The organism is Streptomyces sp. NPDC002088 (genome assembly GCF_040296605.1).
GTDB lineage: Bacteria > Actinomycetota > Actinomycetes > Streptomycetales > Streptomycetaceae > Streptomyces.
Map to the genome: position 1 here is coordinate 57,672 of NZ_JBEOXO010000006.1, position 114,357 is coordinate 172,028.

At 70.7% G+C, this 114,357-nt stretch carries 105 protein-coding genes, 1 tRNA gene and 2 pseudogenes (2 of these 108 running past the window's edge); 37 read left to right on the plus strand and 71 right to left on the minus strand.

Features of this window, described 5'->3' with window-relative positions:
- Window positions 1-87, minus strand: partial view of a carboxymuconolactone decarboxylase family protein gene (locus ABT114_RS14620; RefSeq protein WP_351142998.1) — the 5' end (the start) only. The gene continues 402 nt to the left of window position 1, outside the view; the window shows 87 of its 489 coding nt (coding positions 1-87); the start codon lies at window positions 85-87; its stop codon lies off the left edge, out of view.
- 107 nt (window positions 88-194) lie between these two features.
- Here ABT114_RS14620 and pdxR point away from each other — a divergent pair, with 107 nt between their 5' ends.
- Window positions 195-1,622, plus strand: a complete 1,428-nt coding sequence (gene pdxR / locus ABT114_RS14625; RefSeq protein ID WP_351142316.1) for a MocR-like pyridoxine biosynthesis transcription factor PdxR — start codon at window positions 195-197, stop codon at window positions 1,620-1,622.
- Window positions 1,623-1,862: 240 nt separating this feature from the next.
- Here the strand turns inward: pdxR and ABT114_RS14630 are convergent, their stop codons facing one another.
- The 3 genes from ABT114_RS14630 to ABT114_RS14640 all read right to left on the minus strand — a co-directional run bounded on the left by ABT114_RS14630 (window position 1,863) and on the right by ABT114_RS14640 (window position 3,938).
- Entirely contained in the window at window positions 1,863-2,678 is an 816-nt protein-coding gene (locus tag ABT114_RS14630) for an SAM-dependent methyltransferase (protein ID WP_351142318.1), read from the minus strand.
- Window positions 2,679-2,801: 123 nt separating this feature from the next.
- Window positions 2,802-3,077 (minus strand): DUF397 domain-containing protein, encoded by a 276-nt coding sequence (locus ABT114_RS14635; protein WP_351142320.1) that lies wholly within the window; start codon window positions 3,075-3,077, stop codon window positions 2,802-2,804.
- A complete protein-coding gene (locus ABT114_RS14640; RefSeq protein ID WP_351142322.1) occupies window positions 3,078-3,938 on the minus strand; it encodes a Sco1979 family transcriptional regulator in 861 nt (286 codons plus the stop codon).
- 362 nt (window positions 3,939-4,300) lie between these two features.
- Between ABT114_RS14640 and ABT114_RS14645 the strand changes: the two genes are divergently transcribed.
- The 3 genes from ABT114_RS14645 to ABT114_RS14655 are packed head-to-tail and all read left to right on the plus strand — an operon-like array spanning window position 4,301 to window position 5,579.
- Window positions 4,301-4,999 (plus strand): ATP-binding protein, encoded by a 699-nt coding sequence (locus ABT114_RS14645; protein ID WP_351142324.1) that lies wholly within the window; start codon window positions 4,301-4,303, stop codon window positions 4,997-4,999.
- A gap of 32 nt (window positions 5,000-5,031) precedes the next feature.
- Window positions 5,032-5,433, plus strand: coding sequence for a hypothetical protein (locus ABT114_RS14650; RefSeq protein ID WP_351143000.1), 402 nt, complete (start codon window positions 5,032-5,034; stop codon window positions 5,431-5,433).
- Entirely contained in the window at window positions 5,430-5,579 is a 150-nt protein-coding gene (locus ABT114_RS14655) for a hypothetical protein (protein WP_351142325.1), read from the plus strand. The genes ABT114_RS14650 and ABT114_RS14655 overlap by 4 nt, the downstream gene beginning before the upstream one ends.
- A gap of 38 nt (window positions 5,580-5,617) precedes the next feature.
- Here ABT114_RS14655 and ABT114_RS14660 read toward each other — a convergent pair whose 3' ends face one another.
- The 3 genes from ABT114_RS14660 to ABT114_RS14670 all read right to left on the minus strand — a co-directional run bounded on the left by ABT114_RS14660 (window position 5,618) and on the right by ABT114_RS14670 (window position 8,765).
- On the minus strand, window positions 5,618-5,791 hold the full coding sequence (locus tag ABT114_RS14660) for a DUF8839 family protein (RefSeq protein WP_502988329.1): 174 nt from the start codon (window positions 5,789-5,791) through the stop codon (window positions 5,618-5,620).
- A gap of 153 nt (window positions 5,792-5,944) precedes the next feature.
- Window positions 5,945-6,634, minus strand: a complete 690-nt coding sequence (locus tag ABT114_RS14665) for a DUF899 domain-containing protein (protein ID WP_351142329.1) — start codon at window positions 6,632-6,634, stop codon at window positions 5,945-5,947.
- Window positions 6,635-6,821: 187 nt separating this feature from the next.
- Window positions 6,822-8,765, minus strand: coding sequence for an FUSC family protein (locus ABT114_RS14670; protein WP_351142331.1), 1,944 nt, complete (start codon window positions 8,763-8,765; stop codon window positions 6,822-6,824).
- A gap of 249 nt (window positions 8,766-9,014) precedes the next feature.
- On the opposite strand from ABT114_RS14670, the gene ABT114_RS14675 reads away from it, so the two are divergent.
- From ABT114_RS14675 to ABT114_RS14720, 10 genes are all read left to right on the plus strand, one after another.
- Complete coding sequence (locus ABT114_RS14675; protein WP_351142332.1) at window positions 9,015-10,715, plus strand: trypsin-like serine peptidase; 1,701 nt, start codon at window positions 9,015-9,017, stop codon at window positions 10,713-10,715.
- 307 nt (window positions 10,716-11,022) lie between these two features.
- Window positions 11,023-13,095 carry a tetratricopeptide repeat protein gene (locus tag ABT114_RS14680; protein WP_351142334.1) on the plus strand — a complete coding sequence of 691 codons (2,073 nt, stop codon included), beginning with the start codon at window positions 11,023-11,025 and terminating at the stop codon, window positions 13,093-13,095.
- A gap of 97 nt (window positions 13,096-13,192) precedes the next feature.
- Window positions 13,193-14,614, plus strand: coding sequence for a vWA domain-containing protein (locus ABT114_RS14685; RefSeq protein WP_351142338.1), 1,422 nt, complete (start codon window positions 13,193-13,195; stop codon window positions 14,612-14,614).
- Complete coding sequence (locus tag ABT114_RS14690; protein ID WP_351142340.1) at window positions 14,611-15,570, plus strand: hypothetical protein; 960 nt, start codon at window positions 14,611-14,613, stop codon at window positions 15,568-15,570. Before ABT114_RS14685 ends, ABT114_RS14690 begins: the two co-directional genes overlap by 4 nt.
- Window positions 15,567-16,811, plus strand: coding sequence for an ABC transporter substrate-binding protein (locus ABT114_RS14695; protein WP_351142343.1), 1,245 nt, complete (start codon window positions 15,567-15,569; stop codon window positions 16,809-16,811). The genes ABT114_RS14690 and ABT114_RS14695 overlap by 4 nt, the downstream gene beginning before the upstream one ends.
- 37 nt (window positions 16,812-16,848) lie before the next feature.
- Window positions 16,849-17,181, plus strand: coding sequence for a CU044_2847 family protein (locus ABT114_RS14700; RefSeq protein ID WP_351142345.1), 333 nt, complete (start codon window positions 16,849-16,851; stop codon window positions 17,179-17,181).
- A gap of 786 nt (window positions 17,182-17,967) precedes the next feature.
- The gene (locus ABT114_RS14705) at window positions 17,968-18,867 is read left to right on the plus strand and encodes a helix-turn-helix transcriptional regulator (RefSeq protein ID WP_351142347.1); all 900 of its coding nucleotides are present in this window, start codon (window positions 17,968-17,970) and stop codon (window positions 18,865-18,867) included.
- 123 nt (window positions 18,868-18,990) lie between these two features.
- A complete protein-coding gene (locus ABT114_RS14710) occupies window positions 18,991-19,557 on the plus strand; it encodes an IS607 family transposase (protein ID WP_351143002.1) in 567 nt (188 codons plus the stop codon).
- A gap of 450 nt (window positions 19,558-20,007) precedes the next feature.
- Complete coding sequence (locus tag ABT114_RS14715) at window positions 20,008-20,415, plus strand: RidA family protein (protein WP_351142349.1); 408 nt, start codon at window positions 20,008-20,010, stop codon at window positions 20,413-20,415.
- Window positions 20,412-20,867, plus strand: coding sequence for a GNAT family N-acetyltransferase (locus ABT114_RS14720; protein WP_351142351.1), 456 nt, complete (start codon window positions 20,412-20,414; stop codon window positions 20,865-20,867). Before ABT114_RS14715 ends, ABT114_RS14720 begins: the two co-directional genes overlap by 4 nt.
- Before the next feature lie 116 nt (window positions 20,868-20,983).
- Here ABT114_RS14720 and pip read toward each other — a convergent pair whose 3' ends face one another.
- The gene (gene pip / locus ABT114_RS14725; RefSeq protein WP_351142353.1) at window positions 20,984-21,958 is read right to left on the minus strand and encodes a prolyl aminopeptidase; all 975 of its coding nucleotides are present in this window, start codon (window positions 21,956-21,958) and stop codon (window positions 20,984-20,986) included.
- Window positions 21,959-21,996: 38 nt separating this feature from the next.
- The gene (locus ABT114_RS14730) at window positions 21,997-22,686 is read right to left on the minus strand and encodes a uracil-DNA glycosylase (protein ID WP_351142355.1); all 690 of its coding nucleotides are present in this window, start codon (window positions 22,684-22,686) and stop codon (window positions 21,997-21,999) included.
- 88 nt (window positions 22,687-22,774) lie between these two features.
- On the opposite strand from ABT114_RS14730, the gene ABT114_RS14735 reads away from it, so the two are divergent.
- Window positions 22,775-23,353, plus strand: a complete 579-nt coding sequence (locus ABT114_RS14735) for an RNA-binding S4 domain-containing protein (protein WP_351142358.1) — start codon at window positions 22,775-22,777, stop codon at window positions 23,351-23,353.
- Window positions 23,354-23,427: 74 nt separating this feature from the next.
- Here the strand turns inward: ABT114_RS14735 and ABT114_RS14740 are convergent, their stop codons facing one another.
- Entirely contained in the window at window positions 23,428-24,339 is a 912-nt protein-coding gene (locus ABT114_RS14740) for an acyltransferase domain-containing protein (protein WP_351142360.1), read from the minus strand.
- Between the two features lie 77 nt (window positions 24,340-24,416).
- Between ABT114_RS14740 and ABT114_RS14745 the strand changes: the two genes are divergently transcribed.
- Window positions 24,417-24,683, plus strand: coding sequence for a DUF6343 family protein (locus tag ABT114_RS14745; RefSeq protein ID WP_351142362.1), 267 nt, complete (start codon window positions 24,417-24,419; stop codon window positions 24,681-24,683).
- Window positions 24,684-24,698: 15 nt separating this feature from the next.
- On the opposite strand, the gene ABT114_RS14750 is transcribed toward ABT114_RS14745, so the two are convergent.
- The 5 genes from ABT114_RS14750 to rpsA all read right to left on the minus strand — a co-directional run bounded on the left by ABT114_RS14750 (window position 24,699) and on the right by rpsA (window position 30,264).
- Complete coding sequence (locus ABT114_RS14750; protein ID WP_162469890.1) at window positions 24,699-25,079, minus strand: tetratricopeptide repeat protein; 381 nt, start codon at window positions 25,077-25,079, stop codon at window positions 24,699-24,701.
- Window positions 25,080-25,129: 50 nt separating this feature from the next.
- Entirely contained in the window at window positions 25,130-25,750 is a 621-nt protein-coding gene (gene coaE / locus ABT114_RS14755) for a dephospho-CoA kinase (RefSeq protein ID WP_351142364.1), read from the minus strand.
- A gap of 135 nt (window positions 25,751-25,885) precedes the next feature.
- Window positions 25,886-26,824, minus strand: a complete 939-nt coding sequence (locus ABT114_RS14760; protein WP_351142366.1) for a PAC2 family protein — start codon at window positions 26,822-26,824, stop codon at window positions 25,886-25,888.
- Window positions 26,825-26,948: 124 nt separating this feature from the next.
- Window positions 26,949-28,475: a flavin monoamine oxidase family protein gene (locus ABT114_RS14765; protein WP_502988331.1), complete on the minus strand. Its 1,527-nt coding sequence runs from the start codon at window positions 28,473-28,475 to the stop codon at window positions 26,949-26,951.
- Between the two features lie 295 nt (window positions 28,476-28,770).
- Entirely contained in the window at window positions 28,771-30,264 is a 1,494-nt protein-coding gene (rpsA, locus tag ABT114_RS14770; RefSeq protein ID WP_351142370.1) for a 30S ribosomal protein S1, read from the minus strand.
- A 227-nt stretch (window positions 30,265-30,491) separates the two neighbouring features.
- Between rpsA and ABT114_RS14775 the strand changes: the two genes are divergently transcribed.
- Entirely contained in the window at window positions 30,492-31,442 is a 951-nt protein-coding gene (locus ABT114_RS14775; protein WP_351142372.1) for a class I SAM-dependent methyltransferase, read from the plus strand.
- A 4-nt stretch (window positions 31,443-31,446) separates the two neighbouring features.
- Entirely contained in the window at window positions 31,447-34,023 is a 2,577-nt protein-coding gene (gene hrpB / locus ABT114_RS14780; RefSeq protein ID WP_351142374.1) for an ATP-dependent helicase HrpB, read from the plus strand.
- On the opposite strand, the gene pgfA is transcribed toward hrpB, so the two are convergent.
- The 3 genes from pgfA to ABT114_RS14795 all read right to left on the minus strand — a co-directional run bounded on the left by pgfA (window position 34,013) and on the right by ABT114_RS14795 (window position 37,024).
- Window positions 34,013-35,005, minus strand: a complete 993-nt coding sequence (gene pgfA, locus ABT114_RS14785; protein ID WP_351142375.1) for a cell envelope lipid trafficking protein PgfA — start codon at window positions 35,003-35,005, stop codon at window positions 34,013-34,015. The two genes, hrpB and pgfA, sit on opposite strands and share 11 nt — an antisense overlap.
- 21 nt (window positions 35,006-35,026) lie before the next feature.
- On the minus strand, window positions 35,027-35,161 hold the full coding sequence (locus ABT114_RS14790) for an SPW_0924 family protein (protein WP_351142377.1): 135 nt from the start codon (window positions 35,159-35,161) through the stop codon (window positions 35,027-35,029).
- Between the two features lie 144 nt (window positions 35,162-35,305).
- A complete protein-coding gene (locus tag ABT114_RS14795) occupies window positions 35,306-37,024 on the minus strand; it encodes a lytic transglycosylase domain-containing protein (RefSeq protein WP_351142379.1) in 1,719 nt (572 codons plus the stop codon).
- A gap of 269 nt (window positions 37,025-37,293) precedes the next feature.
- Between ABT114_RS14795 and ABT114_RS14800 the strand changes: the two genes are divergently transcribed.
- Complete coding sequence (locus ABT114_RS14800) at window positions 37,294-38,160, plus strand: DUF4184 family protein (protein WP_351142381.1); 867 nt, start codon at window positions 37,294-37,296, stop codon at window positions 38,158-38,160.
- A 52-nt stretch (window positions 38,161-38,212) separates the two neighbouring features.
- On the opposite strand, the gene ABT114_RS14805 is transcribed toward ABT114_RS14800, so the two are convergent.
- Both ABT114_RS14805 and polA read right to left on the minus strand, forming a co-directional pair.
- A complete protein-coding gene (locus ABT114_RS14805; protein WP_351142383.1) occupies window positions 38,213-38,449 on the minus strand; it encodes a hypothetical protein in 237 nt (78 codons plus the stop codon).
- Between the two features lie 440 nt (window positions 38,450-38,889).
- Window positions 38,890-41,616 (minus strand): DNA polymerase I, encoded by a 2,727-nt coding sequence (gene polA / locus ABT114_RS14810; protein ID WP_351142385.1) that lies wholly within the window; start codon window positions 41,614-41,616, stop codon window positions 38,890-38,892.
- A 328-nt stretch (window positions 41,617-41,944) separates the two neighbouring features.
- On the opposite strand from polA, the gene ABT114_RS14815 reads away from it, so the two are divergent.
- Both ABT114_RS14815 and ABT114_RS14820 read left to right on the plus strand, forming a co-directional pair.
- A complete protein-coding gene (locus ABT114_RS14815) occupies window positions 41,945-44,224 on the plus strand; it encodes an FdhF/YdeP family oxidoreductase (protein WP_351142387.1) in 2,280 nt (759 codons plus the stop codon).
- Window positions 44,225-44,285: 61 nt separating this feature from the next.
- On the plus strand, window positions 44,286-44,756 hold the full coding sequence (locus ABT114_RS14820) for a PaaI family thioesterase (RefSeq protein ID WP_351142388.1): 471 nt from the start codon (window positions 44,286-44,288) through the stop codon (window positions 44,754-44,756).
- 180 nt (window positions 44,757-44,936) lie between these two features.
- Here ABT114_RS14820 and ABT114_RS14825 read toward each other — a convergent pair whose 3' ends face one another.
- The 5 genes from ABT114_RS14825 to ABT114_RS14845 form a co-directional block, all read right to left on the minus strand.
- Window positions 44,937-45,704: an ABC transporter ATP-binding protein gene (locus ABT114_RS14825; RefSeq protein WP_351142390.1), complete on the minus strand. Its 768-nt coding sequence runs from the start codon at window positions 45,702-45,704 to the stop codon at window positions 44,937-44,939.
- Window positions 45,701-46,609, minus strand: a complete 909-nt coding sequence (locus tag ABT114_RS14830; protein ID WP_351142392.1) for an ABC transporter ATP-binding protein — start codon at window positions 46,607-46,609, stop codon at window positions 45,701-45,703. The genes ABT114_RS14825 and ABT114_RS14830 overlap by 4 nt, the downstream gene beginning before the upstream one ends.
- Window positions 46,609-47,979, minus strand: coding sequence for a branched-chain amino acid ABC transporter permease (locus ABT114_RS14835; RefSeq protein ID WP_351142394.1), 1,371 nt, complete (start codon window positions 47,977-47,979; stop codon window positions 46,609-46,611). The genes ABT114_RS14830 and ABT114_RS14835 overlap by 1 nt, the downstream gene beginning before the upstream one ends.
- Window positions 47,976-48,899: a branched-chain amino acid ABC transporter permease gene (locus tag ABT114_RS14840; protein WP_351142396.1), complete on the minus strand. Its 924-nt coding sequence runs from the start codon at window positions 48,897-48,899 to the stop codon at window positions 47,976-47,978. The genes ABT114_RS14835 and ABT114_RS14840 overlap by 4 nt, the downstream gene beginning before the upstream one ends.
- A 196-nt stretch (window positions 48,900-49,095) precedes the next feature.
- Entirely contained in the window at window positions 49,096-50,256 is a 1,161-nt protein-coding gene (locus tag ABT114_RS14845; protein ID WP_351142398.1) for a branched-chain amino acid ABC transporter substrate-binding protein, read from the minus strand.
- A 318-nt stretch (window positions 50,257-50,574) separates the two neighbouring features.
- Between ABT114_RS14845 and ABT114_RS14850 the strand changes: the two genes are divergently transcribed.
- Window positions 50,575-51,111 (plus strand): hypothetical protein, encoded by a 537-nt coding sequence (locus ABT114_RS14850; RefSeq protein ID WP_351142400.1) that lies wholly within the window; start codon window positions 50,575-50,577, stop codon window positions 51,109-51,111.
- A gap of 41 nt (window positions 51,112-51,152) precedes the next feature.
- Here ABT114_RS14850 and ABT114_RS14855 read toward each other — a convergent pair whose 3' ends face one another.
- A complete protein-coding gene (locus ABT114_RS14855; RefSeq protein ID WP_351142402.1) occupies window positions 51,153-51,815 on the minus strand; it encodes an ANTAR domain-containing response regulator in 663 nt (220 codons plus the stop codon).
- 94 nt (window positions 51,816-51,909) lie between these two features.
- Between ABT114_RS14855 and ABT114_RS14860 the strand changes: the two genes are divergently transcribed.
- A tRNA-Leu gene (locus tag ABT114_RS14860) sits at window positions 51,910-51,993 on the plus strand.
- Between the two features lie 196 nt (window positions 51,994-52,189).
- Here the strand turns inward: ABT114_RS14860 and pyk are convergent.
- Window positions 52,190-53,626 carry a pyruvate kinase gene (gene pyk, locus ABT114_RS14865; protein ID WP_351142404.1) on the minus strand — a complete coding sequence of 479 codons (1,437 nt, stop codon included), beginning with the start codon at window positions 53,624-53,626 and terminating at the stop codon, window positions 52,190-52,192.
- A gap of 139 nt (window positions 53,627-53,765) precedes the next feature.
- Window positions 53,766-54,488 (minus strand): SIMPL domain-containing protein, encoded by a 723-nt coding sequence (locus ABT114_RS14870; RefSeq protein WP_351142407.1) that lies wholly within the window; start codon window positions 54,486-54,488, stop codon window positions 53,766-53,768.
- A 149-nt stretch (window positions 54,489-54,637) separates the two neighbouring features.
- On the opposite strand from ABT114_RS14870, the gene ABT114_RS14875 reads away from it, so the two are divergent.
- A complete protein-coding gene (locus tag ABT114_RS14875) occupies window positions 54,638-56,443 on the plus strand; it encodes a bifunctional metallophosphatase/5'-nucleotidase (RefSeq protein WP_351142409.1) in 1,806 nt (601 codons plus the stop codon).
- Window positions 56,444-56,531: 88 nt separating this feature from the next.
- Here the strand turns inward: ABT114_RS14875 and ABT114_RS14880 are convergent, their stop codons facing one another.
- The 13 genes from ABT114_RS14880 to ABT114_RS14940 all read right to left on the minus strand — a co-directional run bounded on the left by ABT114_RS14880 (window position 56,532) and on the right by ABT114_RS14940 (window position 70,492).
- The gene (locus tag ABT114_RS14880; RefSeq protein ID WP_351142411.1) at window positions 56,532-56,915 is read right to left on the minus strand and encodes a hypothetical protein; all 384 of its coding nucleotides are present in this window, start codon (window positions 56,913-56,915) and stop codon (window positions 56,532-56,534) included.
- A 4-nt stretch (window positions 56,916-56,919) separates the two neighbouring features.
- Complete coding sequence (locus ABT114_RS14885; RefSeq protein ID WP_351142413.1) at window positions 56,920-58,623, minus strand: AbeC-like domain-containing protein; 1,704 nt, start codon at window positions 58,621-58,623, stop codon at window positions 56,920-56,922.
- A 60-nt stretch (window positions 58,624-58,683) separates the two neighbouring features.
- Window positions 58,684-59,109 (minus strand): hypothetical protein, encoded by a 426-nt coding sequence (locus ABT114_RS14890; protein ID WP_351142415.1) that lies wholly within the window; start codon window positions 59,107-59,109, stop codon window positions 58,684-58,686.
- 5 nt (window positions 59,110-59,114) lie between these two features.
- A complete protein-coding gene (locus ABT114_RS14895) occupies window positions 59,115-59,843 on the minus strand; it encodes a vWA domain-containing protein (RefSeq protein ID WP_351142417.1) in 729 nt (242 codons plus the stop codon).
- A gap of 68 nt (window positions 59,844-59,911) precedes the next feature.
- Window positions 59,912-61,015: a hypothetical protein gene (locus tag ABT114_RS14900; RefSeq protein ID WP_351142419.1), complete on the minus strand. Its 1,104-nt coding sequence runs from the start codon at window positions 61,013-61,015 to the stop codon at window positions 59,912-59,914.
- Window positions 61,012-62,262, minus strand: coding sequence for a protein phosphatase 2C domain-containing protein (locus tag ABT114_RS14905; protein WP_351142421.1), 1,251 nt, complete (start codon window positions 62,260-62,262; stop codon window positions 61,012-61,014). Before ABT114_RS14905 ends, ABT114_RS14900 begins: the two co-directional genes overlap by 4 nt.
- A gap of 201 nt (window positions 62,263-62,463) precedes the next feature.
- Window positions 62,464-63,873, minus strand: coding sequence for a lysine N(6)-hydroxylase/L-ornithine N(5)-oxygenase family protein (locus tag ABT114_RS14910; protein WP_351142423.1), 1,410 nt, complete (start codon window positions 63,871-63,873; stop codon window positions 62,464-62,466).
- The gene (locus tag ABT114_RS14915) at window positions 63,870-65,228 is read right to left on the minus strand and encodes a pyridoxal phosphate-dependent decarboxylase family protein (protein ID WP_351142425.1); all 1,359 of its coding nucleotides are present in this window, start codon (window positions 65,226-65,228) and stop codon (window positions 63,870-63,872) included. Before ABT114_RS14915 ends, ABT114_RS14910 begins: the two co-directional genes overlap by 4 nt.
- A gap of 238 nt (window positions 65,229-65,466) precedes the next feature.
- Window positions 65,467-66,300, minus strand: coding sequence for an NmrA family NAD(P)-binding protein (locus tag ABT114_RS14920; RefSeq protein WP_351142427.1), 834 nt, complete (start codon window positions 66,298-66,300; stop codon window positions 65,467-65,469).
- 143 nt (window positions 66,301-66,443) lie between these two features.
- Window positions 66,444-68,927, minus strand: coding sequence for an aminopeptidase N (pepN, locus tag ABT114_RS14925; protein ID WP_351142429.1), 2,484 nt, complete (start codon window positions 68,925-68,927; stop codon window positions 66,444-66,446).
- Between the two features lie 56 nt (window positions 68,928-68,983).
- Window positions 68,984-69,529: a response regulator gene (locus ABT114_RS14930; RefSeq protein ID WP_351142431.1), complete on the minus strand. Its 546-nt coding sequence runs from the start codon at window positions 69,527-69,529 to the stop codon at window positions 68,984-68,986.
- 142 nt (window positions 69,530-69,671) lie between these two features.
- Window positions 69,672-70,022 (minus strand): chorismate mutase, encoded by a 351-nt coding sequence (locus tag ABT114_RS14935; protein ID WP_351142433.1) that lies wholly within the window; start codon window positions 70,020-70,022, stop codon window positions 69,672-69,674.
- 11 nt (window positions 70,023-70,033) lie between these two features.
- Window positions 70,034-70,492 (minus strand): GNAT family N-acetyltransferase, encoded by a 459-nt coding sequence (locus tag ABT114_RS14940; RefSeq protein ID WP_351142435.1) that lies wholly within the window; start codon window positions 70,490-70,492, stop codon window positions 70,034-70,036.
- Window positions 70,493-70,656: 164 nt separating this feature from the next.
- Between ABT114_RS14940 and ABT114_RS14945 the strand changes: the two genes are divergently transcribed.
- On the plus strand, window positions 70,657-71,550 hold the full coding sequence (locus tag ABT114_RS14945) for a hypothetical protein (protein WP_351142437.1): 894 nt from the start codon (window positions 70,657-70,659) through the stop codon (window positions 71,548-71,550).
- A 41-nt stretch (window positions 71,551-71,591) separates the two neighbouring features.
- On the opposite strand, the gene ABT114_RS14950 is transcribed toward ABT114_RS14945, so the two are convergent.
- From ABT114_RS14950 to ABT114_RS14990, 9 genes and pseudogenes are all read right to left on the minus strand, one after another.
- Window positions 71,592-72,749, minus strand: coding sequence for an acetyl-CoA C-acetyltransferase (locus tag ABT114_RS14950; RefSeq protein WP_351142439.1), 1,158 nt, complete (start codon window positions 72,747-72,749; stop codon window positions 71,592-71,594).
- A 23-nt stretch (window positions 72,750-72,772) separates the two neighbouring features.
- Window positions 72,773-73,384, minus strand: coding sequence for a TetR/AcrR family transcriptional regulator (locus ABT114_RS14955; RefSeq protein ID WP_351142441.1), 612 nt, complete (start codon window positions 73,382-73,384; stop codon window positions 72,773-72,775).
- Between the two features lie 77 nt (window positions 73,385-73,461).
- Window positions 73,462-73,572: pseudogene (locus tag ABT114_RS14960) on the minus strand (SDR family oxidoreductase); the annotation flags it as partial.
- A gap of 54 nt (window positions 73,573-73,626) precedes the next feature.
- Complete coding sequence (qcrB, locus tag ABT114_RS14965; RefSeq protein ID WP_351142443.1) at window positions 73,627-75,285, minus strand: cytochrome bc1 complex cytochrome b subunit; 1,659 nt, start codon at window positions 75,283-75,285, stop codon at window positions 73,627-73,629.
- Between the two features lie 120 nt (window positions 75,286-75,405).
- Window positions 75,406-75,957, minus strand: a complete 552-nt coding sequence (locus tag ABT114_RS14970) for a HutD/Ves family protein (protein WP_351142445.1) — start codon at window positions 75,955-75,957, stop codon at window positions 75,406-75,408.
- Entirely contained in the window at window positions 75,954-76,673 is a 720-nt protein-coding gene (locus ABT114_RS14975) for a vWA domain-containing protein (protein ID WP_351142447.1), read from the minus strand. Before ABT114_RS14975 ends, ABT114_RS14970 begins: the two co-directional genes overlap by 4 nt.
- A gap of 351 nt (window positions 76,674-77,024) precedes the next feature.
- Window positions 77,025-78,488, minus strand: coding sequence for a glutamate synthase subunit beta (locus ABT114_RS14980; RefSeq protein WP_351142449.1), 1,464 nt, complete (start codon window positions 78,486-78,488; stop codon window positions 77,025-77,027).
- Window positions 78,481-83,076: a glutamate synthase large subunit gene (gene gltB, locus ABT114_RS14985; protein ID WP_351142451.1), complete on the minus strand. Its 4,596-nt coding sequence runs from the start codon at window positions 83,074-83,076 to the stop codon at window positions 78,481-78,483. Before gltB ends, ABT114_RS14980 begins: the two co-directional genes overlap by 8 nt.
- Before the next feature lie 373 nt (window positions 83,077-83,449).
- On the minus strand, window positions 83,450-84,181 hold the full coding sequence (locus tag ABT114_RS14990; RefSeq protein ID WP_351142453.1) for a VIT1/CCC1 transporter family protein: 732 nt from the start codon (window positions 84,179-84,181) through the stop codon (window positions 83,450-83,452).
- A 270-nt stretch (window positions 84,182-84,451) separates the two neighbouring features.
- Between ABT114_RS14990 and ABT114_RS14995 the strand changes: the two are divergent.
- The 7 genes and pseudogenes from ABT114_RS14995 to ABT114_RS15025 all read left to right on the plus strand — a co-directional run.
- Window positions 84,452-85,477 (plus strand): annotated as a pseudogene (locus ABT114_RS14995) (ADP-ribosylglycohydrolase family protein); the annotation flags it as partial.
- A gap of 584 nt (window positions 85,478-86,061) precedes the next feature.
- On the plus strand, window positions 86,062-87,165 hold the full coding sequence (locus ABT114_RS15000; protein ID WP_502988332.1) for an ADP-ribosylglycohydrolase family protein: 1,104 nt from the start codon (window positions 86,062-86,064) through the stop codon (window positions 87,163-87,165).
- Window positions 87,166-87,173: 8 nt separating this feature from the next.
- Window positions 87,174-88,349: an ADP-ribosylglycohydrolase family protein gene (locus ABT114_RS15005; RefSeq protein WP_351142457.1), complete on the plus strand. Its 1,176-nt coding sequence runs from the start codon at window positions 87,174-87,176 to the stop codon at window positions 88,347-88,349.
- Window positions 88,337-89,710: an ADP-ribosylglycohydrolase family protein gene (locus ABT114_RS15010; RefSeq protein WP_351142459.1), complete on the plus strand. Its 1,374-nt coding sequence runs from the start codon at window positions 88,337-88,339 to the stop codon at window positions 89,708-89,710. The genes ABT114_RS15005 and ABT114_RS15010 overlap by 13 nt, the downstream gene beginning before the upstream one ends.
- Window positions 89,707-90,600 (plus strand): ribokinase, encoded by an 894-nt coding sequence (gene rbsK, locus ABT114_RS15015; RefSeq protein WP_351142461.1) that lies wholly within the window; start codon window positions 89,707-89,709, stop codon window positions 90,598-90,600. The genes ABT114_RS15010 and rbsK overlap by 4 nt, the downstream gene beginning before the upstream one ends.
- On the plus strand, window positions 90,597-91,787 hold the full coding sequence (locus ABT114_RS15020) for a CaiB/BaiF CoA transferase family protein (RefSeq protein ID WP_351142463.1): 1,191 nt from the start codon (window positions 90,597-90,599) through the stop codon (window positions 91,785-91,787). The genes rbsK and ABT114_RS15020 overlap by 4 nt, the downstream gene beginning before the upstream one ends.
- Window positions 91,784-92,614: an HpcH/HpaI aldolase/citrate lyase family protein gene (locus tag ABT114_RS15025; protein ID WP_351142465.1), complete on the plus strand. Its 831-nt coding sequence runs from the start codon at window positions 91,784-91,786 to the stop codon at window positions 92,612-92,614. The genes ABT114_RS15020 and ABT114_RS15025 overlap by 4 nt, the downstream gene beginning before the upstream one ends.
- Before the next feature lie 75 nt (window positions 92,615-92,689).
- On the opposite strand, the gene lgt is transcribed toward ABT114_RS15025, so the two are convergent.
- The 11 genes from lgt to hisI form a co-directional block, all read right to left on the minus strand.
- Window positions 92,690-93,691, minus strand: a complete 1,002-nt coding sequence (lgt, locus tag ABT114_RS15030; protein WP_351142467.1) for a prolipoprotein diacylglyceryl transferase — start codon at window positions 93,689-93,691, stop codon at window positions 92,690-92,692.
- Between the two features lie 82 nt (window positions 93,692-93,773).
- Window positions 93,774-94,550, minus strand: a complete 777-nt coding sequence (locus tag ABT114_RS15035; protein ID WP_351142469.1) for a DsbA family protein — start codon at window positions 94,548-94,550, stop codon at window positions 93,774-93,776.
- An 88-nt stretch (window positions 94,551-94,638) separates the two neighbouring features.
- Window positions 94,639-95,457: a tryptophan synthase subunit alpha gene (gene trpA / locus ABT114_RS15040; RefSeq protein ID WP_351142471.1), complete on the minus strand. Its 819-nt coding sequence runs from the start codon at window positions 95,455-95,457 to the stop codon at window positions 94,639-94,641.
- Complete coding sequence (gene trpB / locus ABT114_RS15045) at window positions 95,454-96,740, minus strand: tryptophan synthase subunit beta (RefSeq protein ID WP_351142473.1); 1,287 nt, start codon at window positions 96,738-96,740, stop codon at window positions 95,454-95,456. Before trpB ends, trpA begins: the two co-directional genes overlap by 4 nt.
- A 59-nt stretch (window positions 96,741-96,799) precedes the next feature.
- Window positions 96,800-97,048 carry a tryptophan biosynthesis modulator TrpM gene (gene trpM, locus ABT114_RS15050; protein WP_351142475.1) on the minus strand — a complete coding sequence of 83 codons (249 nt, stop codon included), beginning with the start codon at window positions 97,046-97,048 and terminating at the stop codon, window positions 96,800-96,802.
- Window positions 97,049-97,092: 44 nt separating this feature from the next.
- Complete coding sequence (gene trpC / locus ABT114_RS15055; RefSeq protein WP_351142477.1) at window positions 97,093-97,902, minus strand: indole-3-glycerol phosphate synthase TrpC; 810 nt, start codon at window positions 97,900-97,902, stop codon at window positions 97,093-97,095.
- A gap of 114 nt (window positions 97,903-98,016) precedes the next feature.
- Window positions 98,017-98,463, minus strand: coding sequence for a DUF2752 domain-containing protein (locus ABT114_RS15060; protein ID WP_351142479.1), 447 nt, complete (start codon window positions 98,461-98,463; stop codon window positions 98,017-98,019).
- Window positions 98,464-98,557: 94 nt separating this feature from the next.
- The gene (locus ABT114_RS15065; RefSeq protein ID WP_351142480.1) at window positions 98,558-98,815 is read right to left on the minus strand and encodes an HGxxPAAW family protein; all 258 of its coding nucleotides are present in this window, start codon (window positions 98,813-98,815) and stop codon (window positions 98,558-98,560) included.
- Window positions 98,816-98,995: 180 nt separating this feature from the next.
- Window positions 98,996-99,646 (minus strand): TIGR02234 family membrane protein, encoded by a 651-nt coding sequence (locus tag ABT114_RS15070; protein WP_351142481.1) that lies wholly within the window; start codon window positions 99,644-99,646, stop codon window positions 98,996-98,998.
- A gap of 52 nt (window positions 99,647-99,698) precedes the next feature.
- Window positions 99,699-101,177 carry an anthranilate synthase component I gene (locus ABT114_RS15075; RefSeq protein ID WP_351142483.1) on the minus strand — a complete coding sequence of 493 codons (1,479 nt, stop codon included), beginning with the start codon at window positions 101,175-101,177 and terminating at the stop codon, window positions 99,699-99,701.
- An 11-nt stretch (window positions 101,178-101,188) separates the two neighbouring features.
- Window positions 101,189-101,590, minus strand: coding sequence for a phosphoribosyl-AMP cyclohydrolase (gene hisI / locus ABT114_RS15080; RefSeq protein ID WP_351142485.1), 402 nt, complete (start codon window positions 101,588-101,590; stop codon window positions 101,189-101,191).
- A gap of 140 nt (window positions 101,591-101,730) precedes the next feature.
- Here hisI and ABT114_RS15085 point away from each other — a divergent pair, with 140 nt between their 5' ends.
- A complete protein-coding gene (locus ABT114_RS15085; protein ID WP_351142487.1) occupies window positions 101,731-102,366 on the plus strand; it encodes a TIGR03085 family metal-binding protein in 636 nt (211 codons plus the stop codon).
- Between the two features lie 2 nt (window positions 102,367-102,368).
- Here ABT114_RS15085 and ABT114_RS15090 read toward each other — a convergent pair whose 3' ends face one another.
- From ABT114_RS15090 to hisD, 10 genes are all read right to left on the minus strand, one after another.
- Window positions 102,369-103,694: an MFS transporter gene (locus tag ABT114_RS15090; RefSeq protein WP_351143004.1), complete on the minus strand. Its 1,326-nt coding sequence runs from the start codon at window positions 103,692-103,694 to the stop codon at window positions 102,369-102,371.
- Between the two features lie 23 nt (window positions 103,695-103,717).
- Entirely contained in the window at window positions 103,718-104,305 is a 588-nt protein-coding gene (locus ABT114_RS15095; protein ID WP_351142489.1) for an ArsR/SmtB family transcription factor, read from the minus strand.
- 119 nt (window positions 104,306-104,424) lie between these two features.
- Complete coding sequence (gene hisF / locus ABT114_RS15100) at window positions 104,425-105,180, minus strand: imidazole glycerol phosphate synthase subunit HisF (protein ID WP_351142491.1); 756 nt, start codon at window positions 105,178-105,180, stop codon at window positions 104,425-104,427.
- 25 nt (window positions 105,181-105,205) lie between these two features.
- On the minus strand, window positions 105,206-105,595 hold the full coding sequence (locus ABT114_RS15105; protein WP_351142493.1) for a RidA family protein: 390 nt from the start codon (window positions 105,593-105,595) through the stop codon (window positions 105,206-105,208).
- Window positions 105,592-106,317: a bifunctional 1-(5-phosphoribosyl)-5-((5-phosphoribosylamino)methylideneamino)imidazole-4-carboxamide isomerase/phosphoribosylanthranilate isomerase PriA gene (priA, locus tag ABT114_RS15110; RefSeq protein ID WP_351142495.1), complete on the minus strand. Its 726-nt coding sequence runs from the start codon at window positions 106,315-106,317 to the stop codon at window positions 105,592-105,594. Before priA ends, ABT114_RS15105 begins: the two co-directional genes overlap by 4 nt.
- Window positions 106,317-106,967 carry an imidazole glycerol phosphate synthase subunit HisH gene (gene hisH / locus ABT114_RS15115; protein WP_351142497.1) on the minus strand — a complete coding sequence of 217 codons (651 nt, stop codon included), beginning with the start codon at window positions 106,965-106,967 and terminating at the stop codon, window positions 106,317-106,319. Before hisH ends, priA begins: the two co-directional genes overlap by 1 nt.
- On the minus strand, window positions 106,958-107,122 hold the full coding sequence (locus ABT114_RS15120) for a CG2302 family histidine operon protein (protein WP_351142499.1): 165 nt from the start codon (window positions 107,120-107,122) through the stop codon (window positions 106,958-106,960). Before ABT114_RS15120 ends, hisH begins: the two co-directional genes overlap by 10 nt.
- Window positions 107,123-107,125: 3 nt before the next feature.
- A complete protein-coding gene (gene hisB / locus ABT114_RS15125) occupies window positions 107,126-107,719 on the minus strand; it encodes an imidazoleglycerol-phosphate dehydratase HisB (protein ID WP_351142502.1) in 594 nt (197 codons plus the stop codon).
- Window positions 107,716-108,822 carry a histidinol-phosphate transaminase gene (locus ABT114_RS15130; protein ID WP_351143006.1) on the minus strand — a complete coding sequence of 369 codons (1,107 nt, stop codon included), beginning with the start codon at window positions 108,820-108,822 and terminating at the stop codon, window positions 107,716-107,718. Before ABT114_RS15130 ends, hisB begins: the two co-directional genes overlap by 4 nt.
- Before the next feature lie 8 nt (window positions 108,823-108,830).
- Entirely contained in the window at window positions 108,831-110,156 is a 1,326-nt protein-coding gene (hisD, locus tag ABT114_RS15135; protein ID WP_351142504.1) for a histidinol dehydrogenase, read from the minus strand.
- Window positions 110,157-110,369: 213 nt separating this feature from the next.
- Between hisD and ABT114_RS15140 the strand changes: the two genes are divergently transcribed.
- From ABT114_RS15140 to ybaK, 4 genes are all read left to right on the plus strand, one after another.
- On the plus strand, window positions 110,370-111,947 hold the full coding sequence (locus ABT114_RS15140) for an oxidoreductase (protein ID WP_351142506.1): 1,578 nt from the start codon (window positions 110,370-110,372) through the stop codon (window positions 111,945-111,947).
- Between the two features lie 170 nt (window positions 111,948-112,117).
- Window positions 112,118-113,149: a hypothetical protein gene (locus ABT114_RS15145; protein WP_351142508.1), complete on the plus strand. Its 1,032-nt coding sequence runs from the start codon at window positions 112,118-112,120 to the stop codon at window positions 113,147-113,149.
- An 11-nt stretch (window positions 113,150-113,160) separates the two neighbouring features.
- Window positions 113,161-113,901 carry an LON peptidase substrate-binding domain-containing protein gene (locus tag ABT114_RS15150; protein ID WP_351142510.1) on the plus strand — a complete coding sequence of 247 codons (741 nt, stop codon included), beginning with the start codon at window positions 113,161-113,163 and terminating at the stop codon, window positions 113,899-113,901.
- 26 nt (window positions 113,902-113,927) lie between these two features.
- Window positions 113,928-114,357: the 5' portion of a Cys-tRNA(Pro) deacylase gene (gene ybaK, locus ABT114_RS15155; RefSeq protein ID WP_351142512.1), read on the plus strand. It continues 74 nt past the right edge of the window; the window shows 430 of its 504 coding nt (coding positions 1-430); the start codon lies at window positions 113,928-113,930; its stop codon lies off the right edge, out of view.

Consider the following 114,357-nt stretch of genomic DNA (forward strand, 5'->3'; position numbering starts at 1 on the left):
GGCACGGAAGACCTTCGGGGCGGCCTTCGCGAAGTTGAGGCGGTTCATCGTGTCCGTCGTCGTGTTCGCGGTCATGTTCGCGGTCATGTTCGCGTTCGTGTTCGCGTTCGTGTTCGCGTTCGTGTTCGCGTTCGTGTTCGTCGTCATGTCCATCAACCTACGGTCCAGAAAGACCCCTTGTAGGGTGCATTTCCATGGTGGAATCGTGGGTCAATTCAGCGGAGCGGATCGGCAGCGACCTGCATCTGGAGCTGTCGCTGTCCGAGCCGGGCGGCCGCCGGGCCACCCTCATCCGGGCGCTGCGCGACGCCGTGCGCAGTGGCCGACTGGCTCCCGGCACCAGGCTGCCGCCGTACCGCTCGCTCGCCGCGGACCTCGGCGTCGCACGCAACACGGTGGCGGACGCGTACGCGGAGCTCGTCGCGGAGGGCTGGCTGACCGCCCGCCAGGGCTCGGGTACACGGGTCGCCGAACGAGCCGAACCCCTGCGACACGCCGTGCGCGTGCCCAAAAAGGCACCTCCACGCGCGCGTGGCCCACGGCACGATCTGCGGCAGGGCACCCCGGACGCGTCGTCCTTCCCGCGCGCGGCGTGGCTCACCTCCTACCGGCGGGCCCTCCAGCAGGCGCCCAACGAGGTGTTCGGGCCCGGCGATCCGGCCGGCCGCGTCGAACTGCGGGAGGCCCTCACCGAGTACCTGGCACGCGCGCGTGGCGTACGCACGGAGCCGGGCCGGATCGTGATCTGCTCCGGCTTCGCACACGCCCTGCGACTGCTGTTCGGCCAGGGCGCAGGAGGTGTGCTGCGCGGCCCGCTGGCCGTCGAGGCGTACGGGCTGGGCTTCCACCGGGAACTGCTCGCCGTGGCGGGGGTGCGGACCGTACCCCTACCCCTGGACGAACACGGGGCGCTTGTCGACGGGTTGCGGCGCGAGCGGGCCGCGCTGCTCACGCCCGCGCACCAGTTCCCGACCGGCGGTCCGCTGCACGCCGCGCGCCGGGCCGCGGTGATCGACTGGGCACGTGCGCGTGACGGGGTGGTCATCGAGGACGACTACGACGGGGAATTCCGTTACGACCGCAAGCCCGTCGGTGCCGTCCAGGGCCTCGACCCCGAGCGGGTGATCCACATCGGCTCGGTCAGCAAGAGCCTGTCGCCGGCACTGCGGCTGGGGTGGATGGCCCTGCCGGAGCGGTACGTCGGCGACGTACTGGCCGCCAAGGGCGAGCGCGAGGCGTGGGCGAGCGTGCTGGACCAGCTGAGCCTCGCCGATTTCATCGTCTCGGGGGCGTACGACCGTCATGTGCGGCATATGCGGCAGCGTTACCGGAGCCGCCGCAACCGGCTCGTCGAGACGCTCGCCGCGCAGGCCCCGCACGTCGAGGTCACCGGAGTCGCGGCCGGTCTGCACGCGGTGCTCCGGCTGCCGCCGGGCACCGAGCGGTCCACGGTCAAGGCGGCGGTCTGGCAGGGCGTGGCGCTGGACGGTCTCGCCGCGTTCCGGCACCCGGCGACGGACATGGCGGCGCGGGACGGGCTGGTGGTGGGGTACGCGACACCCTCGGACCACGCGTACGGGGCGGCACTCGACGCGCTGTGCGGGGTGCTGCCGCCGCTGTGAAGCCTGAAGGCCGAAGCCCTGGAGGGGCTGGGAGGCCCTGGAAGCCCCGGAGGGCTGCCGGGAACGCGGTATCGGCGGGGGGCTGCCGTACGGGAAAACGACGGCAGCATGGGTCGTGAGCCGCCCGTCGGACGCCCCACGACCCACGTGGTCGCAACTGTCGTAGGCCGGAGCCTGTAAAGCCGGAGCCTGTAAAGCCGGAGCCTGTGAGCCGGGACCCTACGCCTTGCGCCTTGCGCCTTACGCCTTGCGCCCCAGCGCCCCGTACCCCGGAATGACCCCGTCGTCCTGCCCCGGAACCGGCTCGCCCAGTTCCGGGTGCCACTCGTGCACGACCGAGACCCCGGGCTCGACCAGGTCCAGACCGTCGTAGAAGCGGCTGAACTCGTCGCGGGAGCGGAGCGCCAGGGTGACGCCGGCCGCGCGGAGCTTCTCGGTCGCCGCCGCCGACTCCTCCGGTGTGAAGTCGGCGGTGGCGTGGGTCATCATCAGGTAGCTGCCGGTGGGGAGTTCGGACAGCAGCCGGCCGACCAGCTCGTGTGCGCCGTCCTCGTCGGATATGAAGTGCAGCAACGCGACCAGGGACAGCGCGATCGGCCGGTCGAAGTCGAGGATCTTCCTGGCCCCCTCGACGATGGCGGCCGGGTCCCGCACGTCGGCCTGCAGGTACTCGGTCACGCCCTCGGGCGTGCTGCGCAGCAGGGCAGCCGCGTGGGCCAGCACGATCGGGTCGTTGTCGCAGTAGACGACGCGGGTGTCGGGCGCGACGCCCTGGGCGATCTGGTGCAGGTTCGGCTCGGTCGGGATGCCGGTGCCGATGTCCAGGAACTGCCGTACGCCGTTCTCGGCCAGCCAGCGCGTGGCGCGATGCATGAACGCGCGGTTGACCCGGGCCATCACCGGGACGCGCGGGTCGAGGGCGAGCATCTGCTTGCCCATCGCCTCGTCGAAGGGGTAGTTGTCCTTGCCGCCGAGGTACCAGTCGTACATCCTCGCGGGATGCGGTCGGCTGGTGTCCACCTGGACGGCGCCGGTGGGGTGGTCCTGCCCGGTCATGCGGCACTCCGTAATCGTCTGGCGCGGTAGGTGATCAATTCATAACCACATATGGAAGTTGAGGAATCTGAGTCAGTCATCGGCTTAGCGGGGTCGAGCGGCAGAGCAATCAAGCCAGGTCGTTCAGGACACCAGGAAGTCCGCCTCCCCCGCCTTCGCGCCTTCGATGAAGGCCGTCATCTCGTCGGACGTGTAGATGAGCGCCGGCCCGTCGGGGTCGGTGGACTGCCGGACGGCGATCCGGCCGTCCGCGAGCTTCATGGCCTCCAGGCAGTTGCCCCCGTTGCCGCCGCTCCACGGCTTGTGCCAGCCCTCGCTGCCCAACTCCGTCGCGGGCATGCCGTTGTAGACCCGCTCGGTGCGGATCCGTGGCTTGGGCTGGGACTTGATTCGATCCATTCACAACTCCTTGCGGAGATCCCGGAGGATCTCCTTCGTGCGATGTGCAGTAGCGGCCTGCGCCGCCATGCGGTCCATGACCTCGAGGTGGGTCGCCACCTCGTCACGCGCGTCGAGGTAGACGGCGCCGGTCAGGTACTCGCTGTAGACCATGTCCGGAAGTTCGGGCACGGCGAATCGGAACAGCACGAAGGGCCCGTACGTGCCGGGATGCGGCCCGTTTGCGAACGGGGCGATCTGCAGCGCCACGTTGGGCAGCTCCGTGGCATCGAGCAGCTTGTCGATCTGGGCTCGCATCACCTCCGCGTCGCCGACCGGGCGGCGCAGCACGGTCTCGTCCATCACGACCCACAGCCGGGGCGCGTCCTGACGGGTGAGCAGTTGCTGGCGTTCCATACGCAGCGCGACATGGCGCTCGATGTCGTCGGGGCTCGTCTGGCCGATGGCGCCCGACTTCAGGACCCCGCGCGCGTAGTCCTCGGTCTGGAGCAGTCCGGGCACGAAGTGGGGCTCGTACTGGCGGATGAGGCCGGCCGCGCCCTCCAGGCTGACGTGCATCGAGAACCAGCCGGGCAGGATGTCGTGGAACCGCTGCCACCAGCCGGGCTGGTTGGCCTCCTCGGCCAGTTGGACGAACGCCTCGGCCTCGCCGTCGGAGACGCCGTAGGCCTTCAGGAGCAGTTGGAGGTACGGGATCTTGAGCGTGACCTCAGCCATCTCCATGCGGCGGACCGTGGCGGGGGCGACCCGGAGGATACGGGCGGCCTCCTCGCGCTTGAGCCCGGCGCGTTCCCGCAGGTCCAGCAGGCGCCTGCCGAGGACGACCTGTCCCACGGTCGGCGCGGACCGCGGTTCGCTCACGCTCCACCTCCACAAAGTTTCTGACAGGGGGTCAGTCACCCAGAACGGTGACCGCCCGGTCAGTCCGGTCGGTCCGGTCGGTCCGGTCGGTCCGGTCGGTCCGGTCGGTCCGGTCGGTCCGGTCGGTCCGGTCGGTCCGGTCGGTCCGGTCGGTCCGGCGACATAAGGAACGACAAAGGAATCCTGACAGCCCTACGGCGCCATTCGAAGACCCATTCGAAGATCTGGACGGATCTCCGGTGATCCCAACTGGCGCCGCTCGACGTGCTGTTGCCAGCAGTGTGCCACGGCCTTCCACCGCGTCACACAGCACTCTGCATTTTTCAGAGTGATACTTGCCAAGTGTTCACGGCGGGGCGATAGTGGCAAGCGTGATTCCGTCCGCGCCCTTAGGAACAGACGCCGCCGCAGGCCGCCCCCTCGGTCTCGGTGCCGATGGGGGTCCCCCCGCTGGCGCCCTTTCGAGAGTGAGAGAGGGAGCCGGCCTCGTCAGGGCCGCCACCGAGCGCCGCTTCCGCTTCGAGCTGGCCGCACACCCGGGTTCCCCCGCACAGGCCAGACGCCTGACACGGGCCCGACTGACCGGCTGGTCGGTGTGCGAGGACACCTGCGACACGGCGGCTCTGGTCATATCCGAGCTGGTCACCAACGCGATCGTGCACACCGCGAGCAGCCACGTCGTGTGCGAGTTGCATGACGGCGACGACCGGGTGCGCATAGCCGTGCGCGACGAGGGCTGCGCGCCGGGTGAGCCCCACCCGTCACCGCAGCGGCCCGAGGAGGAGCACGGGCGGGGACTGCTCCTCATAGAAGCTCTGTGTCACTCCTGGGGCACCCAGGAGCACGGCCCCGGCCTGCTGGTCTGGGCGGAGCTCCCGCGCAAGGCCGACACCCCGCGCGACCTCGACGATCCCCACAACGACCTGGGCTGGGGCACCCGCCCGAAGCCCGGTCCGTCCGGCGGCCCGGGCGACGAGGACGAGCCGCGGCAGGAGCAGCACGGAACAGGGACCCCAGGGGTCTCCCCGCTCGAGCGAGGCCAAGACCGGGGCAACGCGTGAGCGCCACATCCGGCCCGGACCAGGTGCTCACCATGGACACGCTCGTACGGCTGCGGCGCGGTCTGCACACCCCGCCCGCCCCCCGCCGTCTCGCCGTCCCCGACGGCATGACCACCCCGCTGGGCTGCGACGCGGTGGCGGTACCGGCACACTTCGGACCTCTGGTGCTGCCCCGCCTGCCCCGCGTGGGATGCGTCTACGCCGACGGGACGCACTGGTGGTGGATCGTCCCGTCCGACTCCGACTACGCACTGGAGTGGCCCGCGCCCGCGCACTACGCCACCGGCGCGCTCGTCCCGGACTCCGCACGCACCCCGGGTCTCATCCACCGACCGGACGACACGGTTCCGTACACCCCGCCGATCCCGCTCTACCTGGCGCTCTGCCGGCTGATGGGGACCACTCCGACCTGGTCGCGGCCGATCAGCGCATGACCCAGGGGACTGCCCTGGAAGGACTGTCTTCCTACGCCCCCGCCGACGCCGCCCCCGCGTACCCGAGGTGTGGGGTCTACGCGGAGCTGTACGCGCTCCAGGCCGAGCAGTTCACGACGAAGTTGCCCGCCCCGAAGGCGGGCTGAGTCGTCTTACTCCGTGTCGCCGCTCACTCCGTCGCCGCTCACTCCGTATCGCCGCCGCGGACGATCACCAGAAACGTGTCCGTTGCGAGGTCCATGACGACCTCGGCGGGCAGCCCCTCCTGACGCCGCGCGTGCGCGAACTCCTCCGCAGGCCACGAACCACGCGGCCCACCCGCGGGAAAGCGTTCGAGCACAGTTCGCCCGTTCACCACCCTGCACCTCCAGAAAGCGTCGTACTTCTAGGAGTTAACGCCTTCCGGGGGTCGAACGCCTCGGTCAGTGACGGGACTGAGACGTAGTTGACACTCGTTCACCGCGGCGTGTGAGGATCCGGTCACTTTCCGAACCCATGGGCACCATCCGTGTCAGTTCTCGTACTCATCGTGATAACGAACGCGTTCACTGCCCGCAGGAGCCCCGAGAGCCGACGCCCGCCCCGCGGGTTCCTCCCACTCCTCCTGCCGGCCCAGCGCCGTCAGGTCCAGCAGGCTGGTGGTCGAGCCAAGTCCGTCGAGGCCGCGTTCGTAGGCGGAGTAGGTGTGGAAGACGCGGTCGCGGTCGCGCAGGAAGCAGCTGAGGCCTGACCGCTCGACGAGCTTCCCGTCGCGCTCCAGCGTCACCTCGAAGTCGTGGTTGAAGTCGCCGAGGTACGACGAGTACCAGGGCAGCGTCCAGCCCATCCGCGCCTTGAACGGCAAGATGGCGGTGTACGGCGCCCGGGACACGGCCGCGAACGACGTGCCGCGGGCCCGCAGATGCGCGAGGTGCCCGATCTGGTCGAGGAACGCCGAGCAGCTGCGGCAGCCGACGTCCCACTCGGGCGCGAACATGAAGTGATGGACGACGAGTTGCTGCCGCCCCTCGAAGAGATCGAGCAGCGTGGCCTTGCCGTCGCCGCCCTCGAAGACGTACTCCTTGTCGACCTCGACCATGGGCAGTCGGCGCCGCTCGGCGTTGAGCGCGTCACGCGCGCGTGTCGCCGCTTTCTCCTTGACCAGCAGTTCCTCGCGCGCCGCACGCCACTCCGCGCGCGAGACGACTTCCGGAAGCGACATGGCTCCTCCTGTACGACGGTCCCTGTACGACGGTCCGTTCCAGGGGGTGACCGTCGGGGGAAGCGGAACTCATCTCTGCCCCCGGAAGATTTCTTACGGCGACCAGCACGGCCGAGGCGCCGGTGACGTGCCCGGCGGGCGGACGGCGCCCGGTGCGGCGCTGGTGCACACCGTGCTGCGCACCGCGCTACCCGGCGAGCGGAAGCTCCGGCAGTCGCAGCCCCACCCGCCTGCGCCCCTTCGCCAGGTCGTCCAGCAGCTCGGCGAGCCGCTCGGTGTGCCGGCGCGTAAGGCGGCCGGTGTCGTCGAGGTGCACGGCGCACGCGGTGGTCGTGTCGACGAGCCGTTCGAGGGTGGCGACGATCTCGTCGGTGCCCTCGGCGTGCCGGGCGAGCGCGGGAAGTTCGGCGGCGGCGAGGGCGATGGCGGTGCGGGCCTCGGCGAGCGTCCGGTAGGCCTCGCGGCGGAGGGTCCAGCGCAGGGCACGGGTGTCGGAGTCGGTCGCCTCGGGGGCGTATCCCCCGTATCCCCCGTGTCCACGCAGGACACGGCCGTCGTGGCTCCGCAGGCCCTGGCCGTCCGACTCCCGCAGGACATGCGCGAGGTACGCGTGCGCCGCATCGCTCGCCGCCGCGAGCCGGGCCCGTACGCCCCCACCGCGCTGCCCCGGCATCGGCACATGGCCGACGATCAGGACGATCGCGCAGGCCAGCAAGGTCTCGCCGATACGGCCGGCGGAGGCCTGCGGCTCGCCGCCGACCATGACGAGGGCCAGGACGAGCACGGTGACGACGGCGGTCTGGGCGGCGAAGTGCCGCGTGGCGACGGGAATCAGGGCACCGCTGACGGCCACGAGCGCGATGAGCCCTTCCGGCCGCGGCAGCACGGCGGCGAACCCGGCGAAGACGAGGGCGCCCAGGAGCGTCCCGGCCGCGCGGCACAGCACGCGTGAGGCGAGCGGCCCGAGGTCGGGCTTGACGAGGAAGACGGCGGTGGCGGGCAGCCAGTACCAGTGCTCGTGCTGCCCGTACCAGCGGGCGTGGTGCAGGGCCTGGGCGACGGCCACGCCGGCCCCGAAGCACAGCGCGACCCGCAGACCGTACTCCCGCCCGCCGGCCCCGAACACGGACCGGAGCAGGGTCCCGGCGGTACGTCTGCGGGTGTGCAGGTCGCGCCCCCTGCCCTGGTCGAAGGCGTCGGCGGCGTGCAGCAGGGCGTCGTCGAGGGCGCGCAGGGCGGGCGCGGAACGATGGGGCGCGGGCAGCGGCCCGGTGTACGTGTTGCCGCGTACCGCGGCGGCGAGCCGCCGGGGCCCCTCGGACACGCGGCCGGGGACGGCCTCGCCCGCCCAGGCGAGCGCGGTCGCGGCCTCGGCGAGCGGCAGCGCGGCGGCGTACTGCGCGTGCAGCCGCTGCTCGGCCGCGGAACTGGCGTACCGCCGCAGTCGGGGCCCGGCGAGGGCGTCCTGCGCGTGATCGAGCGCTGCGGTGAGCGCCGCGCGCCGGGTGGTGGCGTCGTCCGTGCCGACGGCGTCGAGCAGCAGGGCGACGGCGTCGTACACGGCCGCCACGGCGTCCCGCTCCCCGTCGAACCGGAAGTCCCCGGCGATGGCACCGGGCGTGGGGAGAACCAGCCGCAGCCCGAGCAGCCACCCAGCCCCCGCCAGGAAGGCGAGCGCCCGCTGCCATCCCGGCTCCGGCAGCGGCATCCCGGCCCCGATCGCGGACGCGACGAGCAACTGCGTACCGGCCCCGGAGGCGACGGGCCCGACGGCACTGACGCTCCCGGCGACCAGCCCGACGAGGGTGAGGAGCACGGTCAGCACGACCGCCCCGACATGCTGCCCGGTGTACGTCCCGACGAGCAGCCCGGCCGCGCCCGCGGCCGCGGGCACCCCGATCCGCTTCACCGAGGCCCGCCGGCTGCCGGGCCGGTCGTTGATCCCGGCGAGCATGGCGCCGATCGCGGCGACCACTCCGAGGGACGTACGGCCGAGCAGAACGGCGGCGAGGAGCAGCGGCCCGGCGGCCAGCGCGCCACGCACGACCGCGCTCCAGGGAACCGGCCCGCGCTGGGCGCGGAGGGCATGGGCGAGCCAGGGCGGAAGGGGCAGAGCGGCGGGGCGGTACACGGGGCTCCTGTCGTCTGTGCGAGGGCGGGGGTGAGCCTTCGGGCGACGGTGGCCGGGCCTGGGGTGTGGTCTCCACTGTAGATCGCGTTCTTGGCGGGGATGGAACGGTCGTATTTCGCAGATGTGACGGTTGGCCGCAGAGGCGGTTTCTTCATGAACGCAACCCCGTGGTGCGCCGGGCGCGCCTGTGAACATGGTTCGCGCCGACAACTCGGGCTCATGAGACGGAAGTTGTCATACCTTGGGAGGATGACGGCGCATCACCACAGGGAGAATCCGTGGCGGGTGAGAGTGGACGACGAGGGGGGAAGCCCCTGTGGTGCCGGTGTGCTCCTCGACGACATGCACGTGCTGACCTGCGCACACGTCGTCCGGGACGCCGGCGCGGAACCAGGGGGAACCGCCCCGGGCGTGCTGATCAGGAGCGTGGCGTGCAGCCCGGAGTGGACGCGCACCGCACGCGTGGCCCCGGATTCCTGGGTGCACGAGAACGGCACCCGGCGCGGTGACGTGGCGCTGCTCCGGCTCGACGAGCCGGCCGGCTGCGGGAACCTGACCAGGTTGTGGAAGGCGCCCCTCTCCGGCGGCACAGTGCGTGTGTACGGCTTCCCGCGGGCCGAACCGTACGGGATCAGCACGGACGCCGAGCTGGTGGGACCCGGCGGCCGTCAGGGCGAGTGGGGCCAGCTGAAGCGGATGAACGCGAGCGATCCATGGATCGAGAAGGGCTACTCGGGCGCCGGAGTGATGGCGCTGGACGGCACGTTCCACAGGCACGTCATCGGCATTGTGGTGGCGGACTACGTCGACGGCGAGGCCAGGGCGGCCTGGATGCTGCCGACCGAGACGATCCTGACCCATCTGCCGCAGATCGGCGACTTCACCGGCGGCCACCGCTCCAACGAACTGGAGCCGTCCGGCGGCGGGTTGCCCAAGGACGTGCTGGACGACCCGCTCCGGCTCGCCATGACCCAGGAACTCACCCGGCTGCTCGAAGGCGGCTGGTCGGGCACCGTCGTCGTCGCCACCGACTCCTCGCTCAGGGCGGGCTCCTCGTGGCTGGTGCGTCTCGTGCGCACGGCCGACCCGGCGTCCCGGGCGACCGTCTCCGACGCCGAGCTCAGCGGGGCGCCCGGTGACACTGTCCTTGGGCTGGGCTCCATCGACGCGGCCTACGACGCCTGCGACAAGTCCGTCGCCGATGTGCGCGGCTATCTGGTCGGCCGGTTCGGGCTGCGCGCCGGCAACGACCACGAGGCGGTGCGGGAACTGCTGCGCCGCAAGCCGCCCGCCTGTGTGGTGGTGGGCCGCGTCGACCGGGCCGCCGACCCGGACGCACTCGTACGGGACCTGCTGAGGCCGCTGGCCCTCTCTGGCCGCCCGCGCGGCCTGCGCCTCGTCCTGGGCTTCGAGAACCGGCCACCCGCGGAACTGCCCTACGACGTGTCCCTCGACGCCGCACCGCTCAGCGGAACCGCCTCCAGGAACGTGAACGCGGCGGAGGTCCAGGCGGTCGTCGGGCAGCTCGCGGCCGAGGAGGAGAAGGCGACCCGTATGCAGAGGGAGTGGGGAATGAAGTTCTTCGGCGCGCCCCGGCTCCCGCCGCGCGCCGCGCCCCGCCTGCGGGTCCGGCTGGCCGTGGCCCGCACCACGGAGCCGAACCCCGAACTCGCCGCGGCCCACACGGAGGCCGTCAGGGCCCGCCACGAGGTCGAAGGTTTCGGCAACGCCCTGAAAGCGTTGATCGACACCTATGAGGACCTGTGTACGAGCCTGGAGCTGCATCGCGTACGCGCCGCACGGTACTTCGGCGAGGAGGACCGGCGGCTCGCCGAGCTGCACGCCCCCGCGGCCCGTGCGCTGCAGACCGTACCGATCGACCTCGCGGCTGCCCGCAAGCTGGTCAGGCGCTATATCGACGAGGTGAACCGCCGTATCGACGAAGGGTGACGCCGTGGAGCCGTGCAATCGCCCCGACTGCGGGGGCGCGATCGACGGGCAGGGTTTCTGCACCGACTGCGACCGGGAGCCGCTGCCGCGCGAGCACGCCGGGTCCGACGGCGGCGAGAGGGGGCCGTCGGAGGGGGCGGGTGTTGGCGTGACGCCGCGAGCGGACGGGGGTGCGGCCGCAGGACCGGACGCGCGCGGCGGCAGCGTCGGTGCCGCACAGCGCGTCGGAGTCGGCGGGACGCGAAGGCCGGGTGCCGGCGGGACGCAAAGGCCAGGTGCCGGCGTGACACAAGGAGGGGACACCGGCGTGACGCAGGCCGCGGACGTGAGCGTCACGCAGAGCGATGGCACCGGTGAGACACAAGGAGCGGGCGCCGGCGTGGCACAGGGCGTGAGCGTCGGTGTGGCGCCGGTGCGTCCGGACCCCTGGTACGGCCTCGGCCTGGTCGACTCCGATCACGTGCCCGAACCACCGGAGGTACCGCTCCCGCCGGCCGGTCCCGTCGCCGAGGAGCACCGCTTCTGCGCGAATCCCGCCTGCGGGGAACCGGTCGGGCGCGGACACGGTGGCGAACCAGGCCGGATCACGGGCTTCTGCCCCCACTGCGGCGCCCGTTTCGACTTCGCCCAGCCCCAGAACCTCACCATCGCCGGGCGCTACGACGTCCAGCGCGTCCTCGGCTCGGGAACGTTCGGGCAGGCCTACCTCGCCCACGACCGCAATCTCGAGACGCAGGTGGTCCTCAAACGTCTGAACCGGTCGGTGGCCGAGACGGCAGAGCATGAGCGGGACATACTGGTCGGGCTCCGGCACGACAGCATCGTGCGCATCCTGGGCTACGAGCCCCGGGGTCCGCACCTCGTCCTCGAGTACGTGCCGGGCGACCGGTTCTCGGCCCGGGAGGGCGACCGGCTCGAGACCCTCCTCACGCACGGCCTCCGCATCCTCCAGGCGCTCGACTATCTGCATGCCAGAGGCCTCCTGCACTGCGACGTCAAGCCGTGGAACATCATCCGGTTCCGCGAGGAGGGCTCCGCCGGGGCGCTCGACCGGGTACGGCTCATCGACTTCGGTGCGGTGCGGTCCCGGAAGGCCCCGGGGCCGGTCGTCGCGTTCACCAAGGTCTACGCGCCCCCGGAGGGCGATCCGCAGCACGCGCAACCCACCGACGGCTTCGACCTGTTCGGGCTCGGCGTGACGCTGAGAGAGGTGTGCCGCTCCCATCTGAAAAAACCGGAGTTCCCGGGCGTCACCTCGCTCGAACTGCTGCTGAAGCGGGCCACGGACACCGCCGTACCGGCGCGGCGATTCGTTTCGGCACGGCAGTTCGGCGAGCAGCTCAGCGGGGTGATCCGGCAGATCGTGGCGACGAAGCCGACCTGCCGGCAGGTGACGAGGCCATCGGCGCTGTTCGGCTCGATGACCGACCCGCTGCACGGCGGCCTCGGGGCGGCGCGGCCGCTCGGTCACTGGGTCCGGGCGACGCCGACCGGGGGCGCGCTGCTGACGATGCCCCCTGCGTTCTCCTCACCGGTGCCCAAGGACATCGCGGCGGCCCTCCCGGCACCCCTGACCGACCCCGACGACCCGGACGTCGTCGCGGCGGCCGGGAACGCGCTGGCCGAGACCCGGCTCGCGCTGCGCAGAAGGGACGCGCAGTCGGCCGGGCGGGCACTGGAGCGCGCGGACCTGCCTCGCTGGCACTGGCTGCACGCCTGGTACTCCGGTCTGCTCGCCCTGGCACACGAGGACGCGACCAGAGCCTCCGGCCACTTCACCGACGTACGCAGAGCGCTTCCGGGCGAGCTCATCCCGCTGCTCGCACTCGGCCTGTGTGCCGAGCTCGACGGTGACAGCATGAGCGCCCAGGCCCACTTCGACACGGTCTTCGAAACCACGCCCGCGCTCGGCGCCGCAGGCTTCGGCCTCGCCCGGATACACCTGCTGGCCGGTCGGCGCGCGCCAGCGGTGCGGACCGCCGAGCGGCTGGCCCAGGAGTTCCGCTACGAGCGCGAGGCGCGCATCGCGGTGGTACGTCTGCTCGCCACCGTCCTCACGCGGCCGTCCTCTGCCGAGCCGACGCAGGACGATTTGGAGCGGGCCCGCACCGCGCTGACCGGCCTGCACGTGGACGAGGCCGAGGCCGCCGCACTGCGCGCCGAGGTCCAGTACGCGGAGTTCCTGCTCACCCGGGACCGGCTGAAGCTGTCCGAAGCGGTGCGAGGACTCGGCGCTCACGCCCCCACCGAGCGCGAGTACGTCGCGCTGGTGGACCTGGCGAACCAGCTGCGTCCGGAGCTGAAGTGGAGATGGCATGTACGGCGCAGCCGAACCGGTCATTCCCGTTTCGGACGAAAGGCCGGGACGCTAAGCTCCTGACGCGTTACGCAGGGGACACGGGACGACACACAGCGAAATATTTCGGGTGGTGCCCGCCATGGACAGGTCGCCATTAGGGCTCAGGTTCGAGGTCGACGTGGACACAACCGCGGACCTGGCCAACGACGAGACACGCGCGGACGCTCTCGTCACCGTCACGGCGCGTCCGGCCGTGGACGCGACGCAGCGGACGGCGCTCGCCGAGATCCTCGTCATGGACAAGTCGCTGTCCATGGCGGGTCGCAAGCTGGACGAGGCGAAGCGCGCGATGTGCGCGGCCATCGACACGCTGCGGGACGGGACCCGGCTGGGGATCGTCGCGGGCACCCACAAGGCCGAGGTGATCTATCCGGCCACCGGCGGCCTCGCCGTCGTCGACGCCACGGCCAAGGAGGCCGCCAAGAACAGGGTCGCCGCGCAACTCGCCGAGGGCGGTACGGCGATCGGCCAGTGGCTGGCCTGCGCCGACCGGCTCTTCGAGACGGTGACGGCCCCCGGCACCGTACGGCACGCGGTCCTCTACACGGACGGAAAGGACGAGCACGAAACGCCGGAACAACTGGGCGAAGTACTCAAGGAGTGCACCGACCGGTTCGTGTGCGATGTGCGGGGGCTCGGCGAGGACTGGCAGTACAAGGAGCTGCTGCGGATCACCGAGGCGCTGCACGGCGACGCCCAGGCTGTCGTCACCGTCTCCGACCTCACCGAGGACTTCACCCGCCTCATACGGCAGGCGCAGCGGATCGTCGTGGCCCGCGCGTATCTGGGCCTGCACCTCAACGACTGGTTCCAGCTGGCCTTCGTACGGCAGACGCTCCCCGTCCAGGCGGCACTGACGGCCCGTCAACAGCAGGGCGACGAGATCCATGTCCCGATCGGCTCCTGGCCGCCCGAGACCCGCCAGTACCAGGTGTCGCTTCGCTTCGACCCCGAGGCGCTGCCCGTCGAGGAGAGGCTGCGCGCCGCCCGCATCACCCTGTACGCCGAGGGGCCCGACGGCACGCGCGAGCCGTGCTCCGAGATGCGCCCCATGGTCGTACAGCGACGGGCCGCACCCGGCTTCCCGATCCCGCCGCCCGAGAGCTTCACCCGCATCGAGGCCGAGTACGAACTCGGCCTGGCGATGCGGGCCTGCGCCGACGCCCAGCAGGCGGGAGACTTCGAGCGTGCGGACCGGGAGCTGCGCATCGCGGTGGGGCTCGCGCAGGACCTCCGGGACGCCGCACGCCGCGAACAGCTGCGCAAGGTGTCGGCCACCGGCCCCGACGGCCGGCTGAAGGTGCGGCGCGACGCCTCCCGGGGGGAGATGCAGGAGCTCGGGCTGGCCTCGACCAGGACAGCGGCCCCGCCGGTCGACGCGATCGACGCCACGCCCGCCCCCGGCGCGCTGCGGCGTCGCTGCCCGCAGTGCGGCGAGACGACCTCGGCGGGCTCGGTCGCGTTCTGCGAGGCGTGCGGCCACCGCCTCGACGACGGGGCGGACGGTGGGACGGACGGCGCACCGGTGGGCACGTCGTGACGACCTCCGCGGAGTCCGAGTGGGTCCTCGGCGACAAGATCGCCGACTGGACGACGCGGGTGCGCGCCACCCACCCGACCGTGGTGCTGCGCTGGCTCAGGGCGGGCGTCCTCGCCATGGTGCTCGTCACCGCGCTGCTGTTCCTGCTGGTGTCGGCCCAGGCCACCGAGCAGGTCGCCGCCGCCCGCCGCACCGACCAGGCCATCAAGGACATGAGCCAGGCGTACGACACGGCCATGCACGCGGACACGGCACTCGACAAGGCCGCGGCCACCGAACAGGTCTCCCTGATCGGCACGGGGACGGAGTTCGCCAACGACACCGCGCGCGTGAACACCCTCGTCACCTCAGCGGCCGAGGGCAACGCGGCCGGACAGCGGGGTCTGGCCCAGTTCCAGTTCGTCCAGGGCCAGCTGACCACCTGTCTGCTGCTGGCCAACGAGGCAGTGCGCGACTACGCCCGCAGCGGCCCGGCCGGCCTGGCAGCCGCCGGCCAGGCGCTGACCGCCCAGCGCGAGAAGGACCCCGCCACGGACAAGCCCATCGCGGGCACGGGCGGCCTCACGGAATCGCTCCTCGACCTCGAGGACATGCAGCGGGAAGCGCTCGGCACACAGCGGCAGTCGCACTGGCTGAACCCCGCCTACGTCTGGCCCCTGCTCCTCGGCCCGGCGTTCGTCATGCTCCTGTGCGTCCTCGCGACCGGTTACGTCGTCGCGCGCCACTTCCGCCGGTACGTCAGCCCACAGCTCGTTGCCGCGCTGCTGGCCACCGCTGCGGTGGGCATCACCGTCAGTCTCCTGTGCCGGCACGACGCACAGGTACTGAGCCCGAGTCCACTGGTCGGGCACTGGCTGACGAGGACGCTCGCGCTGTGCCTCCTCGCGGCCGCCGGTGTGCTCACCTACCTGGGCTACCGTCCACGTCTCGCCGAGTACAGGTTCCCGCGGTCATGAGCGCGCTGATGAGCCGCCTCGCGCGCTGCGTCCTGGCCCTCGGCCTGCTGCTGACCGCGGCCGGGTGCGGCGGCGGACCGGACCACGGCAGGGTGACGATCATGGTGCCCTGGTCCGGCAAGGAGTTCCAGGCGTTCTACTCCGTCATCAAGGAGTTCGAGAAGGACACCGGTATCCACGTCGACATACAGGTCACCCGCGCCCTGACCCAGCAGCTCGACGCCGCGGTGGCGGCCGGAGCACCGCCCGATCTGGCGATGCTGCCGAGTGTGGGGGCCATCTACAAGTACGCGGACACCAAGAAAGAGAAGGACAGGAAACTTCAGCCGCTCGACGTTCCCACGGGCGCGTATCTGCAGCCGTTCCGCGATCTGACGGAGGTGCGGGGCGGGGTCTACGCGGTGCCGGTCAAGGTCGACGTCAAGAGCCTCGTCTGGTACGACTCCGCGGTGACCTCGCCGCCGTCGTCGGCCGACGCCCGGACCTTCGCCGCGAAAAAACCCGGAACCTGGTGTCTGGGACTGGAGTCCGGCCCCACCTCCGGCTGGCCCGGCGCCGACTGGATCGCCGACATCCTGCTCGCCGAGGGAAACGGCGACGCCTACAAGCAGTGGCTGTCGGGCCAGAAGGAATGGAACTCGGACCCGGTCAAGGAGGCCTGGAAAGCCTGGCGGAACCTCGTCGGCACGAGCGTCGAGGAGGCCTCCACCCTCAACTTCGCCGAGGCGACCAAGGGCATGACCGCAAAGCCTCCCACCTGCACTCTCGCTCACGGCGCGCTGTCCGCCATGGGTTTCGGGGAGGGGCGGCGGTACGGCTTCGTGACGTCCTCCTCGACGAAGCGTCTGGAGGTCTCGGCGGACTTCGTCGGCATGTTCACCACCGGCAACCAGAGCGCCGAGAAGCTCATCGCCTACCTCGCCGGCCGGAAGGCCCAGCAGTCCTGGGTGAACCAGCCGGGAGGCAACGGCTTCTCCGCCGACAGCAAGGTGGCCTACGACAGCTCCGTCCAACGGCAGATCGCCAAGATGCTCCGGCCGGACTCCGGTTACACGCTGTGCTTCGGCGCCGCCGACGCGATGACGCCGGACGTGTCCGCCGCCTTCTACCGGGCCGTCCTCGACTACGCGTCCGACGACACGGAAGATCCCACGGACCTCCTCAAGAACCTCGACGACGTCCAGAACAACCTGGGGAACTCCCAGGTCCCCTCCGCCAAGCTCTGCGCCAAGTTGACCTGATCCAGGCCGCACCATCCAGGCCGCACCGAGGAGTCCCATGCCGGACGCAGTCCAGTTCACCCTCTCCGACGGAACCGTCGTCCTCGTCGCTCCGCCCGCCCGTGCGGGCACGGGAGCCGTCGGCCTCGGAACCCGTCTGGAGAGCGCGGAGAGAACCCTCCGCCAGGCCCTGACCCCGATCACCATGGCCGCCGCCGAAGTGATCGACGAGTTCCGTGCCCTGGCCCACCGCCCGGACGAGGTGGAGGTCACCTTCGGCGTGGTCCTGGACGGCAAACTGGGAGCGGTGATCGCGAGCGCCCATGCCAGTGCGCATCTGGATGTCAGCTTGCGGTGGAGGGGGGCGGAGGGGCCGTCCGCAGGCTCGTGACGAACGGATGTGACCCGGGGCGGGGCCTGCGCCTGGGCCTTGTGGGGCCTGATGGGAGCTACGGGGCCGGGGAATGCTTGGTTCCCCGGCCGCCAGGAGGTGAGCACTATCGCCGCCGAAGCCGTTCGAGTTCTGCTGTCAGACCGTGCCCCCTCATGACCTGGAGGCCAGACCGCTGATGAGGGGCGTGCCCGCCCCGCGGGGCGTGAGATCCGCTGCCTGCTGCCGCACGGCCGGGGCGTCGACGCCAGCGAACTCAATTGACCGAACGGGCAACTGAATTGACGCATTGACGTGCGATTTCGGCGATTGTCAGTCTCCTGGAGTAATCTCTCGCGCACACGGAGTTGACGGATAACGTCCGTGTCAGACGCGAATGTTGGGGAGACGGTCGATGGTCGGGCACGAGGTGTCACCGGCGGATCACCAGGACAAGGAGATCCGGGAGGTCCTCAAGCGGCTCGTTGCCGATGGCTGGACCCTCCGCAAAGAGGGGCACTGGGGGCGGCTGCACTGCCCGTGCCCCGAGGGAGGGTGTCTCACCATCCCTGTGCCTGGGACGGCGCAGAACCCGGGGCGCGCGGCGCGCAGGATCGCGCGGCGCGCGAAGCTGTGCCCGCTCCCGGAGGGTGATCCGCGCCGTAGCCCGGGTGGGGGGGTTGTCGTTTGACAACACGGCGAGGCTGGGTAAGTCTGCCCTCACAGGGGTGGCGAACCCTGGCGAAACACTTCGCTGTGGCGGACGGCGGCCGGAAGTCAGCGCGATCAGGGGGGGTGGAGGTCTCGATGGAGTACGAGTTTCTCTTCGTCGTGGACGGTATCGACGTGGACGACGACGTGGCGGTCGGGATCATCTTCGACGAGTTCGACGGACTACTCACACGCCACCGTGGCAAACATCTGCTGGACGTCGCACAGGAAGGCGACAGTGCCATCGACGCGGCACACCGCCTGGTGATGCGGCTGCGGGCGGAGCTGCCGAAGATGCGGCTGCTCAGGCTCGACCCCGACCTGGTCGGTGTACCGGACATCGCCGAGCGGACCGGCCGCACCCGGCAGAACGTACTGCAGTGGGCGACCGGGGACAGGCGGTCCGGCACGCACGCGTTCCCGGAGCCCGAGGGCACGGTCGGACGCTCACTCGTCTGGCGCTGGGCCGAGGTGGCCGCCTGGCTCACGGCGGTGGGGGAGAACCCGGCCGACCGGGGGACGACCCGCGAGGACGCGCTGTACATCGACTTCATGCTGCCACGCTGGCAGCAGTCGCTCGACGACGGGCTGCCACTGGGGCACTTCGTGCACGCCGTGCAGCGCGACGACCGGACACCCGACCGTGCCGCCGTCGCCCAGCTGATGGACGGCACCCTGTCCTGGCCGGGTGTGCTCCAGATGATTTCCGGGCTCCCGCGTGCCGAGCCCCGCCGGGTCACCGTGATGTGCGCGGTCCTGACCGACCGGCTCGACAACGTGGCCGCACGGATCAGCAAGGACGAGACCTGGGTCGTACTGGCCTTCCAGAGCAAGGAGAACCAGCTCCAGTTCACCCCGGTCACGGCCCGTGAGATCCCCGGGGCGCGGCCTGTTTCGGACCTGGGTCTCGGCCCCGACGCAACCGTTGAAGACCTGCTGCTCGTGATCGAGAACGGCAGGGTGGCGCCGACCACCCCTGTCGCGGTCGCCGCCTAATGTCCCGCCCCCATGCCGCTCGACCTCAAACGCCATGGGGGTGTGAACTGCACTCGTCCTAGTGAGGAATGAGCATTTATTAGCGAGCACGAGTGATACGTCTCTACGGTCGGTTTTGGGAATCTGACCGAGTGGGCGAAGGCTCAGGGCATCCATCCGCAGACCGCGCGGCGTTGGTTCCGTGAGGGAACGATGCCGGTGCCTGCGATGCGGGTGGGTCCGCGCACGATCCTGGTGAACGTCGAGGCCAACCAGGCCGTCGGTGTCGTCGGTGGTGTGGGTCTGTATGCCCGGGTCTCCTCCTACGACCAGAAAGCCGATCTGGAACGGCAGACCACTCGGCTGGTGGAGTGGGCGGCGAAGGCCGCACACCGGGTCGTGCGCGTCGAGTCCGAGGTCGCCTCGGGCATGAACGGCTCGCGGGCCAAGGTCCGCCGTCTGCTGGCCGACCCGTCGGTGACGACGGTGGTCGTCGAGCACAAGGACCGCCTGGGCCGGATGAACGTCGAGCTTGTCGAGGCCGCGCTGGCCGCGCACGGTCGCCGATTGGTCATTCTTGACGAGGGTGAGGTCGAGGATGACCTGGTCCGCGACATGACCGAGGTGTTGACCTCGTTCTGCGCCCGTCTGTATGGCCGCCGCTCGGCGAGGAACCGCGCGCAGAAAGCGCTTGAGGCGGCTGCGGAGTGAGCGAGCGCAAGACGCCGTTCCGTCCGATCCGGGGCCCGTTCGTGGTCCAGGATGCGACGGGCGTCGCGATCCGCACCCGTCTCAAGGACCTCACGCCTGCCGATGACAAGGTCATCCGGCTGATCGGCGCCCACATGGGCACTCTCGCCGCCTCTGACCTCGCCCTGTACTCCCGGGCCGGCTTCGAGCGGAACAAGGACACGTGGGCGGGCCGTAAGCAGGGTCTGACGGCCCAGTCGTCGTCCCGGTGGGCGGGCGCGGTCACCAAGGGCACCCACGACCAGTACGCGCGATTGTCAGTGGCGCGCGTTATCAATGAAATTCGGATGCGAGCGGCACCACGAGGCCTGCATCATCAGCGGGGTTGTCCCCTTACCGACGACGGACGACGGACGGCCACCAACCGCCGAACACCAACCGCCAACCGGCAACCGGCACTGGGGAGACTCCATGATCAAGCGCACCACCGTCCCCAGCCTCTTCCCGCCCCCCACCTACTCTCACGCCTCCGTCGTCGAGGCGGGCACGAAGCTCGCCTTCCTCGCCGGGTCCGTCCCGCTGGACGCGGGCGGAAAGCTGGTCGGCGAGGGGGATCCCGTGCGGCAGGCGGAGCAGGTGATCGCGAATCTGGGGGAGCAACTGGGCGCGGTGGGCAGCGACTTGGCACATGTCGTGTCGACCGACGTGTATGTGGTGAGCAGCGAGCCCGCCGTGCTCTCAGCCGTGTGGGACGTCGTCGAGGCGTCCGGGCTCAGCAGCGGCCCGCACTCGTCGACCCTGATCGGCGTGGCCTGCCTGGGGTACACGGGACAGCTGGTGGAGATCACGGCCACCGCCGTCGTGCCGGAGCACCTGTGATCACCCTGCGCAGGGCGGCGGCCGCCGATGCCCCCGCCGTCGCGGACGTCTGGCTGCGCTCCTACACGGCGGCTCTGCCCGGCGTGCGGCGGGCCCACTCCGACGACGAGGTCCGTGCGCACATCCGGGATGTGGTGGTGCCGCGGGGCACGACCTGGGTCGCGGAGGCCACGGACGAGAGCGCACGCGCGGTGGTCGGCATGATGACCCTCGACGGGGAGAAGGTGAACGCGCTGTACCTCGCTCCCGATTGGCGGGGGCGGGGCATCGGGGACCGCTTCGTCTCCCTGGCCAAGGAGCTCAGCCCGACGGGCCTCACCCTGTGGGCATTCCAGGTCAACCGCCCCGCGCAGCGCTTCTACGAACGCCATGGCTTCGTCGAGGTCGAGCGCACCGACGGCAGTGGCAACGAGGAACGGGAGCCCGATGTGCGGTATGTCTGGCGGCCGTGAGCCGGTCACAGGCCGGTCAGTCCGACGGCGCCGGCCACACCCGCCTCTTCGGCACCGGCTTCGCGAAGCTCCCCGCCCGGCTCGTCGTCAGTCCCGGAGGAGGACGCCGACCGCCTTCAGCGCCTCGCGTACGTGTCCGTCGCCGCGATCTGTGCCGCCACCGAGCCCGGATCCCCGGTGCCGTGCCCGGCGTCGTCGACCACGACCAACTCGCTTCCCGGCCAGGCGTGATGGAGCCGCCAGACGACGCCGAGCAGGTTGCCGAAGTCAAGGCTGCCCTGGACCAGGGTGCCCGGGATGTCCTTCAGCAGGGCCGCGTCGCGCAGGACGACCCCCTCGCCGTTCCCCGCGTCGTTCGCCTCGCCGAGGAAGTGGTCGTTGCCCCAGTAGTGCGTGACCGTCCGGGCGAAGCCCATGCGGAAGGCCGGGTCCTCGTAGCGCGCCACGGAGCGGGGCGGCGCCGGGATCGTCGCCGTCTCCCAGTCGGTCCAGGCCCGCGCCGCCCGCTCCCGCACCGCCGGGTCGGGCGACTCGATCAGCCTGCTGTACGCGGCTGCGAGGTTGCCGTCGCGCTCGTCCTCGGGCAGTTCGGCCAGGAACCGTGCGAAGGCCTCAGGGAAGATCTTCCCGAGGCCCCTGGTCAGCAGGGCGACCTCCGCGTTCGATCCGGTGGCGACCCCCGTCAGCACCAGCTCGGACACCACCCCGGGGTGCGTCTGCGCGTACCGCAGCCCGAGCACCGACCCCCACGACACGCCCCACACCAGCCACCGCTCGATCCCCAGGTGCCGGCGCAGCAGCTCCAGGTCTGCCAGGACGTGCGCCGTCGTGTTGACGCTCATGTCGGTGTCGTACGCGCTCGCGTGCGGGGTGGAACGGCCGCAGCCGCGCTGGTCGAGCTGCACGATCCGGTACGCGGCGGGGTCGAAGAGGCGGCGGGAGTACGCGGAGGCGCCGGAGCCCGGTCCGCCGTGCAGCAGCAGCGCCGGCTTGCCGTGCGGGTTGCCGCAGGTCGTCCAGTACACGCGGTTGCCGTCACCGACGTCGAGCATGCCATGGTCGTACGGTTCGATCTCCGGATACAGGCCCATCGGGGCACCGTAACGTCCCTACGACGACGCCGTCGCCCCTATTTCCCGAGTCCCGCCGCCTCCGCCGCCGTACGCAGCACCTCGCGCAGCATCTCGGGAGTGAGCCGGCCGGTGAAGGTGTTGCGCTGGCTGACGTGGAAGCAGCCGAAGAGGTCCAGCCCGTCGAGGGAGACGCGGGCTCCGTGCGCGAAGGCCGGCCGCGGCCGGGGGACGGTCCAGCCCGCCTCGCCGAAGGCGGGCAGCGCCGCCTGCCAGCCGAACGTGCCGAGCACGACCACGGCCCGCAGCGTCGGCCGCAGCAACGTCAGCTCCTGGACGAGCCACGGCCGGCAGGTGTCCCGTTCCCCGGGCGTCGGCTTGTTGGCGGGTGGGGCGCAGTGCACCGGCGAGGTGACGCGGACGCCGTACAACTCCAGGCCGTCGTCGGCGCCGACGGAAGTGGGCTGCGAGGCGAGACCCACGTCGTACAGTGCCCGGTACAGCACGTCCCCGGAACGGTCGCCGGTGAACATACGGCCGGTACGGTTGCCGCCGTGGGCGGCGGGGGCCAGGCCGACGATCAGGAGCGACGCGTCGGCGGGTCCGAAGCCGGGCACCGGGCGTCCCCAGTACGTCCAGTCGGCGAAGGCGGCGCGCTTGGTGCGGGCGACCTCCTCGCGCCACTCCACGAGCCGGGGACACGCGGCGCACCCGGTGATACGGGCGTCCAGAGCGGCCAGGCGGTCCATGAACCCACCGTAGACCTACGCGACGGCCCCGCCTCAGAGGGGGAAATCCCGGCGGATCCGCCGGGCCCCGAGGACTAGAGTCGGGACCATGGTTTCTGAGGCCTCGGACCACGAGACGACGGACGCACGCGATACGGCGGCGGGGACCGGCACGACAGGGGCCGGGGCCCCCGGGGACAGCACGAACGCGTCGGACCCGAAGACCGCCGCCGCGATCGCCGCCGCCGAGGCGGCCGGACCCGCGAGCGGCGAGTCCGTGCGCGTCGACAGCTGGATCTGGTCCGTACGCCTGGTCAAGACCCGCTCCCAGGGCGCCACCGCCTGCCGGGGCGGACACGTGCGCGTGAACGGCGAGCGCGTGAAGCCCGCCCACTCGGTCCGCGTCGGCGACGAGGTGCGCCTGCGCCAGGAGGGCCGGGAGCGGATCGTCGTCGTCAGGCGTCTCATCCGTAAGCGCGTAGGCCCCCCGGTGGCCGTCCAGTGCTACGTCGACAACAGCCCGCCGCCCCCGCCCCGCGAGGCCGTCGCCCCGGCCGGCATCCGCGACCGGGGCACCGGGCGCCCCACCAAGCGGGACCGCCGCGAGATCGAACGCCTGCGCGCGCTGAACGGGCTTCGCGGCCCGGGCGGCCGCCCCGAAGGACAGTCACCGCCGGCTACCGGCTGACCGCGGGCCACGGCGTCACGCCCGACGCCGCCGCACCAGTTGCAGCACGTTGACCGGCTGGTAAGGGGGGCCGGTCACGGAGCGTCGTACAGGGGGAACCAGCCGTGGCCGACGTACCAGTGGCCGCCCTCCCGGAGGTGGTCCACGACTGCCCGCTCCAGACGGGTACGGCGCGGCAGCCGCTCCAGCTGCTCGTCCCCGGTGCCGAAGACGAAACGAACCGGTGTCATGTCCTCCGGCTCCGTCGGCAGATGGCTGAGCCGGAACCGCTGCTGGAAGCGGACGATGTTGGAGCGCTCCGGCAGGTACTTCCTGAGCTGGGGGTCGAGCAGCCAGGAGCCGCAGGTCACGACCTGGTAGGGCTCCTCCGGGTAGTGGCGGGCGAAGAAGTCCCGCGCCAGCGCGAGGGAACGGTCGCAGGCCTGAGGGGTCAGCGGGCCGGAGAAGTCCGGGATGTGCAGGCCGAGGGCGGGGTCACCGGGCCCGAGGGGAAGCCCTTCGGCGGCGATGGATCCGCTCGTCCACGAGCCGATCCGGCCGCGCTGGAACTGCAGCCGCCCCAGCTGGAACAGCTCGCCGCGGAAGTGCAGGGACAGCCAGCGCGGGCGCAGCATGCCGCCCCTGCCGTACCACCTGCGGTGCGCCGCGATGTTACGGCCGGCGTCCGCGAGGGTGCGCCGGGTGACCTCGTGCGGGATGCCTCGGTCACGGTGGTGGGCGCGCACCGACGGCAGCGCCGCGACCAGCACGAACAGGGGGAAGAAGCGCTGGAGGGCGCCCGGCGCCCAGTCGAGCTCGGGCAGGTCGGCGCCCCCGCGGATCTCCCCCGTCCCCCGGACGAGCTCCTCGACGGACCGCTCCAGGAAACCCCGCAGCTCCGGATCGTCCACCACGCGTCGGCCCAGCCGCAGGAGTTCGTTGATGTCCTCGTGCGGTACGGCGAGGTCGGACAGTACTTCGGCGAGCTCATCGGTATCGGGCAGCACGTGGTGAACCCCCTCTGCGGACCGCCTGGAGAACGCCCGCACCGAAGAGTACTTTGCAAGAGGGAGTGGTGATCCTGATGCGTACGGGCAGTGAGCCGGTGACAGCGCGCAGTGCACTGCGGGCGCGCTTCTGGCTGAGCGTGTGGGGGTTGATCTGGACGGTCTTCGGGACCGTCGCCTTCATGCTCGCCGGGCGGCCCGGCTGGGCCGCCGCGTGCGGAGTGCTGTGGCTGGTCGTCACCGTCGACCTGTCGATGATCCTCAAGCACCTCAGGCAGGGCCCGCACTACCAGCCGGGCCCCGACATCCCGCCGTACCGGCCGCCGGAGCACCGCGCTCGCTGACCGGGGACGGCAGGCTCAGGAGTCGAAGCGTGCCGCCTTCAGGTACTGCGGCTTCGGGTCCAGCGCGGCGGCCAGGCGGAAGTGGCGCTTGGCCTGGTCGTGCCGTCCCTGGCGCTCGTAGGTGCGGGCGAGCGCGAAATGCGCGAACGCGTTGTCCGGCTCGCGCTCCAGGACGATCGTGAACTCCAGCTCGGCCGGCCGCAGTTGCGCGGCCGCGAAGAAGGCTCGCGCGCGCAGCAGGCGGGCGGCGGTGTTCTCCGGGTGCGCCGCGATGACGCCGTCGAGCAGCTTCACCGCGCCCCGCGGGTCCCGCGCGGCGAGCAGCTGCTCCGCGGCACGGAAGTCGATGACATGCGTCTCCGGAGTACGTCCGGTCGAACCGCTGGTTTCGGGCACGCGAAATTCCTTCCCTCGCTGGAAGGGTTCAACGCCCGGACCGGGTACTCCTATTCCTCGGTCTGCTCCTGCGGCGCCTGCGCTCTGCGCACCAGATCCGCCCATACCTCCCGAACGCGCCGCTCCAGTTCGGCCAGCGGAACGTCGTTGTCGATGACGACGTCGGCGATCTCCAGGCGCTTCTCTCGGGTCGCCTGGGCGGCCATGCGCGCGCGGGCCTCCTCCTCGGTCATGCCCCGCAGCCGTACGAGCCGGTCGAGCTGGGTCTCGGGGCTCGCGTCGACGACGACCACGACGTCGTAGAGCGGCGCGAGGCTGTTCTCGGCGAGGAGCGGGACGTCGTGGATGACGACGGAGTCCTCGGCGGCGGCGCTCTCCAGCTCGCGGGAGCGGGCACCGACCAAGGGGTGGACGATCGAGTTCAGGACGGCGAGCTTCTCCGGGTCGGCGAAGACGATCGAGCCGAGCCTGGGCCGGTCGAGGCTGCCGTCCTCGGCGAGCACCTCCTCGCCGAAGGCGTCGGCGACCGCCGCGAGTCCGGGAGTTCCCGGCGCGACGACCTCCCGCGCGATACGGTCCGCGTCGATCAGTACGGCCCCGCGCTCGACAAGCAGCCGCGACACCTCGCTCTTACCGGCACCGATGCCACCGGTCAGGCCCACGGACAGCATGACCGCGCCACCACCTCCACGAACCCCGCTGCCGCGGGGACAACTTGCCGACTCCGATGCCGCCGGTCAGACCCACCGGATCACCTCCGCGTCGGCGGAGACGGGTGGGGCGCGGTCATCCGGCAGCGTATCGGATCAGTTGTCGCCCTCCCGCTCCGCCAGGAACTTCTCGAACTCTCGCCCGATCTCGTCCGCCGACGGGATGTCGACGGGATCGGCGAGCATGTTGCCCCGGGTCTCGGCGCCCGCGGCCGCGTCGTACTGGTGCTCCAGGCCCTGGACCAGGGAGGTGAGCTCCTCGTCGCCCTCCTGGATCTGCCGGTCGATCTCCGTCTGCGTACGGTGCGCGTCCGTGCGCAGGGCGTGCGCGACGCCGGGGAGGACCAGGCCGGTGGCGGCCGTGACGGACTCCAGGACGGTCAGCGCCGCGTCCGGGTACGCGGAGCGGGCGATGTAGTGCGGCACGTGCGCGGCGACACCCAGGACGTCGTGCCCGCCCTCGATGAGCCGGTACTCGACGAGCGCCGCGGCGCTGCCCGGCACCTGCGCCTCGTCGAACGGGCTGTGGTGGCCCGGGACGAGGTCCGTGCGGTTGCCGTGCGGGGTGAGGCCCACGGGGCGGGTGTGCGGGACGCCCATGGGGATGCCGTGGAAGTTCACGGACAGGCGGACGCCGAGCCGCTCCACGATCTGCTGGACGGCGGCGGCGAAGCGCTCCCACTCCACGTCCGGCTCGGGACCGGACAGCAGCAGGAAGGGCGCTCCGGTGGCGTCCTGGACGAGCCGCACGTCGATGGCGGGCTCGTCGTAGTCGGTCCACTCGTCGCGGCGGAAGGTCAGCAGCGGGCGGCGGGCCCGGTAGTCGACGAGCCGGTCGTGGTCGAAGCGGGCCACGACCTGGTGGGGCAGCGAGTCGAGCAGCCGGTCGACGATCTGGTCGCCGGTCTCACCCGCGTCGATGTATCCGTCGAAGTGGTAGAGCATGACAAGTCCGGCCGACTCCTGGGCCAGCGCCATGTCGACGACGGCCAGCCCCTTCGGCTCCCATGCGTACAAACCCTGCGGATCAAGCACTTGGACCGCTCCTCCTCGTGTTCGTACTGCACAACGTCATCAGGGGCGCGGGCATTCCCGGCCCGCGCCCCTGATCAGGTAGCTCTCACTGCCTTCTCATGCTCCACTACCCCCTGTTGCCGTCCTAGGCCGACATCACGCGCGTGTGCAGAGCGGTCACCGCCTTGCGGGCGGACGAGAACGCGCCGTGCTGCCAGGCGTCCATGTAGCTGAGCCAGTCGCCGGCGAAGAGGACGCGTCCGGTGGGCTCGTTGAGCGGCTTGTAGCGGGGGTCGTCGGGCCCGCCCGGGGTGTCGTGCCAGGCGGCCTCCAAGTGAGGCGTCTGACGCCAGTGATGGGAGAAGGAGGACGCGAGTTCGGTGCGGTACTTCTCGCCGTAGATCTTCACGCCCGCGGCCACCGCCCGTTCCTCGCGCTGCTTCGGCGTGAGCGCGGCGTAGGAGTCCGCGTCGCTGCCGTAGTTGTAGTACCCGATGAGGACGCCCCGCTCACCGTGGAAGCCGTACGACGGGTGCCAGATGTGGGTGACGTCCTGGTCGGTCTCGGTGATGCCGCCGTAGATGTTGTGGTCCAGCTCCCACCAGCGGGACTTGTACTCCAGGCCGATCTTGGCCGCGGACGACGGGGTGATCGCCTCCAGCGCGCTCTGCACCCCGGAGCCCAGGTTGTGCGGGATCTTGGCGAGGATGTTGGGCGGGAGGGCCCCGATGCAGTAGTCGGCGTCGACGACCTTCGTACGGCCGCCCTGGGTGTAGGTGACGGAGACGCCGTTCCCCTTGTCGGTGATCTTCGAGACGACCGCCCCGGTACGGATGCGGTCGGCGCCTATCGCCCTGGTCAGCGCCTTCGGTATCTGGTCCATGCCGCCGACCGGCTGGAACATCAGCATGGCCTGGTCGAATTCGAACTCGAAGGAGAAGTACCGGCCGACGGCGCTGCCGAAGGTCTCGGAGACGGTGGGTATGTCGCCGCGCAGCACGCCCGGGGTCCCGGCGGCGGCCGGCCAGGTGGTGTAGCCGCGGTTCGAGCCGCCTTCGTACGTCAGCTTGTCACCGAGTTCGCCCCAGCCCGTGAGGAACTCGATGAGCTTCTCCTGGTCGGTGGCCGTCAACTCCTTGTCGAGTGCGCCCTTGTTGGTGGCCTTGGCGAGCAACTCGGAAACATAGCCGTATACATCGGCCTTCGCGGTCCGGTACCGCATCGGCTTCGTCATGCCGGTCGACTCGTTGTAGATGTACGCGTCGGCGTTGACGTTGGTGAACACCTCGATGGGAACGCCGAGTTCCCGGCAGTAGTCGAGGGTGATCATCCACTGCGGGATGCGGGCGGGGCCGCAGTTCATGTAGTGGCCATCGGCGAACTGGGCGGTCTGCTTGGTGCCGCTGAGGTCGACCGTCGTGTCACCGCCGCGCACGGTGAAGTTGCGGCCGCCGGTGCGGTCTCTGGCCTCCAGGACCGTACAGTCGTAGCCCGCCTTGCCGAGTTCGTATGCAGCGGCGAGTCCGGCGATGCCGCCACCGACGATGACGACCTTCGCGGCAGCGCGGCCGGTGAGCGTGAAGTCGCTCGCGCTGAGGGCGCGGAAGGGCTGTTCGCGTTGGGCGGCCTGCGCCGTGGGGGCGAGGCCGAGGGCCCCCATGGTCGCGAACATGGCGCCGGCGCCCCCGGTGAGACCCACGTTGCGCAAGAACGAACGCCGACTCGTACCGGGCCCGCTCTGAAGCTGTGCCATGACTGGGCTCCCCTCTCGATCTTGAACGACCGGGGAAGCCTCCCAATGGCTGGTTACGGCCCGTCAGCTTTTCGTGTATCGCACATGTTTCTGCGCCCGCACACATCCAGCGGGCTGGACGCCGGCAGTATCCGGCGCCGACGGGCAGACGCACTGAGGGCCCGCACCCGGGTGGGTGCGGGCCCTCAGCAGAGAGCTAGCTACTGCTCAGCGATCAGCTCTGGCCGCCGGCCAGCTTCTCGCGCAGCGCGGCAAGCGCCTCGTCCGAGGCCAGCGCGCCGGAGGTGTCGGCGCCCTCGGAGGAGTACGAACCGCCACCGGCAGCAGCCGGAGCCGCAGCCTCGCCGCCCTCGGCGGCAGCGGCCTCGTCGGCCTCGCGGGACTTGATGACCTGAGCCTGGTGCTGCTCGAAGCGCTGCTGCGCCTCGGCGTACTGGTGCTCCCACGCCTCGCGCTGGGTCTCGTAGCCCTCGAGCCAGTCGTTGGTCTCGGGGTCGAAGCCCTCGGGGTAGATGTAGTTGCCCTGGTCGTCGTACGACGCGGCCATGCCGTACAGCGTCGGGTCGAACTCGACCGAGGCCGGGTCGGCACCGAAGGCCTCGTTGGCCTGCTTCAGCGAGAGGCTGATGCGACGACGCTCGAGGTCGATGTCGATGACCTTGACGAAGATCTCGTCGTTGACCTGGACGACCTGCTCCGGGATCTCCACGTGGCGCTCGGCCAGCTCGGAGATGTGGACCAGACCCTCGATGCCCTCGTCCACGCGGACGAACGCACCGAACGGAACCAGCTTCGTGACCTTACCCGGAACGACCTGGCCGATCTGGTGGGTACGGGCGAACTGCTGCCACGGGTCTTCCTGGGTCGCCTTCAGCGACAGGGAGACGCGCTCACGGTCCATGTCGACGTCGAGGACCTCGACGGTGACTTCCTGGCCGACCTCGACAACCTCGGAGGGGTGGTCGATGTGCTTCCAGGACAGCTCGGAGACGTGGACCAGGCCGTCGACGCCACCCAGGTCCACGAAGGCACCGAAGTTGACGATCGAGGAGACCACACCGGAGCGGACCTGACCCTTCTGGAGGGTCGTGAGGAACGTCTGGCGGACCTCGGACTGGGTCTGCTCCAGCCAGGCACGGCGGGACAGGACCACGTTGTTGCGGTTCTTGTCCAGCTCGATGATCTTGGCCTCGAGCTCCTTGCCCACGTAGGGCTGGAGGTCGCGAACGCGGCGCATCTCGACGAGGGAGGCCGGCAGGAAGCCACGGAGGCCGATGTCGAGGATGAGACCACCCTTGACGACCTCGATGACGGTACCGGTGACGATGCCGTCCTCTTCCTTGATCTTCTCGATGGTGCCCCAGGCACGCTCGTACTGGGCGCGCTTCTTCGAGAGGATCAGGCGGCCTTCCTTGTCCTCCTTCTGAAGGACAAGGGCCTCGATCTCGTCGCCGACCTTGACGACCTCGTTCGGGTCGACGTCGTGCTTGATCGAGAGCTCTCGGCTCGGGATGACACCTTCGGTCTTGTAACCGATGTCGAGCAGGACCTCGTCCCGGTCGACCTTCACGATGACGCCGTCGACGATGTCGCCGTCGTTGAAGTACTTGATCGTCTCGTCGATCGCGGCGAGGAAGGCTTCCTCGTTACCGATGTCGTTGACCGCAACCTGCGGGGTGGTGGCGGTGGTCTCGGTGCTGCTCGTCATGTGGGAAAGGGCTCCGGTACGGACATTGAAGTCGTAGGTACTGCTACGCCGGGAGCCCGTGTCGCTCTGAAGAAGCCGGACAGCCAAGGAAGCGCCACACCGAAAAACTCTGGTGGCGCCTCGAAAACCGAGGGGACATACAACAGATGCGAGCGCAGCCTGCTACGTCTGAGGTGCGCAGGCTCGCAGCGCAACTTGTAGCATACGGGGGCAGCCGGGCAGGGTCAATGCGCGAAGCCGCACACCCGGGGCAGATCACCGCATACCCGGCACAAAGAACCGTCCCACAAGGCCGTGCAGGCCGGAAAGACCTCTTCCGTGACACGCCCGGACGGGTTGCACGGAAGAGTACGACGAGGGAGCCGATCATCCAAGAGTCCGAAGCCATCGAACCGGAAGCCACCCGACGTGACGCGGACGTCGCGGAGAGCACGCGGGCCAACCGGGGCTGGTGGGACCGCAACGCGGACGAGTACCAGGTCGAGCACGGCACCTTCCTCGGAGACGACCGCTTCGTCTGGGGCCCCGAGGGCCTGGACGAGGTGGAGGCCGAGCTGCTCGGCCCGCTTGAGGAACTGAAGGGCAAGGACGTCCTGGAGATCGGCGCCGGCGCGGCCCAGTGCGCGCGCTGGCTGGCCGCCCAGGGCGCGCGTCCGGTCGCCCTGGACCTCTCCCACCGCCAGCTCCAGCACGCGCTGCGCATCGGAGGATCGTTCCCTCTGGTGTGCGCCGACGCGGGCGCGCTCCCCTTCGCGGACGCCTCCTTCGACCTGGCGTGCTCGGCGTACGGGGCGCTGCCGTTCGTGGCCGACCCGGTGCTGGTGCTGCGCGAGGTGCGCCGGGTGCTGCGCCCGGGCGGCCGCTTCGTCTTCTCGGTGACGCACCCGATCCGCTGGGCGTTCCCGGACGAGCCGGGCCCCGAGGGGCTGTCGGTGGCCGCCTCCTACTTCGACCGCACGCCGTACGTCGAGCAGGACGAGGACGGGCGAGCGGTGTACGTGGAGCACCACCGGACCGTCGGCGACCGCGTCCGGGACGTCGTGGCGGCGGGCTTCCGCCTGGTCGACCTGGTCGAGCCGGAGTGGCCGGCCTGGAACACCGCCGAGTGGGGCGGCTGGTCGCCGCTGCGCGGGAACCTGATCCCGGGGACGGCCATCTTCGTGTGCGTACGAGACTGAGTGCGTGATCCGTTACGACGCCCTGGACGCCCTGCCCGTACGCGGTGCCCTGCCCGCCCTGGACGACGCCTTGGAGGGGCACGGCACGGCCGTTCTCGTGGCGCCGCCCGGCACCGGCAAGACGACGCTCGTGCCGCTCGCTCTGGCGGGCCTGCTCGGCGAGGGCCCGGCGCGCCGGGTGGTCGTGGCCGAGCCGCGGCGGATCGCGGCCCGGGCGGCGGCCCGGCGGATGGCCTGGCTGCTGGGCGAGAAGGTCGGCGAGAGCGTCGGCTACACCGTGCGCGGGGAGCGGGTCGTCGGGCGCCACGCGCGCGTGGAGGTCGTCACGACCGGTGTGCTGCTCCAGCGGCTGCAGCGGGACCAGGAGCTGGCGGGCGTCGACGTGGTGGTGCTCGACGAGTGCCACGAGCGGCATCTGGACGCGGACACGGTGGCGGCGTTCCTGTGGGACGTGCGCGAGACCCTGCGGCCGGAGCTGCGCCTGGTGGCCGCCTCGGCGACGACCGACTCGGAGGGCTGGGCGCGGCTGCTGGGCGGCGCACCGGTGGTCGAGGCGAGGGGTGCCTCGTACGGGGTCGAGGTGATCTGGACGCCGCCGGCGCGTCCCGTACGGCCGCCGCACGGGATGCGGGTCGATCCGGCGCTGCTGGCGCACGTGGCGTCGGTGGTGCGGCGGGCGCTGGCCGAGCGGTCCGGGGACGTGCTCTGTTTCCTTCCGGGGGTGGGCGAGATCGCGCGGGTCGCCGCTCAGCTCGGGGGTCTCGGGGACGTCGATGTGCTCCAGGTGCACGGGCGGGCGCCGGCGGCCGTGCAGGACGCGGTGCTGGCGCCGGGAGCCCGGCGTCGGGTGGTCCTCGCGACGTCCGTGGCGGAGTCGTCGCTGACGGTTCCCTGGGTGCGCGTGGTGGTCGACTCGGGGCTGGCGCGGGAGCCGCGCGTCGACCACGCGCGCGGGCTGAGCGCGTTGACGACCGTACGGGCGTCGCAGGCGGCAGGGCGGCAGCGGGCGGGGCGGGCCGGGCGTGAGGCGCCGGGTGTGGTGTACCGGTGCTGGTCGGAGGCGGAGGACACGCGTCTGCCGCGGTTCCCGGCGCCGGAGATCAAGGTGGCCGACCTCACCGCGTTCGCCCTCCAGGCGGCCTGTTGGGGCGATCCGGAGGCGTCCGGTCTGGCGCTGCTGGATCCACCGCCGGGCGGGGCGATGGCGGCGGCCCGGTCCGTACTGACGGCGATCGGCGCGGTCGACTCCGCCGGGCGGGCCACGGAGCGGGGGGCTCGTATGGCGCGGCTGGGGCTTCACCCCCGGCTGGGGCGGGCGTTGCTGGACTCGGCGTCCTTGGTCGGCGCGGAGCGGGCGGCCGAGGTGGTGGCGCTGCTCAGCGAGGAGCCACCGCGGGAGTACGGGGACGACCTGGCGGCGGCCTTGCGGGGTGCCCGGCGCGGCGGTGACGCCTACGCGGGGCGGTGGCGGCTGGAGGTGCGGCGCCTGCGGTCGGCCGCTGCCGACTTCGCCGACCGGGCCGCCCGTGACTCTCTTCCGGTGGAGCTGAACGTCTCTCTTTCGCCCGCCTCCACTGCGGTCCGGGCGGGTGGGTGGCCGGGCGCCGGCGAGGATCAGGCTGTCGGGCTCGTCGCCGCGCTTGCCTTTCCCGAGCGGGTCGCGAAGGTGCACGGCGGGTCGTATCTCATGGTCTCCGGGACTCGGGCCGAGGTCCGCGAGGGCTCGGGGTTGCGCGGGGCGCCCTGGCTCGCGGTCGCCGTGGCGGACCGGCCGCTCGGCAAGGGGCACGCGCGCGTGCAGCTCGCCGCCGTGGTGGACGAGGACGTGGCACGGCGGGCCGCGGCGCCGCTGTACGCCGAGGGCCAGGAGGTGCACTGGGCCGACGGCGACGTCGTCGCGCGGCGGGTCGAGCGGCTCGGGGCGGTGGAGCTGGCGGTGCGGGGTCTTGCCGACGCCGACCCCGGCCTCGTACGGAACGCGCTTGTCGAAGGGCTGCGGCAGGAAGGGGTCGGGCTGTTGCGGTGGACGCCGGATGCGGGCGTACTGCGCCGGCGGCTCGCCTTCCTGCACCTGCACCTCGGCGACCCGTGGCCGGACGTCTCCGACGACGCGCTCCACGCGCGCGTGGACGAGTGGCTGGAGCCGGAGCTCGGCCGGGCCCGGCGGCGCGCCGACCTGGCGCGGATCGACGCCGGGCAGGCGCTCGCCCGGCTGCTTCCCTGGGCGTCCGGGGACGCCGCCCGCCTCGACGAACTCGCCCCCGAGCGGATCACCGTACCCAGTGGGTCCAGAATCCGGATCGACTACGACAATCCCGAGCGGCCCGTGCTCGCGGTGAAGTTGCAGGAGATGTTCGGGCTGCAGGAGTCGCCGGTCGTCGCGGGGGTGCCGCTCCTGGTGCACCTTCTCTCCCCCGCGGGCCGGCCCGCCGCCGTCACCGCCGACCTCGCCTCCTTCTGGAAGGACGGCTACAAGGGCGTACGGGCCGAACTGCGCGGCCGCTATCCGAAGCATCCGTGGCCCGAGGATCCCGCCTCCGCGGAGCCGACCCGGTACACCAACGCCCGGCTCAGGCGGTGACCGGCTCCGGTTCGGCCGCCCCCGTGGGTGCCGGGTCGCCCGGACGCCTGCTGCGGGCCTCCAGCCAGAGGGAGAGCGACAGCAGCAACGTGCCCAGGATCAGGAAGCCCCAGGGCAGGTACGACGTCAGCAGCAGGACCGTCGTGCGGTTGGACTTGACCAGGGCCACCGTCGACTTGATGTAGTCCTCGCGCATCTTGACGTCCCCCGCGAAGGCGGTCACCTTCTCGCGCCCTCCCAGGAGGGTGCCGCCGCGGAGTTCCTCCTTGTGGAGCTCCTCGCCGTAGACGGGCGCTCCGGTGACCGGTTCGACCCAGAACTTGCGGACCGTGGTGTACCAGATGCTCGTGCCGGTCTTGGCGAGCGAGGCCCGGTCGATGCCCTTGACAGGCATGGCCCTGGGGAACTGGACCTTGGTCCAGGGGATGGTCTGCTCGAAGTAGTAGACCTTGAGGCCCCGGAAGGTCTGGGTGCCCTTGTAGTGGATGGGGTTGGTGGTGCGGGTCTGCGCGTCGAAGTACTCGTAGTCCCGTTTCTCGGTCAGGAACGGCCACTTGAACTCGATGCCCTGGCGTGTCACCGGGTCGCCGTCGACCATCTCGCCGGTGGCATGGACGGGTTCCTGGCTGTGCGCGTCGAAGATGTACCGCTCGGGGATCTGAGAGACCATCTTGCCGTCGGGCCCCTGGATGTAGGAGAGGGAGTCCCAGACGACGACGTCACGGCCGGCGGTTTTCTCGATCTTGTCGGAGGCTTCGACGTTGCCCTTGAGGGTCTGCACGATGGTGACCTTGGGGACCGTCCTGGCCTTCATGGTGCCGTAGTCGAGGAGGGTCGCGTTCTTCGCCTCCAGGACCATGTCCTGGTACTGGTTCGCCGGTATCTTGGCCAGGCGCGGGAAGGCGTACCAGCGCAGCAGCGGGGACAGCGCCGCGAAGAACACGGCGAGAGCGAGCAGGATCAGGCTGGCCTTGCGACGCATCCCGTCCTCCCTCCCAGGCGGTTACGGATGTGCGGGCACCGTCGTCAGCATCGGTTTCGGGGACGTCTTGCCGGCCGGTGCGCCGATGGCGGTGATCGTGAGGACCAGGGCGAACGCGAGGGCGAAACCGGTCGCGGCGGCGATCAGGGCGCGCATGCGGAGCCTCCCGACGGACTGGAACTGATACCTCGTCAGATCGGGCACCGTAGCAACGGGCGGGCGAGATGAGAACACGTTGCACACACAACGGACGAGGGCGCCCCGCCGCCGAAGCGGAGGGGCGCCCTCGTCCTGTGCCGGTCAGGCCGCGGGAGTCTCCGAGGCAGACTCGGTGGCGCTGGGCGTCGGGCTCGGCGTCGCCGTCTCGGCCGCCGCGACCGTCAGCTCGACGGTCAGCGTCGCGCCGCCCGTGGTGGTGATGCGGAGCAGGAACGTGCCGGTGGTGTCGTCCGCGTACAGCTTGGGCAGCTTCAGCAGGCCGTTCTCGTCCGTCGTCAGGTCCGTCAGGGTGCGTACGGTCTTGCCGTCCGCGTCCTTGAAGTAGGGGCCCTTGTCGTTCTCGGTCGGGTCGTCCGCCGACTTGATGAGCGTGGCGGTGGCCGCGACCTTGTCCGCGACGGCGCCGTTGTAGGTGGCCTTCACCTCGACCTGGTCCGCGAACTCCCCGCCCGGGGTGCAGGTCAGCGCGGTGTCGCTGGTGCGGGTGAGGGTGTCGGCGGCGCGGGCGGTGACCGTCGCCGTGTAGTCGAGGGCGGACACCGTACGGCCGACGAGGAGGGCGCGGACGGTGAAGTTGCCGGTCTTCTCGCCCGCCTGCAGCGTGGGCGCGACCGCGACGCCCGCGGTGTTGGTGACGGCCGTGGCGACGGTCTCGCCGCCGGTGAAGGTGGCGTCGGTGTCGCCGACGATGGTGAAGCGGACCTTGACCTTGCCGACGCCCTTGCCCGCCTCGGTCTCGGCGCGCGTGCTGATCTTCCTGCCGAACGCCTCGCCCGCCGTCGCGGTGAGCTTCAGCGTGCCCACGTCCTCCAGGTGGTCCACCGTGTCGGTGGGCGTCGGGGTCGGGCTGCTCGGCGTCGTGGGCTCCGGGCTCGGGCTCTCGGTGCCCGGCGTGCTCGTGTCCGGGCTGGGCGTGGACGTCTCCGGCGTGGAGGGGGAGGTGGTGGAGCCCGAACCGCTGTAGTCGTCGCTGCTGCTGGAGGGCAGGGTGCCGGTGCCGTCCGGGATCTCGTGGGTTCCCTTGCGGTAGTACTCCAGCCACGACAGGACCGTGTTCAGGTAGTCCTGCGAGTTGTTGTAGCTGAGGATCGCGCGGTTGAGGTCGGCCTGGGCGGACAGGTCCCAGCCGTTGCGGCACAGGTAGTGACCGGCCGCGAGCGCCGCGTCGTAGACGTTGTTGGGGTCCTTGACACCGTCGCCGTTGCCGTCGCGGCCCGCCCACGCCCAGGTGGACGGGATGAACTGCATGGGGCCCACGGCGCGGTCGACGGTGCTGTCGCCGTCGTACGCGCCGTTGTCGGTGTCCTGGATGTACGCGAAGCCGTTGCCGTTCAGCTTCGGGCCGAGGATCCGGCTGAGGGTGGTGCCGTTCGCGTCGACGTTGCCGCCGCGGGCCTGGCCCGACTCGACCTTGCCGATGGCGGCGAGGAGCTCCCAGGGCAGGTTGCAGCCGGCCTTGGACTCGGCCAGCTCGGCCGCGGCCTTCTTGTAGGCGTCCAGGACGGTCGCGGGTATGCCTGCCTCGGTCGCGCCCGTGGCGGCGGGGCTGGTGCTCGCGCTCGGCGCGGGGCTGGGGCTCGTCAGCGGCGGCAGGTCCGTGTAGTACCGCGAGTTGCCGGTGGCGGCACCGTCGTCGACCGTCGTCTCGGGCGAGGCCTGCGCGTCGGCGGCCGTCTTTCCGCCCTGGTCGTCGGTCGTCACTCCCGGTGCCTGGGACGCGGAGAGAGCCGCGACCACGACCGCTGCCACGGTGGTGGCGACCGCCCCCTTGCGGAGCCTCCTGCCGAATTGCGCCGCCATAGAGTGAACCCCTCCCATGGACGCCCGAGCGCGCCCGACCGGCTGTCTTCTGTTCCCGCCCTGGTGTGACGATCGACCCGCCTCGGAAGTTGCCCCCCTGGGCGTGTGACCCAGGTGACCCTACGACAACTTCCTTTGCTCGGGCACCCGTTCGTGCCCGATTTTCACCAGTTGGCCAAGTTCCGCTCCCCCGGCCGGTCGTCCCGCATACTGAACGTCGATGATCACCTGACCGACCGTCCGGCCAACATCCGTCGCGGGGAGCCCAGTTGCCGTTCACTCTCAGTCATGCGGCGGCCGTGCTGCCCGGCGTGCGCACCGATGGATCCGGCCGGGGGCGGCTGATGCCGGCCGTGCTCGTCGCGGGTTCCTTCTCGCCCGACATGACCTACTACGCGGCGAGTGTCGTCTCGGGAGCGATGGAGTTCGGCGACGTCACGCACTCCTTCCCCGGCGTCTTCACGGTCGACGTCCTCGTCGCCTGGGCACTGGTCGGGCTGTGGCTGCTGGTGCGCGAGCCGCTGGTGGCGCTGCTGCCGCGGGCCCGCCAGGGACGGTGGGCGTCGCTGCTGCGCTGCGGGGCGCCACACGCGCGCGTGCGGCCGGTTTCGGTGGGGTGGTGGTACGTGTCCGCGGCGCTCGGCGCGCTGACGCACGTCGTGTGGGACGCGTTCACACACCTCGACCGCTGGGGGATGCGGCTCTTCCCCGTCCTGGGCCGGGAGGTGGCGGGCTCGCCGCTGTACTGGTATCTGCAGTACGGCAGCTCGGCCGTGGCCGCGGTCGTGATCGTCACGTTCGTGGCCGTTGCCCTGAGACGGGCACCGGCCGGCCCGTCGGCGGGGGTGCCGGCGCTCTCGGTACGGGACCGGTGGTGGGCGGCAGCGGTGATCGGCGGCTGCGCGCTGGCCGGGGCGGTACAGCGGGTTTCGCGGTGGTGGGAGTACTGGGGTGCGACGGCCAAGCCGTGGGAGCTGATCCCCACCTTGTGCTTCGGCGCGGGCGCGGGACTCGTGCTCGGGCTGCTGCTGTACGCCGTCGGCGTCCGCGTGCGGCGGCCGGCGGCCGAGGCCGCCGCCGGGGACCGGGAAGGGGTCAGCGTGGGGCGGGGCCGTCCGGAGACCGACGGAACCTGACAGGCGCCGAGGCATCCAGCAGCCAAGCCCGCCACGCAGAAACGGGAAAGAGTCAACGACCGCCGGGACCGTCCGGAGACCGACGGAACCTGACAGGCGCCGCGACGAACACGGTGACGGTCCTCGCCGCGCGACGCCGCCTGGGCAGCCGGGCGAGGAGCAGGTCCAGGTGACCACGGCCGGTCACGACCCACAGCCACCAGGCGGGCGTCTCACGGGCGGCTACGGCGGACGACGCCCGGCGGGCGAGCCCGCGCCGGAGCTCCCGGGCCGCCCTGCTCACAGTCATGGCCGTGGTGGTGGGAATGCGGGCGGCAGCCGCCCCGGCGGCGAAGGCCGGGACCGCCGGAAGCCCAGCACCGGCAACCGCCCTGCTCTTGCTGCCTGCCTGCGCCGACGACTGTCCCTGGGGACGGGCCCGATCGGGTCCCGTCCGGCGGTGGAGCATGCGTATACCCATGCCCGCATCCTTACGGGCGCAGACGCCGACGGGCTTTCCCGCGGGGGCCACGCGAGTGACGGACTACTGCGGAAGTGCGTTCAGGGGTGCACAGCCGCCCCCTCGGCCGGACGGCCCACGCGCAGGCCGGACAGCCCCCGCGCGGCGGGAGGACCGCCTACGTCCGCCCGGAAGACCGCCTGCGCCTGCCCGGAAGACCGCCTGCGTCCGCCCTGCCCAAGGCGTCTCATCACGAGCCGGAGCTGAAATTCCCGCTCCTGCGCCGGAGGCTAGTGCGCTGCCGACTCCCAGTCCGGCCCCACCCCCACCGACACGTCCAGCGGGGCGCGGAGGCGGACCGCGCCGGCCATTTCACGGCGGACGATCTCCTCGGTTGCCGCGCGCTCGCCGGGAGCGATCTCCAGGACGATTTCGTCGTGGACCTGGAGGAGCATGCGGGACTTGAGGTCCGCCTCGCGCAGCGCCCGGTCCACGTTGAGCATGGCGATCTTGACGATGTCCGCCGCCGTACCCTGGATGGGCGCGTTGAGGGCCATGCGCTCGGCCGTCTCACGGCGCTGACGGTTGTCGCTGTTGAGGTCGGGCAGATGCCGGCGCCGGCCGAAGAGGGTCTCGGTGTAGCCCGTCGCCCGTGCCTCGTCCACAACCCGGCGCAGGTAGTCCCGTACGCCACCGAAGCGCTCGAAGTAGGTGTCCATGAGCGCGCGGGCCTCGGCCGCCTCGATGTTCAGCTGCTGGGAGAGGCCGAAGGCCGACAGGCCGTACGCCAGGCCGTACGACATCGCCTTGATCTTGCGGCGCATCTCCGCGTCGACGGCCGTGCGCTCGACCGCGAAGACCTGCGAGGCGACCGTGGTGTGCAGGTCCTCGCCCGAGGTGAACGCCTCGATCAGGCCCTCGTCCTCGGAGAGGTGGGCCATCACACGCAGTTCGATCTGGCTGTAGTCCGCGGTCATGAGGGATTCGAAGCCCTCGCCGACCACGAAGCCACGCCGGATCGCCCTGCCCTCGTCCGTGCGGACCGGGATGTTCTGGAGGTTCGGGTCCGTCGAGGAGAGGCGGCCGGTCGCCGCGACCGTCTGGTTGAACGTGGTGTGGATACGGCCGTCGGCCGCGACCGTCTTGATCAGACCCTCGACGGTGACGCGCAGCTTCGCCTGCTCACGGTGGCGGAGCATGATGACCGGCAGTTCGTTGTCGGTGTGGGTGGCCAGCCAGGCGAGCGCGTCGGCGTCGGTGGTGTAGCCGGTCTTCGTCTTCTTCGTCTTCGGCAGGGCCAGCTCGCCGAAGAGGACCTCCTGGAGCTGCTTGGGCGAGCCCAGGTTGAACTCGTGGCCGGCCGCCGCGTGCGCTTCCTTCACGGCCTGCTGCACCGCGCCCGCGAACATCTGCTCCATGGCCTCCAGGTGGGCCCGGTCCGCCGCGATGCCGTGCCGCTCCATGCGCGCGAGGAGCGCGGAGGTGGGCAGCTCCATGTCACGCAGGAGGTCCGCCGCGCCCGCCTCCTGCAGGCGGCCCTCGAAGGCCTCCCCCAGGTCGAGGATCGCGCGGGCCTTCACCATCAGGGCCTCTGCCTCGGCCGCGTCGTCCGCGCCGAAGGCCAGCTGGCCGTCGGCCGCGGCGGCCGGGGCCAGCTCCCGGCCCAGGTACTCCAGGGACAGCGCGTCCAGGTCGAAGGAGCGCCGGCCCGGCTTGACGAGGTAGGCGGCGAGCGCGGTGTCCATGCTCACACCGGCGACGCTCCAGCCGTGCTCGGCGAAGGCCCGCATGGCGCCCTTGGCGTTGTGGAAGACCTTCGGCCCGCTCTCGTCGGCCAGCCAGGCCGCGAAGGCGTTCTCGTCGTTCTCGTCCAGCTGGGACGGGTCGAACCAGGCGGCCGCTCCCCCGCCCGCGGCGAGGGCGACCTCGGCCACCGAACCCGTGCCCAGCGCCCAGGTGTCGACCGTGGCGACGCCCAGGGTCTCGGTGCCGTGCCCGGCGAGCCAGCCGGCCAGCTCGCCGGCGCCGAGCACCGTGCCGTCCAGCTCCACGCCCGCCGCGACCACCGGGGTCGTCTCGGCCTCCTCGGCACCCGGGTCGACGGCGAGGAGCCGCTCACGCAGCGAGGGGTTACGGATCTCCAGGGTGTCCAGGATCATCGCGAGGGTCTTGCGGTCGTACGGCGCGCGCTCGAGGTCGGCGACCGTCTTCGGCAGCTCGACGTCCCGCACCATCTCGGTGAGCCGGCGGTTGAGCTTGACCGCCTCCAGGTGGTCGCGCAGGTTCTGCCCGGCCTTGCCCTTGACCTCGTCGACGCGCTCGACCAGGTCCGCGAACGACCCGAACTGGTTGATCCACTTCGCGGCCGTCTTCTCGCCGACTCCGGGGATGCCCGGCAGGTTGTCGGACGGGTCGCCGCGCAGGGCCGCGAAGTCGGGGTACTGCGCGGGCGTCAATCCGTACTTCTCGACGACCTTCTCCGGCGTGAACCGGGTCAGCTCGGAGACGCCCTTCGTCGGATACAGCACCGTGGTGTGCTCGGAGACCAGCTGGAAGGAGTCACGGTCACCGGTGACGATCAGCACCTCGAAGCCGGCGGCCTCGGCCTGCGTGGCGAGTGTGGCGATGACGTCGTCGGCCTCGAAGCCGTCGACCGCGAACCGCGAGACGTGCATCGCGTCGAGCAGCTCACCGATCAGCTCGACCTGGCCCTTGAACTCGTCCGGCGTCTTGGAGCGGTTCGCCTTGTACTCCGTGAACTCCTCGGAGCGCCACGTCTTGCGGGAGACGTCGAAGGCCACCGCGAAGTGCGTGGGCGACTCGTCGCGCAGCGTGTTGGCCAGCATCGACGCGAAGCCGTAGATCGCGTTCGTGGGCTGGCCCGTCGCCGTCGTGAAGTTCTCCGCGGGCAGCGCGAAGAACGCGCGGTAGGCCAGCGAGTGCCCGTCCATGAGCATCAGGCGCGGGCGGCTTTCGCCGGGGGTTCGGTCGGTCTTCTTCGATGCTGTCTCTGCCACGTCCCCGATCCTGCCACGCCGCACTGACAGTCGGGCCCGCCCATCGCACTCCCGCTGCCGCGCCCGGGCGGCGGACGGGCGGCGGACGGGCAGCCGACCGGCCGGCACCGTCCCACAATCATTGCCCCCACCCCCCGCTCCCACCCCCGCTCCCACCCTCGCTCCCGCTCCCCGCACGGCCGGGCGCGATCGCTGTCACTGCCACATGCGAGGATCCAGGCTGTCGGGGGTCCAGGGCCCGCGGCAGGGTCACTGATGTCACAGCCCCGGAAAACACAGCGCACACACAGTCGGACACAGCGCACACGCAGTCGAAGGAGAGCGTGCGATGGCAACGAAGCCGCCGAAGGCCGATCCGGTCCAGGACGCGCCGCAGGTCGCGGAGCCGAAGCACGCGGCCGCGGGGCTCCCGGCCGTCGGGCACTCCCTGCGCGTCGCGAGGCAGCAGATGGGCGTGAAGCGCACCGCCCTGACGCTGCTGCGCGTCAACCAGAAGGACGGCTTCGACTGCCCGGGCTGCGCCTGGCCGGAGCCGGACCACCGGCACGCGGCGGAGTTCTGCGAGAACGGCGCGAAGGCGGTCGCCGAGGAGGCCACCCTGCGCCGGGTCACCCCGGAGTTCTTCGCCGCGCACTCCGTCCAGGACCTCAACGGGCGCAGCGGCTACTGGCTGGGCCAGCAGGGACGGCTCACACACCCCATGTATCTCCCCGAAGGAGGAGATCACTACGAGCCGGTCACCTGGGAGCGCGCCTTCGACATCGTGGCCGAGGAGATCACCGCGCTCGGCTCGCCCGACGAGGCCCTCTTCTACACCTCGGGCCGTACCAGCAACGAGGCCGCGTTCCTCTACCAGCTGTTCGCCCGCGAGCTCGGCACCAACAACCTGCCGGACTGCTCGAACATGTGCCACGAGTCGTCGGGCTCGGCGCTGAGCGAGACGATCGGCATCGGCAAGGGCAGCGTCCTGCTGGAGGACCTCTACAAGGCCGACCTGATCATCGTCGCCGGCCAGAACCCGGGCACCAACCACCCGCGGATGCTCTCCGCCCTGGAGAAGGCCAAGGCGAACGGCGCGCGGATCATCACCGTCAACCCGCTGCCCGAGGCGGGCCTGGAACGCTTCAAGAACCCGCAGACCCCCCAGGGCATGCTCAAGGGCGCCACGCTCACCGACCTGTTCCTCCAGATCCGCACCGGCGGCGACCAGGCCCTCTTCCGTCTCCTCAACAAGCTGATCCTCGAGACGCAAGGCGCCACCGACCAGGCCTTCATCGACGAACACACCCACGGCTACGAGGAGTTCGCCGCCGCCGCCCGCGCCGCCGACTGGGACGAGACGCTCACGGCGACCGGCCTCACGCGCGAGGAGATCGACGAGGCCCTGCGCATGGTGCTCGCCTCCGAACGCACCATCGTCTGCTGGGCCATGGGTCTCACCCAGCACAAGCACTCCGTCCCGACCATCCGCGAGGTGGTCAACTTCCTGCTGCTGCGCGGCAACATCGGCCGCCCGGGCGCGGGCGTGTGCCCGGTGCGCGGCCACTCGAACGTGCAGGGCGACCGCACGATGGGCATCTTCGAGCGGCCCGCCCCCGCCTTCCTGGACGCCCTGGAGAAGGAGTTCGGCTTCGCTCCGCCGCGCGAGCACGGCTACGACGTCGTACGCGCCATCCGCGCGCTGCGCGACGGCGAGGCGAAGGTCTTCTTCGCCATGGGCGGCAACTTCGTCTCCGCGTCCCCCGACACGGACGTCACGGAGGCCGCCATGCGGCGCGCCCGGCTGACCGTGCACGTGTCGACGAAGCTCAACCGCTCGCACGTCGTCACAGGCGCGCGTGCGCTGATCCTGCCGACACTCGGCCGCACGGAGCGGGACCTCCAGGGCAGTGGCGAGCAGTTCGTGACGGTCGAGGACTCCATGGGCATGGTGCACGCCTCCCGCGGCCGTCTGGAGCCCGCGAGCGCGCACCTGCTGTCCGAGCCGGCCATCGTGTGCCGCCTCTCACGCCGCGTCCTCGGCGCCGGCAGCAAGGTGCCGTGGGAGGAGTTCGAGAAGGACTACGCGACGATCCGCGACCGCATCGCGCGCGTGATCCCCGGCTTCGAGGACTTCAACGCCCGCGTCGCACACCCCGGCGGCTTCACCCTTCCCCACGCCCCGCGCGACGAGCGCCGCTTCCCGACAGCCACCGGCAAGGCGAACTTCACCGCCGCGCCGGTCGAGTACCCCGAGCTGCCCGAGGGCCGGCTGCTGCTGCAGACGCTGCGCTCGCACGACCAGTACAACACCACGATCTACGGCCTCGACGACCGCTACCGGGGCATCAAGAACGGCCGCCGGGTCGTGCTGGTCAACCCCGAGGACGCACGCACGCTGGGCGTCGCCGACGGCTCGTACGTCGACCTGGTGAGCGAGTGGAAGGACGGTGTGGAGCGGCGGGCGCCCGGCTTCCGGGTCGTGCTCTACCCGACGGCGCGGAGCTGCGCGGCCGCCTACTACCCGGAGACCAACGTCCTGGTCCCGCTGGACGCCACCGCGGACACCAGTAACACCCCGGCCAGCAAGTCCGTCGTCGTGCGTCTGGAACAATCGGCGACCGACTGAGCGTTTGCTCAGTCACCACTGGACTTGGATCGACGAACATCGACGAACGGAGCCGGGCCCCATGGGCGAGCAGCAGCACGTGAAGTTCCCGCAAGAGGTCATCGACGAGTACGCCGCGCTCGGCGTCGACCTGCCCGCCCTGTTCTCCGCCGGTCACCTCGGCACCCGCATGGGCGTCCAGATCGTCGAGGCGTCCGCCGAGCGCGTCGTCGGCACCATGCCCGTCGAGGGCAACACCCAGCCCTACGGCCTCCTGCACGGCGGCGCCTCCGCCGTCCTCGCCGAGACCCTCGGCTCCGTCGGCTCCATGCTCCACGGCGGCAGCACCAAGATCGCCGTCGGCGTCGACCTCAACTGCACCCACCACCGCGGAGTCCGCTCCGGGCTGGTCACCGGCGTGGCCACCCCCGTCCACCGCGGGCGCACCACGGCAACGTACGAGATCGTCATCTCCGACGAGGACGGCAAGCGCGTGTGCACCGCCCGCCTGACCTGCCTGCTGCGAGACGCAGCGACGACCACTTCAGGCTGACAGCACGCTCCGGTGCCGTACGCAACGCACGACACCGGAGCGGAAACACCTCCCTCAACCGGCACGCCAGGAGTTCTTCTCGGCCGCCAGGCAGAACCGCCACCGCATACGACTCAGGGGGCTGGTGTCGCAGCACACCTGCTGCGACACCAACCCCCCACTCCACGCTCGAACCAGCCGTCAGGCCGCGCCCTCACCGAGATACGCCGCCCGGATCCGCGAGTCGGCCAGCAGCTCCCGAGCATCACCCGACATCGCCACCGAACCGGTCTCCAGCACATAACCACGATGCGCAAGAGCCAGCGCCTGCGTGGCGTTCTGCTCCACCAGCAGCACCGTGGTGCCCTGCTGATTGATCTCCTGCACGATGTCGAAGATCTGCTGCACGATCAGCGGAGCCAGACCCATCGACGGCTCATCCAGCAACAGCAGCTCCGGCTTGCCCATCAGAGCACGGCCGATCGCCAGCATCTGCTGCTCACCGCCCGACAGCGTGCCCGCCATCTGCCCACGCCGCTCAGCCAACCGCGGAAAGAGCGTGAACACCCGGTCGATGTCGGCAGAGTCCACCGCCTTGAAGCGGTACGCACCCATCTCCAGGTTCTCGCGCACCGACATCGTCGCGAACACCCGTCGCCCCTCAGGCACATGCCCGATCCCGAAGTGCACCAGCTCGTGCGACTTGATTCCGTCGATACGCTCCCCGTGCAGCCGCACCTCACCATGGCGAGGCCGCAGCATGCCCGAAACAGTACGCAGCGTCGTCGTCTTGCCCGCGCCGTTGCCACCGAGCAGGGCCACGATCTCGCCCTCACGCACCGTCAGATCGATGCCCTTGATCGCTTCGATCGCGCCATAGAACACCCGCAGGCCCACCAGCTCAAGCAGCGTGCCACCCGAACCGCCGACACCGCCCGACTCCTTGTGCAGCTCCGTCGTCGCGCTCACTGGCTGCTCTCCTCGTCCGACGCCGACTGCTGCTCGGCGATGATGTTCTGGACCTCCTCGGCGCCCTCCGCCGAAGAGCCGAGGTACGCCTCGATCACCGCCGGATGCTGCTGCACCTCACTCGGCGTCCCCTCGGCGATCTTCTTGCCGAAGTTGAGGACCATCACCCGGTCCGCCACCGACATCACCAGCCGCATGTCGTGCTCGATCAGCAGCACACTCACGCCCAGCTCATCGTTGATCCGGCGGATCAGCTGCTCCAACTCCAGCTTCTCCGTCGGGTTGGTACCGGCAGCCGGCTCATCCAGCAGCAACACCTGCGGATCCGTCGCCAACGCCCGCGCGATCTCCAGACTGCGCTGATCGCCGTAACTCAGACTGCCCGCAATCTCGTTGAGCTTGCTCTCAAGCCCCACGAACTTCAGCAGACGGTGCGCCCGCTCATCGCTCAGCCGCTCCGCCCGACGCGCCCTCGGCAACCCCAGCATGATCGCAACCGGACCCGCCTTCAGCCGGGTCTCCGCCGCGATCTTCACGTTCTCCAGCGCCGTCAGCGCCGAGAACAACCGGATGTTCTGGAACGTACGCGCCAGACCCAACCGGTTCACAATGTGCGGCTTGCTCCCCAGCAGCGACTTCTCACCGCCGTCCTTCGGACGGAAGACGATACGCCCCTCCTGCGGCGTATACGCCCCCGTAAGGGAGTTGAACAGCGACGTCTTGCCCGCACCGTTCGGACCGATCACCGCGAGGATCTCTCCCCGGCGCATCTTCAGATCCACATGGTCCAGACACACCAGACCACCGAACCTCAGGGTCACATCCGAAGTCTGCAGCACCAACTCCGCGTCATCCGACGCAGGCCCCACAGCCTCAGTCGGGTCGCTCGTCACATCGGTGGTCATCAGAACTTGCCTCCCGCCGGCTCGGACATCGCATCCGCATCGCCGATACCCTCCTCCGCCATCTTCAGCTCACGCTGCCGACGACGGGAAGGCCAGATGCCCTGCGGCCGGTAAATCATCATGATCACAAGCAGCGCGCCCAGGTACATGTACCGGTCGGACGGATCCACATAGTCCTTCAGCGCCTCCGGCAGCCACACCAGCACCGCCGCACCCGCGAGCACGCCCGGAATCGACCCCATGCCACCGAAGATGACGTACGCCAGGATCAGAATCGACTGCAGCAGCGGAAACACCTCAGGGTTGATGTACCCGTACTTACTCGTGAAGATCACACCCGCGACACCCGAGGTCGACGCACCGATCGCAAACGCCATCAGCTTGAACCGCACCGTGTCCACACCGTTCGCCGCGGCAGCGATCTCGTCCTCACGGATCGCCGTCCACGCCCGACCCACCCGCGAGTTCTCAAGCCGCGAGAACAACACGATCACCAGCACGATGAAGAAGACCAGCAAATACCAGTACGGCAGCGGCTTGATCGACCACTCGTACTTGATCCCCGCGAAATCGACCGAAAAGTCAGGAATCAACCGGGCACCCTGCGGACCACCCGTGATCCCGTCCGCGTTCTTCGCGACCAGATAGATGATCTCGTGGAAACCCAGGGTCACAATCGCCAGATAGTCACCCCGCAGCCGCAGCGTCGGAGCACCCAGCAGCAGACCCGTGAGCAGACAGGTCACCACCGCGATGGGAATCACCCAGAAGTTGTTCAGAACCACCGGAGGCTGCACCGGCAGATGCCCTGTCCAGTACGCCGTCGAGTACGCGCCCACCGCGAAGAAGGCGAAGAACCCCAGGTCCAGCAGACCAGCCCAGCCGATCACCACATTCAGGCCGATCGCAAGCAGCGCAAAGATCGCGATCTGGTCGACCAGCAACGTCTGCCACTGCCGCGCCAGACCCGACGGAATCGTCAGCGCCAGCACGAGGACGAGCAGGATCAGACCCCAGCGCAGCCGCTTGTCCGCCTGAAAACGCGCCTGCACAGCACCGACCGGGCCGCCCACACCCGACTTCGCCTTAGCCGCGACACCCCGGACCGCGTCCGCCGCGAACTCCCGCAGCGCCCACACACCGACCGTGATCGCCAGGCACACCCACAAGTTACCGCCGGTGAAAGTGCCCTTGACCGAGAAGAAGATGTCACGCGTATTGCCCTGCTCACCCGTCATCAGAGCCAGCAGCACACCCAGCGCCACCATCGCCCACAACCGGGTGAACCGCTCCTGCTGATACCAGGCCCGACGACGCAGCCTGCTCGCCGCAGAGGGAGTCAGCTTCTCCGACGTGTCCACCGCACTCATGCCGCCCTCCCCACACGCTCACCGAGGATGCCCATCGGACGGAACATCAGCACCAGAATCAGCACCACCATCGCGGACACACTCCGCCACTCGTCACCGAGCAGCGGCACCGTCATCGTCTCCACGATGCCGATCAGAATGCCGCCCGCCATCGCCCCACGGATATTGCCGATACCACCCACGACAGCCGCCGCGAACGCCGTGATACCGGGAATGAAACCCATCGTGTACGAAACCTGATTCAGGTTGGCGAACAAGAACCCCGCCACACCACCCAGCACACCACCGATGATGAACGTGCGGGAGATCACCTTGTCGATGTCCACACCCATCAGACCGGCCACCTCGGCGTCCTGCGCGACCGCCCGGATGCCCTTGCCCAGCTTGGTCCGGTTCACCACCAGGTCGAGAGCGATCATCATCACCACGGCCGTCGCGAACTGCAGCAGCTGAGTGATGTTCACGCCCGCACCGAACACGCTGAACACGTTGTGGTTGTCGTACATCTCCGGCAGCGTCATCGGATCACGCCCGAACAGCTTGCCGGCCAGGTTGTAAAGGAAGAACGAAGCACCGATAGCGGTGATCAAGAAGATCAGCCTCGGAGCGCCACGTCTGCGCAACGGCCGGTACGCAACCTTCTCCAGACCGTACGCCGTCACACCGCCGAACAGCGCGGACCCCACCATCGCGAGAGCGACGAAGCCGACCGAGGCCAGAGCCGAAGGACTGCTCCCCGGATCCACGAGCTGAAGGACGATGAGACTGCCGTAGGCGCCCAGCATGAACACCTCGCTGTGCGCGAAGTTGATCAGCTGCAGCACGCCGTACACCAGCGTGTAGCCGATGGCGATGACGGCGTACAGCGAGCCGAGCATCACCCCTAGGACGAGATAGTCCCAGAATTCCTGAAGGGACATGAAGCTGTCTTCCTTGTGGGAGCCGAGCGGACCACCGCGCTCATGGCGACAGAAGCGGCCCGCGGCGGAACATGGGGGATCAGACGAACATGGGGGATCAGACACGGCTGTCGAACCCACCTCGCAGACAGGGGGCCAGGAGAACTAGCGTCTCCCAGCCCCCTGTCGCACGGCATCAGCCGATCAAGCGCCGACGTCAGCCAATCAGGTCGTTGACGTTGCCCTGGTACACGATCTTGCCGTTCTTGACCTGGTACAGGTACACGTCCGTACCCTTGAACTCACCGTTCTCATCGAACGAGAAGGTCTTCGTCAGACCCTTGTAGGACGCCTTCGCCAGCGCGTCACGCAGCGCCTCACGCTGAACGTCACCCTTCAGACCCTTGATCTGCTCAATGATCATGTTGGTGATGTCGTACGCCTCAGCGGAGTACGTACCCGGAGCCCGGTTGAACTCCTTCTGGTAGTCCGCCGCGAACGCCTTCGTACCCGCCTCGACCGTGGCGTCGGTGCACGGGCAGGTCAAGTACCAGTTCTCCGCCGCACTGCCGGCCAGCTCGACGAACTTCGCGTCGTTCGAACCGTCACCCGAGATACCCGCGCCCGTGTAGCCCGCTTCCTTCAGCTTCTTCGCGAACGGCGCCAGATCCTGGTAGTAGCCGGCGTAGATCAGCGCGTCAGCCTTGGAGTTGACGACATCCTTCGCCGTCGCCGAGTAGTCCGGCGTCTTCTGCGGCACGGACTTCTTGACGACCGTGATACCGGCCTCCTTCAGTCCCTTCTCCGCGACACCCGCCAGACCCACGCCGTAGTCGGTCTTGTCGTCGATCAGGTAGACCTTCTTGGCCTGCAGCTTCTTGGCGTAGTACGTCGCCATGGCCGCACCCTGCATGTTGTCGTTCGGGACACCCCGCAGGAAGCTCGTGAACTTGTTCTTCGGGTCCGTCAGCAGCGGGTTGGTCGCCGAAGGCGACACCGTCACCAGACCCGACTCCGCGTACAGCGGAGACGACGTGTTCGTCGGACCCGAGAACGCCGGACCCACCACCGCGACGACACTCTCGTCGTCGATGACCTTCTGCGCGGCCGTCGGCGCCTTGTCCGGCAGACCCTGGTCGTCAGCGGCCACGTACTCCAGCTTCTTGTCCAGGTCGCCCTTGGCGTTCGCCTCCTTGATGGCAAGCTTCACGCCGTTCTGCATGTTCTCGCCCAGAGCGACGTTGTCACCCGAGAGCGGACCCTGGAAAGCGATCTTGTAAGTGTCTCCGTCACTGCCGGAGTCACTGCTGCACCCGGTCAACGCCAGGGCACCCGCCGCCAGCGGAATTGCGAGCTTGACGATGGTTTTGTTGAGCATTAGGGACCCCCTGGAGCCGCCCGAACGACCTAGACAATGAGGGAAGTTGGCAGACCCCTCACAGGACACCGCATTACCCGCGCGGTGTGCGGGGAATGTAATCAGGCTCCCGGCCCCTCCGATAGGTGACCACAGGATGTGTGATCGCCCTGTGACCTCGGTCATGCGTCGGAAACAGAACGCCCCTTACCGGAAACCGGACATGTACACCGCGAACCTCAAGATCCAGACAACTCGCACAGGCCCCTCACAGCCAACGGCCAACAGGCCCGGAACAGAGGGACAGAGAGCCCAAACGCCACAAAGGAGGACCGCGACATGAACAACAGACTGCTCAGCGGCCTCATCGGCCTCACCGCCGGAATCGCAGCCACCACCGGCACAGCAGCTGCACTCTGGCCGAAACCCACCCCACCAGCCGACCTCCGCCCCCTGGAGATCAACCCCGACACCCCAGCAGTACGCAGCGGCAACCTCACCTTCGACACCATCGGCCTACGCTGCGGCATCATCACCGTCGTCGGCACCCACGCCGAACACTGGGCCAAAGGCCGACTCTGCCGCGTCCGCATCACCGTGACCTCCCAGGACTCCGTCTTCGGCGAAATCGACAACAACCTCCACCGACTCACCCTCGACAACGGCCGCACCCTCCCCCTCGACCGCGAAGCCACCCAGATCAAACGCCAACCCCTCGAAACCGAGGTCGCCGCACACGGCCAGATCACCTACGACCTCTGGTTCGACCTACCCAAGAACACCCGGCCCACCAACCTCCGCGTCCGGGCAAACGAAGAAGAGCCCCCAGCCACCATCCCGCTCCCCGAGCGAGACTGGGCCGAGGGCTCCGCATAGGCACGCAGCACACGCCGCACGCCACACGCCGCTCGTCGCCGCTATTCGCCGCTCTTCGCAGCCTTCTTCTCGTCCGCGTCCAGAATGACCGCCTCGGCCACCTGCTGCATGGACATACGGCGATCCATGGACGTCTTCTGGATCCACCGGAACGCGGCGGGCTCCGTCAGCCCGTACTCCGTCTGCAGGATCGACTTCGCCCGGTCCACCAGCTTCCGCGTCTCCAGACGCTGCGAGAGGTCGGCGACCTCCCGCTCCAGCTCCTTCAGCTCCGTGAAGCGCGACACGGCCATCTCGATCGCCGGCACGACATCACTCTTACTGAACGGCTTCACCAGGTACGCCATCGCACCGGCGTCCCGAGCCCGCTCCACGAGGTCGCGCTGCGAGAACGCGGTCAGCATGAGCACCGGCGCGATCCGCTCCTCGGCGATCTTCTCCGCCGCCGAGATGCCGTCCAGCTTGGGCATCTTCACGTCGAGAATCACCAGGTCCGGCTGGTGCTCACGGGCGAGCTCAACGGCCCGCTCACCGTCACCGGCCTCACCGACGACGGCGTACCCCTCCTCCTCCAGCATCTCTTTGAGATCGAGCCGGATCAGGGCCTCGTCCTCGGCGATGACGACACGGGTCGTCAGCGGAGGCACGTGCGACTTGTCGTCGTCGGGCGCGTCTACGGGCTGGGGCGACTCGGGGGCGGTCACGAAGGCTCCTCGTTCAGGGCAGGGGTGCTGCTGACAAGAGCCTACCTAGCTGATGCAACCATTGGTCACCGGGTACACTCCCAGCAGCACTCAAGCCGGGTTGGCGCAACTGGTTGACGCGGAGGTCTCAAACACCTCTGTCCGAAAGGACGTGTGGGTTCGAATCCCATACCCGGCACCGGAAAAGCGGATGCTCACGTTCTCGTGAACATCCGCTTTTTGCTGCACTCCGTCACGATGAGTGACACAGGGTGGCCAATTGAACTTCCACGGCACAGAAGTGCGACAGAAGGCCCTCACGCTGCTGCGCAGTGGCACACGGAACGCGCGAAACGCAGCGAGTGCTCAGGGAAACACAGCCCAAGTACTGACCCCTACTTGGGACTGTCGTCCTCCCCGACATGGTGCACCCGGACCAGGTTCGTGGACCCCGGCATCCCCGGAGGCGACCCCGCCGTAATCACGACCACATCCCCCTTCTGACACCGCCCGTACTTCAGCAGCAGCTCGTCCACCTGGTCGACCATCGCGTCCGTCGACTCGACGTGCGGGCCGAGGAACGTCTCCACGCCCCACGTCAGGTTCAGCTGCGACCGCGTGGCCGGCTCCGGGGTGAAGGCCAGGAGGGGGATCGGGGAGCGGTAGCGGGAGAGGCGGCGGGCCGTGTCGCCGGACTGGGTGAAGGCGACCAGGAACTTCGCGCCGAGGAAGTCGCCGATCTCCGCTGCCGCGCGAGCGACCGCGCCGCCCTGGGTGCGGGGCTTGTTGCGTTCCGTCAGCGGCGGGAGGCCCTTCGCCAGGATGTCCTCCTCCGCCGCTTCCACGATCTTCGCCATCGTGCGGACCGTCGCCACCGGATACTTGCCCACGCTCGTCTCGCCGGACAGCATCACCGCGTCGGTGCCGTCGATGACCGCGTTGGCCACGTCCGAGGCCTCGGCTCGGGTCGGACGCGAGTTCTCGATCATCGAGTCGAGCATCTGCGTCGCGACGATCACCGGCTTGGCGTTGCGCTTCGCCAGCTTGATCGCGCGCTTCTGGACGATCGGGACCTGTTCCAGGGGCATCTCGACGCCCAGGTCGCCCCGCGCGACCATGATCCCGTCGAACGCCGCGACGATGTCGTCGATGTTCTCCACCGCCTGAGGCTTCTCCACCTTGGCGATGACGGGGATGCGGCGACCCTCCTCGTCCATGATCCGGTGGACGTCCTCGATGTCCTTGCCGCTCCGGACGAAGGAGAGGGCGATGACGTCGAAGCCGGTGCGGAGCGCCCAGCGCAGGTCCGCCTCGTCCTTCTTGGAGAGGGCGGGGACCGATACCGCGACCCCTGGCAGGTTGAGGCCCTTGTGGTCGGAGATCACGCCTCCCTCCACCACGCGCGTGTGGACACGCGGGCCGTCGACCTCCGTGACCTCCAGGCAGACCTTGCCGTCGTCCACGAGGATGCACTCCCCGGACGTCACGTCCTTCGCCAGGCCGGCGTACGTCGTACCGCAGGTGTGGCGGTCGCCTTCGACGCCCTCCTCGACGGTGATCGTGAAAGCATCCCCGCGTTCAAGGAGTACGGGGCCTTCCGTGAAGTGGCCGAGTCGGATCTTCGGGCCCTGAAGGTCGGCGAGGAGGCCGACGCTGTGGCCGGTTTCGTCGGAGGCCTTGCGTACGCGTTGGTAGCGCTCCTCGTGTTCGGCGTATTCGCCGTGGCTGAGGTTGAGGCGGGCGACGTCCATTCCGGCGTCGACCAGGGCTTTGATCTGGTCGTACGAGTCGGTGGCGGGGCCCAGGGTGCAGACGATTTTGGCTCGGCGCATGTTTCGAGCCTAGGGCTTACCGGTGGGTAGAGAATTGGCGCTGCATGACTACTCAACAACCTTTGTGTGAAGGGCTATTGACAACTGTTGAATTGTGCGGTGGTGCGCTCCGATGAGCGTTTCATCGGTTGAATGTCGCTTACAGTCGGGGCGGGGTCATCGTGAAGCGGGCGTTGACCTGTGCGTGGAGGCGTTGGCGTTGGGGTTCGAGGTCCAGGGGTGCCGCGGCGGTGTCCTCGGCGGCTCCGGCGTAGGCCATGGATCGCATGCGGCCGGGGGCTTGCGGGTACGCAGGCGGGGCGTTTTCCGCGCCGATGTCGGCGAGTTCCACGAGTGCGGCGAGTGAGGTCCCGAGTGCTTCCGCGTACTCGCGGGCGCGCTGGACCGCTTCCCGTACCGCCTTCTGGCGTACTTCGCGGTGTGCCGGTGAGTCGGGGCGCAGGGCCCACCAGGGGCCGTTGACGCTGGTGAGGTCGAGGTCGGCGAGGCGTGTGATGAGTTCGCCGAGTGCGGTGAAGTCGGTGAGTTCGGCGGTGACGTAGACGGTGCCGTGGTAGGTGCGGATGCGTTCGCCGCGGCCGTGTTTGGTGAGTTCTGGGGTGATGGAGAAGGCGCCGGTTTCGAGGCGTTCGACTGTTTCTCCGTATGTCTTGACGAGGTCGAGGACGGTTGTGTTGCGGCGGGTGAGGTCGTCGAGGGCGGAGCGTCTGTCCTTGCCGCGTGCGCTGACCGTCACGATGATCCGGGCGAGCTCGGGGTCGACCTCGAGGCGGGCCTCCCCGCGGACGGCGATGCGTGGGGCGTCGGGGGTTCCGTAGGGGACGGCGGGTGGCTGGGCGTCGGGGACTGAGGGGGAGGTCATACGCCCAACTCTGTCACCAGTTGACGGATTGGGGGGCCTGAAGTGACCGGCCAAGTCACCAGATCGAAACCTGCCGGACCTGTCGCCGTCCGTCATGGACGGGTCAGAATCTACGCGCGTTGTTGACCGTTCCCCGAGGAGAACCAGACATGCCGTTGAACCGTCGGAAGTTCCTGAAGAAGTCCGCCGCGACCGGGGCGGGGGTGGCGATCGCCGGTGCCGCGGCGGCTCCGGCGGCCGAGGCCGCGGAGGCGAAGAAGCCGGCCACGCCGGTGAAGCGGTACTCGCTGACGGTGATGGGCACGACCGACCTGCACGGGCACGTCTTCAACTGGGACTACTTCAAGGACGCGGAGTACACGGACGCCAAGGGCAACGCGCAGGGGCTGGCTCGTATCTCGACGCTGGTGAACCAGGTCCGCGAGGACAAGGGCCGCTGCAACACGCTGCTGCTGGACGCGGGCGACACGATCCAGGGCACGCCGCTGACGTACTACTACGCGAAGGTCGATCCGATCACCGCCAAGGGTGGTCCGGTGCATCCGATGGCGCAGGCGATGAACGCGATCGGCTATGACGCGGCGGCGCTGGGCAACCACGAGTTCAACTACGGCATCGAGACGCTGCGTAAGTTCGAGGATCAGCTCGACTTCCCGCTGCTGGGTGCCAACGCCGTGGACGCGAAGACGCTGAAGCCGGCCTTCCCGCCCTACTTCATCAAGAAGTTCCACGTGCCGGGTGCCCCGCCGGTGAAGGTCGCCGTGCTCGGTCTGACCAACCCGGGCATCGCGATCTGGGACAAGGCGTATGTGCAGGGCAAGCTGGCGTTCCCGGGTCTGGAGGAGCAGGCGGCGAAGTGGGTGCCGAAGCTGAAGTCGCTGGGTGCGGACGTGGTGATCGTGTCGGCGCACTCGGGTTCCTCCGGCACGTCGTCGTACGGTGACCAGCTGCCGTACGTCGAGAACTCGGCGGCGTTGGTGGCGCAGCAGGTGCCGGACATCGACGCGATCCTCGTGGGGCACGCGCACCTGGAGATCCCGGAGCTGAAGGTCGTCAACGAGAAGACCGGCAGGACGGTGGTGTTGTCGGAGCCGTTGGCGTTCGCGGAGCGGCTGTCGCTGTTCGATGTGGAGCTGGTCTTCCAGAAGGGCCGGTGGGTGGTCGAGTCGGTGGCGGCGTCGGTTCTGAACTCGAACTCGGTCGCGGACGACCCGAAGATCACCAAGCTGCTGAGCGACGAGCACGCGAAGGTCGTCGAGTACGTCAATCAGGTCGTGGGCACCGCGACGGACACTCTGACGACGGTCGACGCCCGTTACAAGGACGCGCCGATCATCGACTTGATCACCAAGGTGCAGGAGGATGTGGTGAAGGCGGCCCTGGCGGGCACGTCCTATGCCTCGGTGCCGGTGATCGCGCAGGCTTCGCCGTTCTCGCGGACGTCGGAGATCCCGGCGGGCAACGTGACGATCCGGGATCTGTCGAGCCTGTATGTGTACGACAACACGCTGGTCGCGAAGTTGATGACGGGTGCGCAGGTGCGGGCGTACCTGGAGTACTCGGCGGAGTACTTCGTGCAGACGGCCGCGGATGCGGTGGTCGACACGGAGAAGCTGACGAACGCGGGTGGCCGTCCGGACTACAACTACGACTATGTGTCGGGTCTGGCGTACGAGATCGACATCGCTCAGGCGGCGGGTTCGCGGATCAAGAATCTGACGTACAACGGTGCGGCGCTGGACGATGCGCAGCAGTTCGTGCTTGCGGTGAACAACTATCGTGCCAATGGTGGCGGGGCGTTCCCGTATGTGGCCTCGGCGACCGAGTTGTGGTCGGAGTCGACGGAGATTCGTACGCGGATCTCGGAGTGGGTGACTGCGAAGGGGGTCCTGGACCCGAAGGACTTCGCGTCGGTGGACTGGGAGCTGACGCGGAACGGCACGCCGGTCTTCTGAGCTGCCTGTTGAGGCCGTCTGTTGAGGCCGTCTTCTCGTGCGGTGCCGGGCGGTGCGGGGTGTCGGGTCCCGCACCGCCCGTGTGGTGTCAGAGCAGGCTGGTCACGGTGTTCTGGATGGCGGCGACGTTTCCGGCGATCCCGGCTGTGGCTTCGACCGCGGGGGCGATGAAGCCGAGCCAGCGCAGCAGGGTGGTGCGGCGGGGCTCGTCGCGGGTGAGTTCCGCTTCGACGTGTTCGGCGGCGTCGACGAGTTCCGCGCCGTCTTCGTACTGGTCCTGGTCGCGGCGGAGTTGTTCGAGCAACAGACGTGCTGCGGCGCGCAGTTCGGCGATGGCGGCGTCGCGGTCGGCTTCGGCCGGGGTACCTGTGGTCGCCGTCGAGTGGTTGAGGGCGACGGCGCTGCTGTCGATGTGGACGTCTCCGCCCGCGTAGATGCCGCTGTTGCTGGTCCCGCCGTTTGTCTCTGACATGGCGTCACCTTCCTCGGTTGCTCTTGGCGGCGGGCGGGGTGGCGGCGGGTGGGCCGGTGCGTCCCGGCGACACGGGAGTGCCGGCGGTCTGGCCGCGCCTGAAGATGCCGGCGATGCTGCCGCCGGTGCCGACGGCGGAGTCGTTGAGTGTCATGTTTCCGCCGGCGTACAGGCCGTTGTTGTAGATGGTGGTCTGCCGCTGTACCAGGTCGCTGGAGTCGATGTTGTGGTCCTCGATGAACTCCACCAGTGCGTCCAGTACCCGGTGTTCGACCGTTTTGGCGTACAGCTCCCGGTCGAGTTCCTGGAAGTAGCGGTAGTAGAGGTGGTCACTCGCGGCGTCCCTGATGCTGAAGGACGCTCCGTAGTTGAAGGTGCGGTGGCGGATCTCCCGTGCCTGGCGGCGTTGTTTGCGGTGTTCGGTGAGCGGCGCGAAAAGGCCTGCGATCACTGAGGAGGGTGATCTGACGAGCAGTCCCGGCGCGCGGAGCGCGGCGGCGCCCACGAGGTTCCACCACTGGCGGAATGTGGGTGATCCGAGGAGCTGGTCGGCGATGCGGTACCGCTCGCGGACGGGGGCGAGGAGGGAGCTGCTGCCCTCGATGAAGAGCATTTTGTGGTCGGACAGCAGTGCGCATCGCAGGAAGAGGGTGGCGGCGAGTTCGCCGCTCCAGCCGGTGACCCGGATGGCCAGGTAGGGGCGGGCACGGCCTTTGCCGTCCTCGCGCAGCTCGTGCAGGAGGTCCGGTGAGACTCTCTCCTTGGGTGGTCCGTCGGTGTCGGGCAGCACTTCGGCCCGGGTGCGGTCGTCGACGCCGTAGAGCAGGTCCGCGCCGTTGACCAGGAGGAGGTTCTCGACGTGGACGCCGGGCAGTTTGAGGTCGCCGACCTGGGCGGCGAGGTAGTCGTTGAGCTGGTGGACGGTGAAGGGGATGACCTGCTCGCCCTGCTGGGATCGCGAGGTGTCGAGGGCGAACGACCAGGTGTTCGTGGCTCGTCCGTAGCCGATGAAGGGTGTGTAGGGCGAGAAGACGACGACGTTGCCCCGGTCTCGTTTCTCGATGGCGTCGATGCGTCGTCGGTTTTCGGGTGTGAGTGGTTGGGGGGCTTGGTCGGGGGTGAAGTTTTCTCGTTTGAGCTGGCCGGAGACGACACCGTAGTGGACCGTGAGGGATTCGGCGGCGACGATGATCCAGGCCACGAGGAGGCCGAGGATCAGGGGCAGGGCCAGGTCGCCGGTGGCGGCCATCAAGATCACCATGGCCAGGAGGAGCAGGGTGAGGATGACGTCCCGGCGGACCTGGCGGCCGCGGGCGGCCAGGGCGTGCCGGAGTACGCAGGCGAGGTCGACGCCCGGTGAGGAGGCGACGGCTCGGCGCGGTTCCTCCAGGATCTGCTCGACGGCTCTGCGGGCGAACTGGGTGTCGGTGTGGACGGCGGTGCACAGGTAGCGGGTGACGTCGCGCGCGAAGCGGGGCGCCAGGGCGGCCGAGGGAGTGGCCGTGGGTGTCGTTGGTGCGGGGATGGTGGGGTGCGCGGCGGTGGTGGGCGGTGAGGTGTGGTGGGGCTGTGTCGAGGTGGTGGTCGGGGTCCCGCCGGCGGGGGCGAGCGGGTTGAAGACGCGTACGGTGCCGCACTGGCCGCAGGTGGTGTAGTTACGGTCGTTGGCGGCTCCGCAGTGCGGGCACTGGAGGGTCGTAGGTGTCATGGTCGGCTGTCTCTGCTCGGCACGCGGGAGCGTGCGGTGGGGTGGGTGGGGTGGGTCGGGTCACGTTGTGGACGCCGTTGGGTGTCCGGGTGGCTTGTCGTCCTGGGTGTGCTGCGGGATGGGCGGTGACGTGCCGGGGGTCGGGGCGTTCTCGGAGTCGGTGGGTGTCCGGGTGTTCTCGGAGCGGATGGACGACGGGGTGTTCTCGGAGTCGTCGGGCGTTGAGTCGTTCGCGGAGTCGCCGGGCTTCGGGTCGTTCTCGGAGCCGGTGGGTGTGGTGCTGCGGGGCTGTTCGCGGGCGGTGTGCCGTGAGGGGTGCGGGGACTTGGTGGGGGTGGTGCTGTGGGACGGCCCGTGGTTGGGTCCGGGTCCTGCGTCGGCCTGGCCGTCCGGCGACACGATGCGCAGCAGGGCTGCTGCTGCCACCAGGGCCGTGGCGGTGAGCAGGAGTCGGCTGTGCGGCCGGAGTGTGTGGCGGGTGGGCACGGCGATCAGTCCATGTACTCCGCCGACACGGTCAAGTACTCCTGGCTGACCGGCTGTTCGGTGAATCCGGGTGCGGAGCGCGGGATCTGCATCTCGCCTGCCCGGGAGGAGGCGACGAGTGAGTTGAGGAGGCTGCCGAGGGCTTCCAGCAGGGCGTGGTCCTGGTCGACGCCCGAGTCGGCGAGGAAGGCGGCCTTGGTGGCGACCTTGCCGAGCACGTCGGGGTTGGCGGCGCCGAAGCCGTAGCTGATGACGTGCGGGTATCGGTGCCAGGAGCGGTCGACCAGGCGCCGGAACGCGTCGTGCCAGCCCTTGTCGGTGGGGGCGCCGTCGGTGAGGAGGAACATGACGGGGCGTAGCACGGCCATGCCCATGTTGCGTAGGTCGTCCACGTCCGTTTCGATGCGGGTGCGTACGAGGTCGAAGGCTGCGGAGTAGTTCGTGGTTCCGTTGCACACGACTTGCGGCATTGCCTGGATTCGGTCGAGGTCGGTCATTTCGATGATCAGGTGTGCGTCCGTGGAAAATGCGATCAGGGACATGTGTGCGAATTCCGAGACTCGGGGGCTCTCGGAAATGGTCGCGTGCAGCTGCGCCAGGGTTCGGTTGAGGGTGTCCTGGTGCGGCTGCATCGAAGTGGACGCGTCGATCACGAGATAGGTCGGCAGGCATTTCTGCCGCAGGCTGTATGGGCTGATGTCCTGGGCGGGCGCGGCGTCGTCGTGAGAGCTCATGTGCGTTCCTCTTCTGCTCTTCGAATTCAGGTGTGGCGTTCTTTTCGGAGCGCGGCCTGGCGGAGGCTTCAGGCAGCGATGGCTACGGCGATCACGAGCAACGCGACGACCAGGATCACGAGGGCCCAGCCGATGGCAGGGTCCAGGGAGTCCTGCTTCGGGGGCTCGGGCGAACCGGCGGATGTGTCGGATGCGGCGGATCCGGCGGGCTTGGTGATGGCGGACTGCCGTGGCTGTGCCGTGTCGCTGCGGGGGGCCGCGGGCCGGTCGGGCAGCGGGGAGCGCTCGACGGTGAACTGCACGACGGGCCCGTCGTGCAGTGCGGCGAGCAGTGCCGAGCTGCGGGGCCTGCTTTCGCGGTCCCGGGCCCAGAGCATGTCGAGCAGCAGTTCGGCCACCCCGCCCGGGACGCCGGGCGGCGGGTCGGCGAGGGTGTGCAGGACTGCCGCGAGGTTGCGGGTGCCGGTCAGGCAGCGGGCGGTCAGCAGCGCGACGCGGTAGCGGTCGGTGCACAGGTCGGCGGGCATGCCCTGCCGGGCCAGTGGGTCGTCCCAGCCGGGCTGGTAGATGTCGGCGCCGGTGCCCTGGGCGCAGCCGTCCATGTCGATGAGGTGGACGGTGTAGTCGGCCGGGTTCCAGAAGGCGTTGGCGTAGTTCCAGTCGGAGTAGACGAGTTTGCGCTGCTCCAGTGCGGCGGCGATGCCGACGAGGCAGCGGCAGGCGGTGATCCGCTGTTCGGGCGTCGGCGGGGTGCCGTCCCGGGCCAGCCTGGCGTCGGGGCGGGCCAGGGTGTCGATCTCCCGGAATCCGCCGCCGGGTGAGCGGAAGGAGTCGGGTGCCATGGGGATGAGGCAGCCGACGGTGGCGGAGTTGTCGTCGGTGACGCGGGCGACCGGCCAGGAGGTGCGGCTGAGCAGCACTTCGCGGGCGGGGCGTCCGGCGGCGGCGTCGGAGCGGCCGAAGGCGACGAGCTTGTCCAGGCGGAGCGCGTCCGTGTCGTCCAGTGGTTTCTTGTAGCGCTTGAACAGCAGGTCGGGGCCGGTGTGGTGGCCGGTGAGTCGGGTCACCTCGGAGCTCTGGCCGTTGTTCGTGGCGATCTGTTCGCCGAGTGCGCCCAGTGCGGCGAGCGAGGTGACCGGCGGCTGGGTCCACGCCGACGGGTTGGCGGTCATCGCGACCACCTGTCCTGGCTGCCGGGCCGCTCGGCGGCCGGGGCGGTGGCGTGAGCGGGTGGCCGCGACCTGGTGTCGGGGTCGACCCAGACGGTGACCGCCGTACGGTCGTCCAGGAACCGTTCGGCGTCGAAGCCGACGTCATTCAGGTACGAGGCGACGGGCAGCGGCAGTTTCCAGTGGTCCGCGAGGTAGGCGTTGAGTTCTTCGATGGCGGCCAGGCCGTCGCCCACTCCGTCGGAGACGAGTGACACCACGTCGCCGGGGCGCAGGGCGAGCGTGGTCTGGCGGGCGGCGTGCGGGTCGGCGGGGAGGGTGTGGGTGACGGCGTTGGAGTCGTAGCCGGCCGTCGTCCCTTTGCGGTCGCCGGCGGCGTAGCGCCAGCGCTCTTCGTCGAGGCGCCACAGGGACGCGTCACCGAGCCAGGCGGCCCACATGGTGCGCTCGCCGGTCGGGGCGGTGGGCCGGGTGGGGATGACCGCGATGAACAGGACCGCGCACACGTCGGAGGCTTCCAGCCCACGTCGCTCCGCCTCCCGCAGCATCGCCGTGGCGCTTTCCTCGAAGAGTTCGGCCGCGGACAGTCGTGCCGCTCCGTCCGGCTCGTCGAGTCGGCGTCTGAGGTGGTTGATGGCGGTGCTCGCCGCCACGGCGGCCCCGAGTTCGGCGTGGGCGCTGCTGGAGACCCCGTCGGCCACGGCCAGCAGCAGGTGGTCGCCGGTGGCGTCCCGTGTCATGCGGTAGGCGTCCTGGCGGGCGGCGGCGGGCTCCTGGCAGCGGTGTCCGGGGCCGACGATCGAGGCGGCCCGCACGGCGAGGTCGCCCAGTTGTGCCTCGTCGGCGGCGACGCCGGAAGCGGCCGTCGGCCGTACCGGCAGCAGCCAGGGGAAGCGCTGGGCCTTGGAGCCCGCGCCGAAGCGGGGCACGGTCGTGACGTGCGCCGTGACCGGCGCGGCGGCCACGGCCCGGGAGACGTGCGTGGGGCTGGTGGGGGGAGGCAGGTGCCGCCCGTCCACCACGAGGGGCGCCGATGGTGGAACGTCCGGGGGCGTCGGGAGTGGCGCCGGAACTCCCGCCGATGCTTGTGCCCACGTACGCATCTCCAGGGACAGGATTGCCGTGGCCATCAGCACCAATAAGTCGATCACCATGCGAAAGAAATGATCGTCCGCTGGGAAATAGATCACGAGGAAAATTCCCCCGAAGATGCACATCGCCCAGATCAGACGCCCCCGTTGCAGCGACATGCCGAGACGGTAACAGTGCGGCCAGATGGTAGGGAGAGATAAGGAAACATTGTCACGAATCCTTTTCAGGCCCAAGGCGGCTCTGGAGTCCCAGCAGGGACACGTCCACGGCGTCGGCAATGGCTTTCGCGCCGGCGTCGTTGACGTGCAGGCCGTCGCCGGCGTTGAAGTGCCGTTCTCTTCCGCTGTCGCGGGTTTTCGTCAGCGTCCTTCGACGAGGGGGGTGAGGGTCCCCGGCGGCCGGGTCTGCGGGATCTGCGGTGGTGTTTCGAGTCCGAAGGTGGTGAAGGCGGTTCGGGTCGGCAGCGGGTACGTCTCCTTCCCGGTGAGGGAGTTGAGGATGGTGGCGCTGCGCCAGGCGGCGAGGCCGAGGTCGGGGGCGCCCACGCCATGGGTGTGCAGTTCGGCGTTCTGGACGTACGCGGAGCCGGTGACGGCCGGGTCGAGGACGAGCCGGAACTGTTCGTCGATGCGGGGCCGGTCACGGCTGTCGCGGCGCAGGTACGGTTCGAGGCCGGCGAGGATGCGGTCCAGGGGGCGTTCGCGGTGGCCGGTGGCGAGGACGACGGCGTCGGTGGTCAGGCGGCAACGGGTGTCCTGCTGGACGTGTTCCAGGTGGAGTTCGATTTTGGTGGTGGCGATGCGGCCGGCCGTGCGGACGCTGACGCCGGGGGTGAGGACGGCTTCGGGCCAGCCGCCGTGCAGGGTGCGGCGGTAGAGCTCGTCGTGGATGGCGGCGATGGTGTCGGTGTCGATGCCCTTGTGGAGCTGCCACTGGGAGCTGAGGAGCCGGTCGCGGGCGGATTCGGCGAGGGCGTGGAAGTAACGGGTGTAGTCGGGGGTGAAGTGCTCCAGGCCGAGCTTGGAGTACTCCATGGGCGCGAAGGCCTCGGTGCGGCTGATCCAGTGGATCCGGTCGCGGCCGGGCGGGCGGTGGCGCAGCAGGTCGAGGAAGACCTCGGCGCCGGACTGTCCGGAGCCGACGACGGTGACGTGTTCGGCGGCGAGGAAGGTCTCGCGGTGGGCGAGGTAGTCGGCGGCGTGGACGACGGGGACCCCGGGGGCGTCGACGAGGGGCTTGAGGGGGTCGGGGACGTAGGGCTCGGTGCCGACGCCGAGGACGATGTTGCGGGTGTGGGCGCGGCCGAGGGCCTCGGTTTCGCCGTCGGTGTCGAGCTGGGTGAAGTCGACCTCGAAGACGTCGTGTTCGGGGTTCCAGCGGACGGCGTCGACCTGGTGGCGGAAGTGCAGTCCGGGGAGGCTCTCGGCGACCCATCGGCAGTAGGCGTCGTACTCGGCGCGCTGGATGTGGAAGCGCTCGGCGAAGTAGAAGGGGAAGAGCCGGTCGCGGGCCCTGAGGTAGTTCAGGAAGGTCCAGGTGCTGGCGGGGTCGGCGAGGGTCACCAGGTCGGCGAGGAAGGGGACCTGGATGGTGGCGCCGTCGATGAGCAGGCCGGGGTGCCAGTCGAAGCCGGGGCGCTGTTCGTAGAAGACGGCGTCGAGTTCGGCGAGCGGTTGGGCGAGTGCGGCGAGGGAGAGGTTGAAGGGACCGATGCCGATGCCGACCAGGTCGCGGGGGGTTTCGGGCTCGTGGCGTGGGGGGTTGGTCATCTGGGGGTGGTTCCTTCCACGAGTTTCAGGAGCCCGGCCAGGTCGTCCGGCCGGATGTGGGGGTTGAGGAGGGTGGCCTTGAGCCAGAGCCGGCCGTCGAGGCGGGCCCGGCCGAGGACGGCGCGGCCCTCGTGCAGCAGTCGTCGCCGTACGTCGGCGACGGTGTCGTCGGTGGCTTCGGTGGGCCGGAAGAGGACCGTGCTGATCGTGGGGCGGTCGTAGAGCTCGAAGCGGGGGTGGGCGTCGAGGAGTTCGGCGAGTTCGGCGGCGCGGGCGCAGACCTGGTCGACGAGGGCTCCGATTCCGGTCCTGCCGAGGGCCTTGAGGGTGACGGCGATCTTCAGGACGTCGGGGCGGCGGGTGGTGCGCAGGGAGCGGCCGAGCAGGTCGGGCAGGCCGGCTTCGGTGTCGTCGTCGGCGTTGAGGTAGTCGGCACGCTGGTGCAGTACGGCGAGGTCGTGGGTGTCCCGTACGGCGAGGAGGCCGGCGGCGACCGGCTGCCAGCCGAGTTTGTGCAGGTCGAGGGTGACGGTGTGGGCGGCTTCGAGGCCGGTGAGCGCGGCACGGTGCCGGTCGCTGAAGAGGAGGCCTCCGCCGTAGGCGGCGTCGATGTGCAGCCGGGCGTGGTGGGCGGCGCACAGGGCGGCGATCTCGGGCAGTGGGTCGATGAGGCCGGCGTCGGTGGTGCCGGCGGTGGCGGCGACGAGCAGCGGGCCGCCCACCTCGGTGAGTGCCTCGTCGAGGGCGGCGGGGTCGAGGGTGCCGGCGGGCGCGGGGACGACGACGGGTTCGGGCAGTCCGAGCAGCCAGGCGGCGCGGGGCAGGGAGTGGTGGGCGTTGGCTCCGCACACGAGCCGCACGCTGCCGCCGTGCGCTTCTCGGGCGAGGAGCAGAGCGAGCTGGTTGGCTTCGGTGCCGCCGGTGGTGACCAGGGAGTCCGCAAGACCTGCCAACTGCGCGAGGGCCCGCGAAACGAGGGCCTCCAGTTCGGATGCCGCCGGTGCCTGGTCCCAGGAGTCCAGGGAGGGGTTGAGGACGCTCACGGCGAGGTCGGCGGCGGTGGCGACGGCGAGCGGCGGGCAGTGCAGGTGGGCGGCGCACAGGGGGTCGGCGGGGTCGGCGGCGCCCTCGGCGAGGGCGTGTACGAGGGCGCGCAGGGCGTCGGGGTCGCCGTCGTCGGGCAGTACGTCCCCCGCGGCGGCCCGCAGGCGTGCGGCGACCGCCTGCGGTCCGCCCGCGGGCAGTGGTCCGCCGCGCGCCCGGCGACCGTCGCGCAGCGCGTCCAGCACGGTGTCGAGCAGTGGCCGCAGGGTGCCGGGTCCTTCGGGTCCTGAGGCGAGCGGCGGGGTGCTCATGGGGCTCCTCCGGGGCGCGGGGCAGGGGGAGTTCCACGTGTACGCGGATGCGAGGGCGCGCCCGAAGAGCCCAACGATCGGACCCGCAAGGGGGCACTCCCGTGCGGGGAGGACGCGCCCGTACGGGGCACTGTCGTGCGGGGACGACACGTTCGCAAGGGGGGCACTCCCCTGCGGGGAGGACGTGCCCGCAAGGGGGCATTCCCGCGCGGCGAGGACGTGTTGGGGGGTGTTGGGGTCAGCCCTTGAAGTCGTTCGCGTGGTCGCGGGCCCACTGGGCGAAGGGGCGGGCCGGGATGCCGGTGAGGCTTTCCACGGTGGTGGTGATCTCCGGAGGCACGCCGACGGTGGCGGCGAAGGTCTTCACGAGGGCCGCGACCATGTGGGGCGGCAGGCCCGGGAAGAGTTCGGGGCCCGCACCCTCGGGCGGCACCTCGACGAACCGGAGGTCGCGGCCGATCGCCCGGCCGATCGCGTCGACCTGTTCGGCGTTGGTGGTCGCCTCGGGGCCGGTGAGACGGTGGACGGCGCCCTCGTGGCCGTCGTCGACGAGGGCGCGTTCGGCCACGGCTGCGATGTCGTCCTCGTGGATGGGTGCGGTCAGGCCGTCGGCGAAGACACCGCGGACGGTGTTCCCGGCGCGGATCTGCGGGGCCCACTGCAGGGCGTTGGCCGAGAACGCGTTGGGGCGCAGGAAGGTCCACTCCAGGCCGCTGTCGCGGATCTGCCGCTCCACCGTGGCGTGCATGACGTGGATGGGGTGGGTCTCGTCGGCGCCGTCCTGGATGATCCCGGAGGAGAGCAGCACGACGTGCCGCACTCCGGCGGCACGGGCCGCGTCGAGGAGGCCGCCGGTGCCCTCGCCGACGGCCTGGATGTAGAGGAACAGCCTGGTCGCCCCGGCGAACAGGGCGGTGGGGTCGTCCGGCCGGAAGCGCACCACCTCGGCCTGCGCCGGCAGAGCGGCCCGCTGCGGATCGCGGGTCAGCGCCCGCACGGGCCGCTCTGCGGCGACGAGACGTTCGACGAGGGCACGGCCGACGTTGCCGGTGGCACCGGTCACCACGATCATGGATGGCCTCCTGGAAGCGGGGACTGTCCGGCCGATCATGCCGCAGACGCGGGGGCTGATCGTCCTTGTCGGGCCGAGTCCGGCAAGGACGATCGGCCCGCCGCATCGTCGGTGCGGCGCAGCCGTTGCCTACATCCGTCGTCCTACGCTTCCCTGACCCGCAACGCCCGTGACAGGTCGTCGAGTTGGTCGACGAGCTTGCGGCGCAGCGCCGGGATCGGGTCGGCGTCGCGCAGGCACTCCTCGCCCAGGCGCAGGGTCTCGGCGTCGACGGCGTGGGCGGGGAACGCCCAGCGGCCTGCGGCCTCGGCGATGGCGGGGCCGCGGCGGGCGGCGACGGCGACCGCGTCCTGGTAGTAGCGCGGGACGTACTGCCGTACCAGGTCGGCCTGCTCGGGCTGCCAGAAGCCCTGGGCGGTGGCGGTGAACAGGTAGTTGGACAGGTCGTCGGTGGCGAACATCGCCTCCCATGCCGCGCGCTTGGCCTCCGGGTCGGGCAGGGCGGCCCGGCAGCGGGCGGCGCCCTCCTGGCCGGTGGCGCTGGGGTCCTGGACGAGTTCGGCGTCGATGACGGCGTCGTCGATCGCGCCGAGGACGGCGAGGCGGCCGAGGATGCGCCAGCGCAGTTCGGGGTCGAGATCGGGGCCGCCGGGGACGGTGCCCTCGGAGAACCAGGCGCTGATGGTGTCCGGCTGGGCGGCGACGTCGATGAAGTGGCGTACGGCGATCAGGCGCAGACCGGGGTTGTCGCCGTCCTCGGTGCGGCGGATGAGGTCGCGGCACAGGTCGCTGAGGGTGGCGAGCGCGGCGGGGCGGTCCTCGCGCTTCAGGTAGCGGTCGGCGACGTGGGCGGAGGCGAAGGCGAGCACGCCCTGTACGAGGGCGAGGTCGGTCTCGTACGGGAGGTGGGCGCGGGCGGCCTCCAGGTAGGCGGAGGGCGGGAGCTCGCCGTCGCGCACGGAGTCGCGCAGGGCGTTCCAGACGACCGCGCGGGTGAGTGGTTCGGGCAGGCCGGACAGGCCGGCGCGGACGGCTCCGAAGGACTCGGGGTCGAAGCGGACCTTGGCGTAGGTCAGGTCGCCGTCGTTGAGCAGCAGGAGCGCGGGGCGTTTGCCGATGGGCTGCGGGCCGGTCTGCGGGACGTCGAGGTCGAGGCGTCCGCGCAGGGTGAGGCGTCCCTGGTCGGTGAGGTCCTGGTCGTAGAGGCCGACGGCGATGCGGTGCGGGCGGCTGCCGGTGTGCTCGACGGTCAGGGTGCAGGTGCCGTCGGCGCCGGCGGTGACGGCGGGGGTGAGCGTGTCGACGCCGGTGGTGCGCAGCCAGGCGTCGGCCCAGGCGTGGACGTCGCGGTCGGTGGCGGCGGCGAGGGAGTCGATGAAGTCGGCGAGGGTGGCGTTGGCGAACCGGTGGCGGGTGAAGTGGGTGTTGATGCCGGCCAGGAAGTCCTTCTCGCCGAGCCAGGCCACCAGCTGGCGCAGGGCGGAGGCGCCCTTGGCGTAGGAGATGCCGTCGAAGTTGAGGAGGGCGGAGGCGGTGTCCTCGACGGCCTCGGGGGCGACGGGGTGGGTGGAGGGGCGCTGGTCGGCGTCGTAGCCCCAGGGCTTGCGGACGACGCCGAAGTCGGTCCAGGTGTCGGTGAAGCGGGTGGCTTCGGTGAGGGTCTGGTAGCCCATGTACTCGGCGAAGGACTCGTTCAGCCAGATGTCGTCCCACCACCTGAGGGTGACGAGGTCGCCGAACCACATGTGGGCCATCTCGTGGGCGATGACCATGGCGCGGGTCTGGCGTTCGGTGTCGGTGACGGCGGAGCGGTAGACGAACTCGTCGCGGAAGGTGACCAGGCCCGGGTTCTCCATGGCGCCCGCGTTGAACTCGGGGACGAAAGCCTGGTCGTAGGAGTCGAAGGGGTAGGGCTCCTCGAACTTCTCGTGGTAGCGGTCGAAGCACTGCCTGGTGATCTGGAGGATTTCTTCGGCGTCCGCGTCGAGGTGGGGCGCGAGGGAGCGGCGGCAGTGGATGCCGAAGGGCAGGCCGCGGTGCTCGGTGCGTACGGAGTGCCAGGGTCCGGCGGCGACGGCGACGAGGTAGGTGGAGATCAGCGGGGTGAGTGCGGCCTGCCAGCGGCCGTCGCCGAGGTGGTCGGTGACGCCGTTGGCCAGGACGGTCCAGCCCTCGGGGGCCCGCACCGACAGGTCGAAGACGGCCTTGAGGTCGGGCTGGTCGAAGGCGGCGAAGACGCGCTGCACGTCTTCCATGAACAGCTGTGTGTAGAGGTACGTCTCGCCGTCGGTGGGGTCGGTGAAGCGGTGCATGCCCTCGCCGGTGCGGGAGTAGCGCATGACGGCGTCGAGGCGCAGCTCGTGCTCGCCCGCGGTGAGGTTCTTCAGGGGCAGCCGGTTGCCGTCGAGGGTCTCGGGGTCGAGGGGCTGTCCGTCGAGGGTGGCGGAGCGCAGCTCGACGGGCTTGAGCTCGACGAACGTGTCCGCGTCCGAGCGCGCGGTGAACCTGATGACGGTCACGGATCCGAAGGTCTCGTCGCCGGTGGTCAGATCGAGCTCGATCGTGTAACGGTGGACGTCAAGGAGCTGGGCACGGGTCTGCGCTTCGTCGCGCGTCAGTACGGACATGAACGACATGCTGCCCGATGCCACCGGCAAGTCACAGAGGCGGTTCGGTACGCGCCCTATGTGCCTTCTCGCGCCGGAGCCGCCCGCGGTATGTCCAGCTGGAACGGAATGCGGGCGTCCGGGTGGGGCAGGGCAGGTCGCGGCGGATGCTGCCCCGCCGCGCCGTGGTCCTTGACCAGGGCGCGCAGTTCGCGCACCTCCCGCTCCAGGGTGAGCCGGCGCTGGTGGGCGTCGTACAGGTAGCGGACCTTGGTGCGCAGCGCCCAGGGGTCGACGGGTTTCATGACCAGGTCGGCGACGCCGAGCGCGAAGGCGGCGGAGGTCAGTTCGTGGTCGGGGCCGAAGCCGGTGAGCAGGACGACGGGTATGTGCTGGGTCTGCTCCACGCGCCGCATGTAGCGCACGACCTCCAGGCCGCTGACGCCCGGCATGCGCACGTCGAGCAGGAGCAGGCCGACCCGGCCGCGCAGCACCTGCTTGAGCGCCTCGTCGCCGCTGGTGGCCCGGCTGACCCGGTAGCCGAGCGGGGCGAGGGCGTTCTCCAGCGCGTACAGCGTGTCCTCGTGGTCGTCGACTATGAGGATCGTGGCATCCGACGGCATGGCCCGACGTCCCTCCCGCGGTGGGACCACCAGCTTACGTCCGGGGTGCTGACACTCGGTGCAGGTCGGTTGACGAACAGTGCACGGTGCAGCATGCCCCCGGACGCGTCCCCGTGTCACTCCCCGGCGGCGTCGACCGACGTCAATCGGCCGTCGTCGGCGAGCCGTTCGCTGCTGCCTCCGCGATGCGTTCGTGGTGCCGGATCACCTCGGCGACGATGAAATTGAGGAACTTCTCAGCGAAGGCCGGGTCCAGCTTGGCGCTCTCGGCGAGGCCGCGCAGCCGGGCGATCTGCCGTGCCTCGCGGTCCTGGTCGGCGGGCGGCAGCTGGTGCGCGGCCTTGAGGTGGCCGACCTGCTGGGTGCACTTGAAGCGCTCGGCGAGCATGTGGACGACGGCCGCGTCGATGTTGTCGATGCTGTCGCGCAGCCGGGTGAGCTCCTCGCGGACGGCGGGGTCGACGTCACCGGTAGTGGTGTTGCTGGTGGTCATGAGCGTTCACCCTACGCGGCGCCCGCGGCTGACGATCCGATGACCTTGTGCAAGTGGACGTCCTGGTGGCCGCCGGGTATGCCCTCGGTGCGGCCCGTCTCACGGAAGCCGAGGCCCCGGTAGAAGTCGGGGGCCTGGAAGGTGAAGGAGGAGACGATCATCTCGCCGCAGCCGCGCCGTACGGCCTCGTCCTCGGCGGCCTTCATCAGCCGGCTGCCCCAGCCCGCGTGCCGCTGGTCCGCGCGCACCCACAGCATGGACACGGCGCAGCAGCTGCCCCAGATCCACGCGGTCAGCCCGCCGACCAGCTCACCCGCGGTGTCGGTGACGCCGACGGTCATCGGTTGCGGCGCTCCGGCGCCGGTCGCCTCGGCGTTGAAGGCGGTCAGCTCGTCGTCGAGGCGCTGTTCGAGGGCTTCGTCCTTGCCGCTCACGCGCAGGGTGGGGGTGGAGATCTCTTCGCTGGTCACGGCGGGAGTCTGTCATCCGCGGGGGGAACGCGGCGAAAGAAAAACCGGGAGGGCAGAACGGCAGGAGAAACGGGCAGGAGAAATTGGGCAGGGGAAACCGGCAGGGAAATCCGCGGGCATCCTCGTACAGTGGAATCGGGTTCAGGCGTCTTGGGGGTGCGGGCGTGGCGAACGGCGGACCGGTCGAGCACGGCTACCCACATCTGGAGACGGTGCGGGCGGCCATCACCGCGTTGTACAAGCGGCTGTCGTACGACACGATCCAGACGTTCGCGACCAGCGTGGCCCCCGTCGACGTGGCGTTCTGCGACACCGACGACCTCCATCTGGGCACCCAGCGCGTGGCCCGTGAGCTGGTGCGGCACTACCGGCTGCCGGACGCGCGGATGATCGTCGGCTTCCGGGAGATGGAGCACGCGGCGAACATCGAACTCGCCGCGGGACCGGAGTACTTCGTGGAGCTGAACGACCGGTTCCGCACCCATCGCAGGGACATCGGGGCGGCCCTGGCGCACGAGATCATGCATGTCTATCTGCACCGCCTGGACCTGTCCTTCCCCGGTACGCGCGACAACGAGATCCTCACGGACACGGCGACGACGTACCTCGGGGCCGGCTGGCTGCTCCTGGACGCGTTCCGGGAGGACGCGGCGTCCTCGCAGAAGCTCGGCTATCTCACGCCGGAGGAGTTCGGGTACGTCCTGGCGAAGCGCGCGCTGGTCTTCGGCGAGGACCCCTCGACGTGGTTCACCAGTCCGCAGGCGTACGAGGCCTACGGGCAGGGCATGGCCCGGGCCCGCCGCGACGAGCAGCAGCCGCCGCTGACGGCGGCCGGCTGGGCGGGCCGCCGTCGCTACGCCCGTGACCGCCGCCACGCCCAGGACCACGCCCCGGCCACCGCGCCCGGCACGCCCTACGCCTTCACCCCGGACGGCCGGGGTCCGCTTCGGGTCTCGTTCCCGTGCCCGACCTGCCATCAGCGGATCAGGGTGCCGGTGCGGGGGCGGGTGCGGGCGCGGTGTGCGTTGTGCCGGACGGTGCTGGAGTGTGACACGTGAGTCTTCCGCCGACGTGGACGGCCGCGCCTTCGCCGCTCTCGTCAGAGCCGTTCGATGACCGTCACATTGGCCTGGCCGCCGCCCTCACACATCGTCTGGAGGCCGAAGCGGCCGTCGGTGCGTTCCAGTTCGTGCAGCAGGGTGGTCATCAGCTTGGCGCCGCTGGCGCCCAGCGGGTGCCCCAGGGCTATCGCGCCGCCGTTGACGTTGACCTTCGCCGGGTCGGCGCCGGTCTCCTTGAGCCAGGCGAGGACGACCGGCGCGAAGGCCTCGTTGATCTCGACCAGGTCGATGTCGTGGATGGACAGGCCGGTCTTCTTCAGGGCGTGGGCGGTGGCCGGGATGGGCGCGGTGAGCATGCGGATGGGGTCCTCGCCGCGCACGGAGAGGTGGTGCACGCGTGCCCGGGGCCGCAGCCCGTGCTCGCGCACCGCACGCTCAGAGGCCAGCAGCAGGGCCGCGGCACCGTCGGAGACCTGGGAGGAGCAGGCGGCGGTGACGGTGCCGCCGTCGATCACCGGCTTCAGCGCGGCCATCTTCTCCAGGGAGGTGTCCCGGCGCGGGCCCTCGTCGACGGCGACCCGGCCGTAGGCGACGATCTCCCGTTCGAAGCGGCCCTCGTCGATGGCTCGCAGTGCCCTCCGGTGGGAGCGCAGCGCGAACTCCTCCTGGTCCTGGCGGCTGATCCCCCACTTCGCGGCGATCATCTCGGCGCCGGCGAACTGGTTGACGGGGCGGTCCCCGTACCGCGCCCGCCAGCCCTCGCTGCCGGCGAAGGGGCCCTGGGTGAAGCCGAGGGGTTCGGCGGCCTGCCGGGTGGCGTAGGCGATGGGGATCTGGGACATGTTCTGCACGCCGCCCGCGACCACCAGGTCCTGGGTGCCGGAGAGCACGGCCTGCGCCGCGAAGTGCACGGCCTGCTGCGAGGAGCCGCACTGCCGGTCCACGGTGACGCCCGGCACCTCCTCCGGCAGCCCGGCCGCCAGCCAGGAGGTCCGCGCGATGTCCCCGGCCTGCGGCCCCACCGCGTCCAGGCAGCCGAAGACGACATCCTCGACGGCGGCCGGGTCGACGCCGGTGCGGGCGACCAGTTCCTTCAGCACGTGCGCGCCCAGATCGGCCGGGTGCACCCCGCTGAGCCCTCCCCCGCGCCGCCCCACGGGCGTACGGACCGCTTCGACGATGTAGGCCTCGGCCATGGCAACTCCCTCACACAGGGCGGTTATTCACGTACGGCGATCCCGTCCAGCACCATCGACAGGTACTGCCGGGCGATCTCCTCCGGGCTGTGCTGTCCGCCCGGCCGGTACCAGGACGCGGCGACCCACACCGTGTCGCGGACGAACCGGTAGGTGAGCCGGACGTCGAGGTCGGCCCGGAAGACCCGGGCGGCGACCCCGCGCTCCAGCGTGGACAGCCACGCCTTCTCGAACTTGCGCTGCGACTCGGCGAGGAACGCGAACCGTTCCTGCGCCACAAGCTGCTTGGACTCCTTCTGGTAGATCGCGACGGCGGCACGGTGCCGGTCGATCTCCCGGAACGACTCGGTGACCAGGGCCTCGAGGGTCTCGCGCGGGCCCAGTTCGGCACCCAGGACGGCGTCGTAGCCGTCCCAGAGCTCGTCGAGGAAGGTGCGCAGGATCTCCTCGAGCATCGACTCCTTGGAGTCGAAGTGGTAGTAGAGGCTGCCCGCGAGCATGCCCGCGTGGTCCGCGATCTTCCGCACGGTGGTGGCGTTGTAGCCCTGCTCGGCGAAGACCTCGGCGGCGGTGTTCAGGAGTTCGCCGCGGCGGGCCGCTGCCGCGGTCACCTGGGGCTTCTTCTTGGTCGGCACGGGTCCATTGTGGTCGGTGCTCCTAGGAGTGCCCCGCCGCCGGCCCCCTTCATCGAGCGCAGGGCGGCCCGCGTACACCGGAAGGTGCCGTTCAGCGTCCCGGCGCCCGCCGCCGCGATTATGACGGCGCTGCGCCCGCGGAGCAGCCCGTGCCCGGGCTCGTACACCGGACCCTCGACGTCTGTCATGGGCCCACGTTATCTACCAAACACTTGTTAGGGGAGGCGGCCGGCGCCTGCTCCTCAGTGGTGGTGATCGCCGCTGGTGAGCTCCCGGTACTCCTCGTGGGTCGGCTTCGGGATGTGTGTCTCGGGCCCGAACATCGCCCGGGCCAGCCGCTCCCGCACCCGCTGGGAGACCTTGACCGGCCGCCGCACCCCATTGGCGTCGACGCGCGGTCCGATCTCGTACGGCGGGTTCTGCTCGTGCTGGGTGAGGGTGAACAGCTGAGCCTGCGAGAGGGGTTCGTGGACCTCGACGTACTCGCCGTGCGGCAGCCGTTTGATGGTGCCGGTCTCCCTGCCGTGCAGCACCTTGTCCCGGTCGCGGCGCTGGAGACCGAGGCAGATCCGCTTGGTCGCCATGAAGGAGACGACGGGCACGACGAAGACGCCGATCCGCACGAACCAGGTGATCGCGTTGATGGACAGGTGCAGATGCGTGGCCACGATGTCGTTGCCGCCGCCGATCAGCAGCACGAAGTACAGGCTGAGCCAGGCGACGCCGAGGGCGGTGCGCACGGGGGCGTTGCGCGGCCGGTCCAGGATGTGGTGCTCGCGTTTGTCACCGGTGATCCACGCCTCGACGAAGGGGTAGACGCCGAGGGCGAGCAGGATCAGCGGGAAGAGCGAGAAGGGGATGAGGACGCCCGGCACCAGGGTGTGACCCCAGATGTTGATCTCCCATCCCGGCATCACCCGGATCAGTCCCTCGGAGAAGCCGAGGTACCAGTCGGGCTGGGCGCCGGTGGTGACCAGGTCCGGCCGGTACGGCCCGAAGGCCCACACGGGGTTGATGCTGGCGATGGCGCCCATGATGGTCAGCACGCCGAAGGTGAGGAAGAAGAAGCCGCCCGCCTTGGCCATGTAGACCGGCAGGAAGGGCATGCCGACGACCGACTTCTGGTCGCGGCCGGGGCCCGGGTACTGGGTGTGCTTGTGGTAGAAGACCAGGATCAGATGGGCCACGACCAGTCCGAGCATGATCCCGGGCAGCAGCAGCACGTGGATCGGGAAGAACCTCGAGATGATGTCGTGGCCCGGGAACTCCCCGCCGAAGAGGAAGAAGGACAGGTACGTTCCCACGATCGGGATGGACAGGATCGCGCCGTCGGCGAAGCGGATGCCGGTGCCGGAGAGCAGGTCGTCGGGGAGCGAGTAGCCGGTCAGGCCGGTGAGGATGCCGAGGAACAGCAGGGTCCAGCCGAACAGCCAGTTGACCTCGCGCGGCTTGCGGAACGCGCCGGTGAAGAACACCCGCATCATGTGCACGAGCATGCCGGTGACGAAGACCAGCGCCGACCAGTGGTGGATCTGCCGGATCAGCAGCCCGCCGCGCACGTCGAAGCTGATGTGCAGCGTCGACTCGTACGCCTTGGTCATGATGATGCCGTTCAGCGGGCCGTAGGAGCCGTGGTAGACGACCTCGGCGCCGCTCGGCTCGAAGAACAGGGTGAGGTAGACGCCGGTGAGGATCAGGATGAGGAAGCTGTAGAGGCAGATCTCGCCCAGCATGAAGGACCAGTGGTCCGGGAACACCTTGCGCATGTTGGCCTTGGCCAGCGCGTAGATCCCGAGCCGCCCGTCGGCCCAGTCGGCGAGCTTCTCGCCCTTGGCGGGTTCACCCCGGCGGGCCGAACTCGCCCTCCCCGCCGCTTCGTTCACCGACTGTGCGCCGTTCATTCGCGCCTCCCCCTCGGATCAACCCCAGGGTGTCATGGCGGCCCGCTCAAGCCAACGGGGCGAGCAGTTGTGTGAGCGACTCGCGCGATCCTTCCGTCCCCGGGGCGTCGCAGGCCGCCGCTACGGCGTGAGTCCGACGACCGCCGTCGGTCCGTGTGCGTGCAGCAGCGCGTCCTCCCCGGTCAGCAGGACGGCGTCGTGGCGGCCGAGCCGCACCCCGGCCACGTCCACGCCTTCGCCGTCTCCCTCGCCCAGGGCGACGACCAGGGCGTGCGCCGCCCGCAGGCTGAGCCGGCCGCGTACGACGGCGACGGTCGGGGCCGCTGCGCCCCTGCGCCACATCACGTTGAAGTTGACGACGTGCCCGCCGAGCAGCCGGCAGTCGGTGGGCACGTCGCCGGGGAAGTCCTGGGGCACGTACCGCGTGTCGACGAGCCGCCGCCGCCCGCCCACGGTCAGATCCATGCCCGCGCCCTCGACGAGCGTGAGGGTCCGCTCCACCTCGGGGAACGCGGAGAACGGCCCGTCCGCGGCGACCTCGGCGAGGCTGACGCGCCAGGCGAAGGCATCCATGCCCGCGCCCGGCGGGAAGGCGGCGATCTCACGGGTCACCCCGCCGCCGTTCTTCCAGGCGACGGCCGCGCGTCCGGCGGCGGGCAGCAGGACGGTCACCGAACAATCCCCTGCGCCCGCGCGGCCACCAGCCACTTCGGGAACTCGCCCACGAGACGGTCGTACAGCTCCGCGTCGGTCACCTTCCGGGGATCCGAACCCGCGTGGAAGAAACCGGCGTTGTCGACCACCCGCTTGTGCGGCACGGCCAGCTCATCGAGCTTGCGCAGGTACTCGAACTGCCGGCTTCCTGGATCGCCGAAGGCGACGAACTGCCAGAACAGGGGCAGCTTCGCCGCCTTGCACAGGTACCGTTCCGCGGCGAGTTTGTTGATCGGGCCGCCGTCGGTCTGGAAGACCACGAGAGCGGGGGCGGCGGACCCGCTGTCGAGGTAGTGGTCGATGACGGCGTCCATCGCCAGGTGGTAACTGGTCTTGCCCATGTGACCGAGTCCCGCCACGATCCGCTCGATCCGCCCCTGGTGATCGGCGAGCGCGATGTCCGTGACGGCGTCGATGTCGGTCGAGAAGAACACCACCGGGACGCGACCGTCGTCGTCGAGGTGCGCGGACAGCCCCAGCACCCGGTCGGCGAGCGCCTGCACGCTGCCGTCCTTGTAATACGGCTTCATCGAGCCCGAGTAGTCGACGACGAGATAGACCGCGGCCCGCTCCCCGCCCAGCCCGTGCTTGTCCAGCGACACCCCAGCCCGTTTGTACAGGCTGACCAGCGCGGGAGCGGTCTCCTCCACCTTGCTGAGGCTGATCGCGGCCATACGGACTCCCCCTTCGATCACCACACTGCGTGCGAGATTACGGCACGTCGGCCCCACCGCTCGCTCCGGCCACGGGGGTTCGCCGTGCCGGACTCGCCGAGCGGTGTCCGCGGCGGATCGTCGGCGGCCGGGGAGGTGACGCGGGCGTCCGGCGGCCTCGGCATCGCCCACCGACTCGCCCCTTGCAAGGGGTCCTCGCGGTGGCCGCCGCCGTCATCGTCACCTGGGTGAGCCCCGGCAGGTAGCGGACATGCGGCGGCGCCTGCCCGTTCGTCCGGTCGGGGAGTGGGGGCAGGCGCCGTCTGGTGTTCCGTACGCCTTTGTACGGGACGTATTCAGGGGGAGGGACCGTCAGACCATCAGCGAACGGTCCGTCGGGCGGATCGGGGCCGGCAGGTCGCTCGCGCCCGTGAGGAAGCGGTCGACGCCCTTGGCCGCCGAGCGGCCCTCCGCGATCGCCCACACGATGAGGGACTGGCCGCGGCCGGCGTCACCGGCGACGAACACGCCCGGCACGTTCGTCTGGAACGCGGCGTCGCGGGCGATGTTGCCGCGCTCGTCGAGGTCCAGGCCGAACTGGTCGACGAGGCCGTTCTCGCGGTCCGTGCCCGTGAAGCCCATCGCCAGCGTCACCAGCTGGGCGGGGATCTTGCGCTCCGTGCCCGGCTTCTGGGTCAGCTTGCCGTCGACGAACTCGACCTCGGTGAGGTGCAGCCACTGGACGTTGCCGTCCTCGTCACCCTCGAAGTGGGTGGTCGAGACGGAGTAGACCCGCTCGCCGCCCTCCTCGTGCGCGGAGGTGACCTTGTACAGCATCGGGAAGGTCGGCCACGGCTGGGCGACCGGGTTCCGGTCGTCGTTCGGGCGGGGCATGATCTCCAGCTGCGTGACGGAGGCCGCGCCCTGGCGGTGGGCGGTGCCCACGCAGTCGGCGCCGGTGTCGCCACCGCCGATGACCACGACGTGCTTGCCCTCGGCGGAGACCGGCGGGGCCACGAAGTCGCCCTCCTGGACCTTGTTGGCCAGGGGCAGGTACTCCATCGCCTGGTAGACGCCCTTGAGCTCACGGCCGGGGACCGGGAGGTCACGGGCGGTCGTGGCACCGGCGGCGATGACGACCGCGTCGTACCGCTTGCGCAGGTCCGTCGCCTTGAGGTCGCGGCCGATCTCGACGCCCGTACGGAAGCGGGTGCCCTCCGCGCGCATCTGCTCGATACGGCGGTTGATGTGCCGCTTCTCCATCTTGAACTCGGGGATGCCGTAGCGGAGGAGGCCGCCGATGCGGTCGGCGCGCTCGTAGACGGCGACGGTGTGGCCCGCCCGGGTCAGCTGCTGGGCGGCGGCCAGGCCCGCCGGGCCCGAGCCGATGACCGCGACCGTCTTGCCGGACAGGCGCTCGGGCGCCTGCGGGGCGACGTCACCGCTGTCCCACGCCTTGTCGATGATCGAGACCTCGACGTTCTTGATGGTGACCGCCGGCTGGTTGATGCCGAGCACACACGCCGACTCGCAGGGAGCGGGGCACAGGCGGCCCGTGAACTCCGGGAAGTTGTTCGTGGCGTGCAGACGCTCGGAGGCGGCCTGCCAGTCCTCGCGGTAGGCGAAGTCGTTCCACTCGGGGATCAGGTTCCCCAGCGGACAGCCGTTGTGACAGAACGGGATGCCGCAGTCCATGCAGCGGCTGGCCTGCTTGCTGATGATCGGCAGCAGGGAGCCGGGGACGTAGACCTCGTTCCAGTCCTTCAGGCGCACGTCGACGGGACGGGACTTGGCGACCTCACGGCCGTGGTTGAGGAAGCCCTTCGGGTCAGCCATTGATCGCCGCCTCCATCATCTTCTCGGTGATCTCGGTCTCGGAGAGACCGGCTCGCTCGGCGGCGTCCTTGGCGGCGAGCACTGCCTTGTAGGCACTGGGGATGATCTTGCTGAAGCGCTCCACGGACGCGGGCCACTCGGCGAGCAGCTTCTCGGCGACCGTCGAACCGGTCTCCTCGGCGTGGCGGCGCACCACGTCGTGCAGCCACTGCTTGTCGCTGTCGTCGAGCTTCTCGACGGCGCTCACGTTGCCCACGTTGACGTTGTCGCGGTTCAGGTCGATCACGTACGCGATGCCGCCGGACATACCGGCCGCGAAGTTGCGGCCCGTCTCACCGAGGACCACCGCGCGGCCGCCGGTCATGTACTCGCAGCCGTGGTCGCCCACGCCCTCGGACACGACCGTCGCACCGGAGTTACGGACGCAGAACCGCTCTCCCGTACGACCGCGCAGGAACAGCTCGCCGCCAGTCGCGCCGTAGGCGATGGTGTTGCCCGCGATCGTCGAGTACTCGGCGAGGTGGTCGGCGCCCCGGTCGGGACGGACGATCACCCGGCCACCGGAGAGGCCCTTGCCGACGTAGTCGTTGGCGTCGCCCTCCAGGCGCAGCGTGACACCGCGCGGCAGGAAGGCGCCGAAGGACTGGCCCGCCGAGCCCGTGAAGGTGATGTCGATGGTGTCGTCGGGCAGGCCCGCGCCACCGAACTTCTTCGTCACCTCGTGGCCGAGCATGGTGCCGACCGTGCGGTTGATGTTGCGGATCGCGACCTGGGCGCGCACCGGCTGGGCGTCGGTCGCGGAGTTCGCGGCCAGCGCGTCGGCGGCGAGCTTGATCAGCTCGTTGTCGAGCGCCTTCTCCAGGCCGTGGTCCTGCTCGACGACCTGGTGCAGCGCCGCGCCCTCGGGCAGCTCGGGCACGTAGAAGAGCGGGGCCAGGTCCAGGCCCTGGGCCTTCCAGTGGTCGACGGCACGCGTGACGTCGAGCGTCTCGGCGTGGCCGACGGCCTCCTCGATGGAGCGGAAGCCCAGCTCGGCCAGGATCTCGCGGACCTCCTCGGCGATGAACCGGAAGAAGTTCACGACGTACTCGGCCTTGCCGGCGAACCGGTCGCGCAGCTCCGGGTTCTGCGTGGCGATGCCGACCGGGCAGGTGTCCAGGTGGCAGACGCGCATCATGACGCAGCCGGAGACGACGAGCGGAGCGGTCGCGAAACCGAACTCCTCGGCGCCGAGCAGCGCGGCGATGACGACGTCACGGCCGGTCTTCAGCTGGCCGTCGGTCTGCACGACGATGCGGTCGCGCAGGCCGTTCAGCAGCAGCGTCTGCTGGGTCTCGGCGAGGCCGAGCTCCCAGGGACCGCCGGCGTGCTTCAGCGACGTCAGCGGGGACGCGCCCGTGCCGCCGTCGTGGCCGGAGATGAGGACGACGTCCGCGTGCGCCTTGGACACACCCGCGGCGACCGTGCCGACGCCGACCTCCGAGACCAGCTTCACGTGAATCCGCGCCTGCGGGTTCGCGTTCTTCAGGTCGTGGATCAGCTGAGCCAGGTCCTCGATGGAGTAGATGTCGTGGTGCGGCGGCGGGGAGATGAGGCCGACGCCCGGGGTGCTGTGCCGGGTCTTGGCGACCCAGGGGTAGACCTTGTGGCCGGGCAGCTGGCCGCCCTCGCCGGGCTTGGCGCCCTGCGCCATCTTGATCTGGATGTCGTCGGCGTTGACCAGGTACTCGGACGTGACGCCGAAGCGGCCGGAGGCGACCTGCTTGATCGACGAACGGCGCGCCGGGTCGTACAGACGGTCGGCGTCCTCGCCGCCCTCACCGGTGTTGGACTTGCCGCCCAGCTGGTTCATGGCGATGGCGAGCGTCTCGTGCGCCTCCTTGGAGATGGAGCCGTACGACATGGCGCCCGTGGAGAAACGCTTGACGATCTCGCTGACCGGCTCGACCTCGTCGATGGAGATCGGCTGACGGTCGCTCTTGAAGCCGAACAGGCCACGGAGCGTCATGAGCCGCTCGGACTGCTCGTTCACCCGGCCGGTGTACTTCTTGAAGATGTCGTAGCGGGCGGTGCGCGTCGAGTGCTGGAGGCGGAAGACCGTCTCCGGGTCGAACAGGTGCGGTTCGCCCTCGCGGCGCCACTGGTACTCGCCGCCTATGTCCAGGGCGCGGTGGGCGGGCGCGATGCCGCTCGCCGGGTACGCCTTGGCGTGGCGGGCGGCGACCTCCTTGGCGATGACGTCGATGCCGACGCCGCCGATCTTGGTGGCGGTGCCGTTGAAGTACTTCTCGACGAACGCGGTGTCGAGACCGACGGCCTCGAAGACCTGGGCGCCGCGGTAGGAGGCGACGGTCGAGATGCCCATCTTGGACATGACCTTCAGGACGCCCTTGCCGAGGGCGTAGATCAGGTTGCGGATGGCCTGCTCGGGCTCGATGTCCGACAGGAACGTCCCCGCGCGGACCAGGTCCTCGACGGACTCCATCGCCAGGTACGGGTTCACCGCCGCGGCGCCGAAGCCGATGAGCAGGGCGACGTGGTGGACCTCGCGGACGTCACCGGCCTCGACCAGCAGACCCACCTGGGTGCGCTGCTTGGTGCGGATGAGGTGGTGGTGGACGGCCGCGGTGAGCAGCAGCGACGGGATCGGCGCGTGCTCGGCGTCGGAGTGGCGGTCGGAGAGGACGATCAGCCGGGCGCCGTTGTCGATGGCCGCGTCGGCCTCGGCGCAGATCTCGGCGATGCGCGCGGCGAGGGCGTCACCGCCGCCGTGCACCCGGTACAAGCCGGACAGGGTCGCGGCCTTGAAGCCCGGCATGTCGCCGTCGGCGTTGACGTGGATGAGCTTGGCCAGCTCGTCGTTGTCGATGACCGGGAACGGCAGGGTCACGGTCCGGCACGACGCGGCGCTCGGCTCGAGCAGGTTGCCCTGCGGGCCGAGGGAGGAGCGCAGCGAGGTGACGAGCTCCTCGCGGATCGCGTCCAGCGGCGGGTTGGTGACCTGCGCGAACAGCTGGGTGAAGTAGTCGAAGAGCAGTCGCGGACGCTCGGACAGCGCGGCGATCGGCGAGTCCGTGCCCATCGAACCGATCGGCTCGGCACCGGCCTTGGCCATCGGCGCGAGGATGACGCGCAGCTCCTCCTCGGTGTAACCGAAGGTCTGCTGGCGGCGGGTGACCGAGGCGTGGGTGTGGACGATGTGCTCGCGCTCGGGCAGGTCGCCCAGCTCGATCTCGCCGGCCTCCAGCCACTCCGCGTACGGCTTCTCGGCGGCGAGCTGGGCCTTGATCTCGTCGTCCTCGATGATGCGGTGCTCGGCGGTGTCGACGAGGAACATCTTGCCGGGCTGCAGGCGGCCCTTGCGGACCACCTTGGCGGGGTCGATGTCGAGCACGCCGACCTCGGAGCCGAGGACGACGAGGCCCTCGTCGGTCACCCAGTAGCGGCCGGGGCGCAGTCCGTTGCGGTCGAGTACGGCGCCGACCTGGGTGCCGTCGGTGAAGGTGACACAGGCCGGGCCGTCCCAGGGCTCCATCATCGTGGAGTGGAACTGGTAGAAGGCGCGCCGGTCCGGGTCCATGGAGTCGTGGTTCTCCCACGCCTCCGGGATCATCATCAGCACGGAGTGCGGGAGCGAGCGGCCGCCGAGGTGGAGCAGCTCGAGCACCTCGTCGAAGGACGCGGAGTCGGAGGCGTCCGGCGTGCACACCGGGAAGATCCGCTCCAGCTTCTCGTTGTCACCGAAGAGGCCGGAGGCCAGCTGGGACTCGCGGGCGACCATCCAGTTGCGGTTGCCCTTGACCGTGTTGATCTCGCCGTTGTGCGCGACGAAGCGGTAGGGGTGCGCGAGCGGCCAGCTCGGGAAGGTGTTGGTGGAGAACCGGGAGTGCACGAGCGCGATCGCGGAGGCGAAGCGGCGGTCGGACAGGTCCGGGAAGAACGGCTCCAGCTGGCCGGTGGTCAGCATGCCCTTGTAGACGATCGTCCGCGCGGACAGCGACGGGAAGTAGACGCCCGCCTCGCGCTCGGCGCGCTTGCGCAGCACGAACGCCGAGCGGTCCAGGGCGATGCCCTCGCTGGCGCCGTCGGTGACGAAGATCTGCCGGAAGGCCGGCATGGTCGAACGGGCGGTGGCGCCGAGCAGTTCGGGGGCGACCGGAACCTCACGCCAGCCGAGGACGGTAAGGCCCTCTTCGCCGGCGATCGTCTCGATACGTGAGACGGCGTCCTCGGTGCCGTCCTCCGGCAGGAAGGCGATACCGACGGCGTACGAGCCCGCTGCGGGGAGCTCGAAGTCGGCCACCTCGCGGAGGAAGGCGTCCGGAACCTGGGACAGAATGCCCGCTCCGTCGCCGGAGTCGGGCTCGGAGCCGGTGGCGCCGCGGTGCTCGAGGTTACGCAGAACCGTGAGCGCCTGCTCGACCAGCGCGTGGCTCGCCTCGCCGGTGAGGGTGGCCACGAAGCCGACGCCACAGGCGTCGCGCTCGTTGCGAGGGTCGTACATACCCTGTGCAGCAGGGCGAGCATCCATGAAGGACCAGTTCTGGCCATTCGTGGAGTGCTGGGACGGCTGGCGCGGCGTACGCATCGGCTCTCCCGTCGTCGTCAAGTGGCATATGCAGGTGCCGAGGGACGACGTTGGCCCTCTGCGTGTCGGTGCAAAATTTCGTGCAGGTTACATGATGGAGCGGTTCTCGTGAACCGGATACTCCGTTCCAACATGCGGACGCCATGGCCGCGGCGGGGGTACCGCGCACGATGGCGAAAAGTAGGTGGGGACCGAAGCGGACAGATCGGTGTCCGCTGACCCAAGGCGGGCGGAGAGAGCGTCGCCGCCCACCCCACCGGAGCACCGCAGGCTTCATTGCCCGCAGCGCTTACGGCTCATGCCCAGTGGTTAACCATTCGAAACCAGTGAGTAACGGTTACTTATGCGGCCCAACGCATAAGTCCCGTGCCAACTATCCTACGGCCGTTCCGAACAGACTGCCCAGGACGTACGTCACACCGGCCGCCGCGCCGCCCAGCGCGAGCTGCCTCAGGCCGCTGTACCACCAGGTCCGCGCGGTCACCCTGGCCACCACGGCACCGCAGGCGAAGAGCCCGACGAGGGCGAGCAGCACCGCCGGCCACAGCACGGTGGCACCGAGCAGATACGGCAGTACGGGCAGCAGTGCGCCCAGCGCGAAGGAGCCGAAGCTCGACACGGCGGCGACCAGCGGCGACGGCAGATCGCCGGGGTCGATGCCGAGTTCCTCGCGGGCGTGTATCTCCAGGGCCTGCTGGGGGTCGCTCGAGAGCTGCCGGGCCACTTCCCGGGCCAGCTCCGGCTCGACGCCCCGCGCCGCGTAGAGCGCCGCGAGCTCGGCCTGCTCGTCCTGCGGGTACTTCTTCAGTTCCCGCCGCTCCACGTCCAGTTCGGCCTCGACGAGCTCACGCTGCGAGGCCACGGAGGTGTACTCGCCGGCCGCCATGGAGAAGGCGCCGGCGGCGAGGCCCGCGAGCCCGGTCAGCACGATGGTGTGCTGACTCACGGCTCCACCCGCGACACCGGTCATCAGCGCCAGATTCGAGACCAGGCCATCCATCGCGCCGAACACCGCGGGGCGCAGCCAGCCGCCGTTCACATCCCGGTGCGTGTGGTTGTCGCGGTGCGCCTCGTGCAGCGGCGCCTCGGTGTCGATGATGGCCATATGGACCCCCAGGAAGCTTAGGCAAAGCTAATTTTGGATTGGTTCTACTCTTCGACAACACCGACATTACGTCGCGACATTCCTGCCCGCCAGCAAGGAAAGGCTGGGCTAACCTGCGCTTTTACCGTCGTACGCTCATCCGTGTAGAGCTGCGCACAGATGTCGACCGGGTGACGCTGAGGCTCCCGAGGCTCTGCCGAACCCCTCCGGTGGGACACATCCGCAAAGGGTTCCGCGCCCTGATCGGAGCCCCCGGAGGAGAGGCCCCGTATGGCATCGATCGCCTGCATTCCCTCGGTCCCGGCGCCCGGCAACGCCGCCGAACTCCGCGAGCGGGCCCGCGGCGCACTGCTGGGCCTGGCCGTCGGCGACGCGCTCGGCGCACCGGCCGAGAACATGAAACCGTCCGAGATCCGCGCCCGCTGGGGCCGCATCAAGGGCTACGTCGCCGAGAAGCCCGCCGGTACGGACGACACCGAGTACGCGATCTTCTCGGGCCTGCTGCTGGCCCGGCACGGCTCCGCGCTCACCCCGGCCCATGTGGAGGCGGCCTGGCACGAGTGGATCGCCGACCGGCACGAGGGCCCGTTCCGGGGCGCGGGATTCAGCGAGCGCGGCACGCTGGAGAACCTCCGCCGCGGCCTCGCCGCCCCCATCTCCGCCCAGCACCGCCACGCCTGGAGCGACGGCCTGGCCATGCGCGCGGCGCCCTTCGGGGTGTTCGCCGCGGGCCGGCCCGCCGAGGCCGCCCGGCTGGTGGCGATCGACGGCTCGGTCAGCCACGACGGCGAGGGCATCTACGGCGGCCAGGCGGTCGCGGCCGGGGTCGCCGCTGCCATGGCGGGCGCCCCGACGATCGCGGTCGTCGCCGCCGCCCTCGCCGTCGTCCCCGACGACTCCTGGACAGCCCGCTCCCTGCGCCGCGCCGTGGCCGTGGCCCACCGCGGCGAACGCGCGGTCCGCTCCGCCGTCGTCATCGGCGGCTACCCCTGGACCGACCTGGCCCCCGAGGCGGTGGCCCTCGCCTTCGGCGCGTACGCGGCGGCCGACGGCGAGTTCAGGGACGCCGTCCTGACCGCGGTGAACATGGGCCGCGACGCCGACACCACGGCCGCGGTGGCAGGCGCCCTGGCGGGCGCGACCCAAGGCGTGTCCGCCATCCCCGCGGAGTGGGGGGCGGCGATCGGCCCGGCCCGCGGCAGCTGCCTCCCCTCGATGGCCGGCCACCACATCCTGGACGTGGCGGAACTGCTGACGCCTGGGGAGGGCGGGAAGTGGGGGTCAGCGAGTCCGAGACCTGGAGAGGATCCCGTACGGCACAAGACGCGACCGACACCGCATCCCGCCGCGAGCAGGCTCACGCCAGGCGAGAGCAGACAGCGCAGCACCCGAGCCTCCGCACCGGGCGACGACCCCGCACGGCACAAGACGCGACCGACGCCGGCCCCGAGCACCCTCACACCAGCGGCGGCCCAGGGCACCCTCACACCGGCGGCGGCCCAGGGCACCCTCACACCGGCCGCGAACACCCCCACACCGGCGGCTACCCCGAGCACCCGTACGGCCCCGAGCACCCTCACACCGGCGGCGGCCCAGGGCACCCTCACACCGGCCCCGAGCACGCTCACACCTGCGGCGCCCCAGGGCACCCGTACGGCCCCGAGCGCCCTTACGCCGCCCCCGTACGCCCTCACACCAACGCCGGACTCGAGCACCCTCGCGCCCGCGCCGGGAGACGGCGACGCGGAGGCCCGGTCGTGACGCCGCCCGGCCCATGGGACGGCGGCGCCGATCCGAGAGCCACGCCCGCGCACACCGCCGCCGCGAGCACCGCACCGGCCGCAGCCGCCGTCCCCGCCCTCGACCCCCGCCCCCGCCGTATCGAGGGCCTCCTTCTCGGTCTCGCCGCCGGTGACGCCGCCGGCTGGCCCGCCGCCCGGCACCGGGCGGTCCGTATGCCGGAGTGGACCCGTCGGCTCACCCGCGAGCTGGACACCTTCGCGGAGCAGAACGCGACGACCACGCTCCCCGTCCCCATCGCCCTCAACCAGCCCCCGGAGCCGCTGCGCCTCGGCCCCTCCGACGACGCCGAGTGGGCGGTGTTCGCGGCCGAGGCCGTGCTGCGCGCCGGGGACGACAGCGTCCTCGGGGACCTCAGCCGGGAGCGCCGGACGCGGGCGGCGATCGACCTGACCTGGAACGCCGTGGCGAGCGAGGTCGCGGCCGCGGCCGAACGCGCCCCGGAGATCGAGTCGGCGGTCATCCCCCTGCGCGCCCGCATCTCCGTCCGGGCCGGTCTCGGCAACCTCGCCACCGGTCTGCGCCCGCCCGCCACGGGCCACGACAACCCGCACTACTTCGACGACGCGGCCTGCGTACGGGCCTGTGTGCTCGCCGTGGCCCACCCGGGCGACCCCCGACTCGCCGCCGAACTGGCCGAGTTCGACGCCCGCTACACCCAGGACGGCGACGGTGTGCACGGCGCCAGGGCGATGGCTGCCGCCCTCGCTCTGGCGCTCGCCGGCGCGGGGGTGGAGCCCTGCGTGACGGCCGCGCTGGCCGAACTCCCCGAGGCGACCGAGATCGGCCGCAACGCCCGTCACGCGCTGAAGCTCGCGCACGACGCCGAGAGCGCCTTCGCCCTGATCCCCCTGCTCGAACACCAGATCCTCGACCACGTCTACAGCTACGGCATCGCCGCCGCCGAGACGGTCCCGGTCGCCCTGGCCCTGGCCGTCGCGGCGCACGGCCGGATCTCGGAGACCGTCCCCGCGGCGGCCTGTCTGTCCCGGGTCGCGGACTCGGCCCCGGCCCTGGCGGGCGCCCTGACCGGCGCGCTGGGCGGCGGCGCGGCGATCCCCGCGTCCTGGCGCGACACCTGCCGCACCCTCTCCGGCTGTGTACTGCCCCGCCTCACCGGCACGGACCTGGTGGAACTCGCCGAACTCCTGGAAGCCGCACAACCGGCCCCACCAGGAGGATGATTCGGGGCATGACGCCCAAAGGAGAAGAAAACCACGCGGCGAGCCTCGACGAGCGGATCACCGGAGCCCTCGTCGGAGCCGCCGTCGGCGACGCCCTCGGCGGCCCCGTCGAGGGCTACTCCCCCGACCAGATCCTCGAACGCCACGGCGGCCGCGTCCACGGCGTCGTCGGCCCCTGGAACGGCGACGCCTGGCGCACCGCCCGCCCCATCGCCCCCTACCACAAGGGCGACGGCCACGTCACCGACGACACCTTGCTGACCCACGCGCTGATCCGGGTCTACGCCACGGTCCGCGACCACCTGGACGCGTACGCGATCGCCGAGCACCTGGTCCCGGACCTGATGACGAACCCACGGTGGATCCCGGAGCTGGAGGCGGAGGCGCTGCCGCTGCATCGGGTGTTCCTGGCGGAGAAGTGGCTGGTGGCGAGAGTCCACTACGGTCATGTCGACCCTCGCGAGGCCGGCGTCGGCAACATCGTCAACTGCGGCGCGGCGATGTACATGGCCCCGGTCGGCCTGGTCAACGCGGCCAACCCGGCGGCCGCGTACGCCGAGGCGCTGGACATCGCCGGCGCGCACCAGTCGTCGTACGGCCGTGAGGCGGCGGGCGTCTTCGCGGCGGCCGTGGCGGCGGCGTGCGCACCGGGAGCGACACCGGACTCGGTCGTCTCCGCCTGCCTCTCCCTGGCGAAGGACGGCACACGCGCGGCGATCGAGGCGGTCTGTGAGACGGCCGCCCGCCACCCGGACTTCGAGTCGGCGCTCGTCCCGCTGCGGGAGGCGGTGGCCCCGTTCGACACCGTGGGCCCCGACTACCGCTCCCCCTCCCTGGCCGCCCGCCGCCCGTCCCGTCTGCACGCGATCGAGGAACTCCCCGTCGCCCTGGGCATGTTGCTGCTCTCGGCCGGCGACTACCGGGGGTCGGTCCTCGGCTCGGTGAACTACGGCCGCGACTGCGACTCGATCGCGACGATGGCGGGCGCGCTGGCGGGGGCCCTGGGCGCACCGGTACCGGAGGACTGGTCGAAGACGGTCGCCGAGGCCAGCCGCCTGGACCTCTGGGAACCGGCCCGCACCCTCACCGAGGTGACCCGGGAGATCTTCCGACGGGACGTACACCGCCGCCGGGCCCACGAGGCGGCCTTCACCCAGATCGGAGGCCTGAGTTGCTCCGACTGACCTGGGTCCAGCCGGAGGACCTCCTCGGCCACGAACTCCACCAGGCTGCGCAGGACGGACGTGAGCCGTCGGCGATCGCGGCGCGATGGAGAGCGGCGGGCGGCCCGGAGGCACCCCTGCGGGCGGGGGCGTCACCTACTCCCGCGTCGCGCTATCTGCGGATGCTGGCGAAGGACCTGCTGGACGAACTGGCCGATCTGCCCGGCAAGTTGACAGAGGACGAGCCGACGGACCTCGGGAAGATCAAGGCCGGCTGCACAGCCTGGCCCGCACCCCGCCCCCGTCCAGCCCCCGACCCGGCCCGCCTGGAAGCCGCCTGGCTGGGCCGAGCCGCCGGCTGCCTCCTGGGCAAGCCAGTGGAAAAGCTCCCCCTCGAAGCCATCCGCCAACTGGCCCGATCCACCGGCAACTGGCCCCTCAACTCCTGGTTCACCGCGCGAGGCGTCCCAGCGGAACTCCTCCGCACCCACCCCTGGAACCGCCGCTCGGCACGCACCTCCCTCGCCGAGAACATCGACGGCATGCCCGAGGACGACGACCAGAACTACCCCCTCCTCAACCTCCTCCTGCTGCAACGCCATGGCAGAAGCTTCACCACGAACGACGTGGCCGCCCTCTGGCTGGACGAACTCCCCGCCGGCCGCACCTTCACCGCCGAACGCATCGCCTACCGCAACCTCCTCACCGGCATCGAACCCCCGCACACCGCCCGCCACCGCAACCCCTTCCGCGAATGGATCGGCGCCCTGATCCGCGCCGACGTCCACGGCTGGACCAATCCCGGCGACCCCGGTGCCGCCGCCGAGCAGGCCCACCGCGACGCCACCCTCACCCACACCGCCAACGGCGTGTACGCGGCGATGTTCACGGCGGCCGTCATCGCCGACGCCTCCGTCGGTACCGGTACGAGCAGGCCCGACATCCACCACTGCCTGCGTACGGGCCTGACGGTCGTCCCGCCCCGCTCCCGCCTCGCCCGAGCGGTCACCCACGCCATCCGACTGGCCCAATCCCACGACGACTTCGACACGGTCGTCGACGAGCTCCACGCCGTCCACTCCCCCACCCACCACTGGGTCCACGCCATCCCCAACACGGCCCTCATCGCCGCCGCCCTCACCCACGCGAACGGCGACTTCACCGGCTCCATCTGCCGTGCCGTCTCCGGCGGTTGGGACACCGACTCCAACGGCGCGACCGCCGGCAGCATCGCGGGCCTCCTCGCGGGCACGCCCGCCGCCCTCCCCGACCGCTGGACGACCCCCCTCAAGAACCGCCTCTCCACCTCCGTCGCCGACTTCGACGGCATCGGCTTCGACACCCTGGCCCACCTCACCCATGTGGAGGCTTCTCGCCCATGACCCACATCGTCGTGCTCGGCAGCACGAACATGGACCTCGTCGCCTACGTCGAGAAGGCCCCGCAGCGCGGGGAGACCGTGACGGGACGGGAGTTCCGTACGATCCCCGGCGGCAAGGGCGCCAACCAGGCGATCGCCGCCGCCCGGGCCGGCGCCACCGTCTCGATGATCGGCGCGGTCGGCAACGACGCCTTCGGCAGCCGCCTGCGCTCCACCCTGGAGCACTCGGGCGTCGACACCGACCTTCTGCGCACCACCGAGGGCCCCTCCGGCACCGCGCACATCGTCGTGGACGACGAGGGCGGCAACGCGATCGTCGTGGTCCCCGGCGCGAACGGCACCGTGGACCACCTCACCCCCGGCGACGAGGGCCTCATCGCCGCCGCCGACGCCCTGCTGCTCCAGCTGGAGATCCCGATGCCGGCGGTCGTCGCGGGAGCGCGCGCCGCCCGCGCCCACGGCATCCGTACGATCCTCACGCCCGCCCCCGCCCAGCCGCTCCCGCCCGAACTCCTCGCCGCCACCGATCTGTTGGTCCCCAACGAGCACGAGGCCACCGCCCTCACCGGCCGCACCGACCCGCGCGAGGCGGCCGCCGCCCTGCTCGACCAGGTGCCGGAGGTGGTCGTCACCCTGGGCGCGGGAGGCAGCCTGTACGCGGCCCGGGGCGCCGAACCGCTCACCGTCCCCGCGCCCCGGGTGACCGCCGTGGACTCGACCGGAGCGGGCGACACCTTCGTCGGCGCGCTCGCGGTGGCACTCGTCGAGGAGCGGCCCGTGCGGGAAGCACTGGCGTGGGCGGCCGCGGCGGCCGCGCTGTCCGTGCAGCGGGAAGGGGCGTCGGCGTCGATGCCGTACCGCTCCGAGATCGAGGCGCGGTACGGCTCATGACCGACGCCCCGCTGACCGGCTTGCGCGTCCTCGACCTCGCGACCCTCTTCGCCGGCCCCCTCGCCGCCACCATGCTCGGCGACTTCGGTGCGGAGGTCGTCAAGGTCGAGCACCCGACCAAGCCCGACCCGTCCCGGGGCCACGGTCCGTCGAAGGACGGCGTGGGACTGTGGTGGAAGCTGCTCGCCCGCAACAAGCGCACGATCACCCTCGACCTGTCGAAGCGAGGCGGCCGCGCGACCCTGCTGCGCCTCGCCGCCACCACCGACGTGATCATCGAGAACTTCCGCCCCGGAACGCTGGAGAAGTGGGACCTGGGCTGGGAGGAACTGTCCGCCGCCAACCCCCGCCTGATCCTCACCCGCGTCACCGGCTTCGGCCAGTTCGGCCCCTACGCGCACCGCCCCGGCTTCGGCACCCTCGCCGAGGCGATGAGCGGCTTCGCGGCGATCACCGGCGAACCGGACGCACCCCCGACGCTGCCCCCGTTCGGCCTGGCCGACTCGATCGCGGGCCTGGCCACGGCGTACGCCGTGATGACGGCGCTGGCCGCCCGGGACCGCACGGGTGAGGGGCAGGTCGTCGACATGGCGATCATCGAGCCGATCCTGACGGTCCTCGGTCCGCAGCCCCTCTGGTACGACCAGCTGGGCCACGTCCAGCCGCGCACCGGCAACCGCTCCCAGAACAACGCCCCGCGCGGCACCTACCGCACGGCGGACGGCTCCTGGGTCGCCGTGTCCACCTCCGCCCAGTCGATCGCCGAACGGCTGATGCGACTGGTCGGCCGCCCGGACCTGATCGACGAACCGTGGTTCGCCACGGGTGCCGACCGGGCCCGCCACGCCGACGTCCTCGACGAGGCGGTCGGCTCCTGGATCGCCGAGCGCTCCCGGGAGGAGGTCCTCCTGGCCTTCGACAAGGCGGAGGCGGCGGTCGCCCCGATCCAGGACGTGCGCGACGTGATGACGGACCCCCAGTACGCGGCCCTCGACACCATCACCACCGTCGACGACCCCGAACTGGGCCCCCTGCGCATGCAGAACGTCCTCTTCCGCCTCTCCTCGACCCCCGGCGCGATCCGCTGGGCCGGCCGTCCGCACGGCGCGGACACGGAGGCGGTCCTGACCGAGCTGGGCCTGACCCCGGCGCGCCTCGCGGCCCTGCGCGAGGAGGGCGCCGTATGACGGGGACCCCCCTCACCTGGCTGTACGTCCCCGGTGACCGCCCACAGGTGGTCGCCAAGGCCCTCGTCTGCGGCGCCGACGTCGTCGTGGTCGACCTGGAGGACGCGGTCGCCCCGGACCGCAAGGAGTACGCCCGCGCGGCCACCGCCGACCTCCTTCGCGAGCCGCAGCCGGTCCCCGTCCACGTCCGCGTCAACGCCTTGGACGGCCCGCTCGCGCCGGCCGACCTGCGAGCGGTGGCGGGCCTCCCTGGCCTGTCCGGGCTGCGGCTGCCGAAGGTGACCTCGCCCGAGCAGATCACCGGCATCGCGGAACGCACGGCCCTCGCCGACGGAGGGGCCACGCCCCTGCACGCCCTCCTGGAAACAGGCCTGGGCATCGAACACGCCTACGCGATCGCCCGCGCCCACTCGGCCCTGCGCGGCATCTCGCTCGGCGAGGCGGACCTACGGGCCGACCTGGGCGTACGGGGCGACGCGGGCCTCGACTGGTCCCGCGCCCGGGTGATCGTCGCCGCGCGGGCGGCGGGCCTGCCGCCCCCGGCCCAGTCGGTGCACCCGGACATCCGGGACCTGGACGGCCTGGCCGCGACCTGCGCCCACGGCCGCACCCTCGGTTTCCTGGGCCGCGCGGCCATCCACCCCCGCCAGCTCCCGGTCATCGAACGCGCCTACCTCCCCACCCACGAGGAGCTCGAACAGGCGGAGGCGGTGGTGAAGGCGGCGGCGACCGAACAGGGCGCGCAGGCGCTGCCGGACGGGACGTTCATCGACACGGCGGTGGTGGCGGCGGCCCAGCGGACGCTGTCGCTGGCCCACGGTCGCTGACCTCAGAACGCGCCGAGGGCGCCCGGGCTGCTTGTGTGTGCGGCCCGGGCGCCCTCGTCGTCGTACGGTCGGCCGTCAGCTCTTCTTGCCGGCCGACTCGGCCTCGTCCTTGATGTCCGCGACATCCGTGTCGGACTCCGTCGCGTCCTTGGCCTCGGGCTCCGTGTCGCCGTCGGTCCGGTCGCCGGAAGCCTCCGCCTCACCGTCGGCCTCGTCAGCCTTGTCGGCCGCGTCGGCCTCGTCGCCGGAAGTCTCTGCGTCCGCGCCGGGTTCGACGACCGCTTCCCTGCCGGGCCGCTTCTTCGACGACACCACGATGTACAGCACCGCGAGCAGGAACACGATCATCGCGGTCCAGTCGTTCAGGCGGAGCCCCAGGATGTGGTGGGCGTCGTCGACGCGCATGTACTCGATCCAGCCGCGGCCCACGCAGTACGCGGCGACGTACAGGGCGAACGCCCGGCCGTGGCCCAGCTTGAAGCGACGGTCGGCCCACATGACCAGGAAGGCGACGCCGATGCACCACAGGGACTCGTACAGGAACGTCGGGTGGTAGGTGCCCGGGACCCTGCCGTCGGTCGACGAGGTGATCTTCAGCGCCCACGGCAGGTCCGTGGCCCGCCCGTACAGCTCCTGGTTGAACCAGTTGCCCCAGCGGCCGATCGCCTGCGCGAGGGCGATGCCGGGGGCGATGGCGTCGGCGTAGGCGGGAAGCGGGATGCCGCGGCGACGGGCGCCGATCCACGCGCCCACCGCACCGAGCGCGATGGCGCCCCAGATGCCGAGGCCGCCCTCCCAGACCTTGAAGGCGTCCACCCAGTCGCGGCCCTCGCTGAAGTACAGCTCGTAGTCCGTGATCACGTGGTAGAGCCGGCCGCCGACGAGGCCGAAGGGCACGGCCCAGACCGCGATGTCGGCCACTGTGCCGGCCCGTCCGCCTCGGGCGATCCAGCGCTTGTTGCCGAGCCAGACGGCTACGAAGACGCCGATGATGATGCAGAACGCGTAGCCGCGCAGCGGAATGGGACCGAGGTGCAGCACCCCGCGCGACGGGCTGGGAATGTAGGCAAGTTCCATGGCAGGGTCGACGCTACCGTGCCGGGCCGGGCCCACGGCAGGCAGCCCGGCTACGGCTCCATAACAGGGAGGTGAGAATCACTCACCCCTTGGCCGCCTCCTGCACCATCCGCTTCAGCTTCGCGGGCGTCATCGTCCGGTCCTGGTAGATGTTCTTGCCGTCGAGCAACACGGTCGGCGTGCCGCCGAAGTTGCCGGCCTGGAAGGCCTTGTTGGACTTCACGACCCAACTGTTGTGTGTGCCGTCCTTGACGCAGGTGCGGAACGCGGGCGTGTCGAGGCCGTCGACCTTGCCCGCGAGCTCGATGAGCTTGCTGTTCTTGGCGAAGGCGTCGTCGGTTTCCTCGGGCTGGTTCTCGTACAGCACGTCGTGGTACGCGGTGAACTTGCCGGCGTCCTGGGCGCAGGCCGCGGCGTTGGCCGCGTTGCGGGAGCCGCTGCCGCCCAGGTTGTCGTCGATGAGCGTGGCCAGGTGGTACTCCACCCTCAGCTGGCCGGCGTCCGTCAGCTCGTGGATGGTCGGGCGGTACGCCGCCTCGAAGGCCTTGCAGGCCGGGCAGCGGAAGTCCTCCCAGATGGTGAGCGTCGACTTGGCGCTCTCCTTACCGACCGGGATGGCGAGACTGTCCTTGCCCTGCGCTCCCGAGGGCGCCGCGACCGGGCCCTCGTTGTCGCTGCCGCTGTCCTTGCCGGCGTTCGCGGCGACGACGCCGATCACCGCCGCCAGTCCCAGTACGCAGACGACACTCGCGCCGACGATCAGCGACCGCCGGCGTTTCTCCGCCGCCTTGTGCTTGTCACGCTCGGCTGCCAGCCGCTCGCGTGCGGTCCGTTTTCCCTCACGGTTCTTCTCGCTCACACCCGCAGAAACGAACCGGGGAGGCGCAGCGCGCCTCCCCGGTCCCAGGTCCACCCGTTCGAGTGACTCGTACGGAATGTCCCTTACGTCACACCTGTTCGCGCACGCCCTTCGCCAGGTCGCCCGCGAGCGCGCGGACGGCCTCGACGCCGGCCGCGTCGTCCGGAGCGTCCAGCATGCGCTTGACGAAGGCCGAGCCGACGATCACGCCGTCGGCGAAGCCGGCCACCTCGGCGGCCTGCCTGGCGTTGGAGACGCCGAGGCCGACACAGACCGGCAGGTCGGAGCCGGCGGCCCGGGTGCGCTGGACCAGGTCCCGGGCCTGCGTGCCCACCGACTCGCGGGTGCCGGTGACGCCCATCAGCGAGGCGGCGTAGACGAAGCCGCTGCCCGCCGCGGTGATCTCGGCGAGCCGCTCGTCCTTGCTGCTGGGCGCCACGACGAAGACCGTCGCGAGGCCGTGCTTCTCGGCGTGCTCCCTCCAGAGCGCCGCCTCCTGCACCGGCAGGTCGGGCAGGATGCACCCGGCGCCGCCCGCCTCGGCGAGCTCTGCGGTGAAGCGCTCGACGCCGTAGCGGTCGATCGGGTTCCAGTACGTCATCACGAGGACCGGCTTCCCGGTCGCCTCGTACGCCTCGCGCACCGTCCGCATCACGTCGGCGATCCTGACGCCGCCGCGCAGGGCGATGTCGTCGGCGGTCTGGATGACGGGACCGTCGAGGACCGGGTCGCTGTGCGGCAGGCCCACCTCGACGATGTCGGCGCCGCCGTCGAAGACGGCCTTGATCGCCTCGATGCCGCCGTCCACGGTCGGGAACCCGGCCGGAAGGTAGGCGATGAGGGCGGAGCGGCCCTCGGCCCGGGCGGCGGCGAGGGTGTCGGTCAGCAGTTGGATGTTGCCGCTCACTTGGCGTCCCCCTCGATCTCGGCGGCGTCCGCATCGGCGTCCGCGGCCACGCTGGCGTCGGTGTCGTACAGGCCGAAGTAGCGCGCGGCCGTGTCCATGTCCTTGTCGCCGCGGCCGGACAGGTTGATCACGATCAGCCCGTCCTTGCCCAGCTCCCTGCCGACCTCCAGGGCACCGGCGAGGGCGTGGGCGCTCTCGATGGCCGGAATGATGCCCTCGGTCCGCGACAGCAGACGCAGGGCCTGCATGGCCGCGTCGTCGGTGACCGCGCGGTACTCGGCGCGACCGCTGTCCTTGAGGTAGGAGTGCTCGGGGCCGATACCCGGGTAGTCCAGTCCGGCCGAGATCGAGTACGGCTCGGTGATCTGGCCCTCGTCGTCCTGGAGGACGTAGGACCGCGAACCGTGCAGGATGCCGGGCTCGCCCGCGGTCAGGGTCGCCGCGTGCTCGCCGGTCTCGACGCCGTGCCCGGCGGGCTCGCACCCGATGAGGCGGACGCCCGCGTCCGGGATGAAGGCGTGGAAGAGCCCGATGGCGTTGGAGCCGCCGCCCACGCAGGCGACGGCCGCGTCGGGCAGCCGGCCCGCGCGCTCCAGGAGCTGGCGCCGGGCCTCGACGCCGATGACCCGGTGGAAGTCGCGGACCATGGCCGGGAAGGGGTGGGGCCCGGCGACGGTCCCGAACAGGTAGTGGGTGTGGTCGACGTTGGCGACCCAGTCCCGGAAGGCCTCGTTGATGGCGTCCTTCAGGGTCCGGCTGCCGGACTTCACCGCGACGACCTCGGCACCGAGCATGCGCATACGGGCCACGTTGAGGGCCTGGCGCTCGGTGTCGATCTCGCCCATGTAGACGGTGCACTCGAGGCCGAACAGTGCACAGGCCGTCGCCGTCGCGACGCCGTGCTGGCCTGCGCCGGTCTCGGCGATGACCCGGGTCTTGCCCATGCGCTTGGTGAGCAGGGCCTGGCCGAGCACGTTGTTGATCTTGTGGGAGCCGGTGTGGTTCAGGTCCTCGCGCTTGAGGAACACCCGGGCGCCACCGGCGTGTTCGGCGAACCGGGGCACCTCGGTGAGGGCGCTGGGCCGGCCGGTGTAGTTGACGAGCAGGTCGTCGAGCTCGCGCGCGAACTCGGGATCGGCCTTCGCCTTGTCGTACTCGACGGCGACCTCGTCCACGGCAGCGACGAGCGCCTCCGGGATGAACTTGCCGCCGAACGCGCCGAAGTAGCCCTCGGCGCTGGGAACCTGACCCGCCGGGTCGGGAATGAAGAACTCGCTGGGCATGCGGAAACCTCACGGTGAGTGTGTGGACAGACACTGATCGCCGTGGGGGCGGGGCTTTGTCAGCCGGCTGCGGGCCGACTGTGGTTGGTCGCGCCGACGCGGCGGAGCCGCGTGTTCGGGCACTGCCCCGTACCCCCGAAGGGGCGCTGCCATCGACGTCCGTTTACCTGCCCGGGCTCGTCACCGATGACATAGCGGACCCGGCGGCCGTGCACCCGGCGTGCGGGCGCGCGGCAGCCACGCGGGCGGCAGCCGCGCGCGAGGCGGGCGTACCGGTCCACGGTCGTCATGGTGATCGTGAGCGTCATCGGGGTCACTCTACCGAAGTACGGCCGTTCGGGTGACGATCACATCACTCTCGCCCGTGCCGCAGCGCCGGGTGCTCGCCCGCCGCCACCAGATCGGAGACCGCGGCCTTCGGGTCACGGCCGGTGACGAGGGACTCGCCGACCAGGACCGCGTCGGCGCCCGCGTTGGCGTACGCGATGAGGTCGTGCGGCCCGCGGACGCCGGACTCGGCGACCTTGACGATGTGGGCCGGGAGCTCGGGGGCGACGCGCTCGAACGTCGTGCGGTCGACCTCCAGCGTCTTCAGGTTGCGCGCGTTGATGCCGATGATCTTCGCGCCCGCGTCCAGCGCCCGCTCGGCCTCCTCCTCGTCGTGCACCTCGACCAGGGGCGTGAGCCCGATGGACTCGGCGCGCTCGATGAGGGACTCCAGGGCCGGCTGCTCAAGGGCCGCGACGATGAGCAGGGCGAGGTCGGCGCCGTACGCCCGCGCCTCCCACAGCTGGTACGCCGTGACGATGAAGTCCTTGCGCAGCACGGGGATGTCCACGCGCGCGCGGACCGCTTCCAGGTCCGCCAGTGAGCCGCCGAAGCGGCGCTGTTCGGTCAGCACGGAGATGACGGCCGCGCCGCCCGCCTCGTAGTCCGCGGCGAGGGCCGCCGGGTCGGCGATCGCGGCCAGCGCGCCCTTGGAGGGGCTGGAGCGCTTGACCTCGCAGATCACCTTGACGCCTTCGCCACGCAGCGCGGCCACGCCGTCCTTCGCGGGACGCGCCTTGGCCGCGCGCTCCTTGAGCTCGTCGAGGCTGACGCGCGCCTGCCGCTCCGCGAGGTCGGCACGGACTCCGTCGATGATCTCGTCGAGCACACTCACGCGAGCGGCCCCCTTCCAGACGGTTGACACGGTCACTGCGATGGTATCCGGAGGAAGGCGTAGGCCTCACATCCGGTTGACGCCGGTCCCACTACCTGGACATTCACCGACTCGTCACGGATGCAGCCCGCCGCCGAACGGCAGGTTCCGGACCACGGTGAAAACCAGCAGCAACACGCCCAGCGTCCACAGGTGCGCCGTCCCGAGGTCGATCCGCAGCGGTCGTCCGCGCGCCGCACGGACCACCCAGACGGTCCACACCACGGCGAAACCCAGATAGCCGAGCACGGCCGCCGCGTTGTCCTGCAGCGCCGCCAGGAAGTCGCCGTGGACGAAGGCGTGGGCGCTGCGCAGGCCGCCGCAGCCGGGGCAGTAGACGCCGGTGTAGCGCAGGAGCGGGCAGACGGGGTAGTGGCCGGGCTCGTTGGGATCCACCGCACCGACGTAGGCGAAGGCGCCCACGACGGCCGCGAGGACTCCGGCGGGCACGGCCAGCCGGCCCGCGACGATCCCCGTACGGGCGCTCCGCATCCCCTGGCTGTCGGCGTTCACGCCTCGCATTCTGCCCGGTGCGGGCCGTGAACGCGCGTGAGGGGCGGACCCGCGCCCATCGGCGCCGGATCCGCCCCCTACGTCGTACGCAGTGGTGCGGCGCTCAGCCTTCGACGCCCGCCGGCTGGCGGGTCGCGGCCGGGGCGGACTGCACCGCGACGGGGGCCGCCTTCGGCTGGCCCAGGCCCATGGCTCGCATGGCGGCGCCGACGACACCGCCGAGGGCGATGATCACCATGCCGGCCCAGAAGCCCAGCGGCTGTGCCATCACCATGAAGGCGCCCGCGACGCAGAAACCGATGAAGGCGATGATGACACCGGTCCAGGCGGCCGGGGTGTGACCGTGGCTGCTGCCCGCCATGACTTGCTCCTCGTTGCTGTGTACGTGTCGTGCGTGTCTGAGCCGGACGCTCATCGTCCATTGTCCCGTACGCGCGCTCTTACCGTGAGCGGGGGTGGCTCCCATCCGCGTCTGATTCACCACATCGGGACCGACGACCCGGGCCGAAAGTCCCTGCCTGCCGCCGGTCCGGCGGCCTGCTCACGCGGGATCGGGGCCCGTCGGGTCCTCTCCCCGGTCCAGGGCCTTCCAGATGTCCTCGGGCCGGTCGGGGTCGACGGCCGGGGCGGCGCGGCGCGGCTGGGGTGTTCCGTTGCGCTCGTAGCGGCCGGACATCGCGGGCCACCGCCCGCCGTAGCGCAGGGCCAGCAGACCGGCGAGGAGGATCAGGGCGCCGCCCGCGGCCGCGACGTACGGCCAGGCGGTGTGGCTGAGGGCGGCCACGGCGGCCGAGGTGTCGCCGGAGGCCTGTGCGGCCTTCTCGTCGAGTGCGGAGCCGTCGGAGGCGCCGAGCAGGGCCGCGGCGACGATGCCGGCGCCGGAGAGCGCGAGCAGCGCGGAGACCAGCAGGCGGCCGGCCTTGCGGACGGCGAAGACGGCGACGAGCGCGGCGAGGCCCACTATCGCCAGGGCCGCGGGGACGCCGGTGACGTCGCTGCCCTTGACGGTCAGGGGGAAGTCGCCGCCGGCGACCGTCGCGGTGCCTTCCGACCAGCGCTGCCGGGTGGCCAGCAGGGCCACGGCGGCACCGAGCGCCCCGCTCAGCAGGGCGACGGCGAGGCTCCGGCGGCTGGACCGGGCGGAAGCGGCGGCTTCGGGACGGGGGTGAGGAACAGCAGTCACGTACACCACTATCGCCTGAACCCCGGGCGAACCGTCACCCGGGGCCGACGTGAGACGCGCCCTACCGGCCCAGCCGGTTCGCCGTGTGCACCGCGCGCAGCACCGCCGCCGCCTTGTTGCGGCACTCGGTGTCCTCGGCGACCGGGTCGGAGTCGGCGACGATGCCGGCGCCGGCCTGGACGTAGGCGGTGCCGTCGCGGAGCAGGGCCGTCCGGATGGCGATGGCGGTGTCGGAGTCGCCCGCGAAGTCGAGGTAGCCGACGCAGCCGCCGTACAACCCCCGCCTGGACGGCTCGAGTTCGTCGATGATCTGCATCGCGCGCGGTTTGGGCGCGCCGGACAGGGTGCCCGCCGGGAAGCAGGCGGTCAGGACGTCGAAGGCGGTGCGGCCCGCCGCCACCTGCCCGGTGACCGTCGAGACGATGTGCATCACGTGGGAGTACCGCTCGACGGACATGAAGTCGACGACCTCGACCGAGCCGGGCTCGCAGACGCGCCCCAGGTCGTTGCGTCCGAGGTCGACGAGCATCAGGTGCTCGGCGCGCTCCTTGGGGTCGGCGAGCAGTTCGTCGGCGAGGGCCTGGTCCTCCTGCGGGGTCGCCCCGCGGTGCCGGGTGCCGGCGATGGGGTGGACCATGGCCCGCCCGTCCTCGACCTTGACCAGGGCCTCGGGGGACGAGCCGACGACGTCGAACCCGTCGAAGCGGAACAGGTACATGTACGGGGAGGGGTTGGTGGCCCGCAGCACCCGGTAGACGTCCAACGCGCTGGCCGTGCATGGCGTTTCGAAGCGCTGCGACGGTACGACCTGGAAGGCCTCGCCGGCGCGGATGCGCTCCTTGATGTCCTCGACGGCCCGCTGGAAGTCCTCGCCGCCCCACAGGGCGCTGTACTCGGGGAGTTCGGACGGCGGGAGCACGGCGGGCGGCTGGACGACCGCGCGGGAGAGGTCCGCCTCCATGGCGTCCAGGCGGGCCACGGCGTCGGCGTAGGCGTCATCGACGCCGGTGTCGAGGTCGTTGTGGTTGATCGCGTTGGCGATCAGCAGGACGGAGCCCTCCCAGTGGTCCATGACGGCGAGGTCGCTGGTGAGGAGCATGGTCAGCTCGGGGAGGTTCAGGTCGTCCCGCTCACCGGGGCCGATCTTCTCCAGGCGGCGGACGATGTCGTAGCCGAGATAGCCGACCATGCCGCCGGTGAAGGGCGGCAGGCCCTCCTGGTGGGGGGTATGCAGGGCCTCGATGGTGGCGCGCAGCGCGGCCAGCGGGTCGCCGTCGACGGGGACGCCGACGGGCGGAGTGCCGAGCCAGTGGGCCTGGCCGTCGCGCGCGGTGAGGGTGGCGGCGCTGCGGACGCCGACGAAGGAGTAGCGGGACCAGGACCGTCCGTTCTCCGCGGACTCCAGCAGGAAGGTGCCGGGACGCTCGGCGGCGAGCTTGCGGTAGAGCGCGACCGGGGTGTCGCCGTCGGCGAGGAGCTTGCGGGTGACCGGAATGACGCGGCGGTCGGTGGCCAGCTTGCGAAACGTCTCGAGGTCCATGGCGGCAGACCTTACTGATCCACGGCCGGTACGCCGGAACCGGCACCCACGCCGTCCTTGAGCAGCACGTCCTCGTCGAAGCAGGTGCGGGCCCCGGTGTGGCAGGCGGCACCGACCTGGTCGACCTTGACCAGCAGGGTGTCGGCGTCGCAGTCGAGGGCGACGGACTTGACCCACTGGAAGTGGCCGGAGGTGTCGCCCTTGACCCAGTACTCCTGGCGGCTGCGGGACCAGTACGTGCAGCGGCCGGTGGTCAGTGTGCGGTGCAGGGCCTCGTCGTCCATCCAGCCGAGCATCAGCACCTCTCCGGTGTCGTACTGCTGGGCGATGGCGGGCAGGAGTCCGTCGGCGCTGCGCTTGAGGCGGGCGGCGATCTCGGGATCGAGGTTGCTGGACGCGGGCGTGCTGGTCATGGGTGCCATTGTGCCGCGCGGCACTGACAGTGCCGACGCGGTGTCCACTGATCGGATAGCGGCGGCACGATGCGTCTCGGTGAGGGGCGGTGTCGGGCGACGGGTGGGCGGACCTCTTACCCCGGTCGTACGCTGGCTGCATGTCGACCTTTGCCAAGCGTGAACGGCTCCTTCTCGCCGACCTCTTGGAAACCGCCGGTCCGGAGGCCCCCACCCTGTGCGAGGGCTGGGTGACCCGCGACCTGGCCGCCCATGTGGTGGTACGGGAGCGCCGTCCCGACGCCGCCGGGGGCATCCTCATCAAGCAGCTCGCGTCCCGCCTGGACAAGGCGATGGAGGAGTTCGCCGCCAAGCCGTACGAGGAGCTGATCCAGCTGATCCGTACCGGCCCGCCGCGCTTCTCACCGTTCTCGCTGAAGCAGATCGACGAGGCGTCCAACACGATCGAGTTCTACGTCCACACGGAGGACGTCCGGCGCGCCCAGCCCGACTGGGCACTGCGCGAGCTCGACCCGGTCTTCCAGGACGCGCTCTGGTCCCGCCTGGAACGCGCCGCCCGCCTCATGGGCCGCACCGCTCCCACGGGCCTGGTCCTGCGCCGCTCGGACGGCCAGACAGTGGTCGCCCACCGCGGCACACCGGTGGTGACGGCGACCGGCGAGCCGTCGGAGCTGCTGCTGTTCCTGTACGGCCGGCAGAACGCGGCGAAGGTGTCCCTGGAGGGCGACGAGGACGCGATCGCCACGCTGCACGGGTCGAAGCAGCTGGGTATCTGAGTTCAGCGGGGCAGTTCCGCCTGGCGGAGGGCGCGCACGCTCAGGGCGACGACGCCGCCGAGGCCGCACACCGCCGCGCTGACGACGAATACCGGGCCGGTGCCCCACGCCTGGATCGCGGCAGCGGCGAAGGGCATGCTCAGAGGGGCGAAGCCGAGGCTGACCAGGCCGGCGACGGCGGTGACGCGGCCGAGGTAGGCGGGGTCGGCCTGGGTCTGGAGCAGGGCGCCGCACATCGCGCCGCTGAGCCCGGCGAGCAGGCCGATGAGCAGGGCCACGCCGACGGCGGCGACGACGCCGGGGACGTAGGCGAGGGCGCCGATCGCGACGGAGCCGGCGAGGATCGCGTAGGCCGCGACCAGACCGGCGTGCGGCAGTCGGCCCCGTACGGTCAGCAGCAGTGAGACGGCCCCCGCGCCGACGCCGAACCCGGCGAGCACCCAGCCCATGCCGGAGGCCCCCCAGCCCCGCTCGTCGGCCAGCAGGGTCAGGCCCACGTTGAGCGGGCCGACGAAACCGAAGTCGCCGAGGGCGATGGCGAGCATCAGCGGGGCGAGAACGCGGTGGTGGCGGATGTAACGCAGCCCGGCCGACAGGTCGCTCCAGGCGGTGGTGCGGTTGGCGCCGGCCTCTTCGCCCGCGGGCAGGTCCCGGACGTCGGCTCCGGCCTCTTCGCCCGCGGGGAGATCCCGGACGTCGGCTTCGGCGGCGTCGTCCGCGGGGAGGTCCCGGACCCGTACGGTGAGCAGCAGCGGCACCGACACCGCGATCAGCAGCCCGGCGAGGCCGAACGCGGCGGCCGCGCCGCCCACCGCCACGCACAGGCCGCCCAGCGGGGCACCGACGACGTTGGCGAAGCGGATCGCCAGGCCGCGCATCCCCTGGACGCGGGCCAGTTGGCCCTTGCCGGTGATCCGCGCCGGGAGCGCGCCGACGGCCGGCATGAACACCGCGTCGACGGCGCCGAAGACCAGGGCCAGCAGGGCCAGCGGCCACAGGCCGGGGCTGGTGAAGAACACCAGCGCGGCCACCCCCAGCACCGCCGCACAGCGCACGGCGTCGCTGCCGATCACGACCCGGCGTGGTCCGAGCCGGTCGGCGATCACTCCCCCGCCCAGCATGAGCAGGGCCCGGGGCAGCGCGCTGACCGACATCACCAGCCCCGCCTGCGAGGGCGAACCGGCCTGTACGGCGGCCCAGGACAGGGCGATGTAGTAGACGCTGTCGCCCACCATCGAGGAGGCGTAGGCGCCGAGCCAGCGCAGCACGTTCGGGTCGCGGTGGGCGGGGCGGTCGGCGGTGACGGCGGTGGCCGGGGGTATGAGCATGGCGGTCACGAGACCTGGTCCTCTCAGAAGCGGAACGGGAATCCGTACACGTGCAGGGCGACGTTCTCGCGCCCCTGGGTGTCGCCGGCGGCTTCGGCCGCCCGGCTCTTCTCGTCGTACTTCCTGGCGAGGGCGGTCAGCTCCTGGCGGAGCTCGTCCAGTTCCGCCGACGTCAGCCGGAACAGTGACTCGCTGTCGGGGGCGGCGGCATTCCACTCGGGGCCCCACGTCGAGCGTTCGTCGAGGTAGCGGCGGTACATCTCCGTGCGCTGCTCGTGGAAGAGCCGGGTGGCCGCCAGGTGCGCGGCGACCCGTTCGGGCGCGTCCCGGAAGTCCTTGTCGCGGATGCTCACGCCCTCCGAGGAGGGCTGCCACCACCGCTCCCGGCCGTCCGCGCTCTGCGGTTCGGCCTCCTCGATCAGGCCGTGCTCGGCGAGTTTGCGCAGGTGGTAGCTGACCAGTGAGACGGCCTCGTCGACCTGCTCGGCGAGCTGCGACGCGGTCGCCTTCTCCGCCACGCACAACCCTCGGTACAGCTTCATCCGCAGCGGATGCGCCAGTGCTTTGAGCGTGCCCACATCCGTGATGGGACGGCTCCCCTCGGCTGTCATGCACCCACCGTAAATACGAAAAGAAAGTTGCGCAATATATTTTGCGCAACTTTCCTTTCGTATCTGCCCAGAGTGAAGCCCCGGCCACCCAGTGACCGGGGCTCAAGCCGAGCGCGGCGTCACCGCACCGGGTGGCCCGCCTCCCGCAACGCCTGCTTCACTTCTCCGATCCGCAGATCCCCGAAGTGGAAGACGGAGGCCGCGAGCACGGCGTCCGCCCCCGCTTCGATGGCCGGCGGGAAGTCGCCGAGCTTGCCGGCGCCGCCGGAGGCGATCACCGGAACCGTCACGTGCTTGCGGACGGCCGCGATCATCTCCAGGTCGTAGCCGTCCTTCGTGCCGTCCGCGTCCATCGAGTTCAGCAGGATCTCCCCGGCGCCCAGCTCGGCGGCCCGGTGCGCCCACTCGACGGCGTCGATGCCGGTGCCCTTGCGGCCACCGTGCGTCGTCACCTCGAAGCTCCCGGACGGCGTCCGGCGCGCGTCGACCGACAGCACCAGGACCTGCCGGCCGAAGCGCTCCGCGATCTCACGTATCAGCTCGGGCCGGGCGATGGCGGCCGTGTTCACGCCCACCTTGTCGGCACCGGCCCGCAGCAGCTTGTCCACGTCCTCGGCCGTACGCACACCGCCGCCGACCGTCAGCGGGATGAACACCTGCTCGGCCGTACGGCGCACCACGTCGTACGTCGTCTCGCGGTTGCCCGAGGACGCGGTGATGTCCAGGAACGTCAGCTCGTCGGCGCCCTCGGCGTCGTACACCTTCGCCATCTCGACGGGGTCGCCCGCGTCGCGCAGGTTCTGGAAGTTGACACCCTTGACGACCCGGCCGTTGTCCACGTCCAGGCAGGGGATGACTCGAACCGCCAGGGTCATGAATCCACGGCTCCTCTGAATGTTTCTAGCCTCGGAAGGCTTCCAGTTCCACTTCGACCAGGATGCGCGGATCGACGAACCCCTCCACGACCAGCAGGGTCGAGACCGGGCGCACCGAGTCGAAGAGCTCCCAGTGGGCCCGCCCCGCCGCCTCGACGTCCCGCGCATGGGTCAGGTACATCCGCGTACGCACCACGGACTCGATACCGAGCCCGAACTCGCCGATCGCCTCGACCGCGCTGGTGAAGGCCACCCTGGCCTGCTCGTACGGGTCGCCCTCCCCGTACAGCACGCTGCCCTTGAAGGACGTCGTGCCCCCCACCAGGACGCGGTCGCCCGCCGCGACGGCACGTGCGAAACCGAAGGATTCCTCCCAGGGACTTCCACTCTGCACGCGCCGCACGGCATCGCTCACGACACAGCCTCCAAGGCCTCTTCCAGGGTGAACGCCTTCGCGTACAGGGCCTTCCCGACGATGGAGCCCTCGACACCGAGGGGGACCAGCTCGGCGATGGCCCGCAGGTCGTCCAGCGACGACACGCCGCCGGAGGCCACGACCGGGCGGTCCGTCGCCGCACACACGGTGCGCAGCAGTTCCAGGTTCGGGCCCTGGAGCGTGCCGTCCTTGGCGATGTCGGTGACGACGTACCGCGCGCAGCCCTCCTTGTTGAGGCGGTCCAGCGTCTCGTAGAGGTCGCCGCCGTCGCGGGTCCAGCCGCGGCCGCGCAGGGTCGTACCGCGTACGTCGAGGCCCACCGCGATCTTGTCGCCGTACTCGGCGATGACCTTGGCGACCCACTCCGGGGTCTCCAGGGCGGCCGTGCCGAGGTTCACCCGGGTGCAGCCGGTGGCGAGCGCGGCGGCGAGGGTGTCGTCGTCGCGGATGCCGCCGGACAGCTCCACCTTGATGTCCATCGCCTTCGCGACCTCGCCGATCAGCGCGCGGTTGTCGCCCGTCCCGAAGGCGGCGTCCAGGTCGACCAGGTGCAGCCACTCGGCGCCCGACCGCTGCCAGGCGAGGGCGGCCTCCAGCGGGGAACCGTAGGAGGTCTCCGTACCGGACTCGCCGTGCACCAGGCGGACAGCCTGGCCGTCGCGGACGTCGACGGCGGGAAGGAGTTCGAGCTTCGAAGCCATCAGAGGGTTCCGATCCAGTTGTTCAGCAGCTGCGCTCCGGCGTCGCCGGACTTCTCGGGGTGGAACTGCGTGGCCCACAGGGCACCGTTCTCCACGGCGGCCACGAAGGGCTTGCCGTGCGTCGACCAGGTCACCTTGGGGGCGCGCATGGCCGGGTTGTGCACTTCGAGGGACCAGTCGTGGACGGCGTAGGAGTGCACGAAGTAGAAGCGCGCGTCCGCGTCCAGCCCTGCGAACAGCTCGGAGCCAGCCGGCGCCTCGACGGTGTTCCAGCCCATGTGGGGCACGATCTCGGCCTGGAGCGGCTCGACCGAGCCGGGCCACTCGTCGAGGCCCTCGGTCTCGACGCCGTGCTCGATGCCCCGCGCGAACAGGATCTGCATGCCGACGCAGATGCCCATCACCGGGCGGCCGCCGGAGAGGCGACGGTCGATGATCCAGTCGCCGCGCGCGTCGCGAAGGCCCCGCATGCAGGCGGCGAACGCGCCGACGCCCGGCACCAGCAGGCCGTCCGCGTTCATGGCCTGGTCGAAGTCACGGGTGATCTCGACGTCCGCGCCGGTGCGCGCGAGGGCCCGCTCGGCGGAGCGGACGTTGCCGAAGCCGTAGTCGAAGACGACCACCTTTTTGGAAGCGTTGCTCAATTCCACACCTCCAGCCGCATGACACCCGCGACGAGACACATCGCGGCACCGATGGAGAGCAGCACGATGAGGCTCTTCGGCATCTGCTGCTTGACGAACGAGTAGATGCCGCCGAGGAGGAAGAGTCCGACGACGATCAGGATGCTGGACAGACTGGTCATGGGTTACAGCGCACCCTTCGTGGAGGGAAGGATGCCGGCCGCGCGCGGGTCGCGCTCGCTCGCGTAGCGCAGCGCCCGCGCCAGCGCCTTGAACTGGCACTCCACGATGTGGTGGGCGTTGCGCCCGTACGGCACGTGCACGTGCAGCGCGATCTGTGCCTGCGCCACGAAGGACTCCAGGATGTGCCGGGTCATCGTGGTGTCGTACTCGCCGATCATCGGCGCCATCTTCTCGGGCTCGGTGTGCACGAGGTACGGGCGGCCGGAGAGGTCGACGGTGACCTGGGCGAGGGACTCGTCCAGCGGGACCGTGCAGTTGCCGAACCGGTAGATCCCCACCTTGTCGCCGAGCGCCTGCTTGAAGGCGGCGCCCAGCGCGAGGGCGGTGTCCTCGATGGTGTGGTGCGAGTCGATGTGCAGGTCGCCCTCGGTCTTCACGGTCAGGTCGAACAGACCGTGCCGGCCGAGCTGGTCCAGCATGTGGTCGTAGAAGCCGACGCCGGTGGAGATCTCCGTCTTCCCGGTTCCGTCGAGGTCGATCTCGACCAGGACGGCGGTCTCCTTGGTCGTCCGTTCCACGCGTCCTACGCGGTTCATGCGCTCTGCTCCTTCTTCAAGTCACGTACCGCGTCGAGGAACGCGTCGTTCTCTTCCGGGGTTCCGGCGGTGACCCGCAGCCACCCCGGTACGCCGTTGTCCCGGACCAGGACACCCCGGTCGAGGATCTTCTGCCAGGTGGCGTGGGAGTCCTCGAACCGCCCGAACTGCACGAAGTTCGCGTCGGACTCGGTGACCTCGTAGCCGATGGACCGCAGCTCGGCGACCAGCCGGTCCCGCTCCGCCTTCAGCTGCTCGACGTACTTCAGCAGCGTGTCGGTGTGCTCCAGAGCCGCCAGCGCGGTCGCCTGCGCGACGGCCGACAGGTGGTAGGGCAGCCGTACCAGCTGGACCGCGTCCACGACCGCCGGGTGCGCGGCGAGATAGCCGAGGCGCAGCCCCGCCGCGCCGAAGGCCTTCGACATCGTCCGCGAGACGACGAGATTCGGCCGTCCTTCGATCAGCGGCAGCAGCGAGTCGCCGTGGCTGAACTCGATGTACGCCTCGTCCACGACCACCATCGACGGCTTGGCCGCCTGGGCGGCCTCGTACAGCGCGAGGACCGTCTCGCGCGAGACCGCGTTGCCCGTGGGGTTGTTGGGGGTCGTGATGAAGACGACGTCCGGCCGGTTCTCGGCGATGGCCTGCTCGGCGGCCGCGAGATCGATCGTGAAGTCCTCGTTGCGCGGGCCCGAGATCCAGCCCGTGCCCGTGCCGCGCGCGATGAGCGCGTGCATCGAGTACGACGGCTCGAAGCCGATCGCCGTACGGCCCGGTCCGCCGAAGGTCTGCAGCAGCTGCTGGATGACCTCGTTGGAGCCGTTGGCGGCCCAGACGTTGGCGAGGCCCACCTCGTGGCCGGAGGTGTCCGTCAGGTACTTGGCGAGCTGCGTGCGCAGCTCGACGGCGTCCCGGTCCGGGTAGCGGTTGAGGTTCCGGGCCGCCGCACGCACCCGCTCGGCGATCCGCTCGACCAGCGGCTCGGGCAGCGGGTACGGGTTCTCGTTGGTGTTCAGCCGTACGGGGACGTCCAGCTGGGGCGCGCCGTAGGGGGACTTGCCGCGCAGCTCGTCGCGTACGGGGAGATCGTCAATGCCGGTCACTTGCTCAGTCACTTGCTCTCAGGCACCTTCCACCCGAATCGGGCCTTGACCGCCGCGCCGTGCGCCGGCAGGTCCTCCGCCTCCGCCAGCGTCACCACGTGATGCGCGACCTCGGCCAGCGCGTCCTTCGTGTAGTCGACGATGTGGATGCCCCGCAGGAAGGACTGGACGGACAGGCCCGAGGAGTGGCAGGCGCAGCCGCCGGTCGGGAGCACGTGGTTGGAGCCGGCCGCGTAGTCGCCCAGCGAGACCGGCGCCCAGGGGCCGATGAAGATCGCGCCCGCGTTGCGCACCCGGTCGGCGACCGCCGTCGCGTCGGCCGTCTGGATCTCCAGGTGCTCGGCGCCGTAGGCGTCGACCACCCGCAGGCCCTCGTCGACGCCGTCGACGAGCACGATCGCGGACTGCTTGCCCTCGAGGGCCGGGACGATCCGGTCGTCGATGTGCTTGGTGGCCGCGACCTGCGGCTCCAGCTCCTTCTCCACCGCGTCCGCCAGTTCGACGGAGTCGGTGACCAGGACGGCGGCCGCGAGCGGGTCGTGCTCGGCCTGACTGATCAGGTCGGCGGCGACGTGCACCGGGTCGGCCGTGGAGTCCGCGAGGATCGCGATCTCGGTCGGGCCGGCCTCGGCGTCGATGCCGATCTTGCCGGTGTAGTAGCGCTTGGCGGCGGCGACCCAGATGTTGCCGGGGCCGGTGACCATGTTGACGGGCGGGCAGGACTCGGTGCCGTGCGCGAACATCGCGACGGCGGTGGCGCCGCCGGCCGCGTACACCTCGTCGACGCCGAGCAGCGCGCACGCGGCGAGGATCGTCGGGTGCGGCAGGCCGCCGAAGTCGGCCTGCGCCGGGGAGGCGAGCGCGATCGACTCGACGCCGGCCTCCTGCGCCGGTACGACGTTCATGACCACGGAGGACGGGTAGACCGACCGGCCGCCGGGGGCGTAGAGCCCGACCCGCTCGACCGGCACCCACTTCTCGGTCACCGAGCCGCCGGGCACGACCTGGGTCGTGTGCGTCGTACGACGCTGGGCGCGGTGGACGAGCCGGGCGCGGCGGATGGTCTCCTCCAGGGCCGCGCGCACGGCCGGGTCGAGCTGCTCCAGCGCGTCGCTGATCGCCTGGGCCGGCACGCGTACGGATTCCAGCCGTACGCCGTCGAACTTCTCGGCGAAGTCGATCAGCGCCGCGTCGCCCCGATGATGCACGGCTTCGCAGATCGGACGCACCTTCTCGAGGGCGGCCTGAACGTCGAAGTCGGCTCGGGGCAGCAGGTCGCGCAGGGCGGGGCCCTCAGGGAGGGCGTCGCCGCGCAGATCGATTCGGGAGATCACGCCGTCAATTCTCTCAGACCGGGATCGGGCGTCGTTCGCGCGTATCAATGGTTGATACAGAACCCCGGCCACGGCGAGGTCACGGGTGAAACGGAATGGCGCCGGAACCCGGAAGATCTCCTTCACGTCTTGCGTTCGGGGCGTCACTCAGCGGGCATGACCGCTTGTACGAAGGAACGAACCCGTGAGTAGCCGGGGAGGAAGTGAAGAACCGTGACCGAGGGGGCCGGCATCCGCACCGGGGACCTGCCGGAGGATCTGACCGCCGCCGAGGAGGGCATGTGGGACGCCTTCCGCACCGGCACCGTGTACGACCTGAGCAGCGGGGACACCGTCGTCGACGATCCGCACGGCGGACATCCCTGGGGGCCCGAGCGGACCGTGCGGGCCCGCATCCTCGCCTGGCTGCTCCTGGACGGGCCGCCCGCGCTGGCGGGGCGCGTGTCGTCGCTGAAGCTGGTCGGCGTGCAGATCAGCGGCGTGCTGGACCTCGCGGGCGGCACGGTGGTGCCGTACGTCGAGCTGAGGGGCTGCCGCTTCGAGCGGGAGGTGCTGCTGCCGGAGGCCCGCTTCACGACCGCCCGCCTGGTGGACTGCTCGGTGCCGCGGCTGGAGGCGGCCCGGGTGCACACCGAGGGTGACCTGCATCTGCCGCGCTGCCGCTTCCACAACGGCGTCCGGCTCACCGACGCGCACATCGGCACGGACCTGCTGCTCAACCAGGCGATCGTCTACCGGGACCGCAGCGGCCGCTCGATCGCCGCCGACGGCATGTCGGTCGGGCAGGATCTGCAGGCCGAGCTCCTCGAGTCGCACGGCGAGCTGAGCCTGCGCGGCGCGACGGTGGGCGTCTCGCTGAGCCTGCGCGGCGCACGGCTGTTCAACCCGTACACGCGGCTCGCCCTGAACGCGCCCCAGCTGACGGTCGGGCGCACCCTGTACCTGACCCCGGCGGGCGTCGGGGCCCAGGTGCTGAGCGGGGCGACCCCGCCGCAGGGCACACGCGTGCAGCGGTTCGAGTGCCGGGGCGGGGTGCGGCTGGACGACGGGCGGTTCGGGGACGCCGTCGACCTCGAACGGGCCCGGTTCGTCTTCACCGACGACCAGGCACTGTCGCTGCTCCGCGTGCAGACTCCGGAGCTGCGCTTCCTCGGCGAGCGGCCGCAGCGCGGCAAGGTCGTGCTGTCGGGGGCGCGGATCGTCAACCTCGTCGACCGGGCGACCAGTTGGCCGGGCCCGGGCAATCTGCACATGGGCGGTTTCTCGTACGAGAACCTCGTGCCGCACGGCCCCTTCCCGCTGACCGAGCGGCTGGAGTGGGTGGCCGCGGCGACCGCCGAGTACAACCCGGAGCCGTACGAGCGGCTGGCGGCCGTGCTGCGCGCCGGGGGCGAGGACGAGGACGCCCGCGAGGTGCTCCTCGCCAAGCAGCGCCACCGCCGGCAGACCCTGCCGCCGGCCGCCAAGCTCTGGGGGTACGCACAGGACTGGACGGTCGCCTACGGCTACCGGCCGGGCCGGGCCGCGGTGTGGATGGCGGTGCTGTGGGCGGCGGGAACGCTCGCCTTCGCCCACGCGGGCCGCCCTCCGGTCAACGGCGACGGACACCCGGAGTGGGACCCGGCGCTGTTCGCCCTGGACCTGCTGCTGCCGGTCGTCGACCTGGGCCAGCTCGGCCAGTGGCAGCTCAGCAGCGGCCGGCAGTGGCTGGCCGCGGCGATGATCCTGCTCGGCTGGGTCCTGGCGACGACGGTGGCGACGGGGGCCACGCGGATGCTGCGGCGGAGCTAGGCCTGAGCTGGTCAGGGGTCAGGGCTCGCCGCCAGGCCTTACCCGCGGTAGACGCACAGCCATTCGATAGTTGAGCAACCGTCACGTTTTGCTCTTCCTTGACCACTCGACGTACAACTTTCCGCAGGTTCTGTGGAGCCACTGGCGCGCCTTCGACCTGCGCCTTTTCAATGGTCGACACCATGGCTCTGCTGCCCCCCTTCATCCGTGCGTCGCGGATGAGAACCACCGCCCCGCACCCCGTCGCCGAGCCCCCCGCCGACGACGAGGTGCTTCTCGACGCGCCCGACGAAGACCTGGGACCGGCGCTGGTCGCCGCCGCGCGGGGCGAGCACGGGCCGGCCGCGGAGCTGCTCGCCGCCACCCGCGAGCACGCCGAGTGGGAGGACCGCGACCGGTACGTCGTGCGCCTGGCGTCCTTCGCCCGCTCCCGCGGCGAGTGGTTGGAGAACTGGCGCGCCACCGCGCCGCACGACCCGGACGTGCTGCTGGTCGGGGCCCAGCTGGCCGTGGACCGCGCCTGGGAGTCCCCGGCACGGGCCGAGCTGCTGCGGACCGTGAGCCCGTCGATCACGGCGGCCGCACGCAGCGACGACCGCGACCCGGTGCCGTGGCGGGTGGCGCTGGACCACGCGCGCGGCGCGCGCGCCGGGCACCGTTACTTCGAGGAGCTGTGGGAGGCGGCGGTCCGCCGCGCTCCGCACCACTACGGCTGCCATGTGGCGGCCCTGAAATACCTCGCGGGCGCCTGGCACGGCTCCCACCGCGAATGTTTCGACTTCGCCGAGCCGGCCGCGCAGGACGCGCCGCCCGGCTCGCTCGTCCAGGCCCTGCCGCTGCGGGCGGCCTTCGCCTACCTGACCGACGGATGCGGCCCCGAGGTGCCCCGCGAGCGGCTGGACGCGGCCGCCGACCGCGCGATCGCACTGTCCGCCCGGTACCCGGCGAGCGCCCCCTGGCCTGCGGAGATCCGCAACCTCGCGACCTACGTCCTGGTGCGCCTCGAACGCTGGTCCGACGCCCGGGAACAGCTGCGGCTGACCGGCCCGTACGCCACCTCCTTCCCCTGGGACCGAGTCTCGGACGATCCACTGGGACGCTTCCTGGAGGTGCGCGACGACGTCCGCAAGGCACTGGCCGGGGAGCCGCCGTGGCATCCACGGAGTGGGCACGGCGACCGCGCACACTCCCTGGGCCATTAGGCTTCTGCGCCGTGACCACCGTCCGGCTTCCGCTCTTCCCCCTGAACTCGGTGTTGTACCCCGGGCTCGTCCTGCCGCTCAACATCTTCGAGGAGCGCTATCGCGCCATGATGCGCGAGTTGCTGAAGACCCCCGAGGACGAACCGCGCCGGTTCGCCGTCGTGACCATCCGCGACGGCCACGAGGTGGCGCCCAGTGAGCCGGGCATGCCGGACCCGACGGCCGTGCCCGAGCGCGGGGCGACCGCGGGCTTCGGCGCGGACCCGCTGAAGGCGTTCCACGGCACCGGCTGCATCGCCGACGCGGCGACCGTCCGGGAGCGGGCGGACGGCACCTTCGAGGTGCTGGCGACGGGCACGACCCGGGTGCGGCTGCTGTCGGTGGACGCGTCGGGCCCGTTCCTGACGGCCGAGCTGGAGGAGCTGCCGGAGGAGCCCGGCGACGAGGCGGGGGCACTCGCCGAGGGCGTACTGCGCGCCTTCCGGCAGTACCAGAAGCGTCTGGCGGGCGCCCGGGAGCGATCCCTGACGACGGGCGCGGAGCTGCCCGACGAGCCCTCCGTGGTGTCGTACCTGGTGGCGGCGGCGATGATGCTGGACACGCCGACGAAGCAGCGCCTGCTCCAGGCCCCCGACACGGCGTCCCGGCTCCGGGACGAGCTGAAACTCCTTCGCTCCGAGACGGCCATCATCCGTAATCTGCCGTCGCTGCCCTCGTCGGACCTGACGCGCGGCCCGACGAGTCTCAACTGACGTACGACCCCGAGGAACCAGCCGGTATGGCGAAGAAGGCGAAGAAGCAGCAGCAGTCCGGGGGCACACCCGCGACGGTGGCGCTGACCGCGGCAGGCGTGGACTACACGGTCCACTCCTACGACCACGACCCGTCCCACCCGTCCTACGGCGAGGAGGCCGCCGAGGCGATGGGCGTCTCCCCCGACCGCGTCTTCAAGACGCTGGTGGCGGACGTGGATGGCGCGCTGACCGTGGCCGTGGTCCCGGTGGCGGGCCAGCTCGACCTGAAGGCGCTGGCGTCGGCGGTCGGCGGCAAGCGGGCGGCGATGGCGGACCCGGCCCTCGCGGAGCGCACCACGGGCTACGTCCGCGGCGGCATCTCCCCGCTCGGCCAGCGCAAGAAGCTCCGCACGGTCCTGGACGACTCGGCCACCGCCCACGCCACGATCTGCGTCTCCGCGGGCCGCCGCGGCC

Coding starts and splice junctions, on each gene's coding strand:
- pdxR (WP_351142316.1), top strand. CDS start 195: ATGGTGGAATCGTGGGTCAATTCAGCGGAGCGGATCGGCAGCGACCTG.
- ABT114_RS14630 (WP_351142318.1), bottom strand. CDS start 2,678: ATGACCGGGCAGGACCACCCCACCGGCGCCGTCCAGGTGGACACCAGC.
- ABT114_RS14635 (WP_351142320.1), bottom strand. CDS start 3,077: ATGGATCGAATCAAGTCCCAGCCCAAGCCACGGATCCGCACCGAGCGG.
- ABT114_RS14650 (WP_351143000.1), top strand. CDS start 5,032: ATGGACACGCTCGTACGGCTGCGGCGCGGTCTGCACACCCCGCCCGCC.
- ABT114_RS14655 (WP_351142325.1), top strand. CDS start 5,430: ATGACCCAGGGGACTGCCCTGGAAGGACTGTCTTCCTACGCCCCCGCC.
- ABT114_RS14665 (WP_351142329.1), bottom strand. CDS start 6,634: ATGTCGCTTCCGGAAGTCGTCTCGCGCGCGGAGTGGCGTGCGGCGCGC.
- ABT114_RS14675 (WP_351142332.1), top strand. CDS start 9,015: ATGACGGCGCATCACCACAGGGAGAATCCGTGGCGGGTGAGAGTGGAC.
- ABT114_RS14695 (WP_351142343.1), top strand. CDS start 15,567: ATGAGCGCGCTGATGAGCCGCCTCGCGCGCTGCGTCCTGGCCCTCGGC.
- ABT114_RS14700 (WP_351142345.1), top strand. CDS start 16,849: ATGCCGGACGCAGTCCAGTTCACCCTCTCCGACGGAACCGTCGTCCTC.
- ABT114_RS14705 (WP_351142347.1), top strand. CDS start 17,968: ATGGAGTACGAGTTTCTCTTCGTCGTGGACGGTATCGACGTGGACGAC.
- ABT114_RS14715 (WP_351142349.1), top strand. CDS start 20,008: ATGATCAAGCGCACCACCGTCCCCAGCCTCTTCCCGCCCCCCACCTAC.
- pip (WP_351142353.1), bottom strand. CDS start 21,958: ATGGGCCTGTATCCGGAGATCGAACCGTACGACCATGGCATGCTCGAC.
- ABT114_RS14730 (WP_351142355.1), bottom strand. CDS start 22,686: ATGGACCGCCTGGCCGCTCTGGACGCCCGTATCACCGGGTGCGCCGCG.
- ABT114_RS14735 (WP_351142358.1), top strand. CDS start 22,775: ATGGTTTCTGAGGCCTCGGACCACGAGACGACGGACGCACGCGATACG.
- ABT114_RS14745 (WP_351142362.1), top strand. CDS start 24,417: ATGCGTACGGGCAGTGAGCCGGTGACAGCGCGCAGTGCACTGCGGGCG.
- coaE (WP_351142364.1), bottom strand. CDS start 25,750: ATGCTGTCCGTGGGCCTGACCGGTGGCATCGGTGCCGGTAAGAGCGAG.
- ABT114_RS14765 (WP_502988331.1), bottom strand. CDS start 28,475: ATGTTCGCGACCATGGGGGCCCTCGGCCTCGCCCCCACGGCGCAGGCC.
- rpsA (WP_351142370.1), bottom strand. CDS start 30,264: ATGACGAGCAGCACCGAGACCACCGCCACCACCCCGCAGGTTGCGGTC.
- ABT114_RS14775 (WP_351142372.1), top strand. CDS start 30,492: ATGCGCGAAGCCGCACACCCGGGGCAGATCACCGCATACCCGGCACAA.
- pgfA (WP_351142375.1), bottom strand. CDS start 35,005: ATGCGTCGCAAGGCCAGCCTGATCCTGCTCGCTCTCGCCGTGTTCTTC.
- ABT114_RS14790 (WP_351142377.1), bottom strand. CDS start 35,161: ATGCGCGCCCTGATCGCCGCCGCGACCGGTTTCGCCCTCGCGTTCGCC.
- ABT114_RS14795 (WP_351142379.1), bottom strand. CDS start 37,024: ATGGCGGCGCAATTCGGCAGGAGGCTCCGCAAGGGGGCGGTCGCCACC.
- ABT114_RS14805 (WP_351142383.1), bottom strand. CDS start 38,449: ATGACTGTGAGCAGGGCGGCCCGGGAGCTCCGGCGCGGGCTCGCCCGC.
- ABT114_RS14815 (WP_351142387.1), top strand. CDS start 41,945: ATGGCAACGAAGCCGCCGAAGGCCGATCCGGTCCAGGACGCGCCGCAG.
- ABT114_RS14820 (WP_351142388.1), top strand. CDS start 44,286: ATGGGCGAGCAGCAGCACGTGAAGTTCCCGCAAGAGGTCATCGACGAG.
- ABT114_RS14830 (WP_351142392.1), bottom strand. CDS start 46,609: ATGACCACCGATGTGACGAGCGACCCGACTGAGGCTGTGGGGCCTGCG.
- ABT114_RS14835 (WP_351142394.1), bottom strand. CDS start 47,979: ATGAGTGCGGTGGACACGTCGGAGAAGCTGACTCCCTCTGCGGCGAGC.
- ABT114_RS14840 (WP_351142396.1), bottom strand. CDS start 48,899: ATGTCCCTTCAGGAATTCTGGGACTATCTCGTCCTAGGGGTGATGCTC.
- ABT114_RS14845 (WP_351142398.1), bottom strand. CDS start 50,256: ATGCTCAACAAAACCATCGTCAAGCTCGCAATTCCGCTGGCGGCGGGT.
- ABT114_RS14850 (WP_351142400.1), top strand. CDS start 50,575: ATGAACAACAGACTGCTCAGCGGCCTCATCGGCCTCACCGCCGGAATC.
- pyk (WP_351142404.1), bottom strand. CDS start 53,626: ATGCGCCGAGCCAAAATCGTCTGCACCCTGGGCCCCGCCACCGACTCG.
- ABT114_RS14870 (WP_351142407.1), bottom strand. CDS start 54,488: ATGACCTCCCCCTCAGTCCCCGACGCCCAGCCACCCGCCGTCCCCTAC.
- ABT114_RS14875 (WP_351142409.1), top strand. CDS start 54,638: ATGCCGTTGAACCGTCGGAAGTTCCTGAAGAAGTCCGCCGCGACCGGG.
- ABT114_RS14880 (WP_351142411.1), bottom strand. CDS start 56,915: ATGTCAGAGACAAACGGCGGGACCAGCAACAGCGGCATCTACGCGGGC.
- ABT114_RS14885 (WP_351142413.1), bottom strand. CDS start 58,623: ATGACACCTACGACCCTCCAGTGCCCGCACTGCGGAGCCGCCAACGAC.
- ABT114_RS14895 (WP_351142417.1), bottom strand. CDS start 59,843: ATGAGCTCTCACGACGACGCCGCGCCCGCCCAGGACATCAGCCCATAC.
- ABT114_RS14900 (WP_351142419.1), bottom strand. CDS start 61,015: ATGACCGCCAACCCGTCGGCGTGGACCCAGCCGCCGGTCACCTCGCTC.
- ABT114_RS14905 (WP_351142421.1), bottom strand. CDS start 62,262: ATGTCGCTGCAACGGGGGCGTCTGATCTGGGCGATGTGCATCTTCGGG.
- ABT114_RS14910 (WP_351142423.1), bottom strand. CDS start 63,873: ATGACCAACCCCCCACGCCACGAGCCCGAAACCCCCCGCGACCTGGTC.
- ABT114_RS14915 (WP_351142425.1), bottom strand. CDS start 65,228: ATGAGCACCCCGCCGCTCGCCTCAGGACCCGAAGGACCCGGCACCCTG.
- ABT114_RS14920 (WP_351142427.1), bottom strand. CDS start 66,300: ATGATCGTGGTGACCGGTGCCACCGGCAACGTCGGCCGTGCCCTCGTC.
- pepN (WP_351142429.1), bottom strand. CDS start 68,927: ATGTCCGTACTGACGCGCGACGAAGCGCAGACCCGTGCCCAGCTCCTT.
- ABT114_RS14930 (WP_351142431.1), bottom strand. CDS start 69,529: ATGCCGTCGGATGCCACGATCCTCATAGTCGACGACCACGAGGACACG.
- ABT114_RS14935 (WP_351142433.1), bottom strand. CDS start 70,022: ATGACCACCAGCAACACCACTACCGGTGACGTCGACCCCGCCGTCCGC.
- ABT114_RS14950 (WP_351142439.1), bottom strand. CDS start 72,749: ATGGCCGAGGCCTACATCGTCGAAGCGGTCCGTACGCCCGTGGGGCGG.
- qcrB (WP_351142443.1), bottom strand. CDS start 75,285: ATGAACGGCGCACAGTCGGTGAACGAAGCGGCGGGGAGGGCGAGTTCG.
- ABT114_RS14975 (WP_351142447.1), bottom strand. CDS start 76,673: ATGGCCGCGATCAGCCTCAGCAAGGTGGAGGAGACCGCTCCCGCGCTG.
- ABT114_RS14980 (WP_351142449.1), bottom strand. CDS start 78,488: ATGGCTGACCCGAAGGGCTTCCTCAACCACGGCCGTGAGGTCGCCAAG.
- gltB (WP_351142451.1), bottom strand. CDS start 83,076: ATGCGTACGCCGCGCCAGCCGTCCCAGCACTCCACGAATGGCCAGAAC.
- ABT114_RS14990 (WP_351142453.1), bottom strand. CDS start 84,181: ATGGCCATCATCGACACCGAGGCGCCGCTGCACGAGGCGCACCGCGAC.
- ABT114_RS15005 (WP_351142457.1), top strand. CDS start 87,174: ATGACGCCCAAAGGAGAAGAAAACCACGCGGCGAGCCTCGACGAGCGG.
- rbsK (WP_351142461.1), top strand. CDS start 89,707: ATGACCCACATCGTCGTGCTCGGCAGCACGAACATGGACCTCGTCGCC.
- ABT114_RS15020 (WP_351142463.1), top strand. CDS start 90,597: ATGACCGACGCCCCGCTGACCGGCTTGCGCGTCCTCGACCTCGCGACC.
- ABT114_RS15025 (WP_351142465.1), top strand. CDS start 91,784: ATGACGGGGACCCCCCTCACCTGGCTGTACGTCCCCGGTGACCGCCCA.
- lgt (WP_351142467.1), bottom strand. CDS start 93,691: ATGGAACTTGCCTACATTCCCAGCCCGTCGCGCGGGGTGCTGCACCTC.
- trpB (WP_351142473.1), bottom strand. CDS start 96,740: ATGCCCAGCGAGTTCTTCATTCCCGACCCGGCGGGTCAGGTTCCCAGC.
- trpM (WP_351142475.1), bottom strand. CDS start 97,048: ATGACGCTCACGATCACCATGACGACCGTGGACCGGTACGCCCGCCTC.
- ABT114_RS15060 (WP_351142479.1), bottom strand. CDS start 98,463: ATGCGAGGCGTGAACGCCGACAGCCAGGGGATGCGGAGCGCCCGTACG.
- ABT114_RS15065 (WP_351142480.1), bottom strand. CDS start 98,815: ATGGCGGGCAGCAGCCACGGTCACACCCCGGCCGCCTGGACCGGTGTC.
- ABT114_RS15075 (WP_351142483.1), bottom strand. CDS start 101,177: ATGGACCTCGAGACGTTTCGCAAGCTGGCCACCGACCGCCGCGTCATT.
- hisI (WP_351142485.1), bottom strand. CDS start 101,590: ATGACCAGCACGCCCGCGTCCAGCAACCTCGATCCCGAGATCGCCGCC.
- ABT114_RS15085 (WP_351142487.1), top strand. CDS start 101,731: ATGTCGACCTTTGCCAAGCGTGAACGGCTCCTTCTCGCCGACCTCTTG.
- ABT114_RS15090 (WP_351143004.1), bottom strand. CDS start 103,694: ATGCTCATACCCCCGGCCACCGCCGTCACCGCCGACCGCCCCGCCCAC.
- ABT114_RS15095 (WP_351142489.1), bottom strand. CDS start 104,305: ATGACAGCCGAGGGGAGCCGTCCCATCACGGATGTGGGCACGCTCAAA.
- hisF (WP_351142491.1), bottom strand. CDS start 105,180: ATGACCCTGGCGGTTCGAGTCATCCCCTGCCTGGACGTGGACAACGGC.
- priA (WP_351142495.1), bottom strand. CDS start 106,317: ATGGCTTCGAAGCTCGAACTCCTTCCCGCCGTCGACGTCCGCGACGGC.
- ABT114_RS15120 (WP_351142499.1), bottom strand. CDS start 107,122: ATGACCAGTCTGTCCAGCATCCTGATCGTCGTCGGACTCTTCCTCCTC.
- hisB (WP_351142502.1), bottom strand. CDS start 107,719: ATGAACCGCGTAGGACGCGTGGAACGGACGACCAAGGAGACCGCCGTC.
- ABT114_RS15145 (WP_351142508.1), top strand. CDS start 112,118: ATGGTCGACACCATGGCTCTGCTGCCCCCCTTCATCCGTGCGTCGCGG.